A 113,944-nucleotide genomic window follows, 5' to 3' on the forward strand; every position below is an offset into this window, starting at 1 on the left:
GCAGCCTTCGCTTTAGTCGGGCTCGCCTAGCCGTAGCTGGCATCAGCCAGCGAAGGCTGGTGGAGCCAGACGGGATCGAACCGACGACCTCATGCTTGCAAAGCACGCGCTCTCCCAGCTGAGCTATGGCCCCGTAACCAGAAGACGAATGCTCCGCACTCGATCAAAGTGGTGGGCCTGGGAAGACTTGAACTTCCGACCTCACGCTTATCAAGCGCGCGCTCTAACCAACTGAGCTACAAGCCCCTAACGCTCATCTCTCGCGAGATGTCGGAGCCAGCTGGCGCGCAATCGGCTCGCGCCGATGCATCGCTCAAGCGCTCAGCCCCTGGCGCGTGTTCGTCCGCGAAGAAAGAGAAACGAAGACGGCGAAATCCCGCCAATGGAGCTCAATGATCTTGTGATCGATTGGCCCCTGAATGTTTCTAAAACGATCCGATAGATTGCTGCTGCAATAGGATTGCGTGAGCGATCTGAAGGATCATCCTTAGAAAGGAGGTGATCCAGCCGCAGGTTCCCCTACGGCTACCTTGTTACGACTTCACCCCAGTCGCTGACCCTACCGTGGCCGGCTGCCCCCTTTCGGTTAGCGCACCGTCTTCAGGTAAAACCAACTCCCATGGTGTGACGGGCGGTGTGTACAAGGCCCGGGAACGTATTCACCGTGGCGTGCTGATCCACGATTACTAGCGATTCCAACTTCATGGGCTCGAGTTGCAGAGCCCAATCCGAACTGAGACGGCTTTTTGAGATTTGCGAAGGGTCGCCCCTTAGCATCCCATTGTCACCGCCATTGTAGCACGTGTGTAGCCCAGCCCGTAAGGGCCATGAGGACTTGACGTCATCCCCACCTTCCTCGCGGCTTATCACCGGCAGTCTCCTTAGAGTGCTCAACTAAATGGTAGCAACTAAGGACGGGGGTTGCGCTCGTTGCGGGACTTAACCCAACATCTCACGACACGAGCTGACGACAGCCATGCAGCACCTGTCTCCGGTCCAGCCGAACTGAAGAACTCCGTCTCTGGAGTCCGCGACCGGGATGTCAAGGGCTGGTAAGGTTCTGCGCGTTGCGTCGAATTAAACCACATGCTCCACCGCTTGTGCGGGCCCCCGTCAATTCCTTTGAGTTTTAATCTTGCGACCGTACTCCCCAGGCGGAATGCTTAAAGCGTTAGCTGCGCCACTAGTGAGTAAACCCACTAACGGCTGGCATTCATCGTTTACGGCGTGGACTACCAGGGTATCTAATCCTGTTTGCTCCCCACGCTTTCGTGCCTCAGCGTCAGTATCGGGCCAGTGAGCCGCCTTCGCCACTGGTGTTCTTGCGAATATCTACGAATTTCACCTCTACACTCGCAGTTCCACTCACCTCTCCCGAACTCAAGATCTTCAGTATCAAAGGCAGTTCTGGAGTTGAGCTCCAGGATTTCACCCCTGACTTAAAGACCCGCCTACGCACCCTTTACGCCCAGTGATTCCGAGCAACGCTAGCCCCCTTCGTATTACCGCGGCTGCTGGCACGAAGTTAGCCGGGGCTTATTCTTGCGGTACCGTCATTATCTTCCCGCACAAAAGAGCTTTACAACCCTAGGGCCTTCATCACTCACGCGGCATGGCTGGATCAGGCTTGCGCCCATTGTCCAATATTCCCCACTGCTGCCTCCCGTAGGAGTTTGGGCCGTGTCTCAGTCCCAATGTGGCTGATCATCCTCTCAGACCAGCTACTGATCGTCGCCTTGGTGAGCCATTACCTCACCAACTAGCTAATCAGACGCGGGCCGATCTTTCGGCGATAAATCTTTCCCCGTAAGGGCTTATCCGGTATTAGCTGAAGTTTCCCTCAGTTGTTCCGAACCAAAAGGTACGTTCCCACGCGTTACTCACCCGTCTGCCGCTGACGTATTGCTACGCCCGCTCGACTTGCATGTGTTAAGCCTGCCGCCAGCGTTCGCTCTGAGCCAGGATCAAACTCTCAAGTTGGACTTGAAACCTTGAACCGGCTGATCACAACGTTTGACGAGGTCCCACCATTCTTCGCCGGCCGAAGCCGGCAAGCTGCCCACGATTCACATCGCTGGCAGCGATGGTGTAACCTTTAAAACGTGTACCGCCGAAGTCTTTCGTCCACTCTCGAAAGATGAAAGCCGAAGCCTTCAAGTATTCCGAGAGACGCAAGGACTCCGCCGTCCACGTTTCTCTTTCTTCATCTTCACTTGTCAAACAGCCCGGGATCTAGAGACCCCACACCCTATAGGGTGGTTCCGCCCCCAGCAACCGACGGTGAACCCCAGCCGACCTATACTAAGTCGACCGTTGCGTCACTCATCGAAGTGAGGAACATCAAGGGCGCGAATGCTTGCCTTGGCCCCGAGGGCCAATGCAGCGCCGCGCTCAGTGGGTGCCTTATAGGCCGGCCCCTTCCGGCTTGTCAACGCCCATTGTCAGAAAATCGTCGCACGACGACGAACTTTTTTCAGATGCGGAAAAGTCCCTGATTTTTGGGGACCTTACGCCGCACTTGAGCCACAATCCTGCGACGTTCTGACTATGGTTATGCACTGAACCGCGCGAAACCAGTGGGGGCTCGAGCGGTTTTTTCCGGGGGAGCTGGCGATTTCTCCATGAACCCGTCGCCTCTCCTCTTCACGGTCGAGCAACTTCGAGAGATCTGCACACCATTGACGTTCGAGATCACGGCTAGCTAATGGCCATCATCTCCAGGACTTCGATGTGTGGAGCTCGCCACGCTGCCGCAATCGCTCTCTAAAGGGCAAAGACGGAAGACGAGGACGAGCCGGGGTCTATCGAATGTTGGTGGAATTTGGGGGGACACTGGGTTGAGCCAACGGGCGTCACGCGGCAGCGGCTATGGGCGCGAGACCGGGATGATCGATCTCGGCCACGAACCGCCGCTTTCCGTCGACGGTACCGAGGCTGCGGTGATCGATCGCCGCCGTGTCTCCGTTCAATGGTTCAGCGGCACGATTCTGACTGGACTATGTGGCGCGGCCCTCATCGGCGGCGCCGTTTTTGCGTCGCTCGACGGCGAGATGACATTCGCCAAGGTGCCCGAGCGCGTCGAAAGCGCGCTGCGCGGCGCTCTCGGCGCCAATGATCGCGTGGTCAGCCTGCACAAGGGCGATCGCTTGCCGCCACCGAGCGATTCATCCGCCTCCCGCATCCTGATGCGTGTCTCGACCGTGACCCGCGTCGGCAATCGCGACGTGATGCGGGTGCGGCCCTTTATCCGCATTTCCGGCAATCTCGCGATGACCACGAGCGATCTGTCGGCGAAGGTCCCGCCGTTCAACGCGCAGCGCCTGCTGGCCGACGTCGGCACCGACACGCCGGCCACGGCCGAGGACCCCAACAATCCCGAAGCCGTCGAGCCCGACGCCGAGGTCTCTTTCATCACCAAGGATCTGGGCAGCGTGCTGCCGAAGGCGAAGCTCGCCGCCGTCGTCCCGCTCGACGATGTTCTGATGCGGGTGCGCGACGCCGCCAACTGGCACGGCTCCGGCAGATCGGTGCGTTACACGCTTGCCAATGCCGCGGCCGATGCGACCGGCGCCTCGGACATGAGAATGGCCTACGCCACCGAGGGCAACGTCTCCGATCCCTATGCGGGCTTCGAGACCCGCGTGGTGCCGGAAAACGTCACCCTGCTGCCGAAGACCAAGGAGCAAGCCACCGGCGGCAATCCGGTCGGCGAGCGGGTTCACGTCGTCAAGAAGGGCGACACCATCGTCTCGATCCTGCGCGACCAGGGCGCGACGCCCGAGGAAGCCAAGGCGATCGCCGCGAATCTCGGTCCGCGCGGCCGCGACGGCGGCCTGAAGGAAGGCCAGAAGGTGCGGATCCTGATGGCGCCGGCCGCCCCGGGACCGGGCGTGCGGCTGCAGCCCTGGCGCGTGATCGTCGCCAACGATTCGGTCATCGAAGCCGTGGCCGCGCTGTCCGACATGGGCAAATACGTCGCCGTCGACGTGCAGAGCATGAACACGGTCACCGACACCGCTGACAATTCCAGCGACGACGACGATGAGGATGATGGCAGCGGCGTGCGGCTCTATCAGAGCATTTACGAGACTGCGCTGCGCAACAAGGTGCCGCCGACCGTCATCGAGGACATGGTCCGAATCTACTCCTACGACGTCGACTTCCAGCGCAAGGTGCAGCCCGGCGATTCCTTCGACGTGTTCTATGCCGGCGAGGACGAAGGCACGACGAGCACCGACAAGACCGAGGTGCTCTATGCCGCACTGACGGTGGGCGGCGAGACCAAGAAATATTACCGCTTCCAGAGTTCCGACGACGGACTGGTCGACTACTATGACGAGACCGGAAAGAGCGCGAAGAAGTTCCTGGTGCGCAAACCGGTCAACAACGCGATCATGCGCTCGGGCTTCGGCGCTCGGCGCCACCCGATCCTCGGCTATGTGAAGATGCACACCGGCGTCGACTGGGCAACCGCCTACGGTACGCCGATCTTCGCCTCCGGCAACGGCGTGGTCGAGAAGGCCGGGCTCGAGGGCGGCTATGGCAAGTATATCCGGATCAAGCACGCCAACGGCTACGAGACCGCCTACGGCCATTTGTCGGCCTTCGCCAAGGGCATGGAGGTCGGCAAGAAGGTGCGGCAGGGCCAGGTCATCGGCTTCGTCGGCTCGACCGGTCAGTCGACCGGTCCCCACGTTCACTACGAAATCCTGGTCAACGGCCGCTTCGTCGATCCAATGCGCGTGAAACTGCCGCGCGGCCGTTCGCTGGAAGGCCCGATGCTGGCGGCCTTCGAAAAGGAGCGCGACCGGATCGACGCCCAGATGAACAGCCGCGGCAGCGCGCGCATCGTCTCCGACGCCACCGGCAGCGCCCCGATGGCGCGGTCCACCAGCAACCGCTGATCGTTCCCCCGGGGCCACACGGGCCGCCTGACCACGCCGCTGCGCTCCCTCTGGCGGCTGATTGCCGCGTCGAAACGCCCGCCGCCGGAGGCCCTGGCGGCGGCGATTTCCGCCAAATTTCGTGGAACAAGACCGGAACCCGAACGGCGGTCGTCCAGTTGATTCGCAGGTGAAACCTCCAGTGGAGGGTGTCATGGAGAACTGGACGAACGCAAAGCTGTGTGACGTCGCGAACCTGATCCTCGGGGCGATTCTTTTCCTGTCGCCGTGGCTGTTCAAGTTCGACGGCGGAACGGTTTCCACCAACGCCCATATCGTCGGCATTGTCATGGTGATCCTTGCGATCGCCGCGCTTGCGGCATTTGCGGTCTGGGAGGAGTGGCTGAACCTCATCGTCGGGCTTTGGGCGCTGGTCTCGCCGTGGGTCCTTGGCTTCCAGGGAAGCACTACCCCGATGACCGTGCACGTGGTCATCGGCATCGCAGTCGCGATCCTTGCGGCGATCGAGCTCTGGGTAATGTCCCAGCATCCGCCCCGGCTCACGACGCACAGCTGAGGCATTGAACTCATGCATCCTTACCCGCCGGCCGGGATGGCCGGCGGGTAATGGCGTCTCTGTGCCCAATGAGGATTTGCAACCATGACCCGGCTCACCCGCGACGACGTGTTGAAGGCCGTCGGCTACGCCGACGATGTCACGATCGCCAAGATCATCGCCTCCGGCGCAACCGTCACCGAGCTCGCCGAAGCCAAGGCTTGGCTCGCCAATGACGAGCCGTTGATGAACGCCGGCAAGCCGCTCGCGACCGGGCGCGCTCGCGAGCTGGTCGATATCCTTTCCGAACTCGAGCCCAGCGAGGACGATGATCCCGCTTTGCCGAGCCCCCCGCAGGAATGACCGCCTACGGCGCGAGGCTTGCGCACACCAGGAACACGATTCCGATTGCGGTCAATCCGAAGGCGACTGCCGCGAGCGGCAGCAACATGTCGATCGTGGCATGGGTGCTGTTGAGCGTGCTGCCCCAGACCGCGAAATCGGCAGCGCGCCATTCGCGGAATGGGACCGTCTGCTGATGCGCTTCATGCGGACGACGATGTTTTCGCCAGATCAGCGATAGCAGCCACGGCAGCAGCACCGCGACAAACAGCAGCACACTGACCATCGCAAGCGAAAGCTCGATATCGTTCTTGCGATCGAACAGGAGCCACGCCGCGAGCGCAAACCATGCAACCAGGCCGGTGGCCAGGCCATAGACATACGGGTGGAGCTCGTCATAGACGGGCCGGTTATGGGCGGTAAGTTCCCTGCTCATCAGATACACCTTCCTCTGAGAGGGATCGGCGGCGCGGTTTCGCGCAACGACGCGAGCACCCGGCCAATTCTGTTTTCGGGGGCAGCACAGTGGGTGTTGCCGCGCCAACCGATCATGAATGGGAAACGGCCGCCGTCCGCCCGCGTTTCATTAAAAAACTTGGCGGCCCATAAGGAACCGCCGCGCGCGTGCGTAAGACTGCCCGACATCGGGAGATACACCGAAGAATCGCGCGGCGTCGCTCGATGCAGCCTATCGCTAGGCTGCATCGAGATTGGCGAGGTGATCAGTTCAGCTTGCGCTTCGGGACCGGCGGCTCGAACTGCATAATCTCGGCGGTGTTGGGCACCTGGCCGTTGAAGGTCAGCACGTTGCCTTTCTCCGAGATCACCACGCGATCGCCGTCCTTGACCTCGCCGGCGAGGATCATCTCGGCGAGCGGATCCTGCACGCTGTGCTGGATCACGCGCTTCAGCGGACGGGCGCCGTAGGCGGGATCCCAGCCCTTCTCGGCGAGCCAGTTCCGCGCCTTGGCGTCGAGCTCGAGCTCGATCTTGCGATCCTCCAGCAATTTTCGCAGGCGCGCGAACTGGATCTCGACGATCCGGCCCATCTCGCTCTTCTGCAGGCGGTGGAACAGGATGATCTCGTCGATGCGGTTCAGGAACTCCGGCCTGAAATGCGTCCGCACGACGCCCATCACCTGGTCACGGACCGCTGACGTGTCCTCGCCCTCCGGCTGATTCACCAGGAATTCCGAGCCGAGGTTCGAGGTCATGATGATCAGCGTGTTGCGGAAGTCGACGGTGCGGCCCTGGCCATCGGTCAGACGGCCGTCATCGAGCACCTGCAGCAGCACGTTGAAGACGTCGGGATGCGCCTTCTCGATCTCGTCGAACAGCACCACCTGGTAGGGCCTGCGCCGCACGGCTTCGGTCAGCGCTCCACCCTCGTCGTAGCCGACATAGCCCGGAGGCGCGCCGATCAGCCGCGAGACCGAATGCTTCTCCATGAACTCGGACATATCGAGCCGGACCATCGCAGTCTCGTCGTTGAACAAGTCAGCGGCGAGCGCCTTGGTCAGCTCGGTCTTGCCGACGCCGGTGGGACCCAAGAACATGAACGAGCCGGTCGGCCGGTTCGGATCCTGCAGGCCCGCGCGTGCACGGCGCACGGCGGTTGCCACCGCATGCACGGCTTCGGCCTGGCCGACAACGCGCTTGGCAAGCGAGTCCTCCATTCTCAGGAGCTTATCCTTTTCGCCCTCGAGCATCTTGTCGACCGGCACGCCGGTCCAGCGCGAGACGACCTGCGCGATGTGGTTGGCGGTGACCGCCTCCTCCATCATCCCGCTGTCGTTCTGCTTGCCGCTTTCCTTGGCCTCGATCTCGGCGAGCTTCTTCTCCAGCTCGGGGATCCGGCCATAGGCCAGTTCGCCCGCCTTCTGGAATTCGCCGCGGCGCTGCGCGTTGGCCAGCTCGACGCGGAGCGCATCGAGTTCGCTCTTCAGCTTCTGCGCATTGGAGAGCTTGTTCTTCTCCGCGCTCCACCGCGCCGTCAGCGCCGCCGACCGCTCCTCGAGCTCGGTGAGTTCCTTCTCCAGCGTCTGCAGGCGGCTCTTGGAGCCGGCATCGCTCTCCTTCTTCAGCGCCTCCTGCTCGATCTTGAGCCGGATGATGTCGCGGTCGAGTGAGTCGAGCTCTTCCGGCTTGGAATCGACCTGCATCTTCAGCCGCGCCGCGGCCTCGTCCATCAGGTCGATGGCCTTGTCGGGCAGGAAGCGGTCGGTGATGTAGCGGTTCGACAGCGTGGCCGCGGCCACCAACGCGGAGTCGGCGATACGGACGCCGTGATGCTGCTCGTACTTGTCCTTCAAGCCGCGCAGGATCGAGATCGTGTCCTCGACCGTGGGCTCACTGACATAGATCGGCTGGAACCGCCGCGCCAGTGCGGCGTCCTTCTCGACATGCTTCTGGTATTCGTCGAGCGTGGTCGCGCCGATGCAGTGCAGCTCGCCGCGGGCAAGCGCCGGCTTCAAGAGGTTGGACGCGTCCATCGCGCCGTCGGCCTTGCCGGCGCCGATCAGCGTGTGCATCTCGTCGATGAACAGGACGATGCCGCCCTCTGCGGACGAGACCTCCTGCAGCACGGCCTTCAGCCGCTCCTCGAACTCACCGCGATACTTCGCGCCGGCAATCAGCGCGCCCATGTCGAGCGACAGGAGCTTCTTGTCCTTCAGGCTCTCCGGCACGTCGCCATTGAGGATACGCAGCGCCAGGCCCTCGACGATCGCGGTCTTGCCGACGCCGGGCTCACCGATCAGCACGGGATTGTTCTTGGTCCGCCGCGACAGCACCTGGATGGTGCGGCGGATCTCCTCGTCGCGGCCGATCACCGGATCGAGCTTGCCGTCGCGCGCAGCCTGGGTCAGGTCGCGGGCATACTTCTTCAGCGCGTCATAGGCGTTCTCGGCGGTCGCCGAATCCGCCGTGCGGCCCTTGCGCAGTGCTTCGATCGCCGCGTTCAGGCTCTGCGGCGTGACGCCGCCCTTGCTCAGGATGGTCGCGACCTCGCTGTTCTTCTCGAGCGCGAGCCCGAGCAGCAGCCGCTCGACGGTGACGAAGCTGTCGCCGGCCTTGTCGGCGGCCTTCTCCGCCGCATCGAAGGCGCGCGCCAGCTCCGGAGACAGGTAGACCTGCCCGGCACCGCTTCCCGACACTTTCGGAAGCTTGTTCAGCGCCTCTTCGGTCGCTTTCAGGATCGCCCTGGAATTGCCGCCGGCGCGGTCGATCAGACCGCCGGCGAGCCCCTCGCTGTCGTCCAGCAGCACTTTCAGCAAATGCAACGGCGAGAACTGCTGGTGGCCATCGCGCATTGCGAGCGACTGGGCAGACTGGATGAATCCGCGCGCGCGCTCGGTGTACTTCTCAATGTTCATTCGTTTTCCCTCGGCCTGCCATCGTCACCCCTCAGGCATGACAACGGCATCTTCATTGGGTTTCCGCGGGCCGCATCGACGTTCCTCAATCGGCCTCTGGTCGTCGCCATCATTTCTTAGGCTTGCCGCAGATGTGGGCACTTGGTTCCAAAACGGAAGAGCCACAGCTCGCGATTTTGCCCGGCGGTTACAATCGCGTGTCAGCGCCGCACGATGGCGACAAGGTAGCGGCAGGGCTGAGCACTCTCATTACGGAAGACGATGTCCGATGGCGGTCCGAGCTCGATACGGTCGCCCGCGGCAAGCTCGTGACGAGCCGCCCCCTCCATCAGGGTGAGGCGGCCGTCGATGACCCAGACCACCTGACGGATCAGGTGATAGGCGCTGGCGGGAAAGCCGACCTCCTGCCTGGCAGGAAGCTCGATCTCGACCAGTTCCAGCGGATTGGCAGGATGCAGGAACACCTGCCGCCGCAGATAGGCCGCCTTCGGATCGCGCCAGACGGGTTGATCCTTGGCGCGCTGCAGGCGGGAACCTTCTGACACCGCCGGCTCGAATAGCGCGGCTATGGTCAGACCATAGGCCGTCGCGATCCGCGACAGCGTCGCCGCCGTCGGGCTCGCCTCGGCCCGCTCGATCTTGCTGAGCATGGCCTTGGACACGCCGGCCCGTCCGGCCAGTTCCGCCAGCGACCAGCCACGGCCCTCCCGTTCGGCACGGACCCGCCTCCCGAGAGCCTCATCAGCCTTGTCTTCTATAATTGACATATTGTCTTATATAGTAAACGATCGGTTCGTTCAAGAGGCCCGATTGAGGAACCTAAGATGACTATCCGCCCAGCTACCGAGCACGACATTCCCGCGATCACCGCGATCTACAACGAGGCGGTCGCCAACTCGAACGCGGTCTGGACGGAGAAGCAGGACACCGAGGCCGAACGGCTGGCGTGGATGAAGGCGAGACAAGCGCTCGGCTACCCGGTGCTGGTCGCCGCCGAGGGATCGACGGTCCTCGGCTACGGCACATTCGGCGACTTCCGGGCCTGGCCGGGCTACCGCTACAGCGTCGAGCACAGCGTCTATATCCATGCCGACCATCGCGGCCGTGGGCTCGGGCGCCTCATCGTTGACGAACTGGTGGCGGCCGCAACCGTGCTCGGCAAGCACGTCCTGATCGCCGGGATCGACGGCGGCAATCAGGCCTCGCTCCGGCTGCATGCTGCGATGGGCTTCGTCGAGGTGGCGCGCATGCCGGAGATCGGACGCAAGTTCGGCCGCTGGCTGGATCTCGTGTTCATGCAGCGGACCCTCGACACACCCGGAGCGCCGCGCGCCGACTAGCTGCCTTCCTGTTCCCGGAGGTTCTCCTCGCGCGTCAAACAAGTTAGAGGGGGCGGATGGACAACACACGCACCTCCTCCGCCAGGATCGCCGGCATCTACCGTTACCCCGTCAAAGGCCTCACGCCGGAGCCCTTGCCCCGCGCGGAGCTAAGGGCCGGCCAGACGCTGCGATCCGACCGCCGCTATGCGATCGAGAACGGTCCGAGCGGCTTCGATCCGGCGGCACCGAAGTGGCTGCCGAAACCGCATTTCCTGATGCTGCAGCGGGACGAGTGGCTGGCGCCGCTGCGTGCCCATTTCGACGACGACAGCCACGTGCTGACGCTGCGCCGGGACGGCGCGATGGTGGCCCAGGGCGACCTCGAGACCGCCGCAGGGCGCGCGGCAATCGAGCGCTATTTCGCCGGTCACCATGCCGGCGTGATCAAGGGACCGCCCAGAGTGCTGGCGAGCCCTGGCCACAGCTTCTCCGACGTCGCGCGCAAGGTGGTCTCGATCATCAATCTCGCGAGCCTGCGCGCCATCGAGAACCTGGTGCAGGCGCCGGTTCATCCCTTGCGCTTTCGCGCCAATCTCTATGTCGAGGGCTGGCCTGCCTGGCATGAGGCGGGCCTGCTCGACCAGACCATCGCGATCGGCAGCGCGCGGGCCAAGATAGTGAAGCGCATCACCCGCTGCGCCGCGGTCAATGTCGATCCCGAGACCGGCGTGCGCGACCTCATGATCCCGCAGACTTTGATGCAGCGCTTCGGCAACAATGAGTGCGGCGTCTATGCCGAGATCATTGCCGACGGCAGCGTCGCGGTGAATGACACGATCGCCGCCGAGCAGTCGACGCTGGTGTAGGTACGTCTCGTAGTCGCGTAGGATGGGTAGAGCGTAGCGAAACCCATCACTTTAGCCCCGAGACGCTGACGGTGGGTTTCGCTTCGCTCTACCCACCCTATTCCGGCTCGCAATGAGCGTTCAATTCGTGGGCATCACGTAGGCATAGATCCGGCCGCGCGACACCGGCGCCTCGCGGACACGGTTGCCGTTGTTGCCCGAGATCATGATCGGATTGCCCTTTGCGTCGATGCCGGTGATGATGCCGACATGACCGCCGCCGCGGCGGCTCATGACCGCGATGGCGCCGACCTGCGGACCCGAAACGCGCTGGCCGTATTTGGCGAACGAACTTGCCATGTCGGAGCCAGTGCCACGATAGCCCGACTCCTTCAGCACCATGTTCATGAAGCGCGCGCACCACAGGCTCGCGCGGCCGGTCGGATTGCCGCCGAGATAGCGGCGTGCCTCGGCGACGAGGCCCGACGAACCGAAGCTGCCTTTCTCCGTCACGCCGCCCGTGTTCGGCACCACGCTGGCATTGGCGTCGGCGAGATCGTGGGCCCGCATCCGTGCGACGCCGCGCTCCCAGCGCGAGAGGCGCGTTGCATGGCGATAGTGACGATGGGCGTAGTGGCGCGCATGATCGCCGGCATGGGCCGAATGCGCGTGACGTGAATGGTGGGGGCGGGCGGAAGCTGGAGCGGCGGAAACGACGGCGAGAGTGAGCGAACCAAGAGCCAGCGCTAAAAGACGAAGCGACCGGCAATACGCAAGCAACTGAATCATATTTTCACGAGATCCTCTGTAGTACCCCCAATCCCCATCGCGTTCCCTGCGGAACACGGCGGGGCTTTGAAAAATCGAGATGTGGCGAGAGGAAGGCTTCTTGCGGCGCTGCGGAAACGATTTCTGGGTTATTCCGCGCAAATTCCACGACGAAAAAAGAATCGGAGCTGCCGCATTGCGGCCCAGGAAATTAATTGCAAATCTGGGGCCGGCCCACGAGAAGGAATTTCAAATGCCCCATGCCGTAACGAAAGATAATGTCCGCCTCCATTTCGAAGAAGCGGGCAACGGGACCCCGATCATTTTCCTGCACGAGTTCGCCGCTGATCACACCAATTGGGAACCGCAGATGCGGTACTTCTCGCGCGGGCACCGCTGCATCGCCTATTCGGCGCGTGGCTACACGCCGTCGGACGTGCCGCCGAATGCCGACGTCTACACCTACAAGCATTTCTATACCGATGCGCTCGCGGTTCTCGACCATCTCGGGATCGTGAAAGCGCATTTCATCGGCCTTTCGATGGGCTCCTACTCATCGCTGCAGATCGGCCTCAATGCGCCGGAGCGCGCAATCTCGATGACGCTCGCCGCCGTCGGCTCCGGCTCCAGCCTGGAAAATCTCGATGCCTTCCGCGCGCAGTGCCGCGCCAATGCCGAGCAGTATGAGGCGATCGGCTCGGTCGAGGTCGCGAAGGTCACGCGCGAGGCGCCGAGCCGGATTCCGTTCCTCCTGAAGGACCCGCGCGGTCACGCCGATTTCTATGCCGCCCTCGCCCGTCATGACGCCAAAGGCTCGGCCAACACGATGCGCAGTTTTCAAGGCGGCCGGCCCTCGATCTACACCATGACGGAGGCGATCCGGCGCGTGCCGACGCCGGCGCTGATCCTGTGCGGCGACGAGGACGACAATTGCATCGAGCCCAGCATGTTCCTGAAGAAGCATCTGCCGGCGACGGGCCTCGCCTTCTTTCCGAAGTCGGGCCACGTGCTCAATCTCGAGGAGCCCGCGCTGTTCAACGAGATGGTCGAACGCTTCATCGCGCTGGTCGAGGCCGGACGCTGGCCGGTGCGCGATCCGCGCTCGCTGGTGGCGGCGCCGGTGTGAACCGTCACTTCCCTTTCTCGCCGCGGCTCAGCAGGAACACGCCCTGCTCGCCGAACATGTTCCAGACCCACCAGGGCAGATTGAGCGGCACCGGGCGGCCGTAGAGATCGAGCGCGACCGCGCGCTCCATCTTGCCGTTGATCTCGTCGCAGAGCTGGACGAAGTCCTTGATGGTGCAGAAATGGATGTTGGCGGTGTCGTACCAGGTCGCTGGCAGGTTCTCGGTGCGCGGCATGTGGCCACCGATCAAGAGCTGCAGCCGCATCTTCCAGAACCCGAAATTCGGGAACGAGACGATGGCGCGGTGGCCGATGCGCAGCAGATTCTCCAGTACCACTTTGGGCTGCCGCGTCGCCTGCAAGGTCTGCGACAGGATCACATAGTCGAAGGCGTCGTCGGGATAATTGACGAGGTCGGTGTCGGCATCGCCCTGCACCACCGCGAGCCCCTTGGCAACGCAGCGGTTGACGCCCTCGCGCGACAGCTCGATGCCGCGCCCGTCGATGCCGCGGCTCTCCAGCAGCTCCAAGAGGTCACCGTCGCCGCAGCCGACGTCGAGCACGCGCGAACCCGGAGCCACCATGTCGGCGACGAGGAGATGGTCAGCGCGGTAGCTTCCGGTTCGCTCGGGCGCGACGCCGGGCAGCGGCAGGGTTTGCTGGATGCTCATGACTGGTCGTCGCCATTTCCAAGCCCGCGCGCCTTGCCTGCGGCCTGCAGGAAGGCGCGGGAGATATCCAGGAATTCGGGCACGTCGAGCAGGAACGCGTCGTGGCCCTTATCGGTCTCGATCTCGGCGAACGACACCCGCGCGCTCGAGGCATTCAGCGCGTGCACCAGCGCGCGTGACTCCGAGGTCGGGAACAGCCAGTCGCTGGTGAACGAGATCACGCAGAAGCGCGTCTTGATGCCGGTGAACGCCTTCGCCAGCACACCGTTGTGATCGGCGGCGATGTCGAAATAGTCCATCGCGCGCGTCAAATAGAGATAGCTGTTGGCGTCGAAGCGCTCGACGAATGACGAGCCCTGGTAGCGCAGATAGCTCTCGACCTGGAAATCCGCATCGAACGAGAAGGTGGGCAGGTCGCGGTCCTGCATCCGCCGCCCGAATTTGCGATGCAGCGCGGCGTCCGAGAGATAGGTGATGTGCGCGGCCATCCGCGCCACCGCGAGCCCGCGATGCGGATGCGTGTCCTCGTCGACATAGCGGCCGCCACGCCAGTCCGGATCGGCCATCACGGCCTGCCGTCCGAGCTCGTGAAAGGCGATGTTCTGCGCAGAGTGGCGTGTCGCGCAGGCGATCGCGAGCGTCGAGAACACGCGCTCGGGATAAGCCGCGACCCATTGCACCGCCTGCATGCCGCCCATCGAGCCGCCGACCACGCAGAACAGCGTCGTGATGCCGAGACGATCGATCAGCATCGCCTGGGCGCGCACCATGTCGGGAATGGTGATGATCGGGAAATCCAGCCCCCATACCTTGCCGGTGGCAGGGTTGAACGAGGCAGGGCCGGTCGAGCCCATGCAGCCGCCGATCACGTTGGAGCAGATGATGAAATATTTGCGCGGGTCGAGCGGCTTGCGGGCGCCGACCATGGTCTCCCACCAGCCGGGCTTGCCGGTGACGGGATGGATGTTGTTGACGTGCTGATCGCCGGTCAGCGCGTGACAGACCAGGATCGCGTTGGAGCGGTCGGCGTTTAGCTCGCCATAGGTCTGGTAGGCGATCTGGAATGGTGCGAGATCGACGCCGCAGTCGAGCTTCAGCGGCTGCTCGATGCCGAACTTCGCCACCAACGACGAGGGATGATCGGCCTCATGGGCGCGATCATCACTATTGATCGAAGGGCTCGTGATCGAAGGGCTCGGTATCGGACGCACGTTGCTCATCTAGGCGACCCCGCCTCCGCGCGGGAGGCCTCGAACAGGAATCAGGCCATAAAAAACCCGGCCTGAACAAAGGTTCGGCCGGGAGCTGATCTGTCCCCGGCCTGTTTAGCGAGTTGTTTAACGTGGCTGCAAGCCGGCCGGCTCAAATGACCACGGAAGTGCAGGGAAACTAGTCCTCGGACCCCGTGTCGTCAAGGTTAGCCTCGCCCTCACCCCATGGTTAACCCGATCGCGCAAGGCACGCCTGCGACGTTTCTCTTTGCTTTCGGCGGCCGTCTTTCCTAATCAGGGACACAGTCATCGGGCCGCCCGGATCACAAGGTTTTCAGATGTCCAACCCTCCCCCGTCGCCGCCTTCGCTGCAGGAGCTGCGCAAGGAGATCGACGCAATCGACGAGCAGGTCCACCGCCTGCTGATGGCGCGCGGCGATATCATCGACCGCCTGATCCAGGTCAAGAAGACCCAGGAGGTCGGCTCGGCATTTCGCCCCGCACGCGAGGCCAGCATGATGCGCGGCCTGGTCGAGCGGCATCGTGGCATCCTGCCGCTCGACACCATCGAGAGCATCTGGCGCGTCATCATCTCGACCTTCACCTACGTGCAGGCGCCGTTCTCGGTGCATGCCGACGTCTCCGTCGGCGAGTCCGCGATGCGGGATTCGGCGCGATTCCATTTCGGCTTCGTGGTGCCCTATGTGGCGCATTTCAGCGCGCAGGCCGCGGTCGATGCGGTGGCGTCGTCCAAGGGCGACCTCGCGCTGGTCTCCGCGATTGCAAGCCGCACGCCGTGGTGGAACGCGCTCGAAGCCAGTGGCGCGCCGAAGATCATCGCACGGCTGCCGTTCCTCGAGCGCGCCGATCACCCCGCCGCGCTGCCGGTGTTCGTGGTCTCGCGAGTCGCCGACGATGCCATGGTGACGGAAGTCCAGGTGTGGAGCGTGCGCGTCTCCGGCTGGAACGCCGACGTCGCGCGCGCGCTGGCGCCGCTCGCGGAAATCGTCGCGGTGCCCGACACCGCCTTCGACGGCGCGGCGCTGCTGGTGTCGGTCGCGGGTACCGGCTTCGAGGCGATCAAGCTCGCCTTGATCCAGGCCGGCGCCTCGGTCCGCTCGTCGGCCCTCGTCGGCAGCCACGCAACGCGCTATACGGTGCCTCCTGGCGGGTCGGCCAGAAGTTAAGCCCCCCGCCTTGATGCTTGTTTTGACGCGTTTTCTTGCGCGAACCGGTATCCACTTCGCTGGAAAACGCTCTGTCCGGAGTTGATGATGTCCCGCCCCGTGCCGAACCCCGGCATCCTCGAAATTGCGCCCTACACGCCGGGCAAGAGCCCGGTGCCGGAACCGGGGCGCAAGGTGTTCAAGCTGTCCGCCAACGAGACGCCGTTCGGCCCGTCGCCGAAGGCGATCGCGGCCTACAAGCACGCAGCCGACCATCTCGAGGACTACCCGGAGGGTACTTCGCGCGTGCTGCGCGAAGCGATCGGCCGCACCTACGGTCTCGATCCCGACCGCATCATCTGCGGCGCCGGGTCCGACGAGATCCTCAATCTGCTCGCGCACACCTATCTCGCACAAGGCGACGAGGCGATCTCGACCACCCACGGCTTCCTGGTCTACCCGATCGCAACCATGGCGAACGGCGCCAAGAACGTCATCGCCGCCGAGAGCAACTTCACCGCCGACGTCGACGCGATCCTGAAGGCGGTGACGCCGCGCACCAAGCTGGTCTGGCTCGCCAACCCGAACAACCCGACCGGCACCTATCTGCCGTTCGACGAGGTCAAGCGCCTGCGCGCCGCTCTCCCGTCGCAGGTACTGCTGGTGCTCGACGCCGCCTATGCCGACTACGTCTCGCGCAACGATTACGAGTTCGGCATCGAGCTCGTCGCCACCACCGACAACACGGTGGTCACCCACACCTTCTCGAAGATCCATGGGCTCGCCGCGCTGCGCGTGGGCTGGATGTTCGGGCCGGCGCACATCGTCGATGCCTGCAACCGCATCCGCGGTCCATTCAACGTCTCGACGCCGGCGATGCTGGCGGCCGCGGCGGCGATCGAGGACTCCGCGCATGTGCAGATGTCGAAGACGCACACCGAAAAGTGGCGCAGCTGGCTGACCGAGGAGTTCGGCAAGCTCGGGCTCAAGGTGACGCCGAGCGTCGCGAACTTCGTGCTGATCCATTTCCCGACCGACAAGGGCAGGACCGCGGCGGAAGCCGACGCCTATCTCACACGGCGCGGCCTCGTGCTGCGCGCACTCAACAATTACAAGCTGCCGCACGCGCTGCGCATGACCATCGGCACCGAGGAAGCCAACCGCCTCGTGGTCGAGAGCCTGCGCGACTTCATGGCCGGAAGGTGAACACCGACGTGACCACAGCCCCGCTTTTCAAACGCCTCGCACTGATCGGCTTCGGCCTGATCGGCGGCTCGATCGCGCGCGCTGCCCGCGCGCAAGGCTTGGTCGGCGAGATCGTCACCACCGCACGCTCGGAGAAGACACGCGCGCGCGTCGCCGAGCTCGGCATTGTCGATCAGGTCGTCGCGACCAATGCGGAAGCCGCGAAGGATGCCGATCTCGTCATCCTCTGCATTCCTGTCGGCGCCTGCGGTCCGGTCGCGGCCGAAATCGCGAGCCACCTGAAGCCCGGCGCCATCATCTCCGACGTCGGCTCGGTGAAGGGGGCGGTCGTGAAGGACATGGCGCCGCATCTGCCTGACGCCGTGCACTTCGTGCCGGCACATCCCGTCGCCGGCACCGAGCATTCCGGCCCGGATTCCGGCTTCGCCGAGCTCTTCATCAACCGCTGGTGCATCCTGACGCCGCCTGACGGCACCGATCCCGCCGCGACCGACCGGCTGCGCGCCTTCTGGGCCGCGCTCGGCGCCAAGGTCGAGATCATGACGCCGGATCATCATGATCTCGTGCTCGCGATCACCAGCCATTTGCCGCATCTGATCGCGTACACCATCGTCGGCACCGCTGACGAGCTGGCACAGGTGACGGAATCCGAAGTGATCAAGTTCTCGGCCGGCGGCTTCCGCGACTTCACCCGCATCGCGGCGTCCGACCCGACGATGTGGCGCGACGTGTTCCTCGCCAACAAGGAGGCTGTGCTGGAGATGCTCGGCACCTTCAACGAGGACCTGTCGAAGCTCACGCGTGCGATCCGCCGCGGCGACGGCGATGCGCTGTTCGACCATTTCACCCGCACCCGCGCCATCCGCCGCGGCATCGTCGAGATCGGCCAGGATTCCGCCGCCGCCGACTTCGGCCGGCCGCATGCGAATCTGGGGAAGAAGGCGGAGTAGAGCGCCGCGCATTTCGACGTCATCCCAGCGCAGGACGGGGCCGATGTCGCACCAGATCCACAGCCGTCGTCCCGGCGAAGGCCGGGACCCATATTCCGCGGCTTGTGAACGGGACTCTCCGTTCGTCGTCCTGGCGAAAGCCAGGACCCATAACCACCGCAGTTGCTGATGAGCGGGATCGTGGCCCCGGCGTCGCGCAACTACTGAGATTTGGGGTAATGGGTCCTGGCTTTCGCCAGGACGACACTGAGTGTGTTTCGCCATTGTGAGTCATACATCCGCATTCTCGCGGCGCGGTGCGTCCGAGGTTTGCTGCCAACTTCGCCGCTCTTCGATCAGAGGGCGCAGGGAAGACCGGGCGCCGATCGCACCCATGGGTCCCGCGTAGTAAAAAACGCGGGAGGTAGGACCACAGGTGAAACCGGGAACATCCCGGCCTTCCCTGCGCGATGGTTTTACGGCTTATACGTGCTCTCCCCGGCGAGACCGGGCTTTGTTGTCACCGTCGTCCGCGAAAGACATTGCGCTCTTGCGAAGAGACACCTGCCACTGGGGCGTCAGGACCACACGACTTCACCGTCCGCCGTGCATGTGCTCGTCAGTCACACGCTCGGCGTCCACCGCATCTCGACCCAACACTCGTGACGATCGCGCAGCGCCCCTCAAGCGGGTGAGACGGGCCTATTCATACACCGAGTTACGATTCTGAAAAACAGAAATATTTTTACGTAAGGGGCTTGCCACGTCGGGCAACTCAGTGATTGGCGCGTCAGGGACGCACGGACGGAAGGGTTCCCTCCCCCTTGCGGGAGGGCAATCGCAGATGACATCGCCGTGGGGCTGACACGTCGTCATGGCCGGGCTTGTCCCGGCCATCCACGTCTTTCTTCACATGGAAAACCAAAAGACGTGGATGCCCGGGACAAGCCAGGACAAGCCCGGGCATGACGAGTGTGTGGGTAGACCAACCAAACCGCATGCATCGAACGCACAGCGTGATCGGCATATGCAATTGCGCTCCCCGCAAGGGGCAGGGAGCCTGAGAGCGTGCTCACCTCACCGCATTCCGGAGCATATCGACTTCGCTCGAAATGCTATCGCGTCTCCAAGTCGATCAACTCTGGTACTCCCGGTGCCGAGAGCTTCGCGTCTCGCGTCACCGCAATCTCGGTCAGCTCGTTCTCACCTTCGACGACTTTGCGGTTCTTGGACGTTTCACCGTGGCGTGCTTGGCCCGTGCAGCGGGCCGGTTGCGCATCTTCACGTCCAGTGCCGCTTGTTGCGTTTTGGCGCCATGGTTGTGAGCGGCATATTCCTTGCCGTCGATCGGAGCCGTGTGCGCCGGGTCCCGATCGAGATAGGGGCGTCCGACGCCAAACTCCCTTCCGTGCGCGTCGATCCATTTCCAGAGCTTTTCCGATGACCTCCATCGCTCGTCGCGTGTCGCACCGTCGACGCTGACAATGTCAGCCGCAAGCCCATGGCCGTAGCCGCCACGGAAGCTGCCTCCGTGATACGACCTGTCGCTGGCCGCTTTGAGGCCGCTTGCAATCGACTGCCGGTAGTCATCGCGGAAGGCGCTGGTGATGCCGGGCGACAAGCCGGCCTGTTCCGCCGCGAGAAGCGCATGAAAGAGCTTCAGCTTGAAGGTCCGATCCATGCCTCCGATGACGTAATCCATCATGGGCATGGCGGCTCTCTCGGCCGCCTTCGCGTCCTTCCAGGCGAAATCCTCATCGACAAGCCTGGTGAACGTTCTGGTGAGCGTCACCATTTTCTTCTTTTTCCTGACTGTCACCGTCCGTTGTTCCGGCACCTTGATGGTGTCTTCCTTGGGCGTCCTTTGATAGAGCGCCCACAAATAGCGGTCGATGCAGACGTTCACGTCCCAGCACTCGTCGAGAATTTCGATGGAGCCTACCGTCTCCTTGGCCTCGCGAGACTCCGGATCCGGCGTGTTCGCTGTCGGCGCCTGAACCGGTTGAGTTTCCTGCGACACCGTCGGATCGGTCGATCTGGCGTCCATGACAGCTTCCGGCTCGTGAGAGGTCGGCGCCGGGTTGACGGTCGCCACCGCCTCCGATCCGCCGGTGGTCACTACATTGGCGACATCGCCTGCGGCGTTGGACCTGGCAGTTGCCGGTGATATGGCAGGCACGGCATCGGCGACGACAGGAGGTGCGCGGTAATCGTTAGCTGATGCGCCGATATTCTCGATTCCAGCCGAACCGAACACCGCAAACCAGGCGACAATGCAACCGGGCAGAACGACCGTCCGGCACAACGCCGCCGCCCCGATTGGCCGTGCGTTCATCATCCCAGCCTCCAAAGGCTCCTCGGAGCCAGATTGCACAGCCAAGCATGTGACGAGGCGGATTGTCGGATCAGGGAATAGTCGCGCAATGGCGAAAGAGGGTTAACGATCCATATTTCCGGAGGATGTTGCCCGAATGCAACTCGCCTCCGCTGACACTCGTTGCCGCGATGCTACCGCCACAGTCTTCGCAGCGTTGCGGGCTGATTCACGTGCAGCCTTTCGAACAGCCTTGTGATCAAGGCTTTTCTGACTTCATCTGGCAGCAGTTCGGCTGACGCTCCGGTTTCGCGAACGGCCTCAGCAATATCATCAATACTCATCGCTCAGAACAGCGGCGGAATCTGGCCGACCTTCAGCGGGCCCAGGAACACCGCGCCATCGGCGAAGCGCAGCGGGAAGCTGCGGGCCTTCTTACCCTCGAGCATGGCCTCGGTGCCGAGCGAATTGATGCCTGCTGAAATGCCGGCATTGGCGTTCTGCTTGATCACCTTGCCGAGGCCGGGAACGGCGCGATCGAGCGCGCCGAACAGATTGCTGAGGTCCTGGCTCTTCACACCAGGCGCGACGCGATCGAGCGTTGACTGCGGGACGCCGTCCTCCAGCATCTTGTCGATGCCGAGCGCGGGGATGACGCGCTCGAGGCCGGCGACGGTCATCTGCAGCTCGCCCTCGATGCGCCCCTGCGCGTTGAGACGCAAGGTGCCTGCGGCGACCGAGAGAACGTCGCCCTGCTCGATCCGCGACTGCATGATCTCGACACTGCCGCCGGCCGCCTGGAGCTCGCGGAAACGGTCGGGCCACGGCTTGGGCGAAAGGTCCTTCAGCCCGTTCAGCCGCGCATGGATATCGGCGTTGAACGGCTGGGTCAGCAGGGGATGGATGTCTTGCAGGGTACCGTTCGAGATCTGCAGCACGGTTTCGATCGCCGGGCTGTCCGGGGTCGGTCCGTCGACCTGCCGGCCGTGGAGTTCGACATGACCCACGCGCGCCAGCGGCACCGGGGTCGCGCCGCCAATGCGATCGAGGGCGAGATCGTCGAACACCAGCGAGGCGCGCTGCGGCACCGCCGGCAGCCCGACCACACTGCTGCGCCCCTTGCTCCAGTCGATCGACAGCGACGGCGACGCGCCGTGCTCGCCGAGCGTCGCCGGCCCCTTGAATTCCGCGATCACGAGCCTGGGATCGTAGATCTGCGCGACGACAAGGATCTCGGCGAGCCGCGCGACAAACGACGTTTGCGGCGAGGCGGTCTGCGAGACCAGCATCACACTCGGATCCGCACAGCGGATTTCCAGCCGGAACGGGTAACCGGCCACCGACCGCTTGCCGCAGTCATAGACCCGGCCGGCCCTCGCCTCCTGCGCGCGCCAGGCGTCGGCCTGCACCCCGACCTGCGAGGCGGCATAGAACCAGAACCCGCTCCAGGCCACCGCGGCGACGAGGACCAGGACGGGCACGAAGTAAAGGCCAAAGCGCGAGCGCCGGCGCGGCACGGAGGTCTTGTCGGACATATCGGGTCCTTTGGCGGGCGAATTTGTCAAAATCTAAGCAACAGCAAGCTGCCGAAACATCGCGGAATTTGCTTCGCCTCGGTGATTCGTTCTGCTAGCCCATCAACGCCATGGCAGCAAATAATCCCTCATCATCGGACCCGGGTGACGCCGACCTCTGGGTGTTCGGCTACGGCTCGCTGATGTGGAAGCCGGGCTTTGCCTTCATCGAGCAGGTGCCGGCCCGGCTGATCGGCGAGCACCGCGCGCTCTGCGTCTATTCCTTCGACCACCGCGGAACGCCGGAAAAGCCCGGCCTGGTGCTGGGCCTCGACCGTGGCGGCGCCTGCCGCGGCATCGCATTCCGCGTCGCCGGCCACTTGCGCCACGACACCATCGGCTATCTGCGCGCGCGCGAGCAGACCACCAATGTCTACCGCGAGGTGATGCGCTCGGTGTGGCTCGAGAACGAGGCGCGGCAGCGAGTGAGCGCGCTCGCCTATGTGGTCGATCGCGGCCATGTGCAGTACGCAGGACGGCTGTCGCTACCTGAGCAATTGCGCCTCGTGCAGCAGGGCCACGGCCGCTCCGGCAACAATCGCGACTATGTGCTCTCGACGGTCGCCTCGATCGAGAAGCAGGGCTTTCGCGACGCACAGCTGCACCAACTCGCCGTGATGCTGCACGACGCGCATCCGGCTCATCACCCGCTTCTGGACACCAGAGAGGCGTAGGGCGGGTTAGTCTTACTGCGTCACAAACGTCGTAACCCTCATGGTGAGGAGCGCGGAACGCGCGTCTCTAGACGATGCTTTGCATCGCCAGGCGAACCACGAGGCCCCATCTGTGGCCTACATCCTTCGAGACGCCCGCTTCGCAGTCTCCTCAGGATGAGGAGATACAACATTTATGACGCAGCAAAGCCAATAACCTCCAGCAAAGCTGGAGGTTTGATTGGGAACCGCCAAAGGCGGTTTTAAGGGATGTTAGGACGATTGCTTGGATTTTGGGGCAGCTGAAATCTTTAGCTCAAACTGATCCAGTTGCTGGTCGGCCATTTCCTGATTCTTGATGTAGGCCCGGATCATTTCCTCATCGCGGCCGACGGTCGTGACAAAATATCCGCGTGCCCAGAATTTGTGGCCCAGGAAATTTCGCATCTTCCGTTCGACGTTCTGCGCGATCCAGATCGAACTCTTCCCCTTCATATACCCGATGATCTGCGCCACCGAATATTTCGGAGGTATCGATATCAGCATGTGGACATGATCCGGCATCAGGTGACCTTCCTCGATCCGGCACTCCTTCCGTCGTGCCAGATCGTGAAATACCTGGCCCAGATGTCGCTTGATCTTCCCGAACAGCAGCTTCTTGCGGTACTTCGGCGTAAACACGACGTGGTACTTGCACTCCCAAGTCGCGTGATTAAGATGATTGTACTCTGCTTCCATCATGGTCTCCTTGAGGGTTCTTGGCGGTTCCCCAAGGAGACTCCATGACTTCATTCCCGCAGCTGTAGAACTGCCGGTTTTCGCCCCGCCATAGGCGGGGGCTTAGCAGGCTTGGTTAGCGTAAGCGTAACCCCACTATCTTCCCCGCGCGGATATCGGTGGGCTTCGCTTCGCTCTACCCACCCTACAAACCTACCCACCTACAAACTGGCCGTGACGCCCATATCGGCGCGACGCGCGTTTTATTCCAACGATTGCTCCGGGGACACGACGCGCCTGCTCGCAGCAACGAAATCACGGCGGAGGTGTGGCAGCGCGCTGTGACATTTGGGCTTTTGCATCGCGGCGCGGACGGATAGAAGCTCAGCCGCAACGACGCCGATCGTGAATGCAATGAATCTCTCTACCCCCTTCATCCGCCGTCCGGTGGCCACCACGCTGCTGTCGCTGGGACTCGTGGTGGCGGGCGTCATTGCATTCTTCAAGCTGCCGGTCTCGCCGCTGCCCGATGTCGATATTCCAACCATCATGGTGCAGGCGACCCTGCCCGGTGCCAGCCCCGCGGACGTGGCCGCCACGGTGGCAAGCCCGCTCGAGCGCCATCTCGGCCAGATCGCCAGCGTCACCGAAATGACCTCGGCGAGCTCGCTCGGGTCCGCCCGCATCACGCTGCAGTTCGACATCGACCGCGACATCAACGGCGCCGCGCGCGACGTGCAGGCCGCCATCAACGCCGCACGCGCCGACCTGCCGACCAACCTGCGCACCAATCCCACCTATCGCAAGTTCAACCCGGCCTCGGCGCCGATCCTGATCTATACCCTGACGTCGGATACGCTGACGCCGGCCGAGCTCTACGACGCCGCCTCGACCGTGCTTGCCCAGAAACTGTCGCAGGTCGAGGGCGTCGGCGAAGTCTCGGTCGGCGGCGGATCGCTGCCTGCGGTGCGCGTCGAGCTGGTCCCGTCGGCGCTCTACAAATACGGCATCGGGCTGGAGGACGTTCGCGCCGCGCTCTCCAGCGCCAATGCGCACAGCCCGAAGGGCGGCATCGATGTCGGCGAGCGGCGCTACCAAATCTACGCCAACGACCAGTCCAGGAAGGCCGACGACTACAAGCCGCTGGTCGTCGCCTACCGCAACGGCGCCGCGGTGCGCCTCACCGATGTCGGCGACGTCATCGATTCCGTCGAGAATGTCCGCACGCTCGGCCTCTCCAACGGCAAGCCGGCGATCGTGATGATCGTGTACCGGCAGCCCGGCGCCAACATCATCAAGATGGTCGATCACGTGAAGGGCCTGATGCCGCAGCTCAAGGCTTCGGTCTCGCCCGCCATCGACATTACGCTCGCGGTCGATCGCTCGCAGACGATCCGAGCCTCGCTGCGCGACGTCGAGATCACGCTGCTGATCGCCGTCGCCCTGGTGATCCTGGTCGTGTTCGCGTTCCTGCGCAGCGCGCGCGCGACGCTTGTGCCTGTGGTCGCGGTGTCAGTGTCGCTGATCGCGACCTTCGCCGTGATGTATCTGCTCGGATACTCGCTCGACATCTTCTCCCTGATGGCGCTGACGGTGGCGACCGGCTTCGTCGTGGACGACGCCATCGTCGTGCTGGAGAACATCACCCGCCACATGGATGCCGGGATGTCGCGGCTGGAGGCGACGCTGCTCGGCACCCGCGAGGTCGGCTTCACCGTCCTCTCGATGAGCGTGTCGCTGATCGCGGTGTTCGTCCCGATCCTGCTGATGGGCGGCCTGGTCGGCCGCCTGTTCCGCGAATTCGCCATGACGATCACGATCGCGATTGTGATCTCGCTCGCGATCTCGCTGACCACGACGCCGATGATGTGCGCCGTGCTGCTGCGCGCCGAGCATGGCCGGCGGCACGGGCGGCTCTACCGGATCTGCGAGCGCGTCTTCGAGCTGATGTTGAGCGGCTACCGCTGGACGCTGGCCATCGCATTGCGCCACCCGGTGCTGGTGATGCTGATCCTGGGCACGACCCTCTACCTGAACTTCCATCTCTACGGCGTCGTGCCGAAGGGTTTCGTCCCGCAACAGGATACCGGACTGCTGATCGGCTCGATCCGGGCCGACCAGAGCACCTCGTTTCAACTGATGCGGCAGAAGCTCACGCAGTTCATCGACATCGTCAAACACGATCCGGCGGTCAACACCGCCGTCGGTTTCACCGGCGGCGGCGCGGGCCCGGGCGGCGGAACCAACACCGGGACGGTGTTCGCGTCGCTGAAACCGATGAGCGAACGTAAATTGCGCGCCGATCAGGTGATCGAGCGGCTGCGCGACAGACTGTCCGAGGTGGCGGGCGCCACCCTGTTCCTGCAATCGATCGGCGACCTCGGCGCCGGCGGGCGCTCCGGCAATGCGGCGTATCAATATACGCTGCAGGGCTCGACATTCGCGGAGCTGAACGAATGGACGCCCAAGCTCGTCGCAGCGCTGCAAAAGCAGCCGACGCTCGCCGACGTCAACAGCGACCAGCAGAACAAGGCCCTGCAATCCAACCTGATCATCGATCGCGATGCCGCCGCCCGCCTCGGGATCACGGTCAGCCAGCTCGACAACACGCTCTACGATGCCTTCGGGCAGCGCCAGGTCTCGACGATCTTCGTCGCGCGCAACCAGTATCACGTGATCATGGAGGTCGCGCCCGCCTATTCGCAGAACCCGGAGACCTTGAAGCAGGTCTATATCTCTACCTCCGGCGGAACGGCGACCGGGACACAGACCACCAACGCGGTGGCCGGAACGGTGGCCTCGTCCGCGCAGAAGAGCTCGATCAGTTCGGTGGCGGCCAACGCGGTGCGCAACCTCGCGACCAACTCGATCGGCGCCACCGGCAAGGGCACATCGTCGACCGGAACGGCGGTCAGCACCAACCAGGAGACGATGATCCCGCTGGCCAGCGTTGCGCGGTTCGAGCCGGGCGAGACGCCGCTGGTCGTCAACCATCAGGATCTTCTGGTCGCCAGCACCATCTCCTTCAACCTGCCGCCGGGCGTCTCGCTGAGCACGGCGACCACGACGATCGAGACGACCATGAAGCAGATCGGCATGCCGGCGGGCATTCATGGCGCCTTCGCGGGCGCCGCCAAGATCTTCCAGCAGTCGATGGCGAACGAAATCTATCTCGTCCTCGCGGCGCTGGCGACGATCTACATCTCGCTCGGCATGCTCTATGAGAGCTACGTTCATCCGCTCACCATCCTCTCCACCCTGCCCTCGGCCGGCGTCGGCGCGGTGGCGGCACTGATGCTGTCGCATACCGAGTTCGACATCATCGCCATGATCGGGGTGATCCTCCTGATCGGCATCGTGAAGAAGAACGCGATCATGATGATCGACTTCGCGCTCGACGCCGAGCGCCAGCGCGGGCTGTCGTCGCGCGACGCGATCTACGAAGCCTGCCTGATGCGGTTCCGGCCGATCATGATGACGACGCTCGCCGCCCTGTTCGGCGCGGTTCCGCTGATGATCGGGCTGGGTGAAGGCAGCGAGCTGCGCCAGCCGCTCGGCATCGCGATCTTCGGCGGGCTGATCCTGAGCCAGATCCTGACGCTCTATACGACCCCGGTCGTCTATCTCTACCTCGATCGCGCTAGGCACTGGACCATGAGGCGAAGGGCCGCGCGCCGGGCGCGTTCCAGCCTGGCCGATCGTTGACAGGCCCGTCGCGATATTGCCAACCTGCCGCCGACGGCAAGCGCAAGGAACAAGCCTGTGGCTCTCGCACCTGAACTCGCGGTGTCGCGCTGGTTCAACACCGGCGAGCCCCTGACGCTGGCCGCGCTGCGCGGCCGCCCGGTTCTGCTGCATGCGTTCCAGATGCTGTGTCCCGGATGCGTCGCGCATGGAACACCGCAGACGCAACGCGCCTTCGAACTGTTCAAGCATTCGGACCTACAGGTCATCGGCCTGCACACCGTGTTCGAGCACCACGCCGCCATGACGCCGGTGTCGCTGGAAGCCTTCATCCACGAATACCGGCTGACCTTCCCGATCGGCGTCGACGAGGCCGGGGAGAGCACGCCGATCCCGGTTACCATGCAGCGCTACGGCATGCAGGGAACACCGACCAGCATCCTGATCGGACGCGACGGCAGCGTGGTGCATCACGGCTTCGGGCAGCAAAGCGACATGGCGCTCGGCGCCATCATCGCGGCGGAGCTTGCCGCCGCGCACTGACGCTGCGCCCACGAGCCGGCTGCAACCCCTTCACGCGACTGCGTTATGACGGCGTCGCGCAAGGCGTGATATCGTTCCTCCAAACAACATTGCCTCGATGCGTGGGAGGATATCGTGAAGACCTATCAGCTTTACATCAACGGCCAGTATGTCGACCCAGCCAATGGCGAGTGGTTCGACTCGATCGATCCCTATCGCGGCGAGCCGTGGGCGAAGATCCCGCGCGGCTCGGCCGCCGATGCCGACAAGGCCGTGAAGGCCGCCAATGAGGCGATGTGGCGCGGACCCTGGTCGAAGATGACGGCGTCGGCGCGCGGCAAGGTGATGCGCAAGCTCGGCGACCTCGTCGCCGCGAACGCAGAGCGCCTCGCCGAGATCGAGGTGCGCGACAACGGCAAGCTGATGGCGGAGATGCTGGGCCAGCTCCGCTACCATCCGGAGTGGTGGTGGTATTACGGCGGGCTGGTCGACAAGCTCGAGGGCGGCCTGGTGCCGATCGACAAGCCGGAGACCTTCGCCTACACGACGCATGAGCCGGTCGGCGTCGTCGCGGCGCTCACCGCCTGGAATTCGCCGCTATTGTTCGTCGCCTGGAAATGCGCCGCGGCGCTCGCCGCCGGCTGCGCCGTGATCGTCAAGCCATCGGAATTCACCTCGGCCAGCACGCTGGAATTCGCCGCCCTGACCAAGGAGGCCGGAATTCCGGACGGCATCTTCAACGTGGTGACCGGCTTCGGGCCCGAGATCGGCGCCGAGTTGATCGGCCATCCCGGCGTTGCCAAGATCACCTTCACCGGATCGGATACGACCGGCGCCAAGGTCTACGAGACCGCGGCAAAGAGCCTGAAGCGCGTCTCGCTAGAGCTCGGCGGCAAGTCGCCCAACATCGTGTTCGAGGATGCCGACCTGACCGCCGCCGCGGCCGGCGCCATCTCCGGCATCTTCGCCGCGACCGGCCAGACCTGCATCGCCGGATCGCGCCTCCTGGTGCAGAGCTCGATCAAGGAGAAATTCGTCGCGCGGGTGCTGGAGCTCGCCAAATCCGCCAAGATCGGCGATCCGATGCGGCCAGACACCAATGTCGGGCCGATCACGACGCCCGCGCAGTACAAGAAGGTGCTCGACTATATCGACATCGCGAAAGCAGAAGGCGCGCGCTGCCTGCTCGGCGGCAAGCCGGCGTCCGGCGCGGGCATCCTGGGCGGCCAGTTCGTCGAGCCGACGATCTTCACCGATGTCGACAACACGATGCGAATCGCGCGCGAGGAAGTGTTCGGGCCGGTGCTGTCGATCATCTCTTTCGACACCGAGGAGGACGCCATCCGCATCGCCAACGACACGATCTACGGCCTTGCCGCCGGCATCTGGACCAGGGATCTCGCGCGCGCCATCCGCGTGCCGAAGCAGCTGCGCGCCGGCACCGTGTGGGTCAACACCTACCGCGCCATCAGCTACATGATGCCGTTCGGCGGCATGAAGCATTCCGGCGTGGGCCGCGAAAGCGGCATCGACGCGGTGCGCGAATATCAGGAAACCAAGAGCGTCTGGATCTCGACCGCGCAGGACATTCCGGCCAACCCGTTCGTCATGCGCTGACCGCACACGAAGCGGTCAGAACCCCGCGCAACGATGCTGCGGCTCCCTCCCCCGCTTGCGGGGGAGGGCTGGGTGGGGGTATCGCCACGAGTCCGACCCTTCGAGTGGAGAGAGCCCAACCGGATCGCATCATTCGATGCGATCCGACCTGAGAGCGAGCTTCGCTCGTCTCGACCCCGCAAGCGGGAGAGGTGCACCGAGTCGGCGGTCACGCTGACTTAACCAAAAGCCATCCCCGCCTTAACCCTTTGCCGGGCTCGGCACCCCGCCGAACAATTGCGCCTGCTCGGCGCGGGCGGCGTCGACGATGCGGCTGGTGGCGGTTTCGATCTGGTCGCGCAGACGGGTCATGAACTCGTCGCGCGGCAAGCCCGGCGGCAGGGGATCGAGGAATTCGACCACCAGCGTGCCCGGATAGCGCATGAAGGTGCGGCGCGGCCAGAACAGTCCCGAATTCAGCGCGATCGGCAGGCACGGCACGCCGCTCTCGACATAGATCTGGGCGACGCCGGCCTTGTAGGCGGGCGGCGCGCCGGGCGCGGTGCGCGTGCCTTCCGGAAAGATCACGAGCTGGCGGCCGAGCTTCACCTCGGCAGCCGCGCGCTTCAGCGTCTTGAGCAGCGAGCGCGGCCCGCCGCCGCGCTCGACCGAGATCATGCCCACTTTCTTCAAATACCAGCCGAACACCGGGATCATCATCAGCTCGCGCTTGAGGATGAACAGCGGATGCTCGAAGAAGCGCACCAGCGCAAACGTCTCCCAGAACGACTGGTGCTTCGAGGCGATCAGCAGCGGGCCTTGCGGAATCTTCTCGACGCCGCGGAATTCGACCCTGATGTTGCAGATCACACGCATCAGGAACAGGCTGGTGTTGGCCCACGCCGCCTGCAGCGCCATCAGCGCCGAGCGCGGCAGCAGCAGCGCCGGGATCGCGATGATGCAGAGCGCCACCAGCACCAAATAGAACAGCACGTTGAAAACCAGCGAGCGCAGGAAGATCGACGTCATCTCTAAAACTACCCTCGTACAATCACACCGTCATTCCGGGATGGTGCATCAGCACCAGATCCGGAATCTCGAGATTCCCCGATGCGCAATTGCACATCTGAGGCTCGATGCTTCGCATCGCCCCGGAATGACGATGGCTGACATCAATTCGCCTGCGCGGTGGTGGGGCGGCGGGGCGCGGCGACCGGCTCGCCGAGATCCGAGGTCAGGTCGAGGCCGATGTCGGCCAGCCGCACCCGCAGCTCCGCGGCGACGTATTTGGCGTATTCCGATAGCAAGAGACGGAACGTCGCGCCACTGGTCCACCAGGGTTCGTCGCGCCATTTGTCGCCGACCACGGCGAACGGGATCAGCGTGACATCAGGCATCGCATGCGACAATTCCACGATGGCGCGCGGCATGTGGTAGTTGGAGGTCACCACGATCAGCGACTTGAAGCCGCGCTCGCGCACCCAGCGGCGCGTCTCCGCCGCATTGCTGCGGGTGTTCACCGCGGAGCGGTCGAGATCGACGCAGCAGCTCATCAGCCCCTGGCTGTCCGGCACCGAGCGCGAGATGTCGCTCGCGGCATTGGTCGGATGCACGCCCGAGATCAACAGCCGCTTGCCATAGCCCGCGGCCAGCAGCTCCATCGCGTCCGACACCCGCGACGAGCCGCCGGTCAGCACCACGATGCCGTCGGCGTCGTGCGGCGGATCGGTCTCGACGCCGCGCAGTTGCGAGAGAAAGCCGACGAAGCCCAGGGCCGCGGCGACGAACGCCAGCGCCAGCGACGCGACGACGGCCGCGCGCAGCCGGCCCCGCGGGCGCACGGCACGGCTATCGAGCGACGTATCGTCGGTCTGCGAACTCATGTGATGCGATTTTCCTTCCCCCAGGGATTTTAGAGCATGATCCGGAAAAGTGGAAACCGGTTTCCCGCGACAAAAGCGAAGCAGGTGCGCGGGAGATCACACGCGATGAGCGCGCGCAGATCACGAAGCCGGCATCATGATCGTGATCGCGCAACCGTCAGTCGATATCGTCGAGGGTTGCAAACAGTGTGCGTCGTGACGCCCACGCGGTGATCGCCGCGATCAGCACCGCCTGCGCCGCCAGCGCCAAATAGCCGGACGGACGCAGGGAAAAGGTGCCGAGCAGGGCCGCGAACTGGTCGCCGACCGGCGTGCCGGAAAACCAGTTGGCGATCGATTCGGAGAACCCGAACGCCAGCATCGCCGCGCCGCCGCCGATCAGCCCGCCTTCGAGACCGAGCCGGAGAAAATGCCGCAGGAAGCGGTTGGCGATGTAGCTGTCGCCGGCGCCGACGAAATGCAGCACCTCGACGATCGGGCGGTTGGCGGCCATCGCACCGCGAGTCGCGAACGACACCGAGATGATGGTGGCGATGATCACGAGAATGAGGATGCCGACGCCGGCAAACACCGTGGCGCCGGTCATCGAGCGCATGCGCTCGATCCAGGCGCGGTGATCGTCGACGCTGGCGGTCGGTGCGGCCTGCGTCACCCGCGTGCGCAGCGCGGCGAGATCGAGCGTCGAGCCCGGCTGCACCCGCGCCACGATGACGCGCGGTACCGGCAATTCGTCGATCGAGAGCCCGCTGCCGAGCCATGGCTCGAGCAGCTTGGCCGATTCCTCCTTGGTGAACGGGCGGACGTCGAGAATGCCCGGCTGCGCCCGCATCGCGTCTGCCGTCGCCTGCGCATCGCGGTCGAGGTCGCGGCCGCTCGCGGGCCGAACCTGGATGGTGATCTCGCTTGCGACCTCCGACTGCCATTCGGCCGCCGATGCGCTGACCAGCAGCACGGCGCCGGTCGTGATCGAGGCAAGGAAGGTCATGATCGCGACCACCGCGACCAGCGCGCGACCGGCGATCGAGGCGCGCGGCACGATCGGCGACATGTTGCGCGCCGTCGCCGGGACCTGCGGGCGCTCGCGCCCGAGATCCACCAGCGACACCTGCTCCTCGCTCCTATTCATAGATGTGCAACCGTCCCTGGTGCAGCACCAGCCGCCGCGCCTCGTACTGATCCATCAGCGTGATGTCGTGGGTTGCAATGATGACGGCGGTGCCGGATTTGTTGAGCTCGATGAACAGCCGCAACAGGCGGCGCCCGAGCGTCGGGTCGACGCTGCCGGTCGGCTCGTCCGCCAGCAGCAGTTGCGGCCGCGAGATCACCGCGCGCGCGATCGCGGCGCGCTGCTTCTCGCCGCCCGACAGGATCGGCGGCAGCGCATCCATGCGCTCGCCAAGGCCGACCCATTTCAGGAGGTCGATCACCTCGCGCCGATAGCTCGATTCCTCCCGCCCCATCACGCGGAACGGCAGCGCCACGTTCTCGTAGGTCGTCATGTGGTCGAGCAGGCGGAAGTCCTGCAGCACGATGCCGATGCGCTTGCGCAGATCTGCGACCTGGTCCTTGCTGAGCAGGGAGACGTCGTGGCCGAACAGGTTGACCAGCCCGCGCGTCGGCCGCAGCGACAGGAACAACAGCCGCAGCAGCGAGGTCTTGCCCGCGCCCGACGGTCCGGTGAGGAACTGGAACGAGTGTGCCGGGATCACGAAGGAGAGGTCGCGCAAGATCTCCGGGCCGAGCCCGTACCGCAAACCGACATGTTCGAACCGAACCAAGCGCTAGCTCCGTTCGAGATGGGCGACAGCCCAAAACCCTGCACAACAGGCTCGCCGGCCGGCGAACCGGCGGCGAACCGCCCAGCAGCCTTGTGCGTCGGTTATGGTTTCCGATTCGTTAACGGTCGCTAGGTAGCATCCGGGCAGAGACACGGTGGAGATTCGGCTCCATGCACATCGTTTGCCCGCATTGTACAACATCTTACGCCATCAAGCTGGACACCCTGGGCGGCTCCGGGCGCACCGTCCGCTGTTCCCGCTGCAAGGAGGTTTGGCTGGCGCGGCCGGAGGATGCGATCGGAGCTGCGGTTCCGACCATGGCGGCAGCGACCCCTTATGCCGGCTCCGCCGCCGAATGGGAGGCTATGGCCCGGGAGGAAGACCCGGAAGAGACCCCCGTGGTCGACAGCCCCTCGATCTCGGCCGACTGGCCCGCCGAGGGCGAAAATGCCGAACCAGACTGGCCGGCAGTGGCCAAGGAAGATGCCGAGGCGCATGCCGACACTCATGGCGCCGACGGAACCAAACGCCGCTTCCGCCTGCCAAGCCTGTTCCGTCCGGGCCAGTTCCGCCTGCCCGCGCTGCCCCGGATTCCCTTCATGCCCGTGATCGGCGCCCTGCCGACCACCTGCGCGGCGATGGCCGCGCTGCTCGTCGCGCTGCTGGTTTGGCGCAACGACGTGGTGCGCCTGCTGCCGCAGACCGCGCTGTTCTACAAGATGGTCAGGCTCGATGTGAATTTGCGCGGCCTCGCGTTCCAGGACATCAAGGTCACCAACGAGACCGTCGACGGCAAGCCGGTGCTGGTGATCGAGGGCATGATCGTCGGGCAGACCCGCAAGCCGGTCGAGCTGCCGCGGCTGCGCTTTTCGGTCCGCGACGCAAATGGCAGCGAGGTCTACGCCTGGAACGCGGTGCTGGAACAATCGGTGCTCAAACCCGGCGAGCGCGCCTTCTTCAAGTCGCGTCTCGCCTCGCCGCCGTCCGAAGGACGCAATATCGACGTACGTTTCTTCAACAAGCGGGATCTGGTCGGCGGCCGCGCCTGAGGCCGTCGGAACTAGCTCCGCCAACCGATTGATCGTCATGCCGCGTGTCCTGATTGCCGACGATGAAGACTCCATGCGCTCGCTGGTGGCGCGCGCGATCGCCATGGACGGCCACGAGACCGTGACCGCGCAGGACGGCGCCGAGGCGCTCGATATCCTCACCCGCGACCAGGGCGCCTTCGACCTGCTGCTCACCGACATCCAGATGCCGGTGATGGACGGCATCGCGCTGGCGCTCACCACGGCGCGCGACTTTCCCGATCTGAAGATCCTGCTGATGACCGGCTTTGCCCATCAGCGCGAGCGCGCCTCCGGCCTCAACGCGATCGTGCACGACGTGGTGACGAAGCCGTTCTCGGTGGCCGATATCCGCACCGCGGTGGCGGACGCACTGGCGGCGCGGAAGGCCTGCTAGGGCGCGCATTCATAAAGCCGCGATCTCTGCTTAACCTCAACAGCGGCGCAGAAGCAGACGTTGCACGAGGTCCGAGATGGGCAGAAGCGGACATTCCGGGGAGCAGCCGGGCCTGCGCCCCGCTGATCCTGTGAGCAATGCCACTTCGGTTTGATGCGTGGCGTCAATCGATGGTCAGCGGCGTCAGGTTAGGCCATCCGGCTCCTCAACCACGATTGCGTCGTTTCGTGCGAGTGACATAATCTCGCTGTCAGGCCTTGCGGACAGGTAACGTCACTCTGGGAGCCCTGCCTTTTCCAGACCTTCATAGACTCGCTCGCGCTGCAGTAAGAAAACGGGGTTGTCGCTTTGGACCTCGGCGCGGCACTTACCGATGCGGAAAATGGGAGCCAGCCGCCTCCCCACTTTGCAGGCCTGCGCTGCTTCCGCTTCGCGGCCCTGAAGCGCCAGACTCGCCGCTAGATAGAAGTAGGGAATCTCGTGATTTGGAGCGATCTCGACCGCCTTCTGTAAGCGGTCCACAGCTTTGTCAAGCCTGCCGAGGTGGAGATCCGCCAAGCCAAGAATGGCGTACCAATTTCCGAGCATTGGATCGCGCGGGCTGAGCCGCATCGCGTTGCTCAAATGGCCCTCGGCCTCCTCTGCACAGCCAAGAAAAATCTTAATCCACCCCGCCCTCATATGAACATATGGCAAAGCGCGATCCAAGCTCAACGCAATCTCAATCTCGCGGAAAGCTCGTTCTGGTGCTCGCAAAGCGATCAATACGGCAGCGCGACAAAAATGCATCCGGGCATCGAGTGGTGTCAGTTCCGACGCTTTGCACATTGCAGCCTCACCCAAACGAACTTGATCGTCACGCGCAGGGGACATGTAGGAGTTGACTTCCCACATGTGGCTTTCGACCAAACCCATCAGCGCATCGACATTCGTGTGGTCGACGCGGAGCGCCTCCTCAAACATGCCGCGTGCTTCGCGTGCTCCGGCGACTGACACCTTCTGAAAGAAAACTGTCCAACCGCGCAGGGCGAGGTCAACCGAATCAAGTTCCCTTGGCGTCTCACGCTTGAGACGCTGCGTCTCTGCTTTCACCAACTGAATATCCATGGCCCGCGCGAGCCTGGCTGTGATCTCGTCTTGCATGTCGAAGAGGTCCGCCCGCGGCTTGTCGAATCGTTCGGCCCAGAAGTGTGCGCCCGATTCTGCGTCGATTAGCTGCGCGTTCACGCGCAGGCGATCGGTGCTGCTCTGGATGCTGCCTTCCAGCACGTAGCGAACGCCGAGCTCGCGGCCGATTTGGCGAGCATCCACGGCTTTCCCCTTGTATGCGAAAGCCGTCTTGCACGAGATGACGAAATAATCAGGCAGGCGCGATAGGTCTGTAGTCAGATTATCTGTGATTGCGTCAACGAAGTCGTCCTGCTGGACGTCGCCGCCAAGGTTCGCGAAGGGCAGCACCACGATCGACAAGCGCGGCCGATCAGGTTGGCTCAGTGCCTCGGTCGATAGTGCGGATGCAAGTGGGTCAACATCGCGGACGTTCAATCTGTAAGCTCGCACGGGCTGAGAAATATTCTTCAGCCGTTGCTCGCCTGCGTCCTCGAAGGTGATGTCGACCCGCCCTTGTGCGTATTCCTGAACGCGAGCTGAAACGCAGATGCCGCCGGGCTCGGCGATGCCTTCCAAACGAACCGCGACGTTCACTCCATCTCCGAAAATGTCGCCCCCATCGATGATGACGTCGCCTACATTGATGCCGATACGGAACTCCATCCTCTTGTCCCGCGGTATCCCGGCATTGCGCTCGGCCATGCCACGCTGGACATCGAGGGCGCAACGCACAGCAGCCACCACGCTGTTGAACTCAGCCAACATTCCGTCGCCTGTGTTCTTGACAACGTGTCCGCGGTGTTCGCTGATCTTGGGCTCGACCAGGAGACGCAGATGCTCCTTCAGCCGGACGTGCGTTCCCTCCTCGTCCATGCTGGTCAGCCGGCTGTAGCCGGCAACGTCGGCGGCGAGGATGGCAGTGAGCCGTCGTTCTACGCGCTCCATGGCCATGCCTGCCTATCTCAGGGATGAGAGGGCAGCTTACTCGCCTTCCAGAGCGCGCGCCAGCAGCCAACATTGAAGCAAGGCCTGACGGTACGGGAGCACGGTCGGCCTCACGGGGCATAACCCGGCGACTCTGACACCGAAGCAAACTGAGCGATGGGGTGACAAGGTCACGCCTGCGGCGAGGAGTACCTACGAAACGGGGACAAAGATCGCGCCGACCGAGTAGCTGAAACGCAGGCGCGATCCAATCCCTGATCGAAGGCGCGGCCGTGGCTTCCGCAGGCATGACCGCAAGCGCGATGGCGGCCGGGCGCTCCGGTGCCAAGTCTCTTAATGGAATGGTCCGGCCGTGCTCCGGCCCCGCCAGTGCGAGAAGCTGGCAAGGGGCGCTCAGGTCAAGGAGCACGCCATGTCTCGGAACCTCAACACAGCGGTCGCCGTGATCGGCATCGATATCGGCAAGAACTCGTTCCACCTCGTAGGTCATGATCACCGCGGTGCCATCGTGCTGCGGCAGAAGTGGTCACGCAGCCAGGTGGAAAGACGGCTCGCCAACTTCCCGCCCTGCTTGATCGGGATGGAGGCTTGCGTCGGCGCGCATCACCTCAGTCGCAAGCTCCAAATGCTCGGCCACGACGCTCGCTTGATGCCGGCGAAAGACGTGCGCCCGTATTCGAAAGGACAGAAGAATGACTTCCGAGATGCGGAAGCCATCGCCGAGGCTGTCCAACGCCCGACCATGAAATTCGTCGCAACCAAGACAGCCGATCAGCTCGACCTTCAGGCGCTGCACCGCGTCCGCGATCGATTGGTCAGTCAGCGTACCGGCGTCATCAATCAGATCCGTGCGTTTCTGCTGGAGCGGGGCATCGCCGTACGCCAAGGCCTGCATTCCCTGCGATCCGAGTTGCCGGGTATCCTCGCGACGCGCACCGATGTGCTCTCGCCTCGCATGTTACGCATCATCGAGGATCTGGCGGGCGACTGGCGCCGGCTGGATGCGCGTATCGAGGGGCTGTCTAGCGAGATCGAAACGCTGGCTCGTCAAGATAAGGCTTGCGAGCGACTGATGACAGTGCCCGGCATTGGACCGCTTATCTCGAGTGCAATGGTCGCCGCGATTGGCAGTGGAGACGTGTTCTCGAAAGGCCGCGACTTCGGCGCCTGGCTTGGACTGGTGCCGAAGCAGATATCGACCGGCGACCGCACGATCCTGGGCAAGATATCAAGGCGCGGCAATCGCTACCTACGCGCGCTGTTCGTCCAAGCCGCATGGGTGGTGCTGGTCAGGGTGAAGTGCTGGGAGCGCTACGGCCTCAAATCTTGGATCGAAGCTGCCAAGAAGCGATTGCATCACAACGTGCTGGCGATTGCGCTCGCCAACAAGCTCGCCCGGATCGCCTGGGCGGTTCTCAACAAAGGACGTGCCTTCGAGTGCGTCAAGGCTGAGGAGACGGCGTCCTGACCTGGCCGATCCTCGCGCCGTGCTCGGGGCCGTCAAGGCGCAGCCTGGCAGCGTAGAGCAAGACGTCAGGACAGCACGACGGCCGGCCTTGACGGCCCCTTGCGCGCGGCGCGTCTGCGCGCGCAGGCCGGGACGAAGGAACGACCGCCAGGCACGAACAAAGGAACAGCGCGAAGTGAGGAGCTATCGAGATGATGTAACCAACATCCCTTACCCGCCGAGGTCTGCGAGAGGATGCGACGACGATGGAAGATCGGTCTTCCCGGCGCATGCGAACACTGGTGACCCGAATGGCCCGTTCGAGGCCTGTCCGCTAATCAGCTCGAATGCGTGCTGATATCCATGATGGCCCGGAGCACAGCACGCTCCAATCAGAGGCCGGATACATTGATGCAAGACCGCATCTGACAGGTTGCCGAAACCTCTTGCAACGCGCGGCCGGACCATACATTGGGTCAGAACCTGCAGTGGCATGATTGACGAAGAGGCTTCTGCTTAGCCCACGGAAGCCGACGTCTGCCGCTTCGCGACTACACTGGTCGCTCTCGCACACATTCCTCGTCATGTCTCGCGAAGGCGGGGCATCCAGTACGCGGCCTCTCGATTCAAATTCTCGCGTCTCTGGAATACTGGGTCGCCCGGTCAAGCCGGGCGATGACGGCAGAGCGTGTGGCTGCCCTCAATAATCCTTCAGCAGCCGCTCGATGTAATCGAGCTCGGTCTGCGGCCGTGACGGATCGGCGAGGCGGCGGCGCAGCTCCTCGAGGATCCGGCGCACGCGCTGCACGTCGATCTCGCCCGGGATCTTCACCGTGTAATCATCGCCGAATTCGCGGCCATGCAGCGGCCGGCCCAGCGGGTCGGTCTGGTTGCCGCCGCTTTGCTGGCGGCCGGCGCGGTTGCCGGGGCTGTTGCCTTGCTGGTCGCCATCGCCCTGCTGCATGGCCTCGGCAAGGCTCTGGGCGCCCTTGCGCAGCGCGTCCAGCGCGCGTCCCTGCGAATCCACCGCGCCGTCGGCATTGCCCTCGCCGAGCCGCCCGGTGGCATCGCCCATCGCGGAATCGGCCTGATCGAGCCCGTCGCCGTCATCGGCCTGGTCGCCGCTTTGCTCGCCCTGTTGTCCCTGTTGTCCCTGCTGCGCCTGATCGCCGCGCTGGCCCTTCTGGCCGCGCTGATCCGGTCCCATGCCGCGCTTGGCGAGCTCCTCCTGCAGCTTCTTCAACCGGTCGCGCAGCGCCTGCTGATCCTGCTGCAGATCGGACATCGACTGGTCGCCCTGCTTGCCGCGCATGCGGTCACGCCGGGAATCCTGGCCCTGCTTGAAGGTCCGGTCGCGCAACTGCTGCTGCTTGCGGATCATGTCGCCGAGCTCGTTGAGCGACTGCTCCATGTCGTTGTCGCCCTGCCCCGGCTGCGCCATTTGCAGGTTTTCCAGCATCTGCTGCATCTGATCGAGGAGCTGCTTCGCAGCCTCCTTGTCGCCGGAGCGCGATAGCCGCTCCATGCGGTCCAGCATGTTCTTCAGATCCTGCTGGCTCAGCATCTTCGTGTTGGGATCGAGCGGCCGTGCCAGGGCTTGCGGATTATTGCGGTATTGCTCGGCGAGCTCGCGCAGGAAATTGTCCAGCGCCGCGCGCAGATTGTCGGTCAGCTTCTTGATCTCCTCGTCGCTCGCGCCGCGCTCCAGCGCTTGCTTGAGGGCGTCCTGCGCCGCACGCAGCGCCTTGTCGACGTCGGAGATGTTGCCGTCCTCGATGGTGACGGCCAGCGCCCACAGGCTGGCGACGACCTCGCGCAGCTGGTCGTCGGTGCGCGCCGCCTCGAGTTGCCGGCTCACATTGTAGAGGCCGAGATAATAGCCGGCCTCCGGCGTGAACATCTCGGGCGCGATCATCAGCGCGTCGAGCGCGGCGAACACCTGCCCGTTCTGGTTGGCGTCCAGCGCCAGGATCCGGCGCTGCTCGATCAATGCGCGCGCGAGCGGCTTGGTGAACACGCGCTCGGGCAGCCGCATGTTGAACGGCTCGCTCTTGCCTTCGTTGCCGGCCTCATCCTTCGCCGTCAATGTCAGCGTCACCTCGGCGCCGGCGTAGGGATCCTCACTGAGATCCTTCACGGTCTGGCCGACGCCGTTGCGGGTCCGCGCGTTCGGCAGCACCAGCGGGAATTGCGGCGGCTCGAACAACGGCCGCGGCGCCGCAGCCTTATCGCCGTCGCGGCTCGGGTCTTTCGGCGCCTCGCTCGGACGCGCCGTGAATTGCGCATGGGCTTCGCTGACGCCGTAATCGTCCTCGAGCCTGTAGGACATCTGCAGCGCGCCATGCGCCTGCCGCTCCGGATCCTTGGCGAGCGCGATGCTCGGCGGACGGTCGGGGATCGCGGTGAACTTCCACTGCGGCTGCCCGGCCGGCGCCCGGACATGAGCGGTGCCGTCGCCGGCGATCTTGAAATGGCGCTCGCTGGTGCCCTTGGGCGCCTCCTCGGCGGCCGCGACCTCGGTCACGCCGCCGCCGGCCACGACGTCAATGGCGCCGCCGCTGGAGCGCACCAGGAGCGTGCTGCCGACCGGCACCGCCAGCGGGCCATTGTCGGCCGCGGCGGCGTCCTTGTTGGCGTTCGACAGGATGATCGGCGGCTTGCCGGTGTAGTTCGGCGGCGTCACCCAGGCGTCGACGCGGATGTTGGCCGGCGTCATGATGCCGTTCCAGTCGAAGGCCGAGGCGACGCGCAGACCGCGCTCGTCGCCGGCTGCGATATAGGTCGCGACCATCATCACGATGACGAGCGCGCGCAGCGCCCAGGGATCGTGGAGCGCGACGCGCGGCTGCGGCAGGCCGGCGCGGATGCGCCTGATCGAGGCCAGCGTGCGCTCGCGCTGCGCCTGCCACAGCGCCAGCGTGAACGGATCCTGCATCGTGAGCGTGTCGGACAGCGTGGTCGCCGGGCGATGGCGGATGCCGGCGCCGCGGTCGAGCCGGCTCAAACCCTCCTCCCGGGTCGGCCAGCGGAAGCGCACCAGCGGCACCAGCGCCGCCAGCGCGGCGAGCCCGAACAGGGTGGTGCCGGCGACCCGTGCGGCAAACGGCAGCACCAGCCACAGCCCGGCCCATGATGCGACCAGGAACAGACCGCCGACCGTGAGGAACCGCGCCAGATGTGGCCAGGCTCGTTCCCACGCGATCGCAAATTTTGCCCGTTGCAGAGCCTGCGTCAGTTTCAGCCGCGCGATCGCTTCGCTGTCGCGCTCGGCGCGTAACGTATTCTCTGACGGGTCGAGGTTGGCGCCGCTCAATCAAATCTCCGGGTTACCGGGCAGGTCAGCCTAGCACAGCGGCGCCATTGAGGCACCCGCTTCGGGGCGTAGCCCACATCGGGAAATACGCATAACACGAAGGCGTGACTGCGGCGTCTCCACCCCGTAACGTCCCGGCCGAACCATCGCATCAACGTGAGGAACATCATGGACCAGAAAACGCACGACAAGGGGCTTGAGATCCGCAAGGCGGTGCTTGGCGAGGCCTATGTCAACAACGCGCTGAAGAATTCCGACAGTTTCAACAAGCCGTTCCAGGAACTCGTCACGGAATATTGTTGGGGCGCGGTGTGGGGCCGTGAGGAACTGCCGCGCAAGACACGCAGCATGTTGAATCTCGCCATGATCTCGATCCTCAACCGGCCACACGAATTGAAGGCGCACATCAAGGGCGCGCTGACCAATGGCGTGTCCCGCGACGAGATCCGCGAGATCTTCATGCAGGTGTCGATCTATGCCGGCATCCCTGCCGGCGTCGACAGCTTCCGCATCGCGCGCGAAGTGTTCGCCGAACTCGACAAGGCCTGAGAAGGCGCTGCTCCCTCGTTGTCGTCCGGGGCAAGCAAAGAGGCGCGCGAATGCGCGCCCGATGCCAGGCTCCGCGCGACCCGGGACCATAACCGCAGCGTGTTGTCAGCGGCTGTGGCCTCGGCTGAACAAGACAATTCGGTCCTGGGGTTACGGGTTCCTGCTTTCGCGGGAGCGACATCGAATCCGGGGCAGGCTGCTTTACGCGCAACAACGTACAGAGGAAACGATCAATGGATATCGGATTCATCGGCCTCGGGAAGATGGGCTTCCCGATGGCGCGCCGGCTGATCGAGGCCGGTCACAAGCTGACCGTGTTCGACACCCGCAAGGACGCCGTCGACCAGCTCGTCGCACTCGGCGCGGCGGCGGGATCGTCGCCGAAGGACATCGCCGACCGCGTCGAGACCGTGATGGCGAGCCTGCCGTCGCTGCAGGCTTCGCTCGACGTCGCCACCGGCCCCGGCGGCGTGATCGAGGGCACGCGCGTCAAACGCTTCATCGATCTCTCGACCGTCGGCTCGCAGATGGCGGTCCGGATCCACGATCTGCTGGCGAAGAAGAACATCGTGCAGATCGACAGCCCGGTCTCCGGCGGCGTCGCCGGCGCCGAGAAGGGCACGTTGGCGGTGATGGTGTCGGGCCCGAAGGCTGATTTCGAGCTGGTGAAGCCGGCGCTCGACATCATCGGCAAGGTGTTCTTCATCGGCACCAAGCCGGGCTCCGGCCAGACCATGAAGCTCGCCAACAACTTCCTGTCGGCGACCGCGATGGTCGCGACCTCGGAAGCGGTGGTGATGGGCGTGAAGTCGGGACTCGATCCGGCCGTGATGATCGACGTCATCAATGCGGGCTCGGGGCTGAACACCGCGAGCCGCGACAAGTTTCCGCGCTCGGTGCTGCCGCGCAGCTTCGACTTCGGCTTCGCCACCGGACTGATGGTGAAGGACGTGCGGCTGGCGGTCGAGGAGATGAGGTCGCTCGGATTGTCGATGGAGGTCGCGGAAGCGGTCGGCCGGCTCTGGGAGGTCATCATCCGTGAGGAGGGGCCGGAGTCGGATTTCACCGCCGCGATTAAGCCGATCGAGAAGGCGGCGGGCGTGATCGTCGGCGGCGGAAAGGGCGGCGCGCACGCGGCGAAGTAAAACGCCTAGCCGGATGGAGCGTAGCGCAATCCGGGTTCGACTCGATAGCTCTATGGACCGTCCCGGATTTCGCTTCGCTCCATCCGGGCTACGGCCTCACAGCCACGGCGCCGGCTTGTCCATCGCAATCAGCGCGTCGACGTCGATGCGCGGGCGGACCACGGCATACTGGTCATCCTTGACCAGCACTTCCGGCACCAGCGCCCGTGTGTTGTAGGTGCCCGACTGCACCGCGCCATAGGCGCCGGCGGTCATGATCGCCAGCAGATCACCGGCCTTCGGCTGCGGCAGCGTTCGATCCAGAGCAAGGTAATCGCCGGTCTCGCAGACCGGGCCGACCACATCGGCGACGATGGTCGGCGCGCCCTTCGCCGGCTCGCGCACCGGGAGGATGTCGTGATGCGCCTCGTACAGCGTCGGACGGATCAGATCGTTCATCGCGGCGTCGATGATGACGAAGTTCTTCGCCTCGCCCTGCTTCACATAGATCACGCGGGCAACGAGGATGCCGGCATTGCCGACGATCATGCGGCCGGGCTCGAACATCAGCGTGCAGCCGAGATTGTGCGTCACGCGCTTGACCATCGCGGCATAGGCGTCGGGCGCCGGCGGTGCGGCGCGGTCCATATAATAGGGAATGCCGAGGCCACCGCCGAAGTCGATATGCGAGATGGTGTGGCCGTCGGCGCGCAGCGTCTGCACGAATTCGGCGAGCAGCCTGAAGGCGGTCTCGAGCGGTCCGAGATCGGTGATCTGGCTGCCGATATGGACGTCGGTGCCGGTCACCTTGATGCCGGGCAGCTTCGCCGCGCGGGCATAGACCTCGCGCGCCCGGGCAATCGGAATGCCGAACTTGTTCTCCGACTTGCCGGTCGAGATCTTCGCATGCGTGCCGGCGTCGACGTCGGGATTGACCCGCACCGAGATGCGCGCGGTCTTGCCCATCTCGACTGCGAGCCGCGACAAGAGCTCGAGCTCCGGCTCGGACTCGATGTTGATGCAAAGGATATCGGCCGCGAGCGCGGCGCGCAGCTCGGCCTCGGTCTTGCCGACGCCGGAGAACAGGATCTTGGAGGCCGGGAAGCCCGCCGCCAGCGCCCGCTTCAGCTCGCCGCCCGACACCACGTCGGCGCCGGCGCCGAGCTTCGCCAGCGTGCGCAGCACCGACTGGTTGGAGTTCGCCTTCATGGCGTAGCAGACGAGGGTCTTCTCGCCGGCGAAGGCCTCGGTGAAGACGCGGTAGTGCCGCTCCAGCGTCGCCGTCGAATAGCAGTAGAACGGCGTGCCGATGGCTTCCGCGAGCTCAATGAGATTGACCGCCTCGGCGTGCAGCACACCGTTGCGATAGTCGAAATGGTTCATGGGAGGATTTAATTACCGAGCAGCGGATCGAGGATAAAGGACTTCTTGCTGCCTTTCGGCGCGCTCGGCCCGGCATCCGCTCCATAGGTCGGGTTGAACACGCTAGGCTGGCTGGCGCGCTCGGTCTCGGTATCGCCGTTCACCTGCGCGGTCGGAGCGGCGTTCGACGCCGTCGGCGGCAGGTCGAGCGGTCCCTTGCGGCCGCAGCCGCCGAGCGCGAGCGCGGCTGCGCTCAGCACAATGATGGCCCATCCCGACGGGGTTAGGCTTGTCTTGCTGGTCACGACGAAAATCCCCAATTCGGGCTGCACCATACAAACATTGCCACGCTCTGGCGAGACCCGGGCGGCCTCGAAATGACAGCGAAATTTTCCGTTCAGCCCAATTTTCGCTCTTTTTCCAGCCGCTTGGCCCAGGCCCTGGCCTGCGCGAGCACATTCTTCGGCGCCGTGCCGCCGAACGAGGTCCGGCTCTTCACCGACGACTCGACAGACAGCACCTTCAGCGCATCCGCGGTGATCCTGGGCTCAACCTCCTGCATCGCCGCAAGCGGCAGCTCATGCAGCGCCACGCCCTGTTTCGAGGCGAGTGCGACAATGCGCCCGGTGACGTGGTGGGCGTCGCGGAACGGCATTTTCAGGGCGCGCACCAGCCAATCGGCGAGGTCGGTCGCGGTGGCGTAGCCCTCGCCGGCGGCGGCCTTCATCCGGGCCTCGTCGGGCACCAGGTCCTCGACCATGCCGGTCATGGCGCGGATCGCGAGCGAGAGCGCGGCGAACGCTTCCATGGCGCCCTGCTTGTCCTCCTGCATGTCCTTTTGATAGGCGAGCGGCAGGCCCTTCATCACGATCAGGAGCGCGGTCAGCGCACCGATCACGCGGCCGGTCTTGGCGCGCACCAGCTCGGCCGCGTCCGGGTTGCGCTTCTGCGGCATGATCGAGGAGCCGGTGGTGAACTTGTCGCTCAGCCTGACCAGGCCGACCAGCGGCGAGGTCCAGATCACGATCTCCTCGGCAAAACGTGACATGTGCACCGCGCAGATCGCGGCCGCCGACAGCGTCTCCAGCACGAAGTCGCGGTCGGACACCGCGTCGAGCGAATTGGCCATGGGCCGGTCGAAGCCGAGCGCCTTGGCGGTGGCGGCGCGGTCGATCGGAAACGAGGTGCCGGCGAGCGCGGCAGCACCCAGCGGCGATTCGTTCAACCGCTTGCGCGCATCGGCAAAGCGGCCGCGGTCGCGGCCGGCCATCTCGACATAGGCGAGCAGATGGTGGCCGAAGGTCACCGGCTGTGCGGTCTGCAGATGGGTGAAGCCGGGCATGACGGTTCCGGCATGCTCCTCTGCGCGGGCCACCAGCGCCTTCTGGAACGCAGCCAGCGCCGCATCTGTTTCGTCGATCGTGTCGCGCACATAGAGACGGAAATCGGTCGCGACCTGATCGTTGCGCGAGCGCGCGGTGTGCAGCCGGCCCGCGGCCGGGCCGATCAGCTCGGACAGCCGCGACTCGACATTCATATGGATGTCCTCGAGCGCGCGCTTGAAGTCGAAATCGCCCTTGCCGATCTCTGACAAAATCGTGTCTAGACCTTTGCGGATATTTTTCGCATCAGCAGCAGTGATGATGCCTTGCGCGGCCAGCATGGCGGCGTGGGCCTTGGACGCGGCGACGTCCTGGGCATAAAGGTGACGGTCGACGTCGATGGAGACGTTGATTTCCTCCATGATCGCGTCGGGACGTTCAGAGAACCGGCCGCCCCACATCTTGTTGCTCATGACTTCTCGCTCACGACTTTGTATTTGAGGCCTCGCCGTTTCGTGCCGGAGCGGCGAAACAGCGTGGCGGTTCCGATCGTAATTCCCGGCACTGCATAGCCATAACTGCCCCAGGATGACAAACGATATGCCCGAGACGACCCCACCCAAGCCCGCCGCCACGCGTCGGATTCCGCTCGTGTTGGGCGCGGTGCTGATTGGAGCCGTCATCGGCTATGTCGCGGTCTCGAACCTCAAGCGCCCCACCGGCGACGTGGCCTGCAACGGGGCGGTGGATCTCGCGAAGAAGATCGCCCCGTTGGCCCACGGCGAGGTCGCGGCGCTGACCATGGCGACCACTCCGCTCCGCCTGCCCGACCTCGCCTTCGAGGACGCCAACGGCCAGCCGAAGAAGCTCTCGGACTGGCGCGGCAAGACGGTGCTGGTGAACCTGTGGGCGACCTGGTGCGTGCCCTGCCGCAAGGAGATGCCGGCGCTCGACAGCCTGCAGGCCAAGCTCGCCGGCAAGGATTTCGAGGTGGTCGCGATCAACATCGACACCCGCGACCCCGACAAGCCAAAAAACTTCCTGAAAGACGCCAATTTGACCCATCTCAGCTATTTCAGCGACCAGAAAGCCAAGGTTTTTCAGGATCTTAAGAACATAGGCAAGGCGTTGGGCATGCCGACCTCCGTGCTGGTCGACGCCAAGGGCTGCGAAATTGCCAATATCGCCGGGCCCGCCGAATGGGCCAGCGACGATGCCATCAAGCTGCTCAAGGCCGCGGTGCAGCCGGCCCCGGCGGGATTCTAGATCTCAGGCCGTGACGTTGAGGTTGCCGCCGACGCCGGCCGCCAGATTGGCGGTCGAGGGCGCGCCGAGCAGGGTCTGAACCGCGAATTTTTCCGCATCGAGGTTCTGCTTGGTCAGCCGTGTCGCGATCTGGCCCTGCAGGTTGCCCTGCTGCATCGACAGGATGCTGGTGACCATGCTCATCGTGTCCATACGCGGTATTCCCAAGTCCGGCTTACAAGTCCGGCTTGGCGTAGCGCGACGAAGTTAACGGCGGGTAATGGCGCGCCGCGTCAGGCTGACGCGGTGTCCGTATGAGCACTGATCGCAGGATTACCGCGTCGGGACCGGCTTGTCGCCGCGATAGTCGTAGAAGCCGCGCTGGGTTTTGCGCCCGAGCCAGCCGGCTTCGACATACTTCACCAGCAGCGGACACGGCCGGTACTTGGAGTCGGCCAACCCCTCATGCAGCACCTGCATGATCGACAGGCAGGTGTCGAGGCCGATGAAATCGGCGAGCTCGAGCGGCCCCATCGGGTGATGCGCACCGAGCTTCATCGCGGCGTCGATCGCCTCGACGTTCCCGACGCCCTCGTAAAGCGTGTAGATCGCCTCGTTGATCATCGGCAGCAGGATGCGATTGACGATGAAGGCAGGGAAGTCCTCCGACACCGCAACCTGCTTGCCGAGCTTGGCAACGAAGGCCTTGGCGGTGTCGAACGTCACGTCGTCGGTCGCGATGCCGCGGATCAGCTCGACGAGCTCCATCACCGGCACCGGATTCATGAAGTGAATGCCGATGAAGCGTTCGGGACGATCGGTCGACGCCGCGAGCCGCGTGATCGAGATCGATGACGAGTTGGAGGCGATGATTGCCTCGGGCTTCAGCACCGCGCAGATCTCATGGAAGATCTTGCGCTTGGTTTCTTCCTTCTCGACCGCGGTCTCGATCACGAGATCGCAGTCCGCCAGCGCATCGAGCGTCTCGGCGGGAGTGATGCGGTCGAGCGCCTGCTTGCGCTCGGCGTCGCTGATGGTCTTCTTGGCGACCTGACGGGTCAGATGGCCGTTGATGGTCGCGAGCCCCGACTTCAGCCGCTCGGCGGACACGTCATTGAGCACCACGTCGAAGCCGGCCAGCGCGGCCACATGCGCAATGCCGTTGCCCATCTGGCCCGCACCGATCACGCCGACTTTCTTGATTGCCACCGTCATCTTGTCATCCACCGGAACGGCGCGCACATCGCGCCTGCCCAATCCCAACGATACCCGAAGCGAAGCCTTCCGGGTGCCCTATTCGCCGGAAAACTGACCCCTCTGAGCTCATGATGCAGCAAGGATGCGCATCATGCCTCCATCTCTTTGTTTGAGCACGACCTTTTCGGGAAACCGGTTCCCGCTTTCTCAAGACCATGCCCCGAAAATAATAACACCGGCCGGAGCTTACCCATCCGGCCGGTGCCTTGTCGCTTACTTTCCGAGCTTGCCGAGCGCTTCGGTCAGCTCCGGAACCGCCTGGTAGAGGTCGGCGACCAGGCCGTAGTCGGCGACCTGGAAGATCGGCGCGTCTTCATCCTTGTTGATGGCGACGATCACCTTGGAGTCCTTCATGCCAGCCAGATGCTGGATCGCGCCGGAGATGCCGATCGCGACATAAAGTTCCGGGGCCACCACCTTGCCGGTCTGGCCAACCTGCCAGTCGTTCGGCGCATAGCCGGCATCGACCGCGGCGCGCGAGGCGCCGACGCCGGCGCCAAGCTTGTCGGCGAGCGGCTCGATGTATTTGGCGAAATTCTCGCGGCTCTGCATCGCGCGGCCGCCGGAGACGATGATCTTCGCCGAGGTCAGCTCCGGACGGTCGCTCTTGGCGACCTCCTCGCCGATGAACGAGGAGAGAGCCGGATCGGCTGCCACCGCGGCGTTCTCGATCGCCGCGCTGCCGCCTTCGCCGGTCGCGGCAAAGGTCGACGTGCGGACCGTGATGACCTTCTTGGCGTCCTTCGACTTCACGGTCTGGATCGCGTTGCCGGCATAGATCGGACGCTCGAAGGTGTCGGGCGCGACCACCTTGATGATTTCCGAGACCTGCATCACGTCGAGCAGCGCTGCGACGCGCGGCATTACGTTCTTGAAGCGCGAGGTCGCGGGCGCAACGATCGCATCATAGCTGCCGGCGAGCGAGACGATCAGCGCAGCCAGCGGCTCGGCGAGGTCGTGTTCATAGGCGGCACCTTCGGCAACCAGCACCTTCTTGACGCCATTGAGCTTGGCGGCGGCTTCCGCGGCCGCCTTGGTACCCTGGCCGCCGGCGATCAGGACGTCCACGTCGCCGCCGAGCTGGCTTGCCGCGGTCAGCGCCTTGTTGGTGGAATCCTTCAGGGTCTCGTGGTCGTGTTCAGCAATCAACAGCGTCGTCATCAGAGAACCCCGGCTTCGGTCTTGAGCTTGTTAACGAGTTCGGCGACGTCCTTGACCTTGACGCCCGCCTTGCGGCCTGCCGGTTCCGCGGTCTTCAGCACTTCCAGACGGGGCGTGAGATCGACGCCGTAATCAGCCGCCGCCTTCTCGTCGATCGGCTTCTTCTTCGCCTTCATGATGTTGGGCAGCGAGGCGTAGCGCGGCTCGTTGAGACGCAGGTCGGTGGTGACGATCGCCGGACCCTTGAGCTTGATGGTCTGCAGGCCGCCGTCGACCTCGCGCGTGACCTTGAAGTCGGAACCATCGACCTCGAGCTTGGAGGCGAAGGTCGCCTGCGACCAGCCGAGCAGCGCGGCCAGCATCTGGCCGGTCTGGTTGGAATCGTCGTCGATCGCCTGTTTGCCGAGAATGACGAGGCCGGGCGTCTCCGCCTCGACCACCGACTTCAGGATCTTGGCGACCGCGAGCGGCTCGACATTGCCCTCGGCCTTGACGAGGATGCCGCGGTCGGCGCCCATCGCAAGCCCGGTACGGATGGTCTCGGAGGCCTGCGCCGGTCCGATCGACACCACCACCACCTCGGTCGCCTTGCCGGCTTCCTTCAGCCGCAGCGCTTCCTCGACGGCGATTTCGTCAAACGGGTTCATCGACATCTTGACGTTGGCGAGCTCGACGCCCGATCCGTCACTCTTGACGCGGACCTTGACGTTGTAGTCGACGACCCGCTTTACCGGCACAAGAACCTTCATCGATCCTCTTTCGCTTTGATTTTGTGGGTTTCGGTTGGCTGGCGCGGAACCTAAAGGTCCGGATACCCCCGGTCAACGCGCGAAAGCCAAAAAACCGGCCTCCCGATTTGAGGCAGTCTAACGGTTCTGGCCGGGCACCCACAACACGTCTCCCGCCCCTTTGTTGTTCTGGAAGCGGCTGGCAACGAACAGGAAATCCGACAGGCGGTTCATATACTGGATGCCAGCGGCGTTGACCGGTTCGTCGGGCCGGGCGGCGAGTTCCACCATCATGCGTTCCGCCCGGCGACATATCGTGCGAGCAAGATGCAGATATGCGGATGCGGCTGTCCCGCCGGGCAGCACGAACGAGGTCAGCGGCGCGAGTTGGTCGTTCAGGCTGTCGATGTCGCGCTCGAGCCGCTCGACCTGGCTCGCCAGCATCCGCAAGCGCTCGGCCTTGCCTTCGCGCTCGGGCACCGCGAGGTCGGCGCCGAGATCGAACAGATCGTTCTGGATCCGCCCGAGCATGGCGTCGAGTTCGGGACTATCAGCCAGATGCAGCCGCACTACGCCGATCGCGGCATTGGTCTCGTCGACGGTGCCATAGGCGGCGACGCGCAGATCGTATTTCGGACGGCGTTCGCCGGAGCCGAGCGCAGTGGTGCCGTCATCGCCGGTGCGCGTGTAGATTCGATTGAGAACGACCATGGCTAGCTCCAGCTTCGTGAACATCTCTCCCATGGGGAGAGGTCGCGAGCATCTTGCGAGCGGGTGAGGGGTTACGATCTCACGACAGCCTGAACCCCTCACCCGGGTCGCCGATGGCGATCCGACCTCTCCCAATGGGAGAGATACAGGTTAGCGCATCTATCGCCCCATCGCCCAGACCGCGAGCATGGCGATGACGATCGCGACGAACTGCAACAACACGCGCAGCCGCATCAGCCTCTGTGATGTGTTCGGCGAGCCGCCCTTCATCATATTGACAAGGCCGAGCAGCAGAACCAGCGCCACAGCGGCGACGGCGATGGGAAGGATGAACGAGCTCAGAAAGGATGCCATCGGCGGTACATAACACCGTGTGGGGCGGACTTCCACCGACCCCCGCGATGCAACCAACTGGCTTTTCACGGCGTAATATCAGAAGCTGGCCCCGTTTCGGGTCGAACCTGTTCGACAACGCCGGGTGGAATGTGAAACAGCTTCGTTACGTCTACCACGTCGTGATGGATGCCCTTTACACGTTCCTCGCCGACGACGGCTGGGCGATCGCAAGCCACATCGCGCTGTCGACGCTGATGGCGCTGTTTCCGTTCCTGATCGTGCTGACCTCGCTGGCCGGCTTCTTCGGCTCCAAGGAGCTTGCCGACCAGGCCGTCGGGCTGTTGTTGCAGGTTTGGCCGCAGCGGGTCGCCGACGCGCTGTCCGGCCAGATCCACGACGTGCTGACCACGACGCGCGGCGACATCCTGACCATCGGCGCGGTGCTCGCGGTCTACTTCGCCTCCAACGGCGTCGAGGCGCTGCGGGTGGCGCTGAACCGCGCCTATGCCGTGGCCGAACCGCGGCGCTGGTACTGGCTGCGGCTGGAATCGATCGGCTACACGCTGGTCGCAGCCTTCACCTCGCTCGCGATGGCATTCTTGATCGTGCTCGGGCCGCTGATCATCGAAGCTGGGCGGCGCTACATTCCATTCTTCGTCGAATCGAACGAGAGCCTGCTCAACACCGCCCGCTACGGCATCACGATCCTGGCCCTGATCATCGCACTCTTCATCCTGCACGCCTGGCTGCCGGCGGGCCGCCGCAGCTTCCTGCAAATCCTGCCCGGCATCATCTTCACCATGGTGGCGTCGCTGATCTCGGGCATCGGGTTCGGCATGTATCTGGCACGCTTCGCCAACAACTATGTCACGATGTATGCAGGACTGGCCTCGGTGATCATCGCGCTGGTGTTCCTGTATTTCATCGCCGCGATCTTCGTGTTTGGCGGCGAGCTGAACGCCGCGATCATCAAGTCGCGGTTGCCGCGCGGCGTGTCGCTGCAAGCAGCGCAGTCGCTAGAGCGCGCGGAGAGACAGGCTTGACCAGGAAGGCGTCGGCGCCGGCGGCGCGCGCGGCGGCCTCATCCTCGCTGCGGCCGGAAATCCCGATGATCGCGACGCTTCCGTGCGGCGGCGGCAGCGCGCGGATCCGCTTGATTGCCTCGACCCCCCCGATGCCCGGCAGCACCATGTCCATCAGCACCGCGTCGAACGCGCCCTGGCTGAGCCGATCGGCCGCGGCTTCGCCCTGACCGATGAATTCGGCGTGGTGACCGAGCTCGGTCAGGATGGTGTTGAGCACGACGCGGCCGAATGGATTGTCCTCCACACTGAGCAGCCGCAGCCGCTGCGACGCGCGCGCCGCGGCGCCGTCGTCCGACATGATGCTGATGGGCCCCTTGGCCGATGCGAGCACCACGCTCAGCGTGAAGGTGGTACCGCCGCCCTCGCGCTGGGCTGCGACGATGTCGCCGCCCATGGCGCGGGCAAGCTGCTTGACCGAGGACAGGCCGAGCCCGGCGCCGCCGAATCGCGAGGCGATCGAGACATTGGCCTGCGAGAACGGCCGGAACAGGCGCTTCACCTCCTTGAGCGTGAGCCCGATGCCGCTGTCGGACACGGCAAACGCGACGCCGATCTTGCCCTTGGCTACGCGAACCGGTGCGACGTGCAGCGCGATGCCGCCGTGCTCGGTGAACTTGACGGCATTGTCGATCAGGTTCTCCAGTGCCGCCCGCAGGCGGACGGGATCACCGACCGCGAAGGGGGGCAGTTCGTCCGAGATCTCGACTGTGGCTTCCAGCCCCTTGGCCGCGGCACGGCCGGCCAGCGAATCGCCGGCGGTGCGCGCCAGCGTGCGCAGATCGAAGAAATCCTGCCGGACCGCGAGCCCCGGCCCCTCCCTGCGGGCGGCATCGACAAACAGGGTCGCAAGACTGGCCAGATGCTCCGCGCTCGCCTTGATGGTATCGACCCAACGCCGCTCGCGCTCGCCGAGATCGGAGGTCGCGAGCAGGTTGCTGATCGCCAGAATCCCGGTCAGCGGCGTCCGCACCTCATGGGCAAAGGCGGCCAGCGCGGTTTCGACCGTCCTGGGGCCGGCCTTCCGGGCCGGCTTGGGCGCAGCCCGCTTGCGGCGCGACTTGGCCGCCGCCTTGAGGGCCCTCTTGGCAGCACCAGTCTTGGAAATGCGCGTTCGGGAGGCGCGCATTTTGGACGGCGCCCGCTTGGGTCGCCGCTTATTGCGCCGTGCGCGCGATATCGCCGCCATGGTCTCCGTAATCCCCGTCCCGGGAGCCAGCATGGCATGCCTGGAGTGCCCGAGTCACGGCGCCGTTTGCGGCTCGCCACCGCAAAGCGCCATGATGGTAACCGGGTTTCCCCGCGACCAAACGCGGGCGAAGTCTACGGCAGGCCCACGAGGCGGCGGATGTCGGCCGGACTCGCGCCCTCCGCCCGCAACTCGCGCAGTCCCGTCGCTCGCGTCGATTTCGACAGCTTCTGGCCCGCCGCATCCCGAATCAGCCGGTGGTGCCGGTAGGCCGGTGGGGCCAGGCCGAGCAGTTCCTGCAACAGGCGATGGACGCTGGTCGACCAGAGCAGGTCGGCCCCCCGGACCACGTCGGTGACGCCCTGCAGCGCGTCGTCGATCACGACTGAGAGATGATAGCTGGTCGGGGTTTCCTTGCGCGCCAGGATGACGTCGCCCCAGTGCTCCGGCCGCGCGGCGACCTCTCCGGTCTCACCGGCCGGCCCCTCACCCGATTCGCACCAGCGCAGATCGCCGGTGCGCATGCGCGCCGCAGCCATATCGAGCCGCAGCGCGAACGGTGCGCCCTGCCCGATCAGCCGCTCGCGCTCCTCCGGCGACAGCAATTTGGCCGTACCCGGATAGAGCGGCGCGCCATCCGGATCGCGCGGCCAGCCGCCCTCGGCTTCCTTCTCGGCGACCAGTCGCGCGATCTCCGCCCGGCTCTCGAAGCTTGGATAGACGAGTCCCTGCGCGGACAGGCGTTCGATTGCCTCGCGGTAGGCGGCAAAGTGCTCGGACTGCCGCCGCACCGGCGTCTCCCAGGCGATGCCGAGCCAGGCGAGGTCCTCGTAGATCGCCTGCTCGAATTCCGGCCGGCAGCGCGTAGCGTCGATGTCCTCGATCCGCAGCAGCAAGCGCCCGCCCGCCTGCCGCGCCAGATCGAAGTTGAGCAGCGCCGAGAAGGCATGGCCGAGATGCAGGTAGCCGTTCGGGCTTGGGGCAAAACGGAAAACGGGTGGCATGGCGATTGGTCGCGCGTCATTGCCGGGCTCGATCCGGCCATCCATCTGGGAGAGACTCTGTTACGATAGGAGATGGTGCGGGTCATCCCCAATCAAGTTCGAGACTCATCCCGATACGCCACACGTTGATGCCAATCCCACGATGCTGATCCATCTCGAAACCCAGGCCGACCTCGACGACGCGGTTCACAAGCTGGTCGATCAAGACCGCCGTCTGAGACCGATCCTCGAATTGACGGGCATGCCGGCGATCCGCAAGCGCGAGCCGGGCTTTGCCGGGCTTGCCGCGATCATCTGCGGCCAGCAGCTATCGACCGCGAGTGCCGCGGCGATCTGGGGGCGGGTCAGCGGGGCGTTCGATCCGTTCCATCATGATGCGATCCGAAAAGCCCGCGCCGACCGGCTTGGCCGGCTTGGCCTGTCCGCCGCCAAGATCAAGACGCTGAAACACATCGCGCGCGAGCTCGCCGAGGAGCGGCTGAACCTCGAAGTGCTCGCCAATGAGGAGGCGGACGCCGCCCACAACACGCTGACCGCGCTGCCCGGCATCGGGCCGTGGACCGCCGACATCTATCTCCTGTTCTGCCTCGGCCATGGCGACGCCTGGCCCGCGGGCGACCTCGCCGTGCAGGAAGCGGTCAAGATCGGCCTCGGGCTGAAGGACCGGCCGACGCCGAAGCAGATGGCGCCGCTCGCCGAACCGTGGCGCCCGCTGCGCGGCGCCGCCGCGCATTTGTGGTGGGCCTATTATCGCGTGCTCAGGAAACGCGAGGGCGTCATCGCGGGCGCGAAGTAGAAGACGACCTACCCGCGCAGCCTCACGCGGTCCTCGCGCGCGCAGTCGGTGACGAAGGCGATCACGGCCCGCACCGCCGGCAACTCGACGAGATCGGGGTGGGCCAGCAGCCAGAGATCGGAGACGCTGCTGAGCTTTTGCGGCGCCACCCGCACCAGCTCGGGATAGTCGGCCGCCACCAGGCAGGACAGTGCTGAGATCCCGAGCCCGGCCCGCACCGCGGCGAGCATGTCGCCTTGCGAGGAGCAGCGCATCACCATTGTGCCCTGCCCCGTGATGAGATCGCTCCAGCGTGCCAGATGCGCATTCGAGGCCTGGTCGGCAAAGCCGATCACATGGTGGCCCTTCCACTCTTCCCGCCGCTCCGGGAGCTTGCGCCCTGCCGCATAGTCGCGCGAGGCATAGAAGCCGGTGCCGAGCCGGCCGATCTTGCGCCCGATCAGGTTCTCCTCCCCCGCATCGACCGGACGCAGCACGACGTCGGCCTCGCGGCGGCGGACGCTCGCCGGAAACGGATGGGTGATGATCTCGAGCTGGACATTGGCATGGTCGCGCAGGAACGGGCCGAGACGCGGCATCAGCCAGTGCGCGGCGAGCGTCGCACCGATCGATAGCTTCACGACGCCGCGGGCCTGCTCGCCGGTGGCCGACGCCGCCGCCTCCGCACGCAGGGCTGCGGCCGCCATCGCCTCGGCGTGCTCGCGGAACTTGCGGCCCTGCGACGTCAGCGACAGGCCGTCGTTGGACCGGGCAAACAGGCGGGTGCCGAGCTGCTTCTCCAGCGCCGCGACGTTGCGGCCGATGGTCGGGTGGCTGATGCGCAGGCGGCGCGCCGCGCCGGCGAGGCTCCGCGTCTCCGCCACCGCGATGAAGGTCTTGCAAAGCTCCCAGTCCATGGCGCTCCCTGCAGCGACGCGCGTTCATTCCTGATGGAATGGTCGTTCAATATTGAACGTCAGCCCGCGATCGTCCAGCCTTATATTGCCGGCAAAAGAGAGCTACCGCTCCAGCCATCACAACAAGCACGCGATCCGCCCGGCGGCCGGCCGGCTGGCATCCGCATGGAGGACCCCGAAAGATGCCGCTGCCCGCTTCGCTCGCCAACAAGCTCGAACTGCCGGTCGTCGGCTCGCCGCTGTTCATCGTATCGGGGCCCGAGCTCGTGATCGCGCAATGCAAGGCCGGCATCGTCGGCTCGTTCCCGGCGCTGAACGCCCGCCCCGCCGAGAAGCTCGACGAGTGGCTGACGCAGATCGAGAACGAGCTCGGCGAGTACCAGGCGCTGCATCCGGAGAAGAAGGTCGCGCCCTACGCGGTCAACCAGATCTGCCACGCCTCCAACGACCGGCTGATGCGCGACATGGAAACCTGCGTGAAGCACAAGGTGCCCGTGATCATCACCTCGCTGCGCCCGCCGTCCGAGATCGTCGAGGCCGCGCATTCCTACGGCGGCGTGGTGTTCCACGACGTCATCAATGTGAAGCACGCGCGCAAGGCCGCCGAGCAGGGCGTCGACGGACTGATCCTGGTCTGCGCCGGCGCAGGCGGGCATGCCGGCACGCTGTCGCCGTTCGCGCTGGTGCGCGAGGTCAAGCAATGGTTCAAGGGCACGATCCTGCTGTCGGGCGCAATCTCCGATGGCTGGAGCATTGCATCCGCGCTCGCGCTCGGCGCCGACCTCGCCTATATCGGCACCAGCTTCATCGCGACCGAGGAGGCCAATGCCGATGTCAGATACAAGCAGGCGCTGACCGAATATGCCGCGCACGACGTCGTCTATTCGAACCTGTTCACCGGCGTGCACGGCAACTATCTCGGACCGTCGATCGCGGCGGCGGGGCTCGATCCCGCCAATCTGCCGGTCGCCGACAAGTCCAAGATGAATTTCGGCTCCGGCGGCAACATGAAGGCCAAGGCCTGGCGCGACATCTGGGGCTCCGGCCAGGGCATCGGCCAGATCATCGACACCCCGCCGGTCGCCGAGCTGGTGGCGCGGCTCAAGTCCGAGTTCGCCGCGGCGCGCAGCGATTTCCTGCGCGCCAGTGCCTGACGTCTCGCCAAGCGCCAAGAGAAACGCGACATGATCATCAGCGGCGACAGACAGATCAGCTACGCCGACATTCACGCCCGCATCGCGCGGGCGGCCAGCGGCTTCCGGGCGCTCGGCGTGCGCGAGGGCAAGCCTGTCGGCATGATGCTGCGCAACGATTTCGCACTGTTCGAGGTGGTGGCCGCCTCGGCCGCGCTCGGCAGTCCGGTGGTGCCGATCAACTGGCATCTGAAGGCCGAGGAGGTCGCCTATATCCTCTCCGACAGCGGCGCCGACACGCTGGTCTGTCACGCCGACCTGTTGCCGCAGATCAGGGATGGCCTGCCGGCCGGGCTCAAGCTGCTGGTCGTGGCAACGCCGCCGGAGATCGCCGACGCCTATGGCGTGACGCCGGCGCTTGCAGAGGTGCCTGATGGCATGACCAACTGGGACAATTGGCGCGACACGCATCAGCCCTTGACCGACGCCCCGATCGGTGCCGCACCGATGTTCTACACGTCGGGCACCACGGGCCTGCCGAAGGGCGTGCGGCGCAAGCCGATGCGGCCCGAGCAGCAGGCGGCCGCTGCGCGGGTCGGCGCGATCAGCTACGGCATCAAGCCGAACGAGGATCAGGTGATCCTGATGAACGGGCCGATGTATCACTCGGCGCCGCACTCCTACGGCATGCTCGCCTTCCGCAACGGCTGCACCATCGTGCTTGAGCCGCGCTTCGATCCCGAGGACCTGCTACAACTGACCGAGCGCCACCGCGTCACCCATATGCACATGGTGCCGACCATGTTCGTGCGGCTGTTGCGCCTGCCTGAGGAAACCCGGCGCCGCTACGATGTGTCGTCGCTGCGCTTCATCGTCCACGGCGCCGCGCCCTGCCCGGCGGAGGTCAAGCGCGCGATGATCGACTGGTGGGGGCCGGTGGTGAACGAATATTTCGGCTCGACCGAGACCGGCATCCCGGTCTGGCATTCGGCGGCGGAAGCGCTGGCAAAGCCCGGCACCGTGGGGCGCGCCATCGAGGGCGGCATCGTGAAGATCTTCCGCCCCGACGGCTCGCTGTGCGACGTTGGCGAGCCCGGCGAAATCTTCATGCGCCAGATGGCGACGTCGGATTTCGATTACCACGGCAACGCCAAGGCGCGCGCCGAAGCCGACCGCGACGGCCTGATCAGCGTGGGCGACGTCGGCTATCTCGACGCGGACGGCTATTTGTTCCTGTGCGACCGCAAGCGCGACATGGTGATCTCGGGCGGCGTCAACATCTATCCCGCCGAGATCGAGAATGCGCTGATCGGCATGGACGGCGTGCGCGACTGCGCGGTGTTCGGTGTTCCCGACTCCGAATATGGCGAGCGGCTGTTCGCCTGCATCGAGCCGGAAGCGGGAGCCACGCTGTCGGTTTCCGCCGTGCAGGATTTCCTGCGCGGCAAGCTCGCCAATTTCAAGGTGCCGCGGGACATCCAGTTCATGGACGCGCTGCCGCGCGAAGCCACCGGCAAGATCTTCAAGCGCAAGCTGCGCGATCTCCACCGCGACGGGCAGCTCCACGCCGCACGCTGACAGTGAAGCGAACAGCGTTTCAAACTTTGTTGCTGTTGCAAAAGTATCATCGCTCGACGCAATGATGAGGACGCATCCGGAGCCGGGAGCGCCCCATGAAATCCAGCGACTTCATCGTCATCCGCGACGATTTGCAGCATTGCAAGGTGATCGAGACACAACTGCCTGATCCCGCGGCGCTGCCCCCCGACGCGCTGCTGGTGAAGGTCACGCGCTTCGCATTCACCGCCAACAACATCACTTACGCAGCGGTCGGCGAGGAACTGAAGTACTGGCAATTGTTCCCGGCACCGGAGGGCTATGGCAACATCCCGGTCTGGGGGTTCGGCGAGGTGATCGCCTCGCAACACCCGAATGTCGCGGCCGGCGAAACGCTGTTCGGCTATTTCCCGATGGCGACCCATCTCGTCATCGAGGCCGCCGACGTCAGCAAGCGCGGCCTGCGCGATGCCGCCGCGCACCGGCAGGGCGTGGCGCCGGTCTACAACGCCTATGCCCGCGTCAGCGGCGATCCCGCCTATGCCGGCCGCCTAGCATTACAGTTGTAATTTTTGCTTGAGATGCGCTTTGCGCGCGTTGGCTTGATGAGCCCTGCGCCAGGATGACCATGCGAGGATGTGGGCATGCGGGATGCGCCGCTGGGCGAGCTTCATGGCGATGCGGCGGATTTCCTGGATCGACCAGCGGATCAAGAACGATGCTTCGGTCGGGGCCGCGGTCGCGTTTTTTTAAGCAATGCTCCGGTGTTGGCCCGATGACGGATGACGGCCATCGTGGCGAAGGCAAGCATGACCAGTGAGACATGGCGATGCCAGCCATGCCAGGAGCGGGTTTCGTTGTGATCAAGACCGAGCTCGTTCTTGGCGGTTTCGAAGCTGTCTTCGATGGCCCAGCGATGGCCTTCCACGGATACCAGCTTCTGCATGGACGTGCCCTTGGGGCACCATGTGGAGAAGAAGGCTAAGCTGTTGTCGGCAATATTGCGGCGGATCAGAAGACCTCGGGTCCATTCCCCGGCAAGGTCGTCGTTGTATTCGCCGGCGTCGAGATCGGCCAGCTCAAGATAGGCCCAGTCGTGCCAGCGCGGACCTTTGGTTCCTTCGCCGGACGGCAGGCGGCGCCAGGCCTTCTTGGGAAGGCTCTGCGCGATCGTAGAGGCAGTGCCGGCGACAGGCTGCTGCTTGCCCCAGGAATAGAACACGTGATTGGAAGCAACCCCCAGAACATAGCCTTTGCCCGCCTTGCGCAGCAGGGTTTCGATCGCTCCCGTGCCATACACGCTGTCCGCTGCTACGAACGAGAACGGCACCTTTGCGGCGATCGCGCGAGCGATCATTTGATGCGCGATCCGGGGCTTCGTCGCAAAGCTCACATCGCTCGGGACATGTGCGGCCTTCAGGCGAGCGGGTTCGTCCGTCCATTCCTTTGGCAGGTAGAGCGCCCGATCGATGAAGGCATGGCCATGCCGCGACACATAGGAGGCAAACACTCCGATCTGGCAATTGGTGATCTTGCCCGCCGAGCCAGTGTACTGGCGCGCGACCCCACACGAGGCCTTGCCCTGTTTCAAAAAGCCGGTCTCATCGATGACCAGAACCGCGTCCTCGTCACCCAGCGTTTCCAGCGCGTACTCACGTACAATATCGCGCAGCGCGTCGGCATCCCACTGCCCCCGACCCAGAATCGCCTGCTGGCGCCACGGGCCTGGATCGCCAGCCGCTTCCGCCCGCATCCAACCCGTCTTGCGCGGCTCGTTGCCCAACAGTCCGTCGAGAAATTGCCCCGCCGAGGCCGCGACCCGCTCTTGCGTAAACAGCGGACGGATGCGTTGCTTGGCATCTCGCAACGACGAAGCCCACAGCGTCAGCGTATCCTCAACCGACGCGCCACCAATCATCAGATCCCGAATCATGGTCGCCCATAGATTCAGAACCTTCAGGAAGATGCAACTGTAATGCTAGGCAGTGTGGACTCTAAGGATTCCCTTTTGAGAGCAAATCAGATTCAAGGCTGCTTTTGGGGAGGCAGTCTTGGGTGTGATGGATCGTTTGGTGTTGAGCGACGCGGCCTGGGAGCGCATGGCGCCGCTGATCATCGGCCGGCCCGACCAGAAGGGCTCGACCGGGCGAGACAACCGGATGTTCGTGGAAGGTGTGCTTTGGATCGTGCGGACCGGCTCTCCCTGGCGTGATCTTCCGGAGGTGTTCGGGGACTGGAACAGCGTGTTCCGGCGCTTCAGCCGATGGAGCACCAAGGGTGTTTGGTGGCGGATCTTCGAGGCGATGTCCGACGACCCAGACTTCGAATATCTAATCGTCGATTCCACCATCGTCCGGGCGCATCAGCACGCCGCTGGGGCGAAAAAAGGGGGCCTGAAGATCAGGCGCTTGGCCGCTCGCGCGGCGGCCTGAGCACGAAGATCCATATGGCCGTTCGCGGTCTTGGATGTCCTGTCCGGTTCACGCTCACCGCAGGCCAGAAGGGCGATGCACCGCAAGCCGCCGCATTGATCGAGGGACTGCCCGCCGAGGTCGTCATCGCCGACACAGCCTATGACGCCGACCATTTGCGCCAAGACATCGCCGCCAAAAAGGCGCTCGCCGTGATCCCCAACAACCCGTCACGCGCGCTCAAATATCCGCTCGACAAGCATCTCTATGCCCAGCGCCATCTCGTGGAATGCTGCTTCTCCAAACTCAAGCAGTTCCGTCGCGTCGCTACCCGCTTCGAAAAAACCGCCCGAAATTACCGAGCCGTCGTCACTCTCGCTGCCATCGTCCTATGGATGCGATAAGTGTCCACACCGCCTAGCATTACAGTTGTAATTTTTGCTTGAGATGCGCTTTGCGCGCGTTGGCTTGATGAGCCCTGCGCCAGGATGACCATGCGAGGATGTGGGCATGCGGGATGCGCCGCTGGGCGAGCTTCATGGCGATGCGGCGGATTTCCTGGATCGACCAGCGGATCAAGAACGATGCTTCGGTCGGGGCCGCGGTCGCGTTTTTTTAAGCAATGCTCCGGTGTTGGCCCGATGACGGATGACGGCCATCGTGGCGAAGGCAAGCATGACCAGTGAGACATGGCGATGCCAGCCATGCCAGGAGCGGGTTTCGTTGTGATCAAGACCGAGCTCGTTCTTGGCGGTTTCGAAGCTGTCTTCGATGGCCCAGCGATGGCCTTCCACGGATACCAGCTTCTGCATGGACGTGCCCTTGGGGCACCATGTGGAGAAGAAGGCTAAGCTGTTGTCGGCAATATTGCGGCGGATCAGAAGACCTCGGGTCCATTCCCCGGCAAGGTCGTCGTTGTATTCGCCGGCGTCGAGATCGGCCAGCTCAAGATAGGCCCAGTCGTGCCAGCGCGGACCTTTGGTTCCTTCGCCGGACGGCAGGCGGCGCCAGGCCTTCTTGGGAAGGCTCTGCGCGATCGTAGAGGCAGTGCCGGCGACAGGCTGCTGCTTGCCCCAGGAATAGAACACGTGATTGGAAGCAACCCCCAGAACAAGCCTTTGCCCGCCTTGCGCAGCAGGGTTTCGATCGCTCCCGTGCCATACACGCTGTCCGCTGCTACGAACGAGAACGGCACCTTTGCGGCGATCGCGCGAGCGATCATTTGATGCGCGATCCGGGGCTTCGTCGCAAAGCTCACATCGCTCGGGACATGTGCGGCCTTCAGGCGAGCGGGTTCGTCCGTCCATTCCTTTGGCAGGTAGAGCGCCCGATCGATGAAGGCATGGCCATGCCGCGACACATAGGAGGCAAACACTCCGATCTGGCAATTGGTGATCTTGCCCGCCGAGCCAGTGTACTGGCGCGCGACCCCACACGAGGCCTTGCCCTGTTTCAAAAAGCCGGTCTCATCGATGACCAGAACCGCGTCCTCGTCACCCAGCGTTTCCAGCGCGTACTCACGTACAATATCGCGCAGCGCGTCGGCATCCCACTGCCCCCGACCCAGAATCGCCTGCTGGCGCCACGGGCCTGGATCGCCAGCCGCTTCCGCCCGCATCCAACCCGTCTTGCGCGGCTCGTTGCCCAACAGTCCGTCGAGAAATTGCCCCGCCGAGGCCGCGACCCGCTCTTGCGTAAACAGCGGACGGATGCGTTGCTTGGCATCTCGCAACGACGAAGCCCACAGCGTCAGCGTATCCTCAACCGACGCGCCACCAATCATCAGATCCCGAATCATGGTCGCCCATAGATTCAGAACCTTCAGGAAGATGCAACTGTAATGCTAGGCGACTACCAGGCGCTGCTGCGGCCATTGTTCATGCTGTCGTTCCTGGTCGATGACTTCCTGGCCGAGAACGCGTTCTACGGCGCGCGCAGCGTCATCCTGTCGTCGGCCTCGAGCAAGACGGCATTCGGTCTCGCCCACCTCCTGCACACGCAGCGCCCGGGCCTTCGCGTGATCGGACTGACTTCGCCGGGCAATGTCGATTTCGTTGCCTCGCTCGGCTGCTACGACGAGATCGTCACCTACGACCACGTCACCGCGATGCCGTCGGAGCCTGTCGCCTATGTCGACATGGCCGGCAGCAGCGCGCTGCGCGAGACGCTGCATCGGCACTTCGGCGTGCAGATGGTCTATTCCGGCCGGGTCGGGCTGACCCATCGCGCCAGCCATCCGGACGGACCCGCCCTGCCCGGCGCCAAGCCGGTCTGGTTCTTCGCCCCCGACCAGATCCGCAAGCGCGCTAAGGAATGGGGACCGGGCGGCATCGAGCAGCGGTTCGGCGCGGCCTGGGCTGGGCTGGTGCCGCGGCTGCCGGAGTGGCTCGAGGTGATAGAGCGGCGCGGACCGGCCGCGGTGCGAGAGGCGTATCTCGATACCCTGCAAGGCCGCGTTCCGCCGAAGCAAGGTCTAATCCTGTCGCTGGCCGAATAGGCGGCATCCCGTCACGCGCGTTCCGCAAGGCGGCGAAATGGGTATAGGCTTTGGCTAAGTGAATGCCGCCCAGACGGCCGATGACGAGAAACGCCCGATGCTCGACAAGACGGACGACATTTCGGTTTCCGCCGACAATTGGCTTGTGCAGTTCGAGGACGCGCTGGCAAGCCCCGACGATGTGCTGCTGAAGCCACTGTTCCATCCCGACAGCTACTGGCGCGACGTGCTGGCGCTGAGCTGGAACATCCAGACCGTCAATCGCGCATTTGCGATCCTCGAGGAACTGCCCGCGCATGCGCGGCGCAGCGCGCCATACAACTTCCGCATCGACGCCGGTCGTGCGGCGCCGCGGCGGGTGATGCGCGCCGGCACGCAGGCGATCGAGGCGATCTTCAAGTTCGAGACGTCCGTTGGCCGTGGCCACGGCATCGTGCGGCTGGTTCCCGATGCTGCCGACGACAACCGGCTGAAGGCCTGGACGCTGCTCACCGCGCTTGAGGAGTTCAAGGGCTTTGAGGAGCAGCAGGGCCACACGCGGCCGCGCGGGCAGGCCTATTCCCGCGACTTCCGCGGACCCAACTGGCTCGACCAGCGCAAGACGTCCGCCGAATATGCCGACCGCGATCCTGATGTGCTGGTGGTCGGCGGCGGACAGGCGGGGCTCGCGATCGCGGCACGGCTCAAACAGCTCGGCGTCGACACGCTGATCGTCGACCGCGAGGCGCGTATCGGCGACAATTGGCGCAAGCGCTATCACGCGCTGACCCTGCACAACCAGGTGCAAGTCAATCACCTGCCCTATATGCCGTTCCCGCCGAACTGGCCGGTCTATATTCCGAAGGACAAGCTCGCCAACTGGTTCGAAGCTTACGTCGACGCCATGGAGCTAAACTTCTGGACCGGCACCGAATTCGCGGGCGGCAGCTATGACGACGCAAAGGGACGCTGGAACATCGAACTGCGCCGCACGGACGGCACGACGCGCAGAATGCAACCGCGCCATGTCGTGATGGCGACCGGCGTCAGCGGCATTCCGAACTTGCCCGAAATTCCCGCACTGAAGAACTTTGCCGGCAAGGTCATGCATTCCAGCCGCTATGAGGACGGCGAGGACTGGCATGGCAAGCACGCGCTCGTGATCGGCACCGGCAACAGCGGCCACGACATCGCGCAGGATTTGCATTCGTCCGGCGCCGAGGTCACGCTGGTGCAGCGCTCCTCGACCCTGATCACCAATATCGAGCCGTCGGCGCAGCTCGCTTATGCCGCCTACAACGAGGGCACGCTCGAGGACAACGATTTGATCGCGACCTCGATGCCGCTCGTGCTCGCCAGGCGCAGCCACGTGCTGATGACCGAACGGTCGAAGGAGCTCGACAAGCCGCTGCTCGACCGCCTCGCCCGTGTCGGATTCAAGCTCGATTTCGGCGACGGCGGCACCGGCTGGCAGTTCAAATACCTCACCCGCGGCGGCGGCTATTACTTCAATGTCGGCTGCTCCGATCTCGTCGCGAGCGGCGCGATCAGGCTCAAACAGTTTACCGACATCGAGACCTTCGTGCCCGAGGGCGCGCGGCTGAAGAGTGGCGAGACGGTTGCGGCCGACCTCATCGTGCTCGCGACCGGTTACCGGCCGCAGGAAGAGCTGGTGAAAAAACTGTTCGGCGAGGCGATGGCCGCGAAGGTCGGCCCGATCTGGGGCTTCGGCGACGGCCAGGAGCTCCGCAACATGTACACCCGCACGCCGCAGCCCGGGCTGTGGTTCATCGCCGGCAGCCTCGCGCAATGCCGCATCAACTCGCAATACCTCGCGCTGCAGATCAAGGCGATCGAGGCCGGCCTGTTGCCGCGCGACGTCGGGCCGCGCGCCGAGTTTCCCTAAACCCGCGACCGGTTCGGGAGGGTCGCGCAACGACGAACAATGGTGCGCACTTGCGCACCTGAGAATCTCGAGGTTCCGGGTTCGCTTCGCGCCCGGAACAAGGCCCCAGGGAGAAACGATATGACTGCCATCCTCGGCACCGGCGAGCATCGCTACCGCGCGGTGGAGAATTTCGCGAAGCTGCCCGACGGCTGGAGCTTGACCGACGTCGCGTCCGTCGCGGTCGACAGCAAGGACCGCATCTATGTCTTCAACCGCGGCGCCCATCCGATGGTGGTGCTCGACCGCGAGGGCAACTTCATCCGAAGTTGGGGCGAAGGCGTGTTCTCGCGCGCCCACGGCCTGCATATCGACGCCGCCGACAATCTCTATTGCACCGATGATGGCGACCACACTGTGCGCAAGTGCTCTGTTGACGGCAAGGTGCTGCTGACGATCGGCATCCCGAACAAGCCCGCGCCGTTCATGAGCGGCGAGCCGTTCCACCGTTGCACCCATACGGCCCTCTCGCCGAAGGGCGAGATCTATGTCTCGGACGGCTACGGCAACGCCTGCGTCCACAAATACACGCCGGACGGCAGGCTGATCAAAACCTGGGGCGAGCCCGGCACCGATCCCGGCCAGTTCAACATCGTGCACAACATCGCGACCGACGCCGACGGTTGGGTCTATGTCGCCGACCGCGAGAACCACCGCGTGCAGGTGTTCGACGGCAACGGCAAATACGAGACGCAGTGGAACAATCTGCACCGGCCCTGCGCGCTCTGCTGCTGTGGGAGCGGCAAGCGGCCGAACTTCGTCATCGGCGAGCTCGGCCCCGGCATGGCCGTCAACCGCAAGGTGCCCAATCTCGGCCCGCGGCTGTCGATCGTCGACGCCAAGGGCAACCGCATCGCCCGCCTAGGCGGCGAGCACGGTCCAGGCGTGGAGAGTGGAAAATTCCTGGCGCCGCACGGCATCGCGCTCGATTCACGAGGCGACATCTATGTCGGCGAGGTCGGCGTCACCGACTGGAAGACCAGCTTTCCGGATACCGAGATGCCGGCGGCGGTGCGCGTGACGCGCTGCTTGCAGAAGCTGGAGAAGGTTTGAGCGCAATCGTCCCGCGCTGCTCCGTCAAACCTCGCCGATCACCTCGCGCCGGCGCTGCTCCGATTCTTCCGCATAACGCCGCATCGCATGCGCCTCGGTGAGCAGGCCGATCGGCCGGCGGTCGCCGTCGCCCTCGACCACGGCAAGCGACTCCGCCTCGGCGGCATCGAACACCGCGATCGCTTCCTGGATGTTCATCACCGGATGCAGCACCACATCCGCGTAGCGCAGGATGGACGCAAGCCCCTTGTCGGCCGCTATATCGGGCGCATGAGCGTCCGCGACCAGGGCCAATCCCGCGTAACACCCCTGACCATCGACCGCGACGACCTGCGTCTTCGAGCCCGGCGGGAATTTCTCGCGGAACAGCTTGATCGGCATCGCGGCATCCACCGTCGCCATGTCCTGCCGCATCATCTTGCCGACGGTGAGATCGCGGATCCAGCCGACATCGGCGGCGCTGCGAATGGTCTCGCCGCGCAGATGCAGCCGCCAGGTCGCGAATGAATAGCCGAACAGTTCGCGCGTGATCATGGTCGAGATGATGACCGCGGCCAGCACCGCGGCGGAGAGCCACAGATTGCCGGTCGATTCCAGCGCGATGAACGACATCGTCAGCGGACCGCCGATCACCGAGGCCGACAACGCGCTCATGCCGATCACCGCATAGGCGTTGGGATCAAGGCTCAGTCCCGGCCACACGACGTCGACGCCGGCGGCGAACAGGCGGCCGCCCAGCGCGCCCATGAACAGCGTGGCGAAGAACAATCCGCCGCGGAAGCCGGTGCCGAGCGAGACGATGGAAGCCAGGGCCTTCAGCACGAAGATGCCGGCGATGACGGCGAGCGGCATCGCCACGATGCCCGCGACATGCAGCGCGCCGTGGCCGGACGACATCACCTGCGGCGTCACCAGCGCCATCGCGCCGACGACAAGCCCGCCCAGCGCCGGCCGCAGCGGCGACCAAAGCCGGATCTTCGTGAGCAGCCTCTCGCACAGCGTTACCCCGCGCATGATCGCAATGCCGGTCAGGGCTGCGATGATGCCGAGCAGCGTGGCGATCGCGATATCGCGCCCGAGCAGATCGCCGACGGTGCCGACGCCAACGCCGAGTGGCAGCAGCGCGAAGGCATGGGCGACGAAATAGCCGGTGACCGCGGCCACGCCGACCGGGGTCAGGCTGGCCGGCGTATAGCCGCCGATCACAAGTTCGAAAGCATAGAAGGCCCCCGCCAGCGGCGCGCCGAACGCGCCGGCGATCGCCGCCGCCGCGCCGCATCCGACCATGATTCGCTGGTCGTTGCGGCGGAGGTGGAAGCCGCGGCCGAGCGAGGCGGCCAGGCCGCTGGCGAGCTGGGTGTAGCCCGCCTCGAGCCCGACCGAGGCGCCGACACCGCTCGACCAGATCGTCTGCAGCGCCACGATCACGCTGCCGCGGAACGACATCCGCCCGCCATAGAGCGCGTTGGCCTCGATCGGGTCGATCTCGCGCGCCGGGCGGACCCGGAGCAGCAGGAGAAACGCGATGCCCAGCAACAGTCCGCCGACCCCTGGAACCACGATCGCCCGCAGCGGATCGATGCTCGGCTGGCTCGACAGCCGCTCACCCCACGGCAAATTGAACAGCACGGCATGCAGCATTGTGACCAGTCCGCTCATGGTCGCCACCACGAGCCCACCCACGGCCCCGATCAGCGCGGCCAGCACCACCAGGCTTGTTTCGTGCGCGCGCACGAATGCGCGCAGCCGGCGCGGCGCCTCTATATAGCTGGACGTCGTGGTCGTCATCGGCAGGATCCGTCGTGGCCCACAAAGGCCTCCTGGCTCCCTTTAGCGGGCCTGACGGGCCGGATGCAATCGGGGCAGGAACATGGCAAGCGCAGGGCGGATAAGCCGAGCAACGCTCTTCACAATCCCGTCACGCTGCCTGTAGTATGTGAGTGCATGCTGCTTCGCAGCTAATGGGAGTCAGGAGCGTTATTTGAACGCACATGTCTCGCAAGGCGGATGGCCGGTCCTGGTGCTGAACGCGGACTTCCGGCCGCTGAGTTACTACCCGCTGTCGCTCTGGTCCTGGCAGGACGCGATCAAGGCGGTGTTCCTCGATCGTGTCAACATCGTCGAGTATTACGACAGGGCGGTACGAAGTCCTTCCTTCGAAATCCAGCTGCCGAGCGTCGTATCCCTCAAGTCCTTCGTTAAGCCGAGCACCCACCCCGCCTTCACCCGCTTCAACGTCTTCCTCCGCGACCGCTTCGTCTGCCAATACTGTCTCTCGGCCGACGACCTCACCTTCGATCACATCATTCCGCGCAGCAAGGGTGGCCAGACCACCTGGGAGAACGTCGTCGCCGCCTGCTCGCCCTGCAATCTGCGCAAGGGGAATTTGACGCCGCAGCAGGCCAAGATGTTTCCGAAGCAGACGCCCTACGCCCCGACGGTGCACCAACTCCACCGCAACGGCCGGCTGTTTCCGCCGAACTACCTGCACGAAAGCTGGCTCGACTATCTCTACTGGGATACGGAGCTCGATCCGTAGTGCTTGGATCAAGGCTTCGGATCGACGACGAGGCTATTGTCGCTCACCTCATGAATGCGTCAAACATTCCGTAAGACGGTCACGGTTTCCTTGCAGGCGGCATGGGCATGCCGCGAACGGCATGCGCGAAGACGCCCTGGCGGCTTTCTCCACTATTGCGCAGCGGCAGTCTCGCCATTTGCATCGCCGTCCTTGATCGGCATGCCATCGGCAATGTCAATTGGCGGGTTCAGTATGACCCGTTCGCCCGCATTGAGACCCTGCTTGACCTCGACCTCAGCCCCATTGTCCGCTTCAAGCTCGATGTGGCGCACATGTGCGCGACCGCCTGCGGCAACCGCAATGCTGAGGCCCCGCTCATCGAAGATCACCGCTTCAGCCGGCACGATGATCGCGGGCCGCCTGCGGGGAACACTGAACCGGACCGTGCAGTAAAGGCCGGGATGAAGCGTGCCGTCAGCGTTGTCGATGTCGACTTCCGTCAACAGGGTCCGTGTACCGGCCTGCAGAGCGTTGGCATTGCGGGAGATCGTTCCCCGGAACGTCCGCCCCGGAATCTCCGGGACGATGACGTCGGCTTCTGCACCGTCCTTGATCGCGAGCGCGGCGTCCTGTGGTACGTAAGACTGGACCCGCAGAGTATTGGTGCGCGCGATCGAAAACAATGGCGAGCCGGTTGCAGTATCCGCAGTCACCAGGCTGCCGACATCGACCTGACGGGAGGTGATGATGCCGTCGAAGGGCGCGGTCACGCGCTCGAAGCCCGTGAGTTGCTCAAGCCGCGAGACTTGCGCCTGTTGGGCGGTGAGATTGGCTGTGGCGACGCGGACTGCCGCCGACTGCGCCGCGAACGACAGGCGGTCAGTATCTCCCTGCTGCTCTGATTGCCAGCCCTGCCCCACAAGGCGGGATGTCCGCTCATTGTTTGAACGTGCGAGTTGCTCGTTGGCGCGCGCCTGTTCCAGCGCGGCTTCGAGTTGGGTCATCTGCGCCCGCGCCTGAACCAGCTGCTGGTCAAGGTCAGGCGCTGCTATTGTCACCAGGAGATCGCCGGCGTGCACACGACTGCCGATGTCGACCCTGCGCTCTTTGATGTATCCCGTCGCCCGCGCAAACAGCGTGGCGCTTTCGAACGCCTCCGTCGTGCCCGTCAGACTGAACGTTCTCGGGTTGGTTGTCGCACTGATCGACCTGGTGCGCACCGTCGGGACCATGTTCTGCTCATGCTTCAATGTTTGCTGAGCCATCGCACTGGTTTGCCCGCGCTGCCAGGCACCGTAGCAGACGAGACCGACGATCAGCACAACCGCGGCCAACAGAGCGCCCCAGGTGACGCGGCGCCGCCGCCCGGATTGGGCGTTATCGGGCTGCCGTCCGGGCCCGCTCATTGCTGCTCCTCGCCTGCATTCCGCCCGCGCTGATGTATCGCCTGCACGTGCTCATAGCGCCCCAGCAGCGAGTAGAGATAGGGTACGATCAATAGCGTCGTGACGGTGCCCACCAGGACTCCTCCAATGACCGCGCGCGCGAGCACGGCGTTTTGCTCGTTGCCCGCGCTCCCCAGCGCCATCGGGACCATGCCAACCACCATGGCGGCAGCCGTCATCAACACGGGACGTAGTCTGGTCTTGCCTGCTTCGTGCGCCGCCTCTGCCGCCGCGACGCCCGCCTGGCGTCGCTCTCGTGCGAACGCGACGAGGAGAACGGAGTTTGCCGAGGCCACGCCCATCGCCATGATCGCGCCCATCAGCGAAGGCACACTCAACGGCGTTTCGGTCGCAAACAGCATGAGCACGATGCCGCAGCCCGCGCCGGGCAGCGCCAGGAGCACAGCGAGCGGATCGACAAAGCTCTGGAAGTTCACGACCATCAACAGGTAGACGAAGAGGACAGCGAACAGAAGTCCGGTCAAAAGATCCTTGAACGCCGAGTTCATGCTTTCGATTTGTCCGCGCACGGCGATGCGATTACCCGGCTTGAGCTTGCCTTGCAGATCGCTCACGATTGCCTGGATCTTCTTCGCCGTTGTGCCGAGATCGGAGTCCTGCACGCTGCCATAGACGTCGTAGACCGGTTGAACGTTCGAGTGATTGAAGACGGACTGCACCGACTGCCGCTTCATGCTTGCGATGTTTCCGAGCACGTTGGGGACCGGTGCCTGCGTGGCGGCTTGGCTTGTGATCGGCGTATTCTTGATGTCGTCGACGCTACCGATCCGGTATTGCGGTGTCTGAACCGCCAGATAGTAAGGAATTCCGGCCTTGGGATCGGTCCAGAAGTTCGGCGAAACCTGTTCCGACGAGCTCAGGCTGATATTGATATCGTTGGCGACGCTGTTGACAGTGAGCCCCAGCTCCTGCGCGCGGTAGCGGTCGATGTCATAATGCAGCTCGGGCGCATCGAGTTCCTGCTGGATGTGGACGTCCACAAGACCCGGCAGCGCGCTCAAGCGCTGCTTCAGCGTCTTGGCAAGCTCGCGGTTGCCGGCACGGTCCTGACCCTGCACTTCGACGTCGATCTGCGAAGGGATGCCGAAATTGAGGATCTGGGTGACCATGTCGGCCGGTTGAAAATAGAAGAGGACGTCAGGGAAAGCTTGGCGCAGGTCCTCGCGCAGGCTTCTGACATAGTCGGTGGTGGGGCGGTGGCCTTTATTGAGCGAGATCAGGATCTGGCCATCATTCACCCCGATAGTTGAACCATCGGTGAAGGCCAGGTTATAAAGTCGCTGCGGCAATCCGATATTATCGAGAACGAGGCCGAGATCCTGCGGCCTGATGTGCTCGCGGATCTTGTTCTCGACGGCCTGGAACGTCCGCTCGGTATCCTCGATGCGCGTTCGCGCAGGCGCGCGAACGTGCAGCTGGATCAATCCAGCATCGACGGGTGGGAAGAAATCGAGACCGACGAATGGGGCGAGCCCGATCGCTCCGCCGATGATGGCGACGGCGATGACCGGGACCAGGACCCGGCCGGCCAGGAGCCTGGCGAGCAGCCAGTCATAGAACTCACGGAAATGTTCGAAAGCGCGCGTGAAATTTCCGTGAAACCACGCCAGCAATCTCGCAGGGGCTGAATGGCTGGAATCCCCGGCGTGTTCGCCTCGCAGCAGGAAGCTGATGATGATCGGCGTGAGCGTGCGTGCTATCAGGTAGGACGCAAGCATCGCAAATGACACGGCAAGCGCCAGCGGCGTGAACAGAAATCGCGCAGGCCCCTGCAGGAAGAACAGCGACACGAATACCGAGCAGATGGCAAGCGTCGAGACGAGGGTTGGAAGGGCGATGCCGGCAGAGCCCTCAAGCACGGCCTGATCGAAATCCATGCGGCGCTCGAACAGCCGATGCGTATTCTCGATCGCCACCGTGGAATCATCGACGAGAATGCCGATGGCGAGCGCAAGGCCGCCGAGCGTCATGGTATTGATGGTCTGGCCCATGACTGCAAGCACGGCAAGCGAGGTGAGGATCGACAGCGGAATCGAGACCGTGACGATCAGCATCGAGCGCCACGATTCCAGAAAGAGCAAGATCATCAGCGCCGTCAGCGCTGTCGCGATCAGGCCCTCGCGAACCACACCGTCGATGGCCTCTGATACAAATGCGGACTGATCGAACAACGGCCGAATCTCCATCCCAGGCGGGGCTGCTTTCTGAATCTCCGGAAGTGCCGCCTTGACGCGGTTCACGACGTCGAGGGTAGAGGCGTCGCCGTTCTTGATGATCGTAAGCAGGATCGAGCGGCGGCCCTCGGCGCGCACGACGTTCTGCTGCACCGCCCAGCCGTCACGGACATGGGCGACATCCTTGAGCGCCACCGTCGTGTTGCCGACCTGACGAATCGGCACGCTGTTCAGCGCTTCGACGGTCGACGGCTGCGCGTTGATGCCGACGATATACTGCTTGTGCCCAATTTTGGCGTCGCCCGAAGGCAGCGTCAGGCTTTGCGCATTGACGGCATTGACCACGTCAGTCGGCGTCACACCTTTGGCGCGCAGGGCCTCCGGGTCTATATCAACCATGATCTGACGATACTTGCCGCCATACGGCGTGGGCAGCGTGATGCCCTGGATCGGCGCAAGAGCCTGCCGGATGCGATAGATGCCGTAGTCATAGAGTTGCTGCTCGTTGAGACGATCTGAGCTCAAGCTCAGTTGCAGCACCGGCACGCTGGACGCATTGTACTGCACCACGATCGGCGGCTGAATGCCTTGTGGCATGAGGTTGCGGATCGAGTTGCTCGCCGCGACGATCTGGCTCATCGCGAGGTCGACGTTGACATTGGGCTGAAAGTAGATCTTTTCGACGCTGATGCCGGACAGCGTCTGCGACTCGATGTTGCGTACGTTATTGACGCTCGAGCTGATTGAATATTCGCTATACGTTGTGACCCGCTGCTCCATCTCTTCCGGCGTGAGGCCGGTGTACTGCCAGATCAGCGTGATGACGGGGACATCGATGCGCGGAAAAATATCCTTGGGCGCGCTCAGGATCGCGCTCACGCCGAGCACCAGCATGGCCAGCGCCATGACATAGAACGTATGTCGATATTTCAGAGCAAAGCGTACGATCGCCATCAGAACATTCCGGTATCGCGGATGATCTGCGCCGGGCCTGGTTATTGCGATCCCATTTTGACGCGATGGTTCGGTAAAGCGAACGCATGCTGGTTCGTTCCGATGAAAGCGTGACGCACAAATACATCGCGTGATTTTGAAGCGATCTGACAGCTCGGCTGCAGACACCCAGAACTGACCGACAGGCGAACCCCTGCGGCGCCAGAAGTGACGATCACTCCCGGCCGACCACGCCGGATTTCGTCAGCACTTCTGCTGCATAACGACCGGCTTCCGCGAGAGCGCGATTGCGCAGCTTGCTGAATAGGTCGCTGGCCGCGTTCCGAAGCGACAAGCGGCCTGCCTTACGGGTGCGGTTTGCTCTCCACCGCACAAGCCCCTCGGGTACGACACGACGGTTATGCGTGTTGGCGAGGCTTGCCCTGGCCATCAGTTCCTCCGTCAAGCTGGCAATGTGCCCAAGGGAACGCCCGGGAGCCCGCGCACAGGCGCCTCGCGATGCAGAGTTTAAGGTCATCGCTATGCACCGGGCCTGCACGGGGGAAGCGGACCAATCAGATGCTTCGACCGCCGCTTATCGTGGATTGGCTGGCGAAGAATTGGATTGATCGGGCAGCCGGTCCAAGGTCACATTTAATGAACTCTCCTGCCCATCTCGAACCATCGCCAGTTGGACCGAGGAGCCGGGCGACATCGCATGGATCTTCCTTGTCAGATCGTTGGCAGTCTTGATCGGCTGCCCGTCGACTGATGTGATCACGTCACCCCTCTTTAGTCCGACTTTCGCGGCAGGGCCGCCGTCGCGAACATTCGCAACAATCGCACCATGGGGATTGCTCATACCGAGACTGTCCGCGATGTCGGGAGTGACCGATTGAACCTCGGCCGCTATCGATCCGCGCGTTACACTCCCCTTGTCCTTCAGTTGGGGTATCACTGATTTGGCGGTATCGGCCGGTATTGCAAAAGCCACTCCCGCCCAGCCTCCGGATGGCGAAACGATCATGCTGTTGACGCCGATGACCTCACCGCTGGTATTGAAGCTCGGTCCTCCGGAGTCACCGGTGTTGATAGGAGCGTCGATCTGGATGAATCCTTCGGTCGGGCCAGTCTCGATTTCACGCTCGCGCGCCGAAACGATCCCCGCTGTGACTGTTCCGCCGAGCCCGAACGGGCTGCCTGCGGTGAGGACCCAATCCCCCACGCGAGGAGGCTGGTCGGCGAGCCGGACGTAGCTGAAGTCCGTGCGCCCATCGACCTTGATCAGGGCAAGATCGCTGAGCGAATCCGTCCCGACGACTCGCGCCTGATAGGTCTTGTCATCATTCGTCCGGATCTGGACGGTCTTGTTGTGTTCAACAACGTGGCTGTTTGTCACGGCATAGCCGTCTGATGAGATGAAGAAGCCTGATCCAACCGAAAGCGATTCGCGAGTATTCGGTGCCTCCCCTGGGCCCGACCCGTCAGGTTCCGGGACCTTTTCGTCCTTTGGAGCACGTTGACCGGGGACGCCAAACTGGAAGGGTTGACCGGGAAGCATCTTCCGCGTCGCTGTGGTCCTGGAGATAACGCCAATCACCGCGGGTTGCACTTTTTCCGCGAGTTCGGCAAAGCTAGGCAGGCCGTCACGCTTGGTATCCCCGGTATCCGCGACATGATGCATCCACGCCGGCGCCCCTGTGGATCCGGCGAAATCGGGTTGCGCCTGCGCGATACTTGCGCTCACCAGGATTGCAGGAGCGACAATGCTCCCTATGACCGATGCTCGGCGGTAGCTGAAGGACAGGTTTGGGTACTCCATTCTCATGTCCGTTTCTCGTTGCTGCCCAGCCGCCTACCATTGTTCCCGAGGTTCAACGATTTGCCGAGTGGGCTGTTCCTATCGCGCTCACTGAGACCAGTCGCGTGAGCGTGTGCAAACTGCACGTCCCACACAAGCGCCGCGAGGCTCAGAACGTGCGAGGCTCAGAACTTGAAAGCGTAAACGCGTTCATCGGCGCCGACGTACAGACGGTCCTTTGTCGCGATCGGCGTCTGGAAGCGTCTAAGACCGCGCAAGGTCTCGCTGGCATAGATCTGCTCGCCCGTATCGCCGCGGAACGCGTGCAGCCGATCGTCGCCTTCAGCGCCAAGTATCCACACGATCGGATTGGAATGCCCGTCCGTGGTGGTCACAATGGGGGAACCACGGCCGCGGAGCGCGCCGCACCACGCCGTGGCCACCGCCGGCCGAGCGTCAGCCGTGATCTTTAGCACTGTCAGTTCATGACCCCGATTCGACGGGCACTGCGCTCCTGAAGCCCGGAACGCAACAAAGACATCGTTGCCGGCGCGATAGGAGGCAGGCGAGGTGATGATCGATGACTGCGATACTTCCTTGACCGCCAACTGGCCACCAATGCCACCGAGATCATGTCGATCCAGAAGATAAGCCTTGCCGTCCTTGCCCAGCGCCAGGATCAGGGCTCGGTCGCCGCCCGCGCCGGGAACGTCGAGAGGAAGCGGATTGGTACCTCCGAGATCGACATCGCCGGCATCGAGTGTTTTCCAGTCTGATGGAGCGAAATAATTCCTCTTGTCGTCACTGCGGCGCAGGTCTGCTCCGACATGAAACACGGCTTCGCCGTCGCTCCAGGTTTGCGCGCCCATCGTGTTGCCGGTCGTGAAATAGATGTCATGTCCGATCACGCTGAGCCCGCCAGGCGACCAGCTGCCACCTCCGCGCGCCCGCGTCGCGAAGCTCGTCAGCTTGCCCGGGTCGCGCAGGGAAATTCCGACAATCCAGCCATGATAATTCCCGCAATCGCCGAAATGGCCGCCGAAGGCGACGTAGAGCGTGTCGTCAAGCAATGTGAGCGCCGCGCGCTGGTTCTGCACGCGCGGATCGAAATGCCGCCCCGACCTTTGCAGCGCGCCGGCGACATCGACCGGCCAGCCCGGAAGGACGCTGCCATCCTTTGTCGAAAGCGCGAACACCTCATGGCTCGGTCCGCTTGCCCGCTCGACCGCCGCATCGAAATAGATGGCTTGCGTTGCAGGATCGATCACCGGTGTGCCGGTGATGCCAAGCGGATTGATATTCCCGCACGGCAATGACGACGCTCGTACGGGACGCCCGACCGCGCGTCTCCACAGTTCCTCTCCGGTCGTCGCGTCCAGGGCATATACGACGTCGTCCTCAGTCGCCACGAACAGCATCCCGGTGTTCGCTCCAGGAGGACGCCAGTAAAGCGGCTGGGCATACGTCGATCCCGCGATACTCGCCTTGAACGTCCCGTCGATCTGGACCGACTTGGCTTTCTCCCAGGAGAGCGCCGGGACGACATAGTGGCCGCTTCGGCTGTTATCCGCGTGGTAGGTGAGGACTGAACTGTCTTGGGCGCGGGCCGATGGCGGTAACAGCACAAGCGAAAGTACAGCAGCCATCAGAGCAATTGAGATTGAGGGGGCGCGCAGGCTATTCGGGTGCCCGACCACCCTGGCGCTCCGCGTCCACCAACATCGCGAGCCGTTCGCATCATCCTGGCGCGTCGCTCTCGCGCCCAAGAACCGCGAGCTCACCGTCGATCACCAAGGACCTCGGCAATTTCATAGAGATGCGGATCGATCACGTCGGTCACGCTCTCGAACTGGCTCCAGGCTTTCCGAAATTCCGGCGATTGGTGCGCCGCTCGGAGCAGGTCGCGCGTTTCCCATTGAACATAGTTCACGATCCGGCGCCCATCGAGGCTTCGATGCAAGCTGATTGAAATGAACCCCGGCTGACGCTGCATGAACCGAGCGCGCTCCGTCATGACCGACAGTGCTTCGGCCTGCTTCTCCGGTTCAGCTTCGATGATGGTGATTTGCGTGACTGGCCGTTGCTTGATTGCGGGACGCGGCATGATGATCTCCTTTCCAGCATTAGCGATCGATCTCTCCGAAAACGATATCCAGCGAGCCGATGATCGCCGCGACGTCGGCAAGCAAATGGCCGCGACAGAGCAGGTCCATCGCCTGCAGATGTGCGAACGAGGGCGCACGGATCTTGCACCGGTAAGGCTGGTTCGTCCCGTCCGAGACCAGGTAGACGCCGAATTCGCCCTTGGGGGCTTCTACGGCCGCATAGACCTCGCCGGCGGGCACGCGAAAACCCTCCGTGTAAAGCTTGAAGTGATGGATGAGGGCTTCCATCGAACGCTTCATCTCACCGCGGCGCGGGGGAAAGACCTTGTTGTCTTGCACGGCGACCGGCCCCTGCCCATCCGGCTCGCGGAGCTTGCTGATACACTGTCGCATGATGCGCACCGACTGACGCATTTCTTCCATGCGAACCAGATAGCGGTCATAGCAATCGCCGTTCTTGCCGATCGGAATGTCGAAATCCATTTCCGGATAGCACTCGTAGGGCTGCGCCTTACGCAGGTCCCAGGCTGCGCCAGAGCCGCGCACCATGACACCCGAAAAGCCAAGCTCCCAGGCTTGCTTCAGCGTTACCCTGCCGACGTCGACATTGCGTTGCTTGAAGATGCGAAGTCCCGTCAGCAAGCGATCCAGATCATCCACTACGTGCAAGAACGGTTCGCAAAATGCTTCAATGTCATCAATCAGCTTCGGTGGCAGGTCCTGATGCACACCACCGACGCGGAAATAGTTGGCGTGCATGCGAGCTCCAGATGCCCTTTCGTAGAACACCATCAGCTTTTCGCGCTCTTCAAATCCCCACAAGGGCGGGGTAAGCGCTCCGACATCCATCGCCTGGGTCGTGATGTTGAGAAGATGGGACAGCAGGCGTCCGATTTCACAGTAGAGCACGCGGATCAGCTGGCCACGGCGCGGCACTTCGAGGCCAAGCAGCCTTTCGGCAGCAAGGCAGAATGCATGTTCCTGGTTCATCGGTGCGACGTAATCGAGCCGGTCGAAATATCCGATCGCTTGCAGATAGGTCTTGTGCTCGATCAGCTTTTCGGTGCCACGATGAAGCAAGCCGATGTGAGGATCGACGCGACGGACCACCTCACCATCAAGCTCCAGCACGAGACGAAGCACTCCATGAGCTGAGGGGTGTTGCGGACCGAAATTGACGGTGAAATTGCGAAGGCCTGCTTCAGCCATGGCAAACTCGCGGTTATGACGCCGGCGGATCCGCGGACCGGCGTAGCTTGATGCATGGTACTGCTTGGCGCGGGAACCTCGGAGCACCTGGCGCCGCCATGTGCATTTCAATGGCGCCGACGGCTAAAGGTCGCTTGCGGACCGTACAACGTAGCCCCATCCGGACACGGGTCGTCGGATGAGCAGTATGGCGTCGAACGCGGCCCAGCCCTGGTTGTTCCTAAAGCCACGCACGGCCCGCGCGGGGAGTTACGCAGCCTCATCACCCTCCAGATGGAACTCAGGAACGCCTGCACCTGCATTCCGTTAGCCGGGTGCAACACGCACAAGATTTTGAGCACGATTGGCCGCGAGATGGTTTCTGTTGGACGCAGACGCGGCGGTCGTCAGGCTGAGGCTTCGGAGGACATCGTCGAAAAAGGCGACGTCTTTTTTGCCTACCGACCGCGGGTCGGGGAACACAGGGCCGAAGGTTTGGCTGACGTCCAGCGCTATTACATGGTGATGAAACCGGAAAAGCAGCCGCGGCTTCGCGTGGCTGTGCTCGGTCGCAAGAGGCTGCCCGAAGCCCGTAATCATGAGCGCATATGGGGCTTCATCGAGGCGATCGAGACCGGTCTGGACGTCGAGGAGGAATTTCGAACGCATCGTTGCGCGACCAGGACGCGCGGCGAGCGCACGCTGCCGCCGGTTCGGCCGGCCTGCGAAGGGATTTACGCGCTGATCAGGCGTGACCGCAATCTGCACCTGACCTATGAGCTCGAACTGCCGGAGCGGCCGGGCGAGGTTCAGGAGGAGCTGAATATCGAGCGTGAGGCGGCATACATTCTTTCCATCAAGAACCCCGACGCCGGCTCGCCGCCCGGCGCTGGACTGCCGGAACGGGAAGAGGCGCGCTATCCCAAACCGCTTGAGAAGGAATTCCGCGGCCGGCGCTTTGCATCGGAGGACCCGCACCTTTTCGACTATGAGGGCGCCGAGTTCATCCTCATCGGTGCACGCGCCGACCCCGAGCGCGCCTATGCGGTCGACATCGAGACCGAGCACGAAACCGCCCGCAGTGCCTACATCTTCCGACAGCTCAAGATGGCGCCGCGCGAGCATCCGATCGGTCCGCTGATCAGAGGTGAATGGCGATAGCCGAGGCTCCTGTGGAGCGAGGACTTGCGGAGGAACAAGGATGGAAGTTGGCTTCATCGGGCTAGGGGCCATGGGATCCGCCATGGTGCATCGCCTCATCGAACTCGGTCACCATGTGCGGGTCTGGAATCGCTCGCCTGAGCCCATCGACAGCATCGTGCGAATGGGAGGGCATCGCGTCGACACGCCGCAGGATGCGCTTTCCGCACCAGCCGCCATCACGATGCTGGCCAATGATGACGCCGTGCGCTCCGTGCTGCTGGAGAGCGGTGCGCTGCGCGCATCCCCGCGCGGGCTCGTCCACGTGGTGACCGCCACGATCTCGGTCGATCTGGCGAAGCAGCTGGAGAAGGTTCACAACGAGTGCGGGCTCGCTTATGTGGCGGCACCGGTGCTCGGCCGGCCCGATGTTGCGGCGCAAGGCGGGCTGCACGTGCTTACGGCGGGAGACGCATCGGCAATTGCATGCGCCCAACCGCTGCTCGATGCCATAGGCAAGAAGACCTGGCACGTGTCGGACCAGCCGCATAAGGCCAATGTTGCAAAGATCGCCGCCAACCTGCTGCTTGCATCCGCGATTGAGACAATGGCTGAGGCGATCACGCTCGCGGAGCGCCATCAGCTAGATCCAGCACGCATGATGACGGCGCTTACGGGAAGCTTGTTCTCAGCTCCCGTGTATCGGACATACGGCGAGCTCATCCTGAATCGGACATTCGAGCCGGCCCTGTTCAAGGCGAGTCTCGGCCTCAAGGATATGAACCTGGCCGTATCCGCGGGCGAGTCTGCCGGTGTTCCATTGCCTGTCGCCGGCCTGGTGCACGATTCTCTCCTCGACGCCATCGCACACGGCCACGGTGAATCCGACTGGGCCGCCTTGGCCACCGCATCGTCCCGTCGGGCAGGTCTCGGCGGCAACACCAGAAGACATTGATGCAGGGTTGTACGCCCTCTGCTCCTGATCGAACTAGGAGAACGAACACATGAACCGAACGGTCGAGCTCTTGGCGCAGGGACAAAGCTGCTGGATGGATGATCTCACCCGGCGAATGATCCGCAGCGGCGAACTGGCGCAGCGGGTCGGCGAGCAAGGCCTGCGCGGCATTACATCGAACCCGGCGATCTTCGAAAAGGCGGTCGCGGAGGGTGCCGACTATGACGAGGACATTGCCCGGGCATCCGCTGAAGGCCAGTCCCCGGCTGGCATCTACGAGCGGCTGATTACCGCGGACGTCCGGGACGCCTGCGACATCCTGCGTCCAGTGTACGAGGAGACCGACGGCGTCGACGGCTTTGTCAGCCTGGAGGTGTCGCCTCACCTCGCTCACGACACCGAGGCCTCGATGGAGGAGGCGCGCAGACTGTGGAAAGAGGTCGACCGGCCCAATCTCTTCATCAAGATCCCGGGCACTTCGGCAGGCGTTCCCGCCATCGAGCAGTTGCTGTTCGAAGGCATCAACATCAACATCACGCTCTTGTTCTCGATCGCCCGCTACGAAGGGGTGGCTGAGGCCTACCTGCGGGCGCTCGAACGACGGCTGGCGGCCGGCCGATCGGTCAATCGCATCGCGTCGGTCGCAAGCTTCTTCCTCAGTCGCATCGACGTGCTGGTGGATCGGCTGTTGCGGCAGCGCATCGTGCCGGACCGCCCTCCTCTTCATCCTGATCCGCGCGCACTTCTGGGCAGGGTCGCGATCGCCAACGCCAAGCTCGCCTATCAGGCCTTCGTCCGTCACCTGACGAGCAACCGCTGGATGGCGCTTGCCGAGAACGGCGCGCGTCCCCAACGAATGCTGTGGGCGAGCACCAGCACCAAGAACCCGGACTATCCGGATCTGATGTATGTCGCACCGTTGATCGGCCCGATGACTATCAACACGATGCCGCGCAAGACGATTGCGGCGTTCCAGGACCATGGCACGGTGCAGGCAACAGTTGAGCAGGGCGTGCCGGACGCGCAACGCGTGATGGCCGACCTCGAGCGACTCGGGGTGTCGTTCGGTCTTGCCGCCGCCCAACTCGAGAACGATGCGGTCCAGAAATTCATCGATCCCTTCGATTCGCTGCTCAAGCAGCTCGCCGCCAACAGCGAACGGGCCAGGGCCTAGCGGTCAAGCCAGGGGCAAGGGTGAGGCGAGAAGCGATCGGATCTTCTGGCCTTGCTCAGCGCACTCGGCAATCGAGCCAAGGATGCCCGAGCCAAGCATGCCGCGAAGGATGCCGTGAACTCGACCGCTCCGTGCTACGCCGTCACATTGGACGAATCCCATATGTCATCGTCGTAACAGCCAAGTTAAGCGATCTGGCGATTGACTCCGAGGACGAATTGATCGCCGCCTGGCGGCGCTGGCTTCGGCGCAATGCTCTCCCTAGCCGCGCCCCTTGTTGGCGACGTGGTCCTGCAGTTGCTCGGTCTCGATCCATTTCCTGTCCTGGCCCCGCTCACGCGAATGCTTAGCCTTGTCGCGATTGGACAGAACCGTGTTCTCACCGATCAGATCGTCCCGTAGGTTGCTCAAACCTCCGCTCCCGGCTCCTTTGCCCTTGCTTGTTGCTCCGGACCCGAAATGCTTTCCCGCTTTGTTGGTCATGCGCTCGACCCTCACAGCTTCGGCCGTCCTTTCATCGTCCCGTTTCCCATTTTGGGGTGGTTGTGCTTGTTGTGCCGGCTCTCCTGATTGAGACCGCCGCGGCTCACCGGAAATTCGGACTGCCGCGCATTCCGTTTGGGACGCCGAGTAACACTGTTTTCCTCCAGGCGGGCAATATCCTGCCCGACTTGCCGCGCATCAGGAACGTCAGGCTTCCGTTCCAGAATCCGCAACTGCTGCTCGTGAGTAATCCTTCCCTGCAGCTCGATCGAACGGGAAGGACCGCCATGGTCTGAGCCGCGACGCGAGCGGCCTGCGCGCCGTCGCCGTTTCTCGACACCACCTTGCGGATTGGTATCGTTCTCGACGTCACCTTCGAAGGTATTTTCGCCTTCCAATGCATCGACATCGTCGGGCCGCGCCTGCGCCATTGTGACGCCCTTCGATCCGCCAATCAGCGGATTGCGATGGAGATCTGTATCAATCGGCTTCTTCAGTTTCACATGCCTGCTCATGAGACCCTCTTCGCGGTCGCCGCGTTCCTCCGCCCTTGTCCGAAGGGCGATGAGCATGATGGAGGTCGCGTTCGCCACCACCACCAGATACCTTACTGTGCCGCCGCAGAGGATCGTCCGCGGTCGGCTTCCTGATTTCGAGTGCGGCCTTTGCGTTCTCGTGCGCGGCCCCAGGGCCGCCCTGCCGGATGCTCGCGCGTGTCTTCGTGGAAGTCGACATTGCTACCGGTCCTGCTGGTATCCTTGGTGGGTCGTGTTCTGCCTTGTGTTGCCCTGGTGTGCCTGTTGATCGGGCCTTTCGATCTGCTTTTTCCCGGTTTGAGCCTGATGCGGATTTCCCGATTTCGGATCACCGGAACCCTTGTGGCTTTGATTTTCATAGGGAACTGGAGGAGGCTTCGTCATCGTTTGCTCCCGGGGCTTTTCCTTGGCTTCGTGCGCGTCACGCGGCTGACGAGACACCTTGCGCCGGCCATAGCGCACGAACCTCCTCGGGTAGCGAATGCCGGACCTTCTCGGCCTGATGAGGATCGATGTGGTGATTCAACACGCGGAACACCGCACGTGCCGCATCGGCCGCATTGACCGGCTTATCGGAACTCATTTGCGCCGCTATGAGCGCAAGGAACTCCTCCTGCGAGCGCCACGTTCGTGGCGTCTCGCTCGGCCGCCACTGTTCGAAGTAGGTACCGCGCACCAGGATCGGCAGTTGCGCTCCAAGATGAACAGCGAGATTGAGCGGGACGCGATCACGCACCGTTCGTAACACCGCACCCAGGACATGCCATGCCAGCTGCTTGTCGCGAGGCAGCGACGCCATCATTTCATCCAACCATACGTTCGTGAGATGGATCGTTCTGTCGAATACATCGAGACCTGTTGCGCCCATGGGATTTATCCATCGTTGGTCCAACATGGGGCCAATACGACTTCCGCGAATAGGTTCCGAGGTGTTGATATCTGGAGTGTCGATATTTGGGGTGTTGATATTCGGGGAAGATGGACAAGATAGAACAAGAAAGTCGTAGCCAATCGATGTGCCATTTTTCATGGATCGCTGGCCCGCCCCATCCTTTGGTTCCTTCGAAGCACACTTTGCTCGTTCGAAAAATTCGCGCCAATGGCGGAACGCCTCCCTGGAGGAGATCGAGTCACCCCACCTGACGCGTTCTTGGCGCGAGGGGCGGCGAGAAACCGGGCGGCGCGCAGGACGTTGATTGGGCAACCGGGGAAAATCGTCGATGCAGGCTTGAGGAGACATGCATATGCAGGTGCACGAAATCATGCGGCAGAAAGTAGAGATTGCCGATCCGAACATGACGATCCGGGATGTTGCCCGCAAAATGCGCGCAGGGAATATTGGCTGCTTGCCCGTCGGTGAGAACGACCGACTGATCGGCATGATCACAGATCGCGACATCGCGGTACGGGCAGTCGCCGATGGCCGCGCGCCGGGAAATACGTCGGTTCGCGATGTTATGTCGGAAGGTGTCGGGTACTGCTTTGAAGATGATGATGCAGAAGCGGCGGCGCAGATCATGGCCAAGCATCAGGTCCGACGCTTGCCGGTACTCAATCACGACAAGCGGCTGGTCGGGGTGATCGCGCTTGCGGATCTCGGCCGATCTGAGGCGCGCTCGGCGCAAGGCGCCCTGCACGGCGTCTCCGAGCCGACCGACAAGGAACGTCGCCACATCTAGGGAGGTTTGCGGCAGCAAAGCCGTTGGCGACGGCGATGCGATTGACTACAGCAGAAGGAGGCGGTCATGACGTTCAGCTTGACAAGTCCTGCGTTCCGTGACGGCGATCAGATTCCGGCGAAATACACCGCGGATGGCGAAAACGTCTCTCCGCCTCTGGAGTGGTCCGACCCGCCGGCGGAAACCAAAAGCTTTGTGCTGGTTGTCGAGGATCCCGATGCGCCGTCCGGTACGTTCCGCCATTGGGGCCTCTATAACATTATGGGCGAGCGATCGATGTTGCCGGAGGGCGTTGGCCACGGCGCGAAAACGGAGAAACTGGGAAAGGGTGTCAACGATTTCGGCGAACCGCGTTACCGCGGCCCCGCGCCGCCCAAGGGACACGGAACACATCACTATCATTTTAAGCTTGCCGCGCTGGATGTTGACGCGTTGTCACGAGCCCCCAAGATGTCCGTCGAAGACATCTGGAAAGCCGCCCAAAAGCACACGCTCGCTCAAGCTGATCTGGTCGGGACTTACAGCCGCTGACGAGTCCTTATGGAGAGAGATGGTCGCCATAGAGAGATGAACACGGTTCTTGTGGCAGTGGTCTCTATTGGCCTTCGGACAACGGTTCGCTCCAAGCTGCGGCGTGCGGGGATGCGCCAATCAGCTCTCGGCAGTGCGGTCGCGATGATAGGCGATCATCAGCCGCCGCTATTTCTGGCCGCCTGTCCTGCAACTCATCAGCGGGGCTGCGTCTCGATATAGGCTTGGTGTGCCGGAGTGGGATTATGAATGCAAAACACGAGCGGAGTTTTGAAGAGGCCGCGGACCTTGTCCTGCATGCAGAAGCAGCGAACCGCTATTTGAATGAGCTCTGCGCGGCTTGTGCAGATGGCGACAAGTCCGCGGCGCGAAGGTATTTGCGCGAAGCGATCAGCGAGCTTGATATTGCACGAGCCCTTCTACGCACCGGGCTCTAATGACTCTCCGCAACGCCTTCGGAACTTCTCTGCGCGTCGGATGACGGCCGAGCTCTGCGAGGTCCGCCCGATGGGGCCGGCAACTTATTCGTTGACGAGACTGCCGCCGCACAAGGGAAGCTCGGAGAGGGAACCTGTTCGCGACCGAAAATCGCGCTAGAGCATGATCCGGAAAAGTGTGTAGTGGTTTTCCGAAAAGATCATGCTTAAACGAGAAGCTAAAGCGCGATGACGATTCAACGCAATCTCATCGCGCTTTAGGTGTCGCGCTGCATGCCTTACGGCCGGTCTCGATCGCCTGCGGGCGCCAGACGCCGTCGCAGCCGTCGGCAGCCGATCACAATGCCGCTGGTCGACACGATCGTGCCGATCAGCGAGAGCAGCCAGACCACGATGTCGCGCGATGGGGCGCAGCGCAGCAGCAGCGGAAAATCGAGGCTGTGCAGCGCGTTGAAGAGCCAGCGATAGGTGCGGCGTCCATCATCGCTGCGATCGAGGATCTCGGCGGTGACGGGAGAAATGTGCAGCCAAGTGTGGACGGGATCGGCGAAGCCGATCCGCAAGACGGGAAACTCGCGCTCATGGTGGAGCGTGTACCAGTAGGCGTCTGATACATCGATCCGACGCGAGAACGCCATCGTCGCGTCGGAGATTGCGCGGCGCGCGGCTTCGATGATCTGATCGTGCGATAATGTTGTCGGCGCGGCCGTCGTCGGCTCCGCAAGACTCCGACGGCCATTGTTATCATCGAGCACCATCAACGGCCGCCCACCGACCCAGACGAATTTCGCCTCCACGGCCGCCGTCGAGGGTGTCGATTGGAAGCTGGTGGCGATATCGGGCGCGTCGTGCCCGCTATATCTGGCGGCGATATCCCTGGTGATGCCGCGGCGGGAGAACGCCTCCCCGGGATTGAGCGACAGCCAACCGCTGAACATCCAGGTGAACACGAAGATGCCGCCGATCAGGCCGGCGATGTGATGCCAGGCCATCCAGCCGCGATACGGCGAGACGGTGCGGCGCGCGTAACGGCGCGTCAGCCGCAGCCGGAGAATGCCGATCCAGAAGCCGGTGACCGCCACGACGAGGCATATGCCTGAGATCCACAGCACGACCTGCCGCCACAGCGGACCGTCCTTGCGCAGGACAGTCGGATAGATCCAGTGCGGGATCGAGCCGAGCCAGTTCCAGACGCGCTCCTGCCGCGTCGTGTCGAGCGCGATCTCGCCGGTGCGGGACGAGACGTAAAGCTCAGTGCCGTCACGATCGCCGAGCGCGATCAGATAGAGCGGCCGCAAGGGATCGAACCGCGCCGTGACGGACCATTGATCGCGCGTCACGGTGTCGAGCAAATGCGGCTGCGCCGCATGAGGGTGATGGCCGGCAATCGCAAGGGCTTGGTCCGCCGTGATCCCGTCAATGACGCTGCCGTCGATTGCTGAAATGGTGATGGGGTGCTGCCCCCACCCGGTCACCCGATAGATCGGCATGTCAGACATCATCGAGAGGCGCAGGTCGCGCGGATAATGCTCCATACCCGCGATCGCCATGGCGCGATCCGGTGCGATCTGCACCTTGTTCCAGGCAATAATGGGAAGCGCGGCGAGGCGCTCCCGATCGGTTAGGCGCGGAAAGGCCACGTACATCATCACAAGGCCGGAGATGAACCACATCGCGAACAGCAGGCATGTCGCGATGCCGATCCAGCGATGGATGACATAGAGCCATCGCCGTCCGCGCCGGATCAACGCGCTGCGCATGCTCAGAACTTCACGTTGACGGACAGTTCCGCGGTGCGCGGCATGCCCAGGAGCCACTGCCCTGTACCGTTCGAGGTCACCGCGTAAACCTTGTCGAACAGATTGTAGACACGGAACGCGACTGTGGTGCGGTCATCCGGCCTCCACCTGATACCACCGTTGACCACGTTGTAGCCCGGCCGCAACTGGGTGTTGGCAAGATCGGAGTACATCTGACCGACGAATTGCACGCCGCCATAGACCGACCAGTTGGGCGCGAAGTCCCAGGTCAGCCAGATGTTGGAGACCTGCTGCGGCACGTTGACCGGAACATTGCCGTCATAGCTCACGATCCTCCCGCCGACCACCTGACTGTTGTTGTCGTATCTGGCGCGCAGCAGCGCTAGGTTGGCGTCGAGGCGCCAGCCGTCGTTCAGCGCAAGGCCGATCGATCCCTCGATCCCGCGGGATGATTGCTGGCCGATCTGCAGCGCCAGCCCGGTGGGATTGCTTGGATCGGGAATCGTCAGGCCGGTCTTGACGATTTCATAGGCCGCCAACGTCCACTCGCCGCGGCCGCCCCAAAACGACTGCTTTACCCCGATCTCGGTCTGCTTGCCGACGGCGAGCTGGAAGGTCTTTTGCGTGGTCGGCAGCGAGATGAGATTGGTGACGGGATCGACGCCGACCGCATATTGACCATAGAACGCGAGGTTCTTGATCGGCTCATACACGAGGCCGGCGCGCCAGCTGGTGCCCGACAGCGAAACGTCGAAGCTGTTCGATGGCACCTTGTCATCGGTGCGATCGACTTCGGGACGATCATACCGGACGCCAGTGACGAGTGACAATTGATCGGTCAGCGAGAGCCGGTCCTCGGCGAACAGCGCGTATTGATTGACGATCGCGTTGAAGCCCGGCGCGGTCGCCGTCGTCGTCGCGAAGAACGATCCGGGATCGAAGACATAAGGATTCACCGACGACGCGCCGCCATAGGGCGAGTTGTTGGTGTGGGTGAAGTCGATCCGGTTGACGTCGAACCCGGCAATGAATTGGTTCGCAAGGCCGAAGATGTGCCCGCTGAGGGTCGCATCCATCCGGTTGCCGAGTTGCTTCTGGTCGTGGAAGATTTCGATATAGCTGGAGCGATCGATCAGCTGCGTCTTCGGATTCCAGGCGTAGTTTTCGACGTCGCGCCAGTGCCGCTCGCTGGTCAGATAGTAGAGCGTGTTGTTGATCTTTACGCCGTCGGCAACGTCCCATTCGGTCTTGAACTGGCTCCAGCTGTCCTGATAGCGAATGGTGCTGTCTGATGCGTTGTAGTTCTTGAAGCGCAGCGCATCCTGGATTGTGCCGTTGATCAGCGGCGTGCCGAAATAGCGCGACGGGCTGCGGTCGCCATAGTTCTCGGAGAGCGTGAAGGCGAGATTGTCGGACGCCTGCACCCGCACCGCGGCGGAGACCACCGCATTCGAGGTCGTGTCGCGATCGACCCAGCCGTCCGACATGTTGCCGGTGGCATTCACGCGGTACGACACATTGGGGTTGATCGAACCGCCGCTGTCGACCGCGAGCCGTCGCGTCATGTTGCTGTCGAGCGAGACCTCGGCTTCGTTGTAGGGCGTCGCGAGCGGCTTTTTCGGGATCACGTTGATGACGCCGCCGATCGCGCCTTCGCCGTACAGCACCGAGGCCGGACCGCGCAGCACCTCGATGCGTTGCGTCGACCAGGTGTCGTATGGGAACGTCAGGGTTCCGGAGCCGATATAGAAGCGCGTGCCGTCATACAACGTCATCACCGAATTGCTGCCGGCGAAGCCGCGAGTACTGAACGACAGGCCGCCATTGCCGGGAGCGGGCGTTGCGATGAAGCCGGCCGCGTTCTGGGTGACGGCATCGATCACATTATGCTGACCGCGTTCGGCGATGGTCTCCGACGAGATGACCTCGACGCTGGCCGGCGTTTGCAGCGGTGTCAGGTTGAGGCGGCTGCCGGTTCCTTCCGGCTTGGTGGCATTGAGCGTCGGCGATGCCGATGCGGACGACGCGGCTGGTTGCGATGTCCCGTGCGCTCCCGGATTTGCTGCCGGCCTCGGCCGGGACCGCGCGGCGGCGGTGCTCTTTCGCGAAGAACGTTTCGGCTTTGCGGCGGCGGGAGGCGAGACCTGGATCGGATCCAGCCTGGTTGATGGAGCGGTCTGCGCCCAGCCTTCGGCCGGCAGCAGCAGCGATGACAATGAGCAAACGAGGCCAAGGCGCCATCCGAGCGCGATGGAGGAAAATGCGGACATGAAGGGACTCGCGGTTAACGTGGCACGTCACCGCGAACGCGGACACCGCATGCCGAAAGGCAATGCGCCGATCCCCACCAGGACGCCCCGCCCGATGTGCTCGCGTGTGACCACGACTGACGGCAGGTCTCCTGGCTCACGGGTTATCGCCTGTCGACGCCTTCCCGGGCAGCTTGGCCCAGTGGCACATTGACGAAAGGCTCGCCGTTTACAGTTGCGGGGACAGCTACGGCCTTGGGCTCACACCCGCACCGCATTCCCTTTTGATCTCCCGAAGGAGAACCGTCGCGATCAACATAGTTTTATTTGGAAACAACTGTCAACAATTCGGCCGCGACCGCTCTAACTCAGAGTACTCCTGTAGTGGAGTAGGCCTTCGCAACGAAACGCCAAAGCGCGGCGACGCGGACCGTCAGCGTCGAACTGTGAACTCACCCGAGCTTCGTCGCGATTCCCATTTCGCCTGCTCGAGCTCCGGCCGGTCGCACTCTGTCTCGGGGTAACCGATACAGAGATAGCCGATGAACTTCCAGGACACCGGCACGTCGAGAATGTCGTGGATGCGGACCGGATTGAGGATCGACACCCAGCCCAGTCCAATGCCTTCCGCACGCGCGGCAAGCCACATCGAGCAGATGGCGGCGACGACGGAATATTCGGTCGTTTCTGGCATCGTCGCGCGTCCGAGGCCCGAACCAATGCTGCTCGTCTTTTCCGCGAACACGGCCAGATGGCCCGGAGCCTCTTCCAGGCCCGACAGCTTGAGCGCCGCATACTTTGCTGCGCGCTCGCCCGAATAGGACTGCAACGCCTCTGCATTGCAGGCCTTGAAGTCATCGAGCACCGCGCTGCGCCTCGCCTTGTCCTCGACGATGACGAACCGCCACGGCTGGCTGAGGCCGACCGACGGCGAAAGGCAGGCCGTCTCGATCAGCCGCTCCAGGGTGCCGTGCGGCAGCGGATCTCTCCGAAAGCGCCGCACGTCGCGGCGCCACACGAACAATTCGTGCAGTTGCCGGCGAAACGTATCGTCGAATGAGATCATCAGGATCGTCGTCCGGTCTTGAGGAGAGCAGCTGGCAGCAGGATTGTGATCCTGCCAAGCCGCGCGAACGCGCCAAGCATATCACCGATCGGGCACGCCGGGCTTTTGCGAAGCGCGATGCGATGCCTCATTTGAGCTTCATCGGCAAGCCTGCCACGACAAATTCCACTTCGTCTGCCACGCCAGCAATGGTCTGATTCATGAGGCCGGCAGCATCGCGAAAGGCCCGCGCGAGCGCATTGTCGGGCACGATGCCGAGGCCGACCTCGTTGGTCACCATGACGACAGGGCTGTGCTGGCGCGGCAGCGCGGCAGCAAGGCGATCAATCTCACGTGACCAGTCGCGCTCCGCATGAAGAAGGTTTGAGAGCCACAGCGTGAGGCAATCGACAAGCCTGGCGCCGCCACCGTCGGTCTCGACCAGTGCCTCGACGAGGTCGAGCGGCACCTCCCGTTCGATCCAGTCGTTGCCTCGCCGCGCGCGGTGGCTGGCGATGCGCTCAACCATCTCCGCATCGAGGGCTTCTGCCGTGGCAATATAAACGGGCTGCCCGGAAAACGAGCGCGCGCGGAGCTCGGCGCGCCGGCTTTTTCCCGATCGAGCTCCGCCCGTTATCAGAATGACGGCCATCATGATCTCCTGTCGGGCCAGCACTAATCACCAAACGCGGTGAAAGACAAAGCCGAAATCGGTCGCGCAGGGCTTGCGCTCACGCGGGGTCTTGCGCATCAGGAGAGGTCGAGGCGGGAGATGGTGCGTGAGCTTTGCGGGAGCGATGGCGGTGGCCATGGTTGTGGATGCTCTGATCGGCTGGCCGGCGTGGCTGTTCGCGCGTGTCGGCCATCCCGTGACCTGGCTTGGCCGGCTGATCAGCGCCGTCGATACCGGCTGGAACCGGACATCTGCTCCGCCCGCGCTGCGTCGCGCGGCAGGTATCGCGGCCGCAACTCTGGTGATCGCGGTGGCAGCGGGACTCGCTTGGGCGATTCAGATCGTGCTCCCCGCAGGCTGGACCCGCATCGTCCTGGTCGGACTTCTGGCATGGCCGCTGGTTGCCTTGCGTTCGCTCCACGACCACGTCGCTGCGGTCGCAGACCTGCTGGCGGCCGGCGATATCGCCGGTGCGCGCATGGCGGTATCGCGCATCGTCGGGCGCGATCCCGCAACGCTTGATGATGCCGGCATTGCGCGCGCGACGATCGAGAGCCTGGCCGAGAATGCGTCCGACGGAATCGTCGCGCCGGTGTTTTGGGGCGCGCTGTTCGGGCTGCCCGGCATTGTCGGTTACAAGGCGATCAACACGCTGGATTCCATGATCGGCCACCGCACCGCGCGGCACGGGGTTTTTGGCTGGGCCGCGGCCCGCATCGACGATCTCGCCAATCTCATCCCGGCGCGCCTCACCGGTCTCCTTTTCGTGCTGCTCGCCCCGCGGCTCTCGCAGGCGTGGTCATGCATGTTGCGAGACGCGAGCCGCCATCGCTCGCCGAACGCCGGCTGGCCGGAAGCCGCCATGGCCGGCGCGCTCGGCGTGCGGCTCAGCGGTCCGCGCATCTACCACGGCAGCACGGCGAACGAGCCCTGGCTGAACAAGGACGCGCGCGATCCCGTCGCCGTCGATATCCGCCGGGGACTGAATCTCTATCGTCGCGCGATGATGCTGTTGGCCGGGGTGCTCGCGATCCTGGCTTTCGTGTGAGGAGCAACTCAATGCCTGAGCATGGTGGAAATCTTGATGTCGCGCAGCGCCGTTTCGGCGGAGGCACGGAAGACTGGATCGACCTGTCGACCGGGATCAACCGGCTGCCCTATCCGTCGGTCGACGTGGAGCCGCCCCTGTGGAGCGCGTTGCCATCGCGAACCGACATCGAATCGCTCCATGACGCGGCACGGCACGCCTACGCCACCGATGCGCCGATCGTCGCGCTGGGTGGCGCGCAAGCGGCCATTCAGTTGCTGCCGCATGTGTCGTGTCGCGGCCGGGCGCGCATACTTGCGCCGACGTATAATGAGTACGCCGCAGTTCTTTCGGCCTCCAGCTGGGACGTCGCCGAGGTGTCCGATCTCGAAGCCCTCGCGGGCGCCGATCTCGCCGTGGTCGTCAATCCCAACAATCCCGACGGGCGACGCCACGATCGCAATAAGCTGCTGGCGCTTCTGCCGCGTGTCGGCCGGCTCGTGATCGATGAGAGTTTCGCCGACGCCGTACCCGGCCTGTCGCTTGCATCAGAGGCTGGGCGCATTGGGCTCCTGATCCTGCGTTCGTTCGGAAAATTCTACGGGCTCGCCGGTCTGCGGCTCGGCTTCGTGATCGGCAGCGCGCAGGAGATCGCAGCGCTTGCGGCGATGGCGGGCCCATGGCCGGTTTCCGGTGCTGCGATTGCGATCGGACGACGCGCATTGCGCGACAGTACCTGGAAGACGGCCACGTCCACGCGTCTGGCGAGCGACAGCCTCAGGCTCGACGCGGCGGTGCGATCGCAGGGTTGGACACTGGTCGGCGGCACGCCCTTATTCCGGCTCTACGAGACCGGCGACGCTCTCGCCGCGCAGGAGAGGCTGGCCCACGGCCAGATCTGGTCACGTGTCTTCGAGCAACGCCCGGGATGGCTGCGCCTCGGCCTGCCCGGAAGCGAGACGGAATGGTCCCGCCTCGCCGCGGCGTTGTCGCGCTGACGATTCACCGCGCCAATGCAAGCAGCCCGTCGACGTCGAGATGGGCTTCGATGTGATCGGCGAGCGCATTGAGCGCGCCATCAACCCTGGCGCCGTACGCCTGATCCGCGGCGGGAATGTCGAGTTGCGCGAGGAAAGCCTTGCGGAAATCGTCTGACGCGAACAGGCCGTGCAGATAGCTGCCGTGGACGCGTCCATCGCCGGACACAGCGCCTTCCGGCGCGCCGTCAACAAACGCGAACGGCCGGGCCCGATCCGGGCCGTCGGTGTGGCCGATGTGGATCTCGTAGGCGCTGATCGGTTGACCGGTGGCGGCATGGACGGCGTCGACGCGTGTCAGCGTCTTCTGCTCGGTCATGACGGTCGCAACATCAAGAAGTCCGAGGCCGCGCGTTTCGCCGGCGGAGCCTTCGATCCCGTCCGGGTCGGCCACGCTGTGTCCGAGCATCTGGTATCCGCCGCACAGCCCCAACACATGCCCGCCGCGGCGACGATGTGCCAGAAGATCGATGTCCCAGCCCTGTGCGCGCAGGAAGGCGAGATCGCTGCGCGTCGATTTCGAGCCGGGCAGGATGACGAGCCTGGCGTCGCCCGGAATGGCTTCGCCGGGACGCACCATCACGAGATCGACGCCCGGTTCGAGCTTGAGCGGATCGAGATCGTCGAAATTGGCGATGCGCGACAGCGCAAGAAACGCGATCTTGCACTGGCCGGGCTTGCGCGCCTCGCGGAGCCCAAACGCATCTTCGGCCGGAAGCTCGCCGGCGCGGACGAACCAGGGCAGCACGCCAAACCCGCGCCATGACGTGCGGGCCTCGATCAGCCGGTAGCCGTCGTCGAACAGCGTCGGGTCGCCACGAAACTTGTTGATGACGAAGCCGCAGATCATCGCGGCGTCCTCGGGATCGATCACCGCCTTGATGCCGACGAGCTGCGCAATGACGCCGCCGCGATCGATGTCGCCGATCAGCACGACCGGGACGTCGGCCTTGCGGGCAAAGCCCATATTCGCGATGTCGGCCTTGCGCAGGTTGACTTCCGCAGGACTGCCGGCCCCTTCGACCAGCACGAGATCGGCGCGATCCTTCAGCCGCGCGAAACTCTCCAGCACGGCATCCATCAATGAGGGCTTCATCGCGGCATATTCCCGGGCGCGCGCCGTTGCGACGCGCTTGCCCTGCACGATGATCTGGGCGCCGACATCGCTCTCCGGCTTCAGCAGCACCGGGTTCATGTCGGTATGCGGTTCGACGCCGGCGGCAAGTGCCTGCAGCGCCTGCGCGCGTCCGATCTCGCCGCCATCGACGGTGACGGCCGCGTTGTTCGACATGTTCTGCGGCTTGAACGGCAGCACGCGCAGGCCGCGTCGCTTGGCCGCGCGCGCCAAGCCCGCGACGATCAGCGACTTGCCGACGTCCGAGCCCGCCCCCTGGATCATCAATGTGCGCGCCATCGCCTTTGCGTGCCCGGCTATGCTGTCAGAACTCGACGCCCGGTTGGGCCTTGATGCCGGACCGGAACGGATGCTTCACAAGCGTCATCTCGGTGACGAGGTCGGCGATCTCGATCAACTCCTCCTTGGCGTTGCGCCCGGTGAGCACGACATGCGTCATCGGCGGCTTCGACGTCTTCAGAAAATCGACGACATCGGCGATCGCCAGATAATCGTAACGGAGCGCGATGTTGATCTCGTCGAGCACGACCATGCGCAAGCTTGGATCGGAAATCAGTTGCTTGGCCTTCTCCCAGCCGGCTTGCGCGGCGGCAATATCGCGCGCACGATCCTGCGTTTCCCAGGTGAAGCCTTCACCCATCGCGTGGAATTGACAGAGGTCGCCGAAATGCCCGGTCAGCAGGCGGCGTTCGCCGGTATCCCAGGCGCCCTTGATGAATTGCACGACCGCGCAGGGGAAACCGTGCGCCACGCAGCGGACGATCATGCCAAAGGCGGAGGATGATTTTCCCTTCCCGGCCCCGGTATGAACGATGATCAGTCCCTTCTCACCGCTCTTGGTAGCCATGATTCGATCACGGGCGACCTTCTTCTTGGCCATCTTGGCGGCATGGCGGGCATCCAGCGCAGCCTCGGAGCCGCCGGCTTCGTCCTCGGCGGCATCTCGTTCAGACATCATCTGACGTTCCTTCGGCTTGACAAGTTCCGGGCTTGGACGAATGGTGGGCCCTGCGTTGGTGCCTGTCCTACGACAGGCGAAGAGGGAATGCGATAGGGCTCAAGTCGGCCCAAAGCGCAGCCGCCCCCGCGACCGTGACCGGAGAGATGCCCAAAGCCACTGATTCCCAACGGAATCGGGAAGGCGGGGATCGAAGGGAAGCCCCCTGCTCCGCAAGCCGGGAGACCTGCCAGCGCGGCAGTTGAGACCAGCGGACGGGGTGTTCCGCGACGGGGAACGAACCTTTCCATCGATCGGTTCGTGTGCCTCATCGCCTCCCGCTGTCAATCAGGAAGGGCGATGAGCGTTACACTTCATGTCTGCATCACCTGCCGTGCCGGCCAGACGCTCGCGGAAGGTGAGACCACGCCCGGCGCGCGGCTGCATGCGGCGATTCTCGACGCCGGCGTGCCTGATGGCGTCAATCTGGTTCCAGTCGAATGCCTGTCGGCGTGCAGCCAGGGCTGCTCGGTCGCGCTCAGCGCGCCGGGACGATGGTCCTACGTCTATGGCCGCCTGTCCGCGGCCAATGCGACGGATGTGATCGCCGGTGCGTCCGCCTATGCCGCGGCACCCGACGGCATCGTGCCGTGGCGCAGCCGTCCGCAGATCTTTCGCAAGCAATCGCTCGCCCGCATTCCACCCATAGTCGTTGTGCCAGAGGCCGCAGAATGAACACGCTCACCAAGGTGCCCGTCACCGTTGTCACCGGCTTCCTCGGATCGGGCAAGACGACGCTGATCCAGCATCTGCTCAAAAACGCCAACGGCAAGAAGCTTGCGGTGCTGGTGAACGAGTTCGGCAGCGAAGGCGTCGATGGGGAGATCCTGAAATCCTGCGCCGATGCCAACTGCCCGAGCGAAAATATCGTCGAACTCGCCAATGGCTGCATCTGCTGCACCGTCGCCGACGATTTTATCCCGGCGATGGAGCAATTGCTCGCGCGCCGCGTGAGACCCGACCATATCGTGATCGAGACATCGGGGCTCGCTTTGCCGAAGCCGCTGCTGAAGGCGTTCGACTGGCCGGAGATCCGTTCGCGGATCACGGTCGATGGCGTGATCGCACTGGCCGATGCGGAGGCCGTTGCCGCCGGCCGCTTTGCGCCCGACCCGGCCGCGGTCGACGCGCAGCGCGCGGCTGACGACAATCTCGATCACGAGACGCCGCTGTCGGAGGTGTTCGAGGACCAGATCGCCTGCGCCGACATCGTGCTGCTGACCAAGGCGGATCTCGCCGGCTCCGAGGGCCTCGAAGCGGCCAGGCTGGCGATCGCAGCCGAAATGCCGCGGCAGGTGCCGATGTTGCCGGTCGTCGACGGCGCGGTCGACGCACGCGTGATCCTGGGTCTCGAGGCCGCTGCCGAAGACGACCTCGCGGCACGTCCGTCTCACCACGATGGCGAGGACGAGCACGAACACAATGATTTCAATTCCGTGGTGATCGACCTCCCGGAAGTTTCCGATGTCGATGCGCTGGTCGCATCGATCAAGGGACTGGCGCGCGAGCAGAATGTGCTGCGCGCCAAGGGCTATATCGCGATCGCGGGCAAGCCGATGCGCCTGCTGGTGCAATCGGTCGGCGAGCGCGTGAGGCATCAGTTCGACCTGGCTTGGGGCGTGCGGCCGAGGCAGTCGAAGCTGGTCGTAATCGGCGAACACGGCGATATCGATGAGGCCGCCATCAGGGCGCGACTTGGTGTCTGATGCACGTCGTCTTCCGCGAGAGCCGCGGTCTTGACGAGACCGCGACACCAAGGGACCTCGGCCAGGATCCGGCCGATCTCGTGGTGCTCTCGTTTTCCGACAGCGATCTTGCCGCGTTCGCATCCGGCTGGCGGCGCGGCTGCGGGTCGCTGCCGTCGTTGCGGCTCGCGAATCTGGCGGACCTGCGCCACCCCCTGTCGGTCGACACCTATATCGAACGGACATTGTCGCAGGCGCGCGGCATCCTCGTGCGCCTGATCGGGGGCGAACCCTACTGGTCATATGGGCTGGCCGCGCTGCATCGCCTGGCAAGAGAGCGCAACATCGCATTTGCGGTGCTGCCGGCGGATGGCCGGGATGACCTGCGGCTGGATGAATTCTCTACCCTGCCGGTCTCTACGCTGCGACGGCTCAAGGTGCTCTGCGACAAGGGCGGTCCCGTTGCGGCGCAGGCCGTGATCGCCCAGCTCGCGCTGGCGTCGGGGCTCTATGCCGGCCCGGTCGTCGGCGAGATCGATCTTCCGGAGATCGGAGTCTACGATCCCGGGCTCGGTGCCGTCGCGACGCTGCCGGCACCAGACAACCGGCCGCGGGCGCTGGTGACCTTCTATCGTTCCTATCTCGCGGCCGGCGACACGGCGCCGGTCGACGCGTTGATCGGCGCGCTGCGGCAGAAGGGCTTTGATGCTTACGGCGTGTTCGTCAGCTCGCTGAAGGCAGCGGGCGTCGCCGATTGGGTGCGCACCCAGTTTGCGCAGTGCCCTCCCGCCGCCATCGTCAACGCGACCGCCTTCTCCGCGGTCGGCGACGACGGTACGACGCCGTTCGATTCCGCATCCTGCCCGGTGTTCCAGGTCGCCCTGTCGACAGCGCGGCGCGACGATTGGGCGGAGTCACTTCGCGGTCTTTCCCCCGGCGATCTGGCGATGCACGTGGTGTTGCCGGAGGTCGACGGCCGCGTGTTTGCGGGCGTCGTGAGCTTCAAGTCTCCCGGCGAGCGCGATCCCGATCTCCAGTTTGCGCGTCTTGCGCACCGGCCGGACGACGAGCGTATCACCGCTGTGGCCGCGCGCGTCGCCGCCTGGCACCGGCTTGCGAATAAGCCGACGCACGAGAAACGGCTCGCCGTCGTGCTCTCGAACTATCCTGGCCGCCCCCACCAGATCGCGCATGCGGTCGGGCTCGATGCCCTCGCCTCCGTCGATGTGCTGCTGTCCGATCTCGCGGTCGCCGGGTTCGACGTCGAGGCGGTGGAGTCACTCGGCGAGGTTCTGCGGCAGCAGAAATTGACATGGAGCGTCGCCGACTATCGCGCGTCGCTGGCCGGCCTTCCGCGCCAGCTTCAGGACGACCTCGCGAACGCCTGGGGCGCGCCGGAGCATGATCCCGATTGCCACAGCGGCGAATTTCAATTCGCGGCGATACGATGCGGCAAATCCTTCATCGCCGTTCAGCCGGAGCGCGGCGACGTCGGCAAGCGCGACGCCGACTATCACGATCTCTCGCGTACGCCACGCCACGCCTATGTCGCGTTTTACCTCTGGCTCAGGCAGCAGGGTATCGACGCCATCGTGCACATGGGCGCGCATGGGACGCTCGAATGGCTGCCGGGCAAATCGGTCGCGCTGTCGTCCTGCTGCTGGCCGGAGGCGTTGATCGGAGATCTGCCGGTGATCTATCCTTTCATCGTCAACGATCCCGGCGAAGCGGCTCAGGCCAAGCGGAGGATCGGCGCGGTCACGATCGGCCACCTGCCGCCACCGCTAACGAACGCCGCATTGCCGGAAGGCCTGCGCCGGCTCGAACAGCTGCTTGATGAATATTCGACCGCCGACGGCCTCGATCCCGCGCGGCGCCAGCGCCTGATTGCGGCAATCCGCGAGGAAGCGCGCCTCGCCGGGCTGGAGGACGATCTGGGTCTCGCCGCATCGGTGTCGGCGCCCGAGGCCATTCCACAGATCGACCGCTTCGTCTGCGATCTCAAGGAGAGCCAGTTCGGCGACGGGCTGCATGTGTTCGGCGAAGGCGCATGCGGCGAGGCGGAGAAGCGTGCGCTGCGCGATGCGCTTTCCGGCCGACACATTGCGCCGGGACCCTCGGGCTCGCCGTATCGCGGGCGCCGCGACGTGCTGCCGACCGGACGCAATCTGTTTGCCGTCGACCCGCGCGCGGTGCCGACGCCGTCGGCGCATGCGCAAGGCGTCAAGCTTGCCGAGGAATTGTTGCGCCGTCATCTGCAAGACCAGGGCGACTGGCCGAAAGGCCTCGTCGTCGATCTCTGGGGTTCGTCGACGATGCGCACCGCCGGCGAGGACTTCGCGATGGCCCTGCATCTCGCCGGCCTCGCGCCGCGCTGGGATCACGCCTCGGGCCGGGTCTCGGGCTACGACATCATCGCGCCGGCAGAGCTCGGCCGGCCGCGCATCGACGTCACGCTGCGCGTGTCGGGGCTGTTCCGCGACGTCTTCTCAGGTCTCGCCCAGTTGTTCGAGGCCTCGGCCGAGGCGCTGTCCGAGCGCCGCGAGGAAGGCGACGAAAATCCCTATACGCGGCGCGTCTCGCGCGTGTTCGGACCTCGTCCGGGGCAATATGGGGTTGGGGCCGGTTCGACGCTGGATGTCTTCACACAGGAATCCCGCGAAGCCGCCGGGGAAGCCTGGCTGTCGGCATCATCCTTTGCATTCGCCGCCGATGGCGAAATGCGGCCGGACCGCGCCGGCATCGAGGCCAGGCTCGCCGCGGCCGATGCCTTTGTCCATACCCAGGATCTGCCGGAGACCGATCTGCTGCTTGCGGCGGACTATGCCGCGCATGAGGCCGGCGTCGCCGCGGCGGCCCAGCGCGTCGGCGCGAAGGCTCCATCGCTCTATCACCTCGACGCGACGCGGCCGGATCGGCCGCATGCCCGGTTGCTGACCGAGGAGATCTCGCGGGTGGTGCGTGCGCGCGCCGCCAACCCGGCCTGGATCGCGGGGATGATGCGTCACGGCTTTCGCGGCGCGGCCGAGATCACCGCGACGCTCGAACACATGGCGGCCTTTGCCCATCTTGCCGGCGCGGTGCCGCCGCATCTGTTCGATCTCTATTATGATGCGACGCTGGGCAACGGCGACGTTCGCGCATTCATGGCGCGTGAAAATCCGGCGGCGCTGGCAGCGATGGAAACGTGTTTCACGCGCTTGCATGAGGCCGCACTCTGGAAGACGCGGCGCAATTCGATCGCGGCCGCGCTGCGGGAGGCGTCATGAGCACCGTCGCGATCAAGGGCTGGTGCCCCGGCGCGCTGCGACCGATGCAGTCGGGCGACGGGCTCGTGGTACGCATTCGCCCGCGCGGCGGACGGCTGGACGCTGCGCAGGCAGCCGGAATCGCCGATCTGGCCGGACAGCACGGCAACGGGCTGATCGATCTGACCAGCCGCGCCAACCTCCAGATCCGCGGGGTCGGCGATCGCGGCCACCTGCTCCTGATCGACGGGCTCGCGCGGCTCGGATTGCTCGATCCGGATCCGGAGACCGAAGCGCGGCGCAACGTTCTGGTGACGCCGTTCTGGACTGAAGGCGATGATAGTTGCGCGCTCGCCGCCGAACTTGAGCTCGGTCTTGCTAGCGCTTCGCTCGATCTTCCGACCAAGTTTGGCTTTGCAATCGATGACGGCCACGCGCGGGTGCTGGCCGGAGCGTCCGCGGACGTACGGATCGAGCGCGATCCCGCCGGCGGGCTGCTGGTGCGCGCCGATGGCGCAAGGTTCGGCCGTTGCGTCACACGGAGCGAGGCCGTGCAGGTCGCGCTCGCGCTGGCCGAATGGTTCGTCGCCTCGGGTTGCGCCAACGGCGACAGGCGGCGGATGGTAGCCCATATCGCTACCGGCGCACGTCTGCCCGATGCGCTTCGCGGCGACGCCGAACCGGCGCCTCGCGCGGCCGATCCGCTTCCCGGTCTTTATGCGCCGGGCGCGATGGTCGGGGTTGCATTCGGTCAAGTGCCGCATGGAACGCTGCGCCGCCTCGCCGCTAACGCAGAAGCCCTTCGCTTGACGCCGTGGCGGATGCTGCTGGCGGAAGGGATGCGCGAGATGCCCCATGAAGCAGACCTGATCACGCGCCCCGACGATCCGGCGCTCCGCGTGATCGCTTGCAGCGGTGCGCCGCGCTGCCGTGAGGCGCATGCCGACACGCGCGCCTTGGCATCAGCGCTTGCACCGCTTATTCCGGCCGATGCAAGGCTCCATGTCTCCGGCTGCGCCAAGGGTTGTGCGCATTCCGGTCCGGCCATGATCACGCTCGTTGCAACACGCGAGGGTTTTGACCTTGTCCGAAACGGCTCGACGCGAGATATGCCTGTGATGCGTGGACTGAGCGTCGCCAGCATCGTTGCCGATCCCTCCGCATTGGTGGGAGGCCGCTGATGCCACATAGCTATGAAACCGACGGGGCCGCGATCTATCGGCAATCCTTTGCGACCATCCGGTCCGAGGCCGACCTCGCCCGCTTCACGCCCGACGAGGAGCCGGTGGTTGTGCGCATGATCCATGCCGCCGGCATGGTGGGACTCGAAGCGCATATTCGCTTCACGCCCGGCATGGCCACCGCTGCACGGGCCGCCCTGCAGAGCGGCGCGCCGATCTTCTGCGACGCGCGCATGGTGTCGGAAGGAATTACGCGAGCGCGCCTGCCGGCCGGCAACGCCGTCATCTGCACGCTCGGCGACCCCGCCGTTCCCTCGCTCGCGCAATCCATGCGCAACACGCGCTCCGCGGCGGCGCTTGAGCTGTGGCGGCCGCATCTGGCCGGCGCGATCGTCGCCATCGGCAACGCGCCGACCGCCTTGTTCCATCTGCTCAACATGCTGGAGCAGCCGGATTGTCCAAGGCCGGCGGCGATCATCGGCTGCCCGGTCGGCTTTGTCGGCGCCGCCGAATCCAAGGCGGCGCTGATGGCCGATCCGCCCGCGCCCGCGCTGACGGTCGAGGGACGCCTTGGCGGCTCGGCGATCACGGTTGCCGCCGTCAACGCGTTGGCGAGCCGGAGCGAATAACGATGGGGCGCATCATCTGCTGTGGCCTCGGGCCAGGCGATCCGGACCTGATGAGCGTGCGCGCCGACCGCACAGTGCGCGGGGCGAGACATGTCGCCTATTTCCGCAAGAAGGGCCATCCCGGCCAGGCCCGCCGCATCGTCGAGGGGCTGCTCGCCGCTGATGTCTGCGAATATCCGATGGAGTATCCGGTCACCACGGAGATCGCGTTCGACAGCCCGGACTATGCCCGGCTGCTGGCATCGTTCTATGACGAATGGACGGAGCGCCTGGCGCGACTGGCGCGCGCGGTCGACATCGTCGTGCTCTGCGAAGGCGACCCCTATTTCTACGGTTCGTTCATGCACCTGCATTCGCGCTTGCAGGGCCGCGTCGAAATCGAGGTGATCGCCGGCATTCCCGGAATGGCGGGCTGCTGGAATGCCGTCGGCCAGCCGATCGCGCTCGGCGACGACGTCACGACCGTCCTGATGGGCACGCTGCCGGAAGCGGAGCTCGAGCAGCGGATGCGCAATTCCGACGCGCTGGTCATCATGAAGACCGGACGCAATCTGACGAAGGTTCGCCGCGCGCTGACGTCCGCCGGCCGCCTCAATGAGGCATGGCTGGTCGAACGCGGCACCATGCCGGCTCAACGCGTCGCGCGGCTCGTGGATCTCGACGCGGCCGACTGCCCCTACTTTGCGATCGTGCTGGTGCATGGGCAGGGCCGCCGCGGGGGATCAGCGGAATGACCGGGACCTTGACCATCGCGGGACTGGGACCGGGCGACGAAGCCCTGATCACGCCGGAAGTCTCCGCGGCGCTTGCGGCTGCAACCGACATCATCGGCTATGCGCCCTATGTCGCGCGCGTGCGTCCGCGCGACGGGCTGACGCTGCATCCGTCCGACAACCGCGTGGAGTTGCAGCGCGCCAGCGAAGCGCTGCGACTCGCGTCCGAAGGGCGCCATGTCGTCGTGGTGTCGTCGGGCGATCCCGGCGTCTTTGCGATGGCGTCCGCCGTGTTCGAGGCGCTCGAGGCCTCCCCGCAATGGCGCGACCTGCCCATTCGGGTTCTGCCCGGCGTGACGGCGATGCTGGCGGCGGCGGCGGGCGCGGGCGCGCCGCTTGGCCATGACTTTTGCGCGATCAATCTCTCCGACAATCTGAAACCGTGGCCTGTGATCGAGAAGCGCCTGCGGCTCGCCGCGGAAGCCGATTTCGCGATCGCGATGTACAATCCACGCTCGGCAAGCCGGCCCGAGGGCTTCGGCCGCGCGCTCGAGATTTTGCGAGAAGCCGGTTGCGGCGAGCGCATCGTGGTGTTCGCACGGGCGGTCAGCACGCCCGATCAGCGGATTGAAACGGTCAGGCTGCATCAGGCGAGGCCCGAAATGGCCGACATGCGAACGCTGGTGATCGTCGGCAATTCAGCGACGCGCCGCGTCGGCCGCTGGGTCTATGCGCCGAGGCATGCGCGATGACCGAGCCATTCCATCACTTCGGCGACGCTTTTCACCCGCAGCCTCTCGGGCAGTTGTGGCCGCGCGAGCATGATCACGGGAAGGCCGAGCATGCGGCCGGCATCGATCTTGGCACGCGCACCCGCCCCGCCGGAATTGCGGGCGACGATCCATTCGATGGCGCGCGCGCGCATCATCTCCAGCTCGCCGTCGAGCGTGAACGGTCCGCGCGACACGATGACGTCGGCATCGGGCAGTGGCAGCGCGCCCTCGGGAGGATCGACGAACCGCAACGTATAGGCATGCTGCGGCCTCGCACTGAAAGGCGAGATGTGCTGACGGCCGATGGCGAGAAACACGCGGGCGCGGCGCTCCGGCAAGGCCGCGACGGCGGAGGTGATGTCCGCGACGTCGATCCAGTTGTCGCTGGATGTCTTGACCCAAGGCGCGCGCTCAAGCGCGAGCAGCGGCGTTCCAGTTTCTGCGCACGCCATAACAGCATTGCGGCTCATCTCGGCCGCGAAGGGATGGGTCGCGTCGATCACATGCGTGATGCCCTCGCGGCGAAGATAGTCCGCGAGACCGCCGGCACCGCCGAAGCCGCCGATGCGGATCGGCAGCTTCTGGCCGGCAGGCGCGCGGGTGCGGCCGCCATAGGAGTAGATCGCCTCGAGCCCTGCTTGCGCGATTTTCTCGGCGAGCAGATTGGCGTCGGCGGTTCCGCCCAGAATCAGGGCGCGCATCATGGGTAATCCCTGGTTGACCATCATCGGCATCGGCGAAGATGGCCTTGCCGGCCTCTCCGAAGCAAGTCGAAAGGCGCTCCGCGACGCCGAGACAGTGTTCGGCGGTGAACGTCACCTCGCTCTGGCCGGGATCACCGAGCGCGGCCGTGCATGGCCCGTTCCGTTCGATGCGGAGATCGTGCTGAGCTGCCGCGGCCGTCCGACCGCGGTGCTCGCCTCGGGTGATCCGTTCTGGCATGGCGTGGGCGGTAGCCTGACGGAGAAGCTCGAGCCCGCCGAATGGGTCGCCCACTCCGCACCATCGACGTTCTCGCTTGCGGCGGCGCGTCTGGGCTGGCGCCTCGAGAACGTCGTCTGCCTTGGTCTTCACGCCGCGCCATTCGAACGGTTGTTGCAGCACCTTGCGCTCGGCGCAAGGATCATCTGCCTGGTGCGCGACGGCAAGGCGGCGGGCGATCTCGCGCGCTGGTTCTCCGAACGGGGCTGGGGACCGTCACCGATGTGGAGCCTTTCCGCGCTGGGCGGCCCGCGCGAATGTGTCACGCAACATCGTGCGGACGGCTACGTCTCCGATCCGACCGAGAGCCTGGTCGCGGTTGCGCTGGAGGCTACGGGATCACAAGGCATCGCGCGCAGCTCGGGTCTTCCGGATACACTCTTCGTGCACGATGGGCAGCTCACGAAGCGGCCGATCCGCGCGCTTGCGCTGTCGGCGCTTGCACCACGGTCCGGCGAGAGATTGTGGGACATCGGCGCGGGCTCCGGTTCGATCTCGATCGAATGGGCTTTCTGCGGCGGGACGGCGATCGCCATTGAGGCACGCGGCGATCGCGCGGCGAACATCCGCAGCAACGCCGAAAGCTTTGGATTGACGCACCGGATCACCGTGATCGAGGGAGCGGCGCCCGACATCCTGCCGAGCCTCGCGACGCCGGACGCCGTCTTCCTCGGCGGCGGCCTCGATGCCGCGATGTTCGATGCCGTCTGGTCGCGCATCGCGCCGGGAACCCGGCTGGTTGCGCATGCCGTGACCCTGGAGACGGAGGCCCTGCTCGCCGACCTGCATCAGCGCCATGGCGGCGAGTTGATGCGGGTCGAGATCGCCCATGCAGACCCGCTCGGCAAGTACCGCTCCTGGAAAGCCGACCGGCCAATCGTGCAATGGAGCGCGGTCAAATGAAGGTCGCAGGACTCGGATTCAGGCGCGATACCACGCTCGCCTCGCTGCGCGAAGCACTCCGCGCGGCCGGCGGCTTCGAAGGCCTTGCGGCCGTCGCGACGGTGAGTGACAAGGCCGACGCGCCCGTGCTGAAGTCGCTGGCGCACGAACTGGGTCTAGCGATCAGGAGTATTCCTGCCGATATGTTGGCCGAGATCGTCACCGTGACACAGTCCGACCTCATCAAGGAAAGGTTCGGCACGGGCTCGATCGCCGAAGCTGCGGCGGTCGCAGCCGCAGGGCGCGGCGCCCGCCTGATTGCGGCGCGGACCGTTTCACAGGATCGGATGGCCACCGCGGCGATCGCGGAAGGAGACGGCGAATGACGGTGCATTTCATCGGAGCAGGACCGGGCGCTGCCGATTTGCTGACCTTGCGCGGGCGCGATCTCATCGCCTCCTGTCCAGTCTGCCTCTATGCCGGCTCGCTGGTGCCCGAAGGCGTGCTGGCGCATTGCCCGCCGAACGCGCGCATCGTCAACACCGCGCCGCTGTCGCTCGACGCGATCATCGCGGAGATCGCTGCCGCGCACGCGGACGGCAAGGATGTCGCGCGGCTGCATTCCGGCGATCTCTCGATCTGGTCGGCGATGGGCGAGCAATTGCGCCGCCTGCGCGTGCTGCAGATTCCCTATACGATCACGCCCGGCGTGCCGGCCTTCTCCGCCGCGGCGGCCGCGCTCGAGACGGAGCTGACGCTGCCCGGCCTTGCGCAATCCGTGGTGTTGACGCGCACGCCTGGCAGGGCCAGCGCGATGCCGGAGGGTGAAACGCTCGCGGCCTTTGCCGCGACCGGCGCGGTGCTCGCCATCCATCTCTCGATCCATCTGCTCGACAAACTCATCGCCGAGCTCACGCCGCACTATGGTGCGGACTGCCCGGTGGCGATCGTGTGGCGCGCGAGCTGGCCGGATCAACGTATTGTGCGCGCGACACTCGGGACGCTCGATGCCGCGGTCGGTCCCGAACTGGAGCGGACTGCGCTGATTCTGGTCGGCAGGACGCTGGGGGCGGAAGAGTTCGCCGAGAGCCGGCTCTACGCCGCCGACTATGACCGCCGCTATCGGCCGCTGGGTCCGGCGCCGCGCTTTCCCGAGGCATCGTGATGTCCGCAGGGCTTGTCATCTCGGCGCCCGCATCCAGCGTCGGCAAAACGACGCTGACGCTGGCGCTGGCCCGCGTCTACCGGAATCGCGGGCTGAAGGTGCAATGCCTGAAGAGCGGGCCCGACTATATTGATCCCGCCTTTCATGCGGTCGCCACCGGACGTGTCTCCGTCAATGTCGACAGCTGGGCCATGCCGAGCGATGCAATCCTGCATCTGGCGAGCCGTGGCGCGGATGCCGATCTCGTTTTGGCCGAAGGCTCCATGGGCCTGTTCGACGGCGTCGCGATGCGTGGTGCCTCCGGCACCGGCGCCACCGCCGATATCGCCGAACTGACGGGGTGGCCGGTATTGCTGGTGATCGATCCGACGGGCCAGGCGCAAACGGCGGCCGCGGTCGCCGCGGGATTGCGCGGCTTCCGTGCCGGCGTGACGCTTGCCGGCGTCGTGCTCAATCGCGTCGCGAGCCCGCGCCACGAGGACCTGCTGCGCCATGCCATGGCGGGCGCCGGCATTCCCGTGTTCGGTGCGCTGCCCCGCCACGCCGAGATCACCCTGCCGAAGCGTCACCTGGGCCTGGTGCAGGCCGAGGAGCAAACGGAGGTGGATGGCTTGATCGCGGAGGCGGCGCGCTTCGTCGCCGAGCATGTCGATCTGGATGCCGTGCTGCAATCGGCCCGCGCCTGGTCGCCGCAACCAGCCGTCCACGGATTCGCGATCAATCCGCCCGGACAACGCATCGCCTTGGCGCGCGACGCCGCATTCTCCTTCATCTATCCGCACATGCTGGAAGCGTGGCGCAAGGCCGGTGCCGAGATCACGATGTTCTCGCCGCTTGCCGACGAAGGCCCCAATGCGAGCGCCGATGTGTGCTGGCTGCCGGGCGGCTATCCCGAACTGCACGCCGGCAGAATCGCGGCCAACACGCGATTTCTCGGAAGCCTGCGGGCCTTTGCCGAGACGCGCTCCGTGCATGGCGAATGCGGAGGCTATATGGTGCTGGGCAGTGCCTTGACCGATGCCGACGGCGTGCGCCACGCGATGGCGGGGCTGCTCGGCCTGGAGACCAGTTATGCCAAGCGTCGCATGCATCTGGGCTACCGGCTCGCCGAGCTTGCCGAACCGATGCCGGGGCACCGCCCAGGCACGTGCCTGCGCGGCCACGAATTCCACTATTCCACGATCATCTCGCAGCCCGATACGCCCCTGGCGGTGGTCCGCGATGCGACCGGCACGATCGTTGCGGAAACCGGCTCGCGGCGCCGTCATGCGACCGGGACATTCTTCCATCTGATAGCGGAGGACCGGTGAGCGGCTTCGTCTCCTTTGTCTCGGCCGGCCCCGGCGACCCCGAGCTTCTGACGGTGAAAGGCGCCGCGCGCCTGCGCGACGCCGACGTGGTGCTCTATGACGATCTCGCGTCGGGCACGATCCTCGACCTTGCGCGGTCCGGCGCCAATCTCGTCGCTGTCGGCAAGCGCGCCGGCCGTCGATCGACCAATCAGCAGCATCTCAACCGCCTGCTGATCGATTACGCCTCCACCGGCGCGCGCGTCGTGCGCCTGAAATCGGGAGATGCAGGAATCTTCGGCCGGCTCGAAGAAGAGATCGAGGCGCTGCGCGCGGCAGGCATCGGTTACGAGATCGTTCCCGGCGTCACCTCCGCCTGCGTCGCGGCCGCGCAGGCCGGCATTCCGTTGACGCGACGACATACCTCGCGCCGCGTCCAGTTCGTGACCGGAGCCGATGTCACCGGCGAGTTGCCGGCGAACTTGAACTTGGCGGCACTGGCCGACCCGGAGGCGACGACCGTTGTCTACATGGGGCGACGCACGTTCCCGGCCCTGGCCGCGAAGCTGATCGCGCACGGGCTCTCGCCCGATACGCCCGCGCTGTTTGGCGAATCGCTGGGCCGTGCCGACCAGCAGCTTGCCCGCACCACGATCGCAGAACTCGCCGAGCAGCTCACAAATGCGGGCCCAGCGACTGCGGCAACGGTCATTCTGTTCGGTCCGCTGGCCGGCGATCACGCGTGATGCGGTCATGTTGAAGCTTTTCCTGATCGGCATCGGTTGCGGCGATCCCGCCCAGCTCACGCGCGCGGCGATCGGCGCCATCAACGCCGCCGATCTGATCCTGATCCCGCGCAAGGGCAGCGCGAAATCAGACCTTGCCGAGTTGCGCCGGACCATTTGCGCCGAGGTGCTGACCAATGACCGGACGCGCATTGCGGAGTTCGACCTGCCGGTGCGCGACGCCGGCGAGGAGGACTACCGCAAGGGCGTGGACGATTGGCACGATGCGGTCGCGGCAGCGTGGTCGCGGGAAATCGCTGATCATCTCGGACGCGAGGGGCGCGTTGCCCTGCTGATCTGGGGCGATCCGTCGTTATACGATTCCAGTCTGCGGATCGCGCAACGGCTCGATCCGTTGCCCAAGATCGAAGTGGTGCCGGGTATCACATCGATCCAGGCGCTGTGCGCGGCGCATGCGCTGCCGCTCAACGAGATCGGCGAGCCGTTCCTGGTCACGACCGGGCGGCGGCTGCGCGACGCCGGCTGGCCCTCGGCTGTGGATACTGTCGTTGTGATGCTCGACGGCGGCGCGGCCTTCCAGACGCTGGATCCTGCAGGACTATACATCTGGTGGGGCGCCTATCTCGGCATGCCCGATCAGATCACCATCGCGGGTAAGCTGGCCGAAGTGGGCCCTCGCATCGTCGCCGTGCGGCGAGAGGCGCGCGAACGGCACGGCTGGATCATGGACAGCTACATCCTCAAGCGACGATCGTGATCCAATGCCGCGGCCACGGCGCGCGGCTCACACGGGCTGCGGTCGCGGAACGCGGACCTCGCCGCACGACGGACCGATCCGCCCGCCTGACGTCAGCCGGGCTCGACGCACGCTTCCATGATCGCGTCGATCTCGGCGCGCGACAGAACGCCCATCTCGGCGATGAACACAATTCGTGTGCGCGGCACGCCCGGCGCCGGCGCCTCACCCGCCGCCAGCGTCGCGCGTCCACCGGCAAGCTGAAACACCATCAAGCGTCCGGGCTGCTCCACCGTCTCGAACAATCCCTTCGCCCGCGCGAGCTTTGGCGCCAGCCGGCTGATGGCCTGCTGTAATCGCGGCAACCGCACCGGCCGTTCCGACGTCCAGTTCAGCGTCTCGAACCGATCAACCACGGGCCGGCGCGGCTCCGTCTCGCGCGGCGATGGCGGGCGATCGAGGTCCGCAGGGAACAGCAGCGCCGTGGGCACCTCGCCATTGAGAGCATCGACCACCACCGCCGCAGGACGTAGCGCCCGCACCGCATCGCGTATCCGAGCGCACTGCTCCGCGCTCGCCAGATCCACCTTGCTCAGCGCCACCACGTCGGCCGCGCGCAGTTGCGATCGCAGCAGCGCATCGTCGAGCCTGGCCGCGGGCTGCGTCGCGTCCACCACGCACAGCACGGTTTCCAGCGGCGCCTCCCGCCAGATCACCGGGTCCATCAGATTGCGCACGACGTCGGAAGGATCAGCCACGCCGCTAGTTTCGATCACGATGAACTCGGGGCGCGGATCACGCCGCAACAGCGTGGCAAGCGTGCGAATGAGATCGCCCTCCAGCGAGCAACAGATGCAGCCATTGCTCAGGCTCGCCACGCCGTCGCTCGTGCCGGCGATCAGCTCGGCGTCGATGTTGATCGCGCCGAAATCGTTGACCACGGCGGCGATCCGCCGGCCCTGCGCATGCGCCAGCAGATGGTTCACGACCGTGGTCTTGCCCGCCCCCAGAAAGCCCACAACCAGCAGGATCGGGACCGGCACGATCAGCTCTCGGCAGTGACGGGCCGGCGCACCGGCCGGCCGGGCCGCGCCGTCACATCGAGAACGCCGTCGGAGATCAACGGCTGGCCGCTGACCACGAGGTGGCGCACGCCTTCGGCCGGGCGGTTCATCGCAGTGAAGGTCGCGCGATCGCTTAAGCTCTCGTAGTCGAACACCACGATATCGGCATCCGCGCCCACCTGCAGCCTGCCCTTCGCGCGCATCGCCGGCGTGCTGGCGGCCAGGATCTCCGCCGGGATCAGCGCGCATTTGCGGATGCCTTCGAGCAGCGACACCGCCCTCCGCTCGCGCACCCACTCGCGGATGAAGCGCGTGAAGCAGCCCGCCGATCGCGGATGCGACGTTGCATCATCCGGCAACGGCCAGGCATCGCCGGTGTAGACCTTGCCGTTCGATAATGTCCAAGGCATCGCGTCGGACGCGATTGCGCCGCCGGGATACAGCACCGAGATGTCCAGGAGGTTGCGGTGGTACGGGTTGTTCTCGATGTCAAGCACATGCCACAGCACCAGCGTGGACGGCTCTTCGGCCTGCGCAGTCAGCAGCTCCTCGCGGCTGCCGAAGCGGTGACCGTCGGTCACGCGCTGCACCGAATCGTAGCCGAGGCCGTTGCGCTCCTCGAATTGGGGATCGCTGAAGAAGGTTGCCGCCAGCACGGTGGAGCCGGTGCCGTAGGGATAGGCCTCCACCGTGATCGGCAGGCCTTGCGCCTGCGCCTTCGCGATCAGCGCGGAGCAGCGCTCGACATCCGTCTTGCTGGATGAGTTGAAATGGCAGATGTGCATATGCGCGCCGGTGGCGCCGGCATAGCCGATCAGCCGGATATAGGCCTCGGCCGCGCTTTCCGGGTCGATGCGGGACATGTAGGCGACATGGGTGAAGGTCGGCACGCCATGCGTCGCCGCCAGCTGGCACACCGCCGTCAGCTCCTGCACACCGGCGCCCGGGGCATAGGCGTTGAGAATGCCGATCCCGATGCCGCCCTCGTTCAGCCCGTTGCCGAGGCGGTCGAGAATACCGGCCACCTCAGTCTCGCTCGCCACGTTCTCGATCCAACGGCGGTCGCGCATGGCCCTGCCGAACGACTCCAGCGAGCTTTCCTCATTGGAGCCGGTCATCGCGCCGATGCGCGCGAAGGCCCAGTTGGCGGCAGCGCCGTAGTTCAGCACCCGTCCTTTCTCGGCCTGGCGGCGGTACCAGGACGCGACCGGCAGCACGCCGGCCTCGAGGTCGAGCGTCGTCGTCACCCCGTCGAACGCCTGCATGCGATCGGCCGGAATCGTCTGGCCATGCGCGTGCAGATCGATGAAGCCGGGAGCGACAACAAGTCCGCTCGCGTCGATCTGCCGCTCAGCGCTGCCCAGCCCGGTCCCCACCGCGGCGATCCGGCCGTCCAGCACCGCCACGTCGCCGACGGCGTCCATCCCGCTGGCCGGATCCACCACCCGGCCGCCGCTGATCACCAAACCGCCCATATCGCCACTCCCCGCATTGTCCGGAACCGCGGTCCCCAGGCCGGCCGCTTCGCTAAAGGCTTACGACCGGTCCCATGCCGGGCCAAGACACAAAAATGCATCGCATCTATCGCGACATCCGCGTCGGGATCGTCGTGACATGGTGTAAGGCAATCGCCCCTCACGCGAGCGCAGGCAGCGCCAGGCCGCGTGTCCTGCCGCGACAGCGCGTGTTCAGATCCCCTCGAACTGCAGCCGCGCCAGCCGTGCGTAGAGGCCGTTGGCGGCGACCAGCTCGGCGTGGGTGCCCTGCTCGACGATCTTGCCCTGGTCCATCACCAGGATGCGGTCGCAGGACAGGACGGTGGCGAGACGGTGCGCGATGACAAGCGTGGTGCGGTGGCGCATCAACTCCTCGAGCGCGGTCTGCACCAGCGTCTCGCTTTCGGCGTCGAGCGCCGAGGTCGCCTCGTCGAGCAGGAGCAGCGGCGCATCGCGCAGGATCGCGCGCGCGATCGCGATGCGCTGGCGCTGGCCGCCCGAGAGCGTCACGCCGCGCTCGCCGAGCTGAGCCTCAAAGCCGCCGGGCAAGCGGCGCAGGAATTCGCTGGCATGCGCGAGATCTGCGGCGCGCTCGACCTCGGCATCCGTGGCATCAGGACGGCCGAACCGGATGTTCTCGCGCGCGCTGGCGGCGAACACGACGGACTCCTGCGGCACCAGCGCGATGCGCGCGCGCACACCGGTCGGATCCGCCTCGCGGATCGGCACGCCGTCGAGCGAGATCGTGCCCGACTTCGGATCGTAGAAACGCAGCAGGAGATGGAACAATGTGCTCTTGCCGGCGCCGGAGGGACCGACAATCGCAACCTTCTCGCCCGAGCGCACCGACAGCGACACGCCGTCGACCGCGAGCACCTTGGGCCGGGTCGGATAGGCGAAGCTGACCTGGTCGAAGCCGACATCGCCGCGCGGCGGCTGCGGCAGTGCGCGCGGCGCGGCGGGAGCGGTGATCGCCGGCCTGACGCGCAGGATCTCGAACAACCGCTCGGCCGCGCCTGATGCGGCCGAAATCTCGCCCCAGACCTCGCTGAGCTGGCCGAGGCCGGTTGCGGCGAACGCGGCGTAAAGGATGAATTGCCCGAGCCGGCCCGGGCTGATCGTGCCGACCAGCACGTCGTGCGAGCCGACCCAGAGGATCACGACGACGCTCGTGAATACGATGAAGATGATGATCAGCGTCAGCACCGCGCGCGCCTTGGTCGAGCTGCGCGCCGCCTCATAGGCCTGCTCGACCTCGCGGCTGAAGCGCGTCCTGGCGAACCGCTCGCTGGTGTAGGCCTGCACGGTGCGGATCGCGGCGACGAGCTCGGACGCATAGGCGCTGGCGTCGGCCAGCGTATCCTGGGCATTGCGCGACAGCCGACGCACCCAGCGCCCGAACGCGACCAGCGGAAGCACGATGATCGGGATCGCCAGCAGCACGAAGCCGGAGAGCCGCGGGCTCGTGATCACCATCATGCTGGCCGCACCGATGAACAGCATCAGGTTGCGCAGCGCGATCGAGACGGAGGCACCGACCGCGGACTTGATCTGCGTGGTGTCAGCGGTGAGCCG

At 64.5% G+C, this 113,944-nt stretch carries 98 protein-coding genes, 2 tRNA genes, 1 rRNA gene, 5 pseudogenes and 3 riboswitches (1 of these 109 only partly in view); of the genes and pseudogenes, 50 read left to right on the plus strand and 56 right to left on the minus strand.

What is annotated here, in order from left to right; genetic code table 11:
- Positions 1–57: 57 nt before the first annotated feature.
- The 3 genes from MTX19_RS37120 to MTX19_RS37130 all read right to left on the minus strand — a co-directional run bounded on the left by MTX19_RS37120 (position 58) and on the right by MTX19_RS37130 (position 1,980).
- Positions 58–133: transfer RNA gene (locus MTX19_RS37120), tRNA-Ala, on the minus strand.
- Between the two features lie 36 nt (positions 134–169).
- A tRNA-Ile gene (locus tag MTX19_RS37125) sits at positions 170–246 on the minus strand.
- 245 nt (positions 247–491) lie between these two features.
- Positions 492–1,980 (minus strand): 16S ribosomal RNA (locus MTX19_RS37130).
- A gap of 857 nt (positions 1,981–2,837) precedes the next feature.
- Between MTX19_RS37130 and MTX19_RS37135 the strand changes: the two genes are divergently transcribed.
- From MTX19_RS37135 to MTX19_RS37145, 3 genes are all read left to right on the plus strand, one after another.
- Positions 2,838–4,904, plus strand: a complete 2,067-nt coding sequence (locus tag MTX19_RS37135; protein ID WP_280975379.1) for a M23 family metallopeptidase — start codon at positions 2,838–2,840, stop codon at positions 4,902–4,904.
- Between the two features lie 193 nt (positions 4,905–5,097).
- Complete coding sequence (locus MTX19_RS37140) at positions 5,098–5,460, plus strand: SPW repeat protein (RefSeq protein WP_280975378.1); 363 nt, start codon at positions 5,098–5,100, stop codon at positions 5,458–5,460.
- Positions 5,461–5,544: 84 nt separating this feature from the next.
- Positions 5,545–5,802, plus strand: a complete 258-nt coding sequence (locus tag MTX19_RS37145; RefSeq protein WP_280975377.1) for a hypothetical protein — start codon at positions 5,545–5,547, stop codon at positions 5,800–5,802.
- A 4-nt stretch (positions 5,803–5,806) separates the two neighbouring features.
- Here MTX19_RS37145 and MTX19_RS37150 read toward each other — a convergent pair whose 3' ends face one another.
- The 3 genes from MTX19_RS37150 to MTX19_RS37160 form a co-directional block, all read right to left on the minus strand.
- Positions 5,807–6,217, minus strand: coding sequence for a hypothetical protein (locus MTX19_RS37150; protein WP_280981599.1), 411 nt, complete (start codon positions 6,215–6,217; stop codon positions 5,807–5,809).
- Positions 6,218–6,503: 286 nt separating this feature from the next.
- Positions 6,504–9,155: an ATP-dependent chaperone ClpB gene (gene clpB, locus MTX19_RS37155; RefSeq protein WP_280981600.1), complete on the minus strand. Its 2,652-nt coding sequence runs from the start codon at positions 9,153–9,155 to the stop codon at positions 6,504–6,506.
- Positions 9,156–9,355: 200 nt separating this feature from the next.
- Positions 9,356–9,922, minus strand: coding sequence for a helix-turn-helix transcriptional regulator (locus MTX19_RS37160; protein WP_280981601.1), 567 nt, complete (start codon positions 9,920–9,922; stop codon positions 9,356–9,358).
- A gap of 57 nt (positions 9,923–9,979) precedes the next feature.
- Between MTX19_RS37160 and MTX19_RS37165 the strand changes: the two genes are divergently transcribed.
- Both MTX19_RS37165 and MTX19_RS37170 read left to right on the plus strand, forming a co-directional pair.
- Entirely contained in the window at positions 9,980–10,495 is a 516-nt protein-coding gene (locus tag MTX19_RS37165; RefSeq protein ID WP_280981602.1) for a GNAT family N-acetyltransferase, read from the plus strand.
- Positions 10,496–10,551: 56 nt separating this feature from the next.
- A complete protein-coding gene (locus tag MTX19_RS37170; RefSeq protein ID WP_280981603.1) occupies positions 10,552–11,343 on the plus strand; it encodes an MOSC domain-containing protein in 792 nt (263 codons plus the stop codon).
- A gap of 120 nt (positions 11,344–11,463) precedes the next feature.
- Here the strand turns inward: MTX19_RS37170 and MTX19_RS37175 are convergent, their stop codons facing one another.
- On the minus strand, positions 11,464–12,111 hold the full coding sequence (locus MTX19_RS37175) for a TIGR02594 family protein (RefSeq protein WP_280981604.1): 648 nt from the start codon (positions 12,109–12,111) through the stop codon (positions 11,464–11,466).
- 232 nt (positions 12,112–12,343) lie between these two features.
- Between MTX19_RS37175 and MTX19_RS37180 the strand changes: the two genes are divergently transcribed.
- Positions 12,344–13,216, plus strand: a complete 873-nt coding sequence (locus tag MTX19_RS37180) for an alpha/beta hydrolase (RefSeq protein ID WP_280981605.1) — start codon at positions 12,344–12,346, stop codon at positions 13,214–13,216.
- A 4-nt stretch (positions 13,217–13,220) separates the two neighbouring features.
- Here the strand turns inward: MTX19_RS37180 and metW are convergent, their stop codons facing one another.
- Both metW and MTX19_RS37190 read right to left on the minus strand, forming a co-directional pair.
- Complete coding sequence (metW, locus tag MTX19_RS37185; protein WP_280981606.1) at positions 13,221–13,886, minus strand: methionine biosynthesis protein MetW; 666 nt, start codon at positions 13,884–13,886, stop codon at positions 13,221–13,223.
- Positions 13,883–15,106 (minus strand): homoserine O-acetyltransferase, encoded by a 1,224-nt coding sequence (locus MTX19_RS37190; protein WP_280985738.1) that lies wholly within the window; start codon positions 15,104–15,106, stop codon positions 13,883–13,885. Before MTX19_RS37190 ends, metW begins: the two co-directional genes overlap by 4 nt.
- A gap of 84 nt (positions 15,107–15,190) precedes the next feature.
- Positions 15,191–15,270: riboswitch (SAM riboswitch) on the minus strand.
- A gap of 165 nt (positions 15,271–15,435) precedes the next feature.
- Between MTX19_RS37190 and MTX19_RS37195 the strand changes: the two genes are divergently transcribed.
- From MTX19_RS37195 to MTX19_RS37205, 3 genes are all read left to right on the plus strand, one after another.
- A complete protein-coding gene (locus MTX19_RS37195; RefSeq protein WP_280981608.1) occupies positions 15,436–16,284 on the plus strand; it encodes a chorismate mutase in 849 nt (282 codons plus the stop codon).
- An 87-nt stretch (positions 16,285–16,371) separates the two neighbouring features.
- Entirely contained in the window at positions 16,372–17,469 is a 1,098-nt protein-coding gene (gene hisC / locus MTX19_RS37200) for a histidinol-phosphate transaminase (RefSeq protein WP_280981609.1), read from the plus strand.
- Positions 17,470–17,477: 8 nt separating this feature from the next.
- Positions 17,478–18,419 (plus strand): prephenate/arogenate dehydrogenase family protein, encoded by a 942-nt coding sequence (locus MTX19_RS37205; protein WP_280981610.1) that lies wholly within the window; start codon positions 17,478–17,480, stop codon positions 18,417–18,419.
- A gap of 1,171 nt (positions 18,420–19,590) precedes the next feature.
- Here MTX19_RS37205 and MTX19_RS37210 read toward each other — a convergent pair.
- The gene (locus tag MTX19_RS37210; RefSeq protein ID WP_280981611.1) at positions 19,591–20,733 is read right to left on the minus strand and encodes a peptidase M15; all 1,143 of its coding nucleotides are present in this window, start codon (positions 20,731–20,733) and stop codon (positions 19,591–19,593) included.
- Positions 20,734–21,059: 326 nt separating this feature from the next.
- A complete protein-coding gene (locus tag MTX19_RS37215) occupies positions 21,060–22,247 on the minus strand; it encodes a DUF2125 domain-containing protein (protein WP_280981612.1) in 1,188 nt (395 codons plus the stop codon).
- A 110-nt stretch (positions 22,248–22,357) separates the two neighbouring features.
- Between MTX19_RS37215 and MTX19_RS37220 the strand changes: the two genes are divergently transcribed.
- Positions 22,358–22,960, plus strand: coding sequence for a gamma-glutamylcyclotransferase (locus tag MTX19_RS37220; protein WP_280981613.1), 603 nt, complete (start codon positions 22,358–22,360; stop codon positions 22,958–22,960).
- A 252-nt stretch (positions 22,961–23,212) separates the two neighbouring features.
- Here the strand turns inward: MTX19_RS37220 and tnpA are convergent, their stop codons facing one another.
- Positions 23,213–23,677 carry an IS200/IS605 family transposase gene (gene tnpA / locus MTX19_RS37225; RefSeq protein WP_280984622.1) on the minus strand — a complete coding sequence of 155 codons (465 nt, stop codon included), beginning with the start codon at positions 23,675–23,677 and terminating at the stop codon, positions 23,213–23,215.
- A 393-nt stretch (positions 23,678–24,070) separates the two neighbouring features.
- Between tnpA and MTX19_RS37230 the strand changes: the two genes are divergently transcribed.
- The 3 genes from MTX19_RS37230 (at position 24,071) to MTX19_RS37240 (ending at position 29,479) form a co-directional block, all read left to right on the plus strand.
- Entirely contained in the window at positions 24,071–27,361 is a 3,291-nt protein-coding gene (locus MTX19_RS37230) for an efflux RND transporter permease subunit (protein ID WP_280981614.1), read from the plus strand.
- A 57-nt stretch (positions 27,362–27,418) separates the two neighbouring features.
- Entirely contained in the window at positions 27,419–27,883 is a 465-nt protein-coding gene (locus MTX19_RS37235) for a TlpA disulfide reductase family protein (RefSeq protein ID WP_280981615.1), read from the plus strand.
- Between the two features lie 114 nt (positions 27,884–27,997).
- On the plus strand, positions 27,998–29,479 hold the full coding sequence (locus MTX19_RS37240; RefSeq protein ID WP_280981616.1) for an aldehyde dehydrogenase: 1,482 nt from the start codon (positions 27,998–28,000) through the stop codon (positions 29,477–29,479).
- Between the two features lie 240 nt (positions 29,480–29,719).
- On the opposite strand, the gene MTX19_RS37245 is transcribed toward MTX19_RS37240, so the two are convergent.
- The 4 genes from MTX19_RS37245 to ftsE form a co-directional block, all read right to left on the minus strand.
- Positions 29,720–30,487 carry a lysophospholipid acyltransferase family protein gene (locus tag MTX19_RS37245; RefSeq protein ID WP_280981617.1) on the minus strand — a complete coding sequence of 256 codons (768 nt, stop codon included), beginning with the start codon at positions 30,485–30,487 and terminating at the stop codon, positions 29,720–29,722.
- A gap of 143 nt (positions 30,488–30,630) precedes the next feature.
- A complete protein-coding gene (locus MTX19_RS37250; RefSeq protein WP_280981618.1) occupies positions 30,631–31,341 on the minus strand; it encodes a YdcF family protein in 711 nt (236 codons plus the stop codon).
- A gap of 157 nt (positions 31,342–31,498) precedes the next feature.
- Entirely contained in the window at positions 31,499–32,467 is a 969-nt protein-coding gene (locus tag MTX19_RS37255) for an ABC transporter permease (protein WP_280981619.1), read from the minus strand.
- Positions 32,460–33,119, minus strand: coding sequence for a cell division ATP-binding protein FtsE (gene ftsE / locus MTX19_RS37260; RefSeq protein WP_280981620.1), 660 nt, complete (start codon positions 33,117–33,119; stop codon positions 32,460–32,462). Before ftsE ends, MTX19_RS37255 begins: the two co-directional genes overlap by 8 nt.
- 170 nt (positions 33,120–33,289) lie before the next feature.
- Here ftsE and MTX19_RS37265 point away from each other — a divergent pair, with 170 nt between their 5' ends.
- Both MTX19_RS37265 and MTX19_RS37270 read left to right on the plus strand, forming a co-directional pair.
- A complete protein-coding gene (locus MTX19_RS37265) occupies positions 33,290–34,168 on the plus strand; it encodes an MJ0042-type zinc finger domain-containing protein (protein WP_280981621.1) in 879 nt (292 codons plus the stop codon).
- 37 nt (positions 34,169–34,205) lie between these two features.
- A complete protein-coding gene (locus MTX19_RS37270) occupies positions 34,206–34,583 on the plus strand; it encodes a response regulator (RefSeq protein WP_280981622.1) in 378 nt (125 codons plus the stop codon).
- Positions 34,584–34,856: 273 nt separating this feature from the next.
- Here the strand turns inward: MTX19_RS37270 and MTX19_RS37275 are convergent, their stop codons facing one another.
- On the minus strand, positions 34,857–36,644 hold the full coding sequence (locus MTX19_RS37275; protein WP_280985739.1) for an adenylate/guanylate cyclase domain-containing protein: 1,788 nt from the start codon (positions 36,642–36,644) through the stop codon (positions 34,857–34,859).
- A gap of 406 nt (positions 36,645–37,050) precedes the next feature.
- On the opposite strand from MTX19_RS37275, the gene MTX19_RS37280 reads away from it, so the two are divergent.
- Complete coding sequence (locus MTX19_RS37280; protein ID WP_280979078.1) at positions 37,051–38,106, plus strand: IS110 family transposase; 1,056 nt, start codon at positions 37,051–37,053, stop codon at positions 38,104–38,106.
- A gap of 679 nt (positions 38,107–38,785) precedes the next feature.
- Here MTX19_RS37280 and MTX19_RS37285 read toward each other — a convergent pair.
- Positions 38,786–41,398: a TIGR02302 family protein gene (locus MTX19_RS37285; RefSeq protein WP_280985740.1), complete on the minus strand. Its 2,613-nt coding sequence runs from the start codon at positions 41,396–41,398 to the stop codon at positions 38,786–38,788.
- Between the two features lie 168 nt (positions 41,399–41,566).
- Here MTX19_RS37285 and MTX19_RS37290 point away from each other — a divergent pair, with 168 nt between their 5' ends.
- Positions 41,567–41,947 (plus strand): carboxymuconolactone decarboxylase family protein, encoded by a 381-nt coding sequence (locus tag MTX19_RS37290; RefSeq protein WP_050629459.1) that lies wholly within the window; start codon positions 41,567–41,569, stop codon positions 41,945–41,947.
- Between the two features lie 233 nt (positions 41,948–42,180).
- The gene (locus tag MTX19_RS37295; protein WP_280981624.1) at positions 42,181–43,092 is read left to right on the plus strand and encodes an NAD(P)-dependent oxidoreductase; all 912 of its coding nucleotides are present in this window, start codon (positions 42,181–42,183) and stop codon (positions 43,090–43,092) included.
- 96 nt (positions 43,093–43,188) lie between these two features.
- Here the strand turns inward: MTX19_RS37295 and lysA are convergent, their stop codons facing one another.
- The 3 genes from lysA to argH all read right to left on the minus strand — a co-directional run bounded on the left by lysA (position 43,189) and on the right by argH (position 46,228).
- Positions 43,189–44,454 (minus strand): diaminopimelate decarboxylase, encoded by a 1,266-nt coding sequence (gene lysA / locus MTX19_RS37300; protein ID WP_280981625.1) that lies wholly within the window; start codon positions 44,452–44,454, stop codon positions 43,189–43,191.
- Between the two features lie 8 nt (positions 44,455–44,462).
- Entirely contained in the window at positions 44,463–44,768 is a 306-nt protein-coding gene (locus MTX19_RS37305; RefSeq protein ID WP_280975348.1) for a lipoprotein, read from the minus strand.
- 62 nt (positions 44,769–44,830) lie between these two features.
- Positions 44,831–46,228, minus strand: a complete 1,398-nt coding sequence (gene argH / locus MTX19_RS37310) for an argininosuccinate lyase (protein WP_280981626.1) — start codon at positions 46,226–46,228, stop codon at positions 44,831–44,833.
- A 115-nt stretch (positions 46,229–46,343) separates the two neighbouring features.
- On the opposite strand from argH, the gene MTX19_RS37315 reads away from it, so the two are divergent.
- On the plus strand, positions 46,344–47,021 hold the full coding sequence (locus MTX19_RS37315) for a TlpA disulfide reductase family protein (protein ID WP_280985741.1): 678 nt from the start codon (positions 46,344–46,346) through the stop codon (positions 47,019–47,021).
- A gap of 3 nt (positions 47,022–47,024) precedes the next feature.
- Here the strand turns inward: MTX19_RS37315 and MTX19_RS37320 are convergent, their stop codons facing one another.
- The 6 genes from MTX19_RS37320 to MTX19_RS37345 all read right to left on the minus strand — a co-directional run bounded on the left by MTX19_RS37320 (position 47,025) and on the right by MTX19_RS37345 (position 51,211).
- The gene (locus MTX19_RS37320; protein ID WP_280981627.1) at positions 47,025–47,213 is read right to left on the minus strand and encodes a putative motility protein; all 189 of its coding nucleotides are present in this window, start codon (positions 47,211–47,213) and stop codon (positions 47,025–47,027) included.
- A 120-nt stretch (positions 47,214–47,333) separates the two neighbouring features.
- Positions 47,334–48,215, minus strand: a complete 882-nt coding sequence (locus MTX19_RS37325) for a 3-hydroxybutyryl-CoA dehydrogenase (RefSeq protein WP_280975344.1) — start codon at positions 48,213–48,215, stop codon at positions 47,334–47,336.
- A gap of 255 nt (positions 48,216–48,470) precedes the next feature.
- Entirely contained in the window at positions 48,471–49,418 is a 948-nt protein-coding gene (locus MTX19_RS37330) for an FAD-binding protein (RefSeq protein WP_280981628.1), read from the minus strand.
- Positions 49,418–50,167, minus strand: coding sequence for an electron transfer flavoprotein subunit beta/FixA family protein (locus tag MTX19_RS37335; protein WP_280981629.1), 750 nt, complete (start codon positions 50,165–50,167; stop codon positions 49,418–49,420). Before MTX19_RS37335 ends, MTX19_RS37330 begins: the two co-directional genes overlap by 1 nt.
- 117 nt (positions 50,168–50,284) lie before the next feature.
- A complete protein-coding gene (locus MTX19_RS37340; RefSeq protein ID WP_280981630.1) occupies positions 50,285–50,857 on the minus strand; it encodes a cob(I)yrinic acid a,c-diamide adenosyltransferase in 573 nt (190 codons plus the stop codon).
- 159 nt (positions 50,858–51,016) lie between these two features.
- Positions 51,017–51,211, minus strand: coding sequence for a twin transmembrane helix small protein (locus tag MTX19_RS37345; protein ID WP_280981631.1), 195 nt, complete (start codon positions 51,209–51,211; stop codon positions 51,017–51,019).
- Positions 51,212–51,342: 131 nt separating this feature from the next.
- On the opposite strand from MTX19_RS37345, the gene MTX19_RS37350 reads away from it, so the two are divergent.
- Positions 51,343–52,236 (plus strand): YihY/virulence factor BrkB family protein, encoded by an 894-nt coding sequence (locus MTX19_RS37350; protein ID WP_280985742.1) that lies wholly within the window; start codon positions 51,343–51,345, stop codon positions 52,234–52,236.
- On the opposite strand, the gene MTX19_RS37355 is transcribed toward MTX19_RS37350, so the two are convergent.
- A complete protein-coding gene (locus MTX19_RS37355; protein ID WP_280985743.1) occupies positions 52,163–53,404 on the minus strand; it encodes an ATP-binding protein in 1,242 nt (413 codons plus the stop codon). The genes MTX19_RS37350 and MTX19_RS37355 overlap by 74 nt on opposite strands.
- Positions 53,405–53,598: 194 nt before the next feature.
- On the minus strand, positions 53,599–54,468 hold the full coding sequence (gene gluQRS, locus MTX19_RS37360; protein WP_280984623.1) for a tRNA glutamyl-Q(34) synthetase GluQRS: 870 nt from the start codon (positions 54,466–54,468) through the stop codon (positions 53,599–53,601).
- Positions 54,469–54,610: 142 nt separating this feature from the next.
- On the opposite strand from gluQRS, the gene MTX19_RS37365 reads away from it, so the two are divergent.
- On the plus strand, positions 54,611–55,264 hold the full coding sequence (locus MTX19_RS37365; RefSeq protein WP_280981632.1) for a DNA-3-methyladenine glycosylase 2 family protein: 654 nt from the start codon (positions 54,611–54,613) through the stop codon (positions 55,262–55,264).
- Positions 55,265–55,272: 8 nt separating this feature from the next.
- Here the strand turns inward: MTX19_RS37365 and MTX19_RS37370 are convergent, their stop codons facing one another.
- Complete coding sequence (locus MTX19_RS37370) at positions 55,273–56,160, minus strand: LysR family transcriptional regulator (RefSeq protein ID WP_280975336.1); 888 nt, start codon at positions 56,158–56,160, stop codon at positions 55,273–55,275.
- Between the two features lie 182 nt (positions 56,161–56,342).
- Between MTX19_RS37370 and MTX19_RS37375 the strand changes: the two genes are divergently transcribed.
- The 3 genes and pseudogenes from MTX19_RS37375 to MTX19_RS37385 form a co-directional block, all read left to right on the plus strand.
- Positions 56,343–57,314, plus strand: coding sequence for a nitronate monooxygenase family protein (locus MTX19_RS37375; RefSeq protein ID WP_280981634.1), 972 nt, complete (start codon positions 56,343–56,345; stop codon positions 57,312–57,314).
- A gap of 18 nt (positions 57,315–57,332) precedes the next feature.
- Positions 57,333–58,871: pseudogene (locus MTX19_RS37380) on the plus strand (acyl-CoA synthetase); the annotation flags it as partial.
- A gap of 95 nt (positions 58,872–58,966) precedes the next feature.
- Positions 58,967–59,401, plus strand: a pseudogene (locus MTX19_RS37385) (DUF2855 family protein); the annotation flags it as partial.
- Between the two features lie 6 nt (positions 59,402–59,407).
- Here the strand turns inward: MTX19_RS37385 and MTX19_RS37390 are convergent.
- The gene (locus tag MTX19_RS37390) at positions 59,408–59,563 is read right to left on the minus strand and encodes a hypothetical protein (RefSeq protein ID WP_280978692.1); all 156 of its coding nucleotides are present in this window, start codon (positions 59,561–59,563) and stop codon (positions 59,408–59,410) included.
- The gene (locus MTX19_RS37395; protein ID WP_280985451.1) at positions 59,560–60,783 is read right to left on the minus strand and encodes an IS701 family transposase; all 1,224 of its coding nucleotides are present in this window, start codon (positions 60,781–60,783) and stop codon (positions 59,560–59,562) included. The genes MTX19_RS37390 and MTX19_RS37395 overlap by 4 nt, the downstream gene beginning before the upstream one ends.
- Positions 60,784–60,949: 166 nt before the next feature.
- Between MTX19_RS37395 and MTX19_RS37400 the strand changes: the two are divergent.
- Positions 60,950–61,665, plus strand: a pseudogene (locus tag MTX19_RS37400) (IS5 family transposase).
- 19 nt (positions 61,666–61,684) lie between these two features.
- Here the strand turns inward: MTX19_RS37400 and MTX19_RS37405 are convergent.
- Positions 61,685–61,840: a hypothetical protein gene (locus tag MTX19_RS37405; protein ID WP_280978692.1), complete on the minus strand. Its 156-nt coding sequence runs from the start codon at positions 61,838–61,840 to the stop codon at positions 61,685–61,687.
- Positions 61,837–63,059, minus strand: a pseudogene (locus MTX19_RS37410) (IS701 family transposase). The gene MTX19_RS37405 and the pseudogene MTX19_RS37410 overlap by 4 nt, the downstream one beginning before the upstream one ends.
- Before the next feature lie 48 nt (positions 63,060–63,107).
- Between MTX19_RS37410 and MTX19_RS37415 the strand changes: the two are divergent.
- The 3 genes and pseudogenes from MTX19_RS37415 to MTX19_RS37425 all read left to right on the plus strand — a co-directional run.
- Positions 63,108–63,758: pseudogene (locus MTX19_RS37415) on the plus strand (DUF2855 family protein); the annotation flags it as partial.
- A 97-nt stretch (positions 63,759–63,855) separates the two neighbouring features.
- Entirely contained in the window at positions 63,856–65,643 is a 1,788-nt protein-coding gene (locus MTX19_RS37420) for an NAD(P)/FAD-dependent oxidoreductase (RefSeq protein ID WP_280981636.1), read from the plus strand.
- A 120-nt stretch (positions 65,644–65,763) separates the two neighbouring features.
- Positions 65,764–66,735 (plus strand): peptidyl-alpha-hydroxyglycine alpha-amidating lyase family protein, encoded by a 972-nt coding sequence (locus MTX19_RS37425; RefSeq protein ID WP_280981637.1) that lies wholly within the window; start codon positions 65,764–65,766, stop codon positions 66,733–66,735.
- Positions 66,736–66,759: 24 nt separating this feature from the next.
- On the opposite strand, the gene MTX19_RS37430 is transcribed toward MTX19_RS37425, so the two are convergent.
- Positions 66,760–68,523 carry a chloride channel protein gene (locus tag MTX19_RS37430; protein WP_280981638.1) on the minus strand — a complete coding sequence of 588 codons (1,764 nt, stop codon included), beginning with the start codon at positions 68,521–68,523 and terminating at the stop codon, positions 66,760–66,762.
- 193 nt (positions 68,524–68,716) lie between these two features.
- On the opposite strand from MTX19_RS37430, the gene MTX19_RS37435 reads away from it, so the two are divergent.
- Complete coding sequence (locus tag MTX19_RS37435; RefSeq protein WP_280981639.1) at positions 68,717–69,274, plus strand: HNH endonuclease; 558 nt, start codon at positions 68,717–68,719, stop codon at positions 69,272–69,274.
- A 152-nt stretch (positions 69,275–69,426) separates the two neighbouring features.
- Here the strand turns inward: MTX19_RS37435 and MTX19_RS37440 are convergent, their stop codons facing one another.
- The 6 genes from MTX19_RS37440 to MTX19_RS37465 form a co-directional block, all read right to left on the minus strand.
- Positions 69,427–70,662, minus strand: a complete 1,236-nt coding sequence (locus MTX19_RS37440; RefSeq protein ID WP_280985744.1) for an efflux RND transporter periplasmic adaptor subunit — start codon at positions 70,660–70,662, stop codon at positions 69,427–69,429.
- Positions 70,659–73,850: an efflux RND transporter permease subunit gene (locus MTX19_RS37445; protein WP_280981642.1), complete on the minus strand. Its 3,192-nt coding sequence runs from the start codon at positions 73,848–73,850 to the stop codon at positions 70,659–70,661. The genes MTX19_RS37440 and MTX19_RS37445 overlap by 4 nt, the downstream gene beginning before the upstream one ends.
- 574 nt (positions 73,851–74,424) lie before the next feature.
- Complete coding sequence (locus tag MTX19_RS37450) at positions 74,425–75,657, minus strand: trypsin-like peptidase domain-containing protein (protein WP_280981643.1); 1,233 nt, start codon at positions 75,655–75,657, stop codon at positions 74,425–74,427.
- A 158-nt stretch (positions 75,658–75,815) separates the two neighbouring features.
- Entirely contained in the window at positions 75,816–77,276 is a 1,461-nt protein-coding gene (locus tag MTX19_RS37455) for a PQQ-binding-like beta-propeller repeat protein (protein WP_280981644.1), read from the minus strand.
- A gap of 131 nt (positions 77,277–77,407) precedes the next feature.
- On the minus strand, positions 77,408–77,734 hold the full coding sequence (locus tag MTX19_RS37460; protein ID WP_280975326.1) for an antibiotic biosynthesis monooxygenase family protein: 327 nt from the start codon (positions 77,732–77,734) through the stop codon (positions 77,408–77,410).
- A 19-nt stretch (positions 77,735–77,753) separates the two neighbouring features.
- Positions 77,754–78,944, minus strand: a complete 1,191-nt coding sequence (locus tag MTX19_RS37465; RefSeq protein ID WP_280975325.1) for an NADH-quinone oxidoreductase subunit D — start codon at positions 78,942–78,944, stop codon at positions 77,754–77,756.
- A 54-nt stretch (positions 78,945–78,998) separates the two neighbouring features.
- Between MTX19_RS37465 and MTX19_RS37470 the strand changes: the two genes are divergently transcribed.
- Genes MTX19_RS37470 through tal form a run of 3 tightly spaced genes read left to right on the plus strand, consistent with a single transcriptional unit; the run spans position 78,999 to position 82,192 of the window.
- Positions 78,999–80,084, plus strand: a complete 1,086-nt coding sequence (locus MTX19_RS37470) for a hypothetical protein (RefSeq protein WP_280985745.1) — start codon at positions 78,999–79,001, stop codon at positions 80,082–80,084.
- A 40-nt stretch (positions 80,085–80,124) separates the two neighbouring features.
- Positions 80,125–81,018: an NAD(P)-dependent oxidoreductase gene (locus tag MTX19_RS37475; RefSeq protein WP_280981646.1), complete on the plus strand. Its 894-nt coding sequence runs from the start codon at positions 80,125–80,127 to the stop codon at positions 81,016–81,018.
- Between the two features lie 49 nt (positions 81,019–81,067).
- Positions 81,068–82,192, plus strand: coding sequence for a transaldolase (gene tal, locus MTX19_RS37480; RefSeq protein WP_280981647.1), 1,125 nt, complete (start codon positions 81,068–81,070; stop codon positions 82,190–82,192).
- 261 nt (positions 82,193–82,453) lie between these two features.
- On the opposite strand, the gene MTX19_RS37485 is transcribed toward tal, so the two are convergent.
- From MTX19_RS37485 to MTX19_RS37505, 5 genes are all read right to left on the minus strand, one after another.
- A complete protein-coding gene (locus MTX19_RS37485) occupies positions 82,454–82,603 on the minus strand; it encodes a hypothetical protein (protein ID WP_280981648.1) in 150 nt (49 codons plus the stop codon).
- An 83-nt stretch (positions 82,604–82,686) separates the two neighbouring features.
- Entirely contained in the window at positions 82,687–83,178 is a 492-nt protein-coding gene (locus MTX19_RS37490; RefSeq protein WP_280981649.1) for a hypothetical protein, read from the minus strand.
- Complete coding sequence (locus MTX19_RS37495; protein WP_280981650.1) at positions 83,156–83,410, minus strand: hypothetical protein; 255 nt, start codon at positions 83,408–83,410, stop codon at positions 83,156–83,158. The genes MTX19_RS37490 and MTX19_RS37495 overlap by 23 nt, the downstream gene beginning before the upstream one ends.
- Before the next feature lie 2 nt (positions 83,411–83,412).
- Entirely contained in the window at positions 83,413–83,595 is a 183-nt protein-coding gene (locus MTX19_RS37500; protein WP_280981651.1) for a hypothetical protein, read from the minus strand.
- A gap of 37 nt (positions 83,596–83,632) precedes the next feature.
- Positions 83,633–84,079 carry a DUF2267 domain-containing protein gene (locus MTX19_RS37505; RefSeq protein ID WP_280984625.1) on the minus strand — a complete coding sequence of 149 codons (447 nt, stop codon included), beginning with the start codon at positions 84,077–84,079 and terminating at the stop codon, positions 83,633–83,635.
- A 376-nt stretch (positions 84,080–84,455) separates the two neighbouring features.
- On the opposite strand from MTX19_RS37505, the gene MTX19_RS37510 reads away from it, so the two are divergent.
- The 3 genes from MTX19_RS37510 (at position 84,456) to MTX19_RS37520 (ending at position 85,858) form a co-directional block, all read left to right on the plus strand.
- Complete coding sequence (locus tag MTX19_RS37510) at positions 84,456–84,890, plus strand: CBS domain-containing protein (RefSeq protein WP_280981652.1); 435 nt, start codon at positions 84,456–84,458, stop codon at positions 84,888–84,890.
- A gap of 66 nt (positions 84,891–84,956) precedes the next feature.
- On the plus strand, positions 84,957–85,421 hold the full coding sequence (locus MTX19_RS37515; protein WP_280981653.1) for a YbhB/YbcL family Raf kinase inhibitor-like protein: 465 nt from the start codon (positions 84,957–84,959) through the stop codon (positions 85,419–85,421).
- A gap of 245 nt (positions 85,422–85,666) precedes the next feature.
- Positions 85,667–85,858: a hypothetical protein gene (locus tag MTX19_RS37520; protein ID WP_280975316.1), complete on the plus strand. Its 192-nt coding sequence runs from the start codon at positions 85,667–85,669 to the stop codon at positions 85,856–85,858.
- Positions 85,859–86,136: 278 nt separating this feature from the next.
- Here the strand turns inward: MTX19_RS37520 and MTX19_RS37525 are convergent, their stop codons facing one another.
- The 4 genes from MTX19_RS37525 to cobU form a co-directional block, all read right to left on the minus strand.
- Entirely contained in the window at positions 86,137–87,618 is a 1,482-nt protein-coding gene (locus tag MTX19_RS37525) for a PepSY domain-containing protein (protein WP_280981654.1), read from the minus strand.
- Positions 87,619–87,620: 2 nt separating this feature from the next.
- Positions 87,621–89,888: a TonB-dependent siderophore receptor gene (locus MTX19_RS37530; protein WP_280981655.1), complete on the minus strand. Its 2,268-nt coding sequence runs from the start codon at positions 89,886–89,888 to the stop codon at positions 87,621–87,623.
- A gap of 103 nt (positions 89,889–89,991) precedes the next feature.
- A riboswitch (cobalamin riboswitch) is annotated at positions 89,992–90,190 on the minus strand.
- A gap of 110 nt (positions 90,191–90,300) precedes the next feature.
- On the minus strand, positions 90,301–90,933 hold the full coding sequence (bluB, locus tag MTX19_RS37535) for a 5,6-dimethylbenzimidazole synthase (RefSeq protein ID WP_280981656.1): 633 nt from the start codon (positions 90,931–90,933) through the stop codon (positions 90,301–90,303).
- Positions 90,934–91,060: 127 nt separating this feature from the next.
- Positions 91,061–91,564, minus strand: coding sequence for a bifunctional adenosylcobinamide kinase/adenosylcobinamide-phosphate guanylyltransferase (gene cobU, locus MTX19_RS37540; RefSeq protein ID WP_280981657.1), 504 nt, complete (start codon positions 91,562–91,564; stop codon positions 91,061–91,063).
- 127 nt (positions 91,565–91,691) lie between these two features.
- Between cobU and cbiB the strand changes: the two genes are divergently transcribed.
- Together cbiB and cobD are read left to right on the plus strand one after the other, a co-directional pair.
- Positions 91,692–92,633: an adenosylcobinamide-phosphate synthase CbiB gene (gene cbiB / locus MTX19_RS37545; RefSeq protein ID WP_280985746.1), complete on the plus strand. Its 942-nt coding sequence runs from the start codon at positions 91,692–91,694 to the stop codon at positions 92,631–92,633.
- Positions 92,634–92,644: 11 nt separating this feature from the next.
- Positions 92,645–93,610, plus strand: a complete 966-nt coding sequence (gene cobD, locus MTX19_RS37550) for a threonine-phosphate decarboxylase CobD (RefSeq protein ID WP_280981658.1) — start codon at positions 92,645–92,647, stop codon at positions 93,608–93,610.
- A gap of 4 nt (positions 93,611–93,614) precedes the next feature.
- On the opposite strand, the gene MTX19_RS37555 is transcribed toward cobD, so the two are convergent.
- The gene (locus MTX19_RS37555) at positions 93,615–95,063 is read right to left on the minus strand and encodes a cobyric acid synthase (RefSeq protein WP_280981659.1); all 1,449 of its coding nucleotides are present in this window, start codon (positions 95,061–95,063) and stop codon (positions 93,615–93,617) included.
- A 25-nt stretch (positions 95,064–95,088) separates the two neighbouring features.
- Positions 95,089–95,739, minus strand: coding sequence for a cob(I)yrinic acid a,c-diamide adenosyltransferase (gene cobO, locus MTX19_RS37560; RefSeq protein WP_280984626.1), 651 nt, complete (start codon positions 95,737–95,739; stop codon positions 95,089–95,091).
- Positions 95,740–95,781: 42 nt separating this feature from the next.
- Positions 95,782–95,991: riboswitch (cobalamin riboswitch) on the plus strand.
- A 90-nt stretch (positions 95,992–96,081) separates the two neighbouring features.
- Between cobO and MTX19_RS37565 the strand changes: the two genes are divergently transcribed.
- From MTX19_RS37565 to cobJ, 7 genes are read left to right on the plus strand one after another with little or no spacing between them, the layout of a single operon-like run.
- Entirely contained in the window at positions 96,082–96,456 is a 375-nt protein-coding gene (locus MTX19_RS37565; RefSeq protein ID WP_280981660.1) for a DUF1636 domain-containing protein, read from the plus strand.
- Positions 96,453–97,487, plus strand: coding sequence for a cobalamin biosynthesis protein CobW (cobW, locus tag MTX19_RS37570; RefSeq protein WP_280981661.1), 1,035 nt, complete (start codon positions 96,453–96,455; stop codon positions 97,485–97,487). The genes MTX19_RS37565 and cobW overlap by 4 nt, the downstream gene beginning before the upstream one ends.
- Positions 97,487–100,735, plus strand: a complete 3,249-nt coding sequence (cobN, locus tag MTX19_RS37575) for a cobaltochelatase subunit CobN (protein ID WP_280981662.1) — start codon at positions 97,487–97,489, stop codon at positions 100,733–100,735. Before cobW ends, cobN begins: the two co-directional genes overlap by 1 nt.
- A complete protein-coding gene (gene cobG, locus MTX19_RS37580) occupies positions 100,732–101,895 on the plus strand; it encodes a precorrin-3B synthase (protein WP_280981663.1) in 1,164 nt (387 codons plus the stop codon). Before cobN ends, cobG begins: the two co-directional genes overlap by 4 nt.
- Positions 101,895–102,524 carry a precorrin-8X methylmutase gene (locus MTX19_RS37585; protein ID WP_280981664.1) on the plus strand — a complete coding sequence of 210 codons (630 nt, stop codon included), beginning with the start codon at positions 101,895–101,897 and terminating at the stop codon, positions 102,522–102,524. Before cobG ends, MTX19_RS37585 begins: the two co-directional genes overlap by 1 nt.
- A 2-nt stretch (positions 102,525–102,526) precedes the next feature.
- Positions 102,527–103,258 carry a precorrin-2 C(20)-methyltransferase gene (locus MTX19_RS37590; protein ID WP_280981665.1) on the plus strand — a complete coding sequence of 244 codons (732 nt, stop codon included), beginning with the start codon at positions 102,527–102,529 and terminating at the stop codon, positions 103,256–103,258.
- A complete protein-coding gene (cobJ, locus tag MTX19_RS37595) occupies positions 103,255–103,989 on the plus strand; it encodes a precorrin-3B C(17)-methyltransferase (protein ID WP_280981666.1) in 735 nt (244 codons plus the stop codon). The genes MTX19_RS37590 and cobJ overlap by 4 nt, the downstream gene beginning before the upstream one ends.
- Here cobJ and MTX19_RS37600 read toward each other — a convergent pair.
- A complete protein-coding gene (locus tag MTX19_RS37600; protein WP_280981667.1) occupies positions 103,965–104,714 on the minus strand; it encodes a cobalt-precorrin-6A reductase in 750 nt (249 codons plus the stop codon). The two genes, cobJ and MTX19_RS37600, sit on opposite strands and share 25 nt — an antisense overlap.
- On the opposite strand from MTX19_RS37600, the gene cbiE reads away from it, so the two are divergent.
- From cbiE to cobF, 6 genes are read left to right on the plus strand one after another with little or no spacing between them, the layout of a single operon-like run.
- Positions 104,713–105,894: a precorrin-6y C5,15-methyltransferase (decarboxylating) subunit CbiE gene (cbiE, locus tag MTX19_RS37605; RefSeq protein ID WP_280981668.1), complete on the plus strand. Its 1,182-nt coding sequence runs from the start codon at positions 104,713–104,715 to the stop codon at positions 105,892–105,894. The genes MTX19_RS37600 and cbiE overlap by 2 nt on opposite strands.
- Positions 105,891–106,259 carry a cobalamin biosynthesis protein gene (locus tag MTX19_RS37610; RefSeq protein WP_280981669.1) on the plus strand — a complete coding sequence of 123 codons (369 nt, stop codon included), beginning with the start codon at positions 105,891–105,893 and terminating at the stop codon, positions 106,257–106,259. Before cbiE ends, MTX19_RS37610 begins: the two co-directional genes overlap by 4 nt.
- Entirely contained in the window at positions 106,256–107,038 is a 783-nt protein-coding gene (gene cobM, locus MTX19_RS37615; protein WP_280981670.1) for a precorrin-4 C(11)-methyltransferase, read from the plus strand. Before MTX19_RS37610 ends, cobM begins: the two co-directional genes overlap by 4 nt.
- Positions 107,038–108,348 (plus strand): cobyrinate a,c-diamide synthase, encoded by a 1,311-nt coding sequence (locus MTX19_RS37620; RefSeq protein WP_280981671.1) that lies wholly within the window; start codon positions 107,038–107,040, stop codon positions 108,346–108,348. The genes cobM and MTX19_RS37620 overlap by 1 nt, the downstream gene beginning before the upstream one ends.
- Positions 108,345–109,073, plus strand: coding sequence for a uroporphyrinogen-III C-methyltransferase (gene cobA, locus MTX19_RS37625; protein ID WP_280981672.1), 729 nt, complete (start codon positions 108,345–108,347; stop codon positions 109,071–109,073). Before MTX19_RS37620 ends, cobA begins: the two co-directional genes overlap by 4 nt.
- Before the next feature lie 7 nt (positions 109,074–109,080).
- Positions 109,081–109,830: a precorrin-6A synthase (deacetylating) gene (gene cobF / locus MTX19_RS37630; protein ID WP_280981673.1), complete on the plus strand. Its 750-nt coding sequence runs from the start codon at positions 109,081–109,083 to the stop codon at positions 109,828–109,830.
- A 92-nt stretch (positions 109,831–109,922) separates the two neighbouring features.
- On the opposite strand, the gene MTX19_RS37635 is transcribed toward cobF, so the two are convergent.
- The 3 genes from MTX19_RS37635 to MTX19_RS37645 all read right to left on the minus strand — a co-directional run.
- Positions 109,923–110,852, minus strand: a complete 930-nt coding sequence (locus MTX19_RS37635) for a GTP-binding protein (RefSeq protein WP_280981674.1) — start codon at positions 110,850–110,852, stop codon at positions 109,923–109,925.
- A gap of 2 nt (positions 110,853–110,854) precedes the next feature.
- Positions 110,855–112,348: an amidohydrolase family protein gene (locus MTX19_RS37640; protein WP_280981675.1), complete on the minus strand. Its 1,494-nt coding sequence runs from the start codon at positions 112,346–112,348 to the stop codon at positions 110,855–110,857.
- Between the two features lie 213 nt (positions 112,349–112,561).
- Positions 112,562–113,944, minus strand: partial view of an ABC transporter ATP-binding protein/permease gene (locus MTX19_RS37645; RefSeq protein WP_280985747.1) — the 3' portion only. 474 nt of this gene lie beyond the right edge of the window; only the last 1,383 of its 1,857 coding nucleotides appear in the window; its start codon lies beyond the right edge, outside the window; it ends in the stop codon at positions 112,562–112,564.

Origin of the sequence: Bradyrhizobium sp. ISRA464, from assembly GCF_029910095.1 — a bacterium.
Lineage (GTDB): Bacteria > Pseudomonadota > Alphaproteobacteria > Rhizobiales > Xanthobacteraceae > Bradyrhizobium.

Bases quoted from the DNA above. Each gene is read 5' to 3' on its own strand.
- MTX19_RS37140 (WP_280975378.1), top strand. From the start codon at position 5,098: ATGGAGAACTGGACGAACGCAAAGCTGTGTGACGTCGCGAACCTGATC.
- MTX19_RS37145 (WP_280975377.1), top strand. From the start codon at position 5,545: ATGACCCGGCTCACCCGCGACGACGTGTTGAAGGCCGTCGGCTACGCC.
- MTX19_RS37150 (WP_280981599.1), bottom strand. From the start codon at position 6,217: ATGAGCAGGGAACTTACCGCCCATAACCGGCCCGTCTATGACGAGCTC.
- clpB (WP_280981600.1), bottom strand. From the start codon at position 9,155: ATGAACATTGAGAAGTACACCGAGCGCGCGCGCGGATTCATCCAGTCT.
- MTX19_RS37160 (WP_280981601.1), bottom strand. From the start codon at position 9,922: ATGTCAATTATAGAAGACAAGGCTGATGAGGCTCTCGGGAGGCGGGTC.
- MTX19_RS37165 (WP_280981602.1), top strand. From the start codon at position 9,980: ATGACTATCCGCCCAGCTACCGAGCACGACATTCCCGCGATCACCGCG.
- MTX19_RS37170 (WP_280981603.1), top strand. From the start codon at position 10,552: ATGGACAACACACGCACCTCCTCCGCCAGGATCGCCGGCATCTACCGT.
- MTX19_RS37175 (WP_280981604.1), bottom strand. From the start codon at position 12,111: ATGATTCAGTTGCTTGCGTATTGCCGGTCGCTTCGTCTTTTAGCGCTG.
- MTX19_RS37180 (WP_280981605.1), top strand. From the start codon at position 12,344: ATGCCCCATGCCGTAACGAAAGATAATGTCCGCCTCCATTTCGAAGAA.
- metW (WP_280981606.1), bottom strand. From the start codon at position 13,886: ATGAGCATCCAGCAAACCCTGCCGCTGCCCGGCGTCGCGCCCGAGCGA.
- MTX19_RS37190 (WP_280985738.1), bottom strand. From the start codon at position 15,106: ATGAGCAACGTGCGTCCGATACCGAGCCCTTCGATCACGAGCCCTTCG.
- MTX19_RS37195 (WP_280981608.1), top strand. From the start codon at position 15,436: ATGTCCAACCCTCCCCCGTCGCCGCCTTCGCTGCAGGAGCTGCGCAAG.
- hisC (WP_280981609.1), top strand. From the start codon at position 16,372: ATGTCCCGCCCCGTGCCGAACCCCGGCATCCTCGAAATTGCGCCCTAC.
- MTX19_RS37210 (WP_280981611.1), bottom strand. From the start codon at position 20,733: ATGAACGCACGGCCAATCGGGGCGGCGGCGTTGTGCCGGACGGTCGTT.
- MTX19_RS37215 (WP_280981612.1), bottom strand. From the start codon at position 22,247: ATGTCCGACAAGACCTCCGTGCCGCGCCGGCGCTCGCGCTTTGGCCTT.
- MTX19_RS37220 (WP_280981613.1), top strand. From the start codon at position 22,358: ATGGCAGCAAATAATCCCTCATCATCGGACCCGGGTGACGCCGACCTC.
- tnpA (WP_280984622.1), bottom strand. From the start codon at position 23,677: ATGGAAGCAGAGTACAATCATCTTAATCACGCGACTTGGGAGTGCAAG.
- MTX19_RS37230 (WP_280981614.1), top strand. From the start codon at position 24,071: ATGAATCTCTCTACCCCCTTCATCCGCCGTCCGGTGGCCACCACGCTG.
- MTX19_RS37245 (WP_280981617.1), bottom strand. From the start codon at position 30,487: ATGACGTCGATCTTCCTGCGCTCGCTGGTTTTCAACGTGCTGTTCTAT.
- MTX19_RS37250 (WP_280981618.1), bottom strand. From the start codon at position 31,341: ATGAGTTCGCAGACCGACGATACGTCGCTCGATAGCCGTGCCGTGCGC.
- MTX19_RS37255 (WP_280981619.1), bottom strand. From the start codon at position 32,467: ATGAATAGGAGCGAGGAGCAGGTGTCGCTGGTGGATCTCGGGCGCGAG.
- MTX19_RS37265 (WP_280981621.1), top strand. From the start codon at position 33,290: ATGCACATCGTTTGCCCGCATTGTACAACATCTTACGCCATCAAGCTG.
- MTX19_RS37270 (WP_280981622.1), top strand. From the start codon at position 34,206: ATGCCGCGTGTCCTGATTGCCGACGATGAAGACTCCATGCGCTCGCTG.
- MTX19_RS37275 (WP_280985739.1), bottom strand. From the start codon at position 36,644: ATGGCCATGGAGCGCGTAGAACGACGGCTCACTGCCATCCTCGCCGCC.
- MTX19_RS37280 (WP_280979078.1), top strand. From the start codon at position 37,051: ATGTCTCGGAACCTCAACACAGCGGTCGCCGTGATCGGCATCGATATC.
- MTX19_RS37290 (WP_050629459.1), top strand. From the start codon at position 41,567: ATGGACCAGAAAACGCACGACAAGGGGCTTGAGATCCGCAAGGCGGTG.
- MTX19_RS37295 (WP_280981624.1), top strand. From the start codon at position 42,181: ATGGATATCGGATTCATCGGCCTCGGGAAGATGGGCTTCCCGATGGCG.
- lysA (WP_280981625.1), bottom strand. From the start codon at position 44,454: ATGAACCATTTCGACTATCGCAACGGTGTGCTGCACGCCGAGGCGGTC.
- MTX19_RS37305 (WP_280975348.1), bottom strand. From the start codon at position 44,768: ATGGTGCAGCCCGAATTGGGGATTTTCGTCGTGACCAGCAAGACAAGC.
- argH (WP_280981626.1), bottom strand. From the start codon at position 46,228: ATGAGCAACAAGATGTGGGGCGGCCGGTTCTCTGAACGTCCCGACGCG.
- MTX19_RS37315 (WP_280985741.1), top strand. From the start codon at position 46,344: ATGACAAACGATATGCCCGAGACGACCCCACCCAAGCCCGCCGCCACG.
- MTX19_RS37320 (WP_280981627.1), bottom strand. From the start codon at position 47,213: ATGGACACGATGAGCATGGTCACCAGCATCCTGTCGATGCAGCAGGGC.
- MTX19_RS37325 (WP_280975344.1), bottom strand. From the start codon at position 48,215: ATGACGGTGGCAATCAAGAAAGTCGGCGTGATCGGTGCGGGCCAGATG.
- MTX19_RS37330 (WP_280981628.1), bottom strand. From the start codon at position 49,418: ATGACGACGCTGTTGATTGCTGAACACGACCACGAGACCCTGAAGGAT.
- MTX19_RS37335 (WP_280981629.1), bottom strand. From the start codon at position 50,167: ATGAAGGTTCTTGTGCCGGTAAAGCGGGTCGTCGACTACAACGTCAAG.
- MTX19_RS37340 (WP_280981630.1), bottom strand. From the start codon at position 50,857: ATGGTCGTTCTCAATCGAATCTACACGCGCACCGGCGATGACGGCACC.
- MTX19_RS37345 (WP_280981631.1), bottom strand. From the start codon at position 51,211: ATGGCATCCTTTCTGAGCTCGTTCATCCTTCCCATCGCCGTCGCCGCT.
- MTX19_RS37355 (WP_280985743.1), bottom strand. From the start codon at position 53,404: ATGCGCGCCTCCCGAACGCGCATTTCCAAGACTGGTGCTGCCAAGAGG.
- gluQRS (WP_280984623.1), bottom strand. From the start codon at position 54,468: ATGCCACCCGTTTTCCGTTTTGCCCCAAGCCCGAACGGCTACCTGCAT.
- MTX19_RS37365 (WP_280981632.1), top strand. From the start codon at position 54,611: ATGCTGATCCATCTCGAAACCCAGGCCGACCTCGACGACGCGGTTCAC.
- MTX19_RS37370 (WP_280975336.1), bottom strand. From the start codon at position 56,160: ATGGACTGGGAGCTTTGCAAGACCTTCATCGCGGTGGCGGAGACGCGG.
- MTX19_RS37375 (WP_280981634.1), top strand. From the start codon at position 56,343: ATGCCGCTGCCCGCTTCGCTCGCCAACAAGCTCGAACTGCCGGTCGTC.
- MTX19_RS37395 (WP_280985451.1), bottom strand. From the start codon at position 60,783: ATGATTCGGGATCTGATGATTGGTGGCGCGTCGGTTGAGGATACGCTG.
- MTX19_RS37420 (WP_280981636.1), top strand. From the start codon at position 63,856: ATGCTCGACAAGACGGACGACATTTCGGTTTCCGCCGACAATTGGCTT.
- MTX19_RS37425 (WP_280981637.1), top strand. From the start codon at position 65,764: ATGACTGCCATCCTCGGCACCGGCGAGCATCGCTACCGCGCGGTGGAG.
- MTX19_RS37430 (WP_280981638.1), bottom strand. From the start codon at position 68,523: ATGACGACCACGACGTCCAGCTATATAGAGGCGCCGCGCCGGCTGCGC.
- MTX19_RS37440 (WP_280985744.1), bottom strand. From the start codon at position 70,662: ATGAGCGGGCCCGGACGGCAGCCCGATAACGCCCAATCCGGGCGGCGG.
- MTX19_RS37445 (WP_280981642.1), bottom strand. From the start codon at position 73,850: ATGGCGATCGTACGCTTTGCTCTGAAATATCGACATACGTTCTATGTC.
- MTX19_RS37450 (WP_280981643.1), bottom strand. From the start codon at position 75,657: ATGAGAATGGAGTACCCAAACCTGTCCTTCAGCTACCGCCGAGCATCG.
- MTX19_RS37455 (WP_280981644.1), bottom strand. From the start codon at position 77,276: ATGGCTGCTGTACTTTCGCTTGTGCTGTTACCGCCATCGGCCCGCGCC.
- MTX19_RS37460 (WP_280975326.1), bottom strand. From the start codon at position 77,734: ATGCCGCGTCCCGCAATCAAGCAACGGCCAGTCACGCAAATCACCATC.
- MTX19_RS37465 (WP_280975325.1), bottom strand. From the start codon at position 78,944: ATGGCTGAAGCAGGCCTTCGCAATTTCACCGTCAATTTCGGTCCGCAA.
- MTX19_RS37470 (WP_280985745.1), top strand. From the start codon at position 78,999: ATGGTACTGCTTGGCGCGGGAACCTCGGAGCACCTGGCGCCGCCATGT.
- MTX19_RS37475 (WP_280981646.1), top strand. From the start codon at position 80,125: ATGGAAGTTGGCTTCATCGGGCTAGGGGCCATGGGATCCGCCATGGTG.
- tal (WP_280981647.1), top strand. From the start codon at position 81,068: ATGAACCGAACGGTCGAGCTCTTGGCGCAGGGACAAAGCTGCTGGATG.
- MTX19_RS37495 (WP_280981650.1), bottom strand. From the start codon at position 83,410: ATGTCGACTTCCACGAAGACACGCGCGAGCATCCGGCAGGGCGGCCCT.
- MTX19_RS37500 (WP_280981651.1), bottom strand. From the start codon at position 83,595: ATGACGAAGCCTCCTCCAGTTCCCTATGAAAATCAAAGCCACAAGGGT.
- MTX19_RS37505 (WP_280984625.1), bottom strand. From the start codon at position 84,079: ATGGGCGCAACAGGTCTCGATGTATTCGACAGAACGATCCATCTCACG.
- MTX19_RS37510 (WP_280981652.1), top strand. From the start codon at position 84,456: ATGCAGGTGCACGAAATCATGCGGCAGAAAGTAGAGATTGCCGATCCG.
- MTX19_RS37515 (WP_280981653.1), top strand. From the start codon at position 84,957: ATGACGTTCAGCTTGACAAGTCCTGCGTTCCGTGACGGCGATCAGATT.
- MTX19_RS37520 (WP_280975316.1), top strand. From the start codon at position 85,667: ATGAATGCAAAACACGAGCGGAGTTTTGAAGAGGCCGCGGACCTTGTC.
- MTX19_RS37525 (WP_280981654.1), bottom strand. From the start codon at position 87,618: ATGCGCAGCGCGTTGATCCGGCGCGGACGGCGATGGCTCTATGTCATC.
- MTX19_RS37530 (WP_280981655.1), bottom strand. From the start codon at position 89,888: ATGTCCGCATTTTCCTCCATCGCGCTCGGATGGCGCCTTGGCCTCGTT.
- bluB (WP_280981656.1), bottom strand. From the start codon at position 90,933: ATGATCTCATTCGACGATACGTTTCGCCGGCAACTGCACGAATTGTTC.
- cobU (WP_280981657.1), bottom strand. From the start codon at position 91,564: ATGGCCGTCATTCTGATAACGGGCGGAGCTCGATCGGGAAAAAGCCGG.
- cobD (WP_280981658.1), top strand. From the start codon at position 92,645: ATGCCTGAGCATGGTGGAAATCTTGATGTCGCGCAGCGCCGTTTCGGC.
- MTX19_RS37555 (WP_280981659.1), bottom strand. From the start codon at position 95,063: ATGGCGCGCACATTGATGATCCAGGGGGCGGGCTCGGACGTCGGCAAG.
- cobO (WP_280984626.1), bottom strand. From the start codon at position 95,739: ATGTCTGAACGAGATGCCGCCGAGGACGAAGCCGGCGGCTCCGAGGCT.
- MTX19_RS37565 (WP_280981660.1), top strand. From the start codon at position 96,082: ATGAGCGTTACACTTCATGTCTGCATCACCTGCCGTGCCGGCCAGACG.
- cobW (WP_280981661.1), top strand. From the start codon at position 96,453: ATGAACACGCTCACCAAGGTGCCCGTCACCGTTGTCACCGGCTTCCTC.
- cobN (WP_280981662.1), top strand. From the start codon at position 97,487: ATGCACGTCGTCTTCCGCGAGAGCCGCGGTCTTGACGAGACCGCGACA.
- cobG (WP_280981663.1), top strand. From the start codon at position 100,732: ATGAGCACCGTCGCGATCAAGGGCTGGTGCCCCGGCGCGCTGCGACCG.
- MTX19_RS37585 (WP_280981664.1), top strand. From the start codon at position 101,895: ATGCCACATAGCTATGAAACCGACGGGGCCGCGATCTATCGGCAATCC.
- MTX19_RS37590 (WP_280981665.1), top strand. From the start codon at position 102,527: ATGGGGCGCATCATCTGCTGTGGCCTCGGGCCAGGCGATCCGGACCTG.
- cobJ (WP_280981666.1), top strand. From the start codon at position 103,255: ATGACCGGGACCTTGACCATCGCGGGACTGGGACCGGGCGACGAAGCC.
- cbiE (WP_280981668.1), top strand. From the start codon at position 104,713: ATGGGTAATCCCTGGTTGACCATCATCGGCATCGGCGAAGATGGCCTT.
- MTX19_RS37600 (WP_280981667.1), bottom strand. From the start codon at position 104,714: ATGATGCGCGCCCTGATTCTGGGCGGAACCGCCGACGCCAATCTGCTC.
- MTX19_RS37610 (WP_280981669.1), top strand. From the start codon at position 105,891: ATGAAGGTCGCAGGACTCGGATTCAGGCGCGATACCACGCTCGCCTCG.
- cobM (WP_280981670.1), top strand. From the start codon at position 106,256: ATGACGGTGCATTTCATCGGAGCAGGACCGGGCGCTGCCGATTTGCTG.
- MTX19_RS37620 (WP_280981671.1), top strand. From the start codon at position 107,038: ATGTCCGCAGGGCTTGTCATCTCGGCGCCCGCATCCAGCGTCGGCAAA.
- cobF (WP_280981673.1), top strand. From the start codon at position 109,081: ATGTTGAAGCTTTTCCTGATCGGCATCGGTTGCGGCGATCCCGCCCAG.
- MTX19_RS37640 (WP_280981675.1), bottom strand. From the start codon at position 112,348: ATGGGCGGTTTGGTGATCAGCGGCGGCCGGGTGGTGGATCCGGCCAGC.